The sequence below is a fragment of the Nocardia sp. NPDC004151 genome, assembly GCF_042874235.1.
Taxonomy (GTDB): domain Bacteria; phylum Actinomycetota; class Actinomycetes; order Mycobacteriales; family Mycobacteriaceae; genus Nocardia.
The window spans coordinates 113047-226408 of record NZ_JBIAMR010000002.1; the positions used below are offsets into that span (position 1 = coordinate 113047).

Below are 113362 nucleotides of genomic sequence, written 5' to 3' on the forward strand. Positions count from 1 at the left end.
GCGTGGCCGCTCCGGTGACCGGGGTGAGGCGTGCAACCGGCAAGTGAGTTCCTGACGTTTCAAACGGACGAACGCAGGTGATGCTAACCGGTCGGGCCGGGAACGAGCGGTGAAATTCAGACGACGGGCGTGCGCGCCAGTGCCCGGCGCAGAGCGGTGAACGCGGTCGCGTTGGCGCTCTGGGTTTCTCGCAGATGGAAGGCCATCGACATGAACCCGTGCACGGTGCCGTTCCAGCGGAGGATCTCGGTCTCCACCCCGGCCTCGCGCAGCCGCTGCCCGTAGGCCTCGCCCTCGTCGCGCAGCGGATCGAATTCCGCGGTGGCGATGTGCGCGGGCGGCAGCCCGGTGAGGTCGGCGATGGTGGGATTGGCGTAGGGATCGGACTTCTCGGCATCGGAGAACAGGTACTGCTCCCAGTACCACCGGATGTGCGCCGCGGTGGTGAAGTAGCCCTCCGCGTTCTCGGTGTGCGACGGCCGATCACAGGCCGGATCCAGCATCGGGTACATGAGCAGCTGGAACGCGAGGTCGGGTCCGCCATTGTCGCGCGCGGCGATGGCGGCGACGGTGGCCAGATTGCCGCCCGCGCTGTCCCCGGCCACCGCGATCCGGCCGGGGTCCCCGCCCAGGGCCTCGGCGTGCTCCGCGACCCAGCGCAGCACCGTGTAGGCGTCGTCGGCCGCCGCCGGGAAGCGGGCGTCCGGAGCACGGCGGTAGTCCACCGACACCACGATCACCCCGGCCTCGTTGGCCATGGTGCGGCAGAAGCGGTCGTGGGAGTCCAAGCCGCACAGTACGAATCCGCCGCCGTGGTAGAAGACCACGATGGCCGGAACGGGTTCGGCGTCCAGCGGCCGGTACACCCGCACCGGCACCTCGGGCGCGCCGGCCGGGCCGGGCGCCGCGCGATCCTCCACTCCCGCAACGGGAATGGGTTCGACCGGGGCGGGACGGCGGGCGGCCAGGAAGGCCCGTGCTTCGGTGGCGTCGAACACCTCGGTGCCCAACGCCGGGAACGCCGCGGTGGCGGCGTCGACGAAGGTCTGCCATTCGGGGGACAGGGTCATTACGGGCCTTCCTGGATCGCGCTGTGTCACTGCGGGGTTCGCGGAATTACATGCCGCGCGGGATGAACTTGCCCGCGGCCAGACCGCCGTCCACGGACACCTCCGCACCCGTGATGTAGGCCGAGGCGTCGGAGGCGAGGAAGGCGACCAGTTCGGCGACCTCCTCGGGCAGGCCGGTGCGCTCGAGCGGCAGGGTCGGGAAGCTGCCGGGGCCGGTGGTCAGGTAGGGGACCATGGGAGTGGCGATGGGGCCGGGGTACACCGAGTTGACCCGGATCTGGGACAGGCCCAGCTCCAGGGCGGCGACCTTGGACAGGCCGCGCAGACCCCACTTGGAGGAGCCGTAGGCGGAGTGGTTCATCAGGCCCTCGAGCCCGGACTGCGAGGAGATGTTCACGATGGAGCCGCCGCCGTTGGCGGTCATGGCCGGCAGCACCGCCTTGATGCCGCGGAAGGCGCCGACCAGGTTGACCGTCAGGATCCGTTCCAGCTCTTCGGGAGTGGTCTCGGCGATCGGCTTCATGGTGTAGATGGCGGCATTGTTCACCAGCACGTCCAGCTTGCCGAAGGTGTCGACGGCCACCGCGACGGCGGCGTCCCAGCTCTCGGAGTCGGTGACGTCGTGGCGCACGAAACGGGCGTTCTCGCCGAGGGATTCGGCGAGTTCCTTGCCCTCGGTCTCGAGCACATCGGTGATGACCACCTTCGCGCCGCGCTCGACGAACAGCTTGGCCTCGGCCGCGCCCTGGCCGCGCGCGGCTCCGGTGATCAGGGCGACTTTGCCTGTCAGATCAGCCATTTCGGTTTCCTTCTCTGTCTGAGTTGCGACGGTGCTACTTGTTGCGGAAGTGGGGGATGACCTTCTCCCCCCACTGGCGGATGGTTTCCAGGCACGCCTCCTGGGGCACGGTGCCCATCTGGATGAGGCACAGGATCTCGTCGGCCCCGGCGTCGCGCAGCCGCTCGACGTAGGCGATGGCGTCCTCGGCGGTGCCGTAGGCGTGCTCGGTGTTGAAGATGGCCGTGGCCCCGGTCTTCACCGGGATCTTGGCTTCGTGCAGGTAGGCGACGTGCTCGTCGGCGACCTCGCGCATCTTGGCGAGTTCGTCCACGCCCGGGTCCACGGCTTCGTCGGGTACCGGGCCCGCGCCGTAGTAGTACTTGATGGACTGGGCGAAGAACCGTTGCCCGCGCGCGCCGATCTGGCGGGCCCGCTCGCGGTCGTCGAGCACGATGGTCGGGCACAGCGCCGCGAAGTGGTCGTTGACGACGGTGGACACGAGGCGTTCGCCGGTGCGGGCCGCGATGGCGTCGTCGTAGATGCGGCGCAGTTCGGCGATCTCCTCGATGCCCGCGAAACCCAGGACCAGCGCGCCGATCCCGTACTCGGCCGCCAGTTTCAGCGTGTCCTTCTTGGTGCAGGCCATGAACAGCGGGGGATGGGGACGCTGCACCGGCCGCGGCAGCAGGTGGTGCGGGCCGATGTCGAGCAGTTCGCCGTGGTATTCGAATTCGCCCTCGGGGTCCTGCCAGGCGGCGGCGATCATCCGCAGCGATTCCTCGACCTCCTGGTAGGTGCGGTCGGGATCGACTCCGCACATGGAGGTTTCGACGGCGGTCGCGCCGCGGCCCGCGCCCAGGTTCAGGCGGCCGCCCGACAGCACATCGAGCATGGCGGCGCGTTCGGCCGCGCGGACGGGGTGATTGAAGTTGAACGGCATGCAGACCACGCCGTGCCCGATCTGGATCCGCCGCGTCTGCGCGGCCACCCAGGTCAGGAAGATCTCCGGCGCGCTCATGTGCGCGTACCACTTGAGCCCGTGGTGTTCGACGGCCCAGACGGTGTCGAAGCCGACCTCGTCGGCCAGCACGGCCTGCTCGACGCAGTCGCGCAGCACCTGGGCTTCGTGGGCGGCGGTGGGATCGGTCATCTGCGCTTCGAAGATCATCGAGAACTTCATCCGGGGCTCCTTGTGCGCGCTGACTCACCCGTCCGGGCGTTTATGCCTAAACGAAATACAACTGCACCCATAGCCTCAGGTCATGAGGTTGTCTCAGTGGCCGGGACCACACCGTGCCGGTGTTCCGCATCCGGACTTAGCGTCGGTTGAACAGCAGCGGAAGGACGGGATCAGGTGGGACAGCTGGACGGCAAGGTAGCGCTGGTGACCGGCGGCGCCCGGGGCATGGGAGCGGAGCATGTGCGCCGTTTCGTGGCCGAGGGCGCCAAGGTCGTATTCGGCGACGTACTCGACGACGAGGGCAAGGCCCTGGCCGCCGAGCTGGGTGCCGCCGTCCATTACGTGCATCACGATGTCACCAGTGAAAGCGACTGGCAGGCAGCGGTTTCCGCGGCCGTCGCCACGTTCGGCAAGCTGGACGTGCTGGTCAACAATGCCGGGATCCTGCGGTTCAAGCGCATCCTGGAGATGAGCCTGGACGAGTTCAACGTCATCATGAACATCAACGTCACGGGCGCTTTCCTCGGCATCAAGACCGCCGCGCCCGCCCTGATCGAGGCCGGTGGCGGGTCCATCGTGAACGTGTCCTCGGTCGAGGGCTTCGTCGGTGCGGCCGGTCTGTCGGCCTACAGCGCGAGCAAGTTCGCGCTGCGCGGTCTCACCAAGTCCGCCGCCCGGGAACTGGGGCACTCGGGTATCCGGGTGAACTCGATCCATCCCGGCGGCATCGCCACCCCCATGACCGCGTCCGTGGCGGGCGCGTCCGGGGTGGACGGCAACTCCTTCTTCTCCGAATTGCCCATTCCGCGCTGGGGTCAGCCGGTCGAGGTCTCCGAGGTGGCGTTGTTCCTGGCCTCGGACGCCTCGAGCTATTGCACCGGAGGCGAATTCGTCGTCGACGGCGGCATGCTGACCAGCTGCGGCTACTAAGGAACGAGATTCATGGAATTCGAATTCGACGTCGTTGTGGTGGGTTCCGGCGCGGCCGGCATGACCGCCGCGCTGACCGCCGCCTACCGGGGCCTGTCGGTCACCCTGATCGAGAAGAGCAGCCTGTTCGGCGGCTCCACCGCGCGCTCGGGCGGCGGCATCTGGGTGCCGAACAACCCGGTGCTGCAGGCCGCGGGTGTGCCCGACAGCCCGGAGATGGCCCGTACCTACCTGAAAGCCGTTGTCGGCGATCGGGTTCCGGAAGCCAAGCAGCGCGCGTTCCTGGAGCAGGGCCCGGAGATGTTCCGCTACATCGGCGCCCGCTCCAAGCACTGGGCGTTCGCCTACGACCGCGGTTACTCCGACTACCACCCCGAGTTCCCGGGCGGTCTGGCGCAGGGTCGCAGCATCGAGCCCAAGATCATCGACGGCCGTCTGCTCGGCGCGGATCTGGACAAGATCAACCGCCCGACCATGTCCGCCCCCAAGGGCATCGCGATCACGGTCAAGGACTTCCACGACCTGAACATGATCGCCCGCACCTGGGCCGGCAAGAAAACCGCCATGAAGGTCGGCGCGCAGACCGCGCTCAATATGATCAAGGGCGCCAAGCCGCTCAGCCTGGGCAAGGCGCTCGCCGCCCGGCTGTGGCTGTCGCTGCGCGACGCGGGCGTGCCGGTGTGGCTGAACACCCCGCTCACCGACCTGGTCATCGAGGGCGGCACGGTGGTCGGCGTGCGCGCCGAGCACGAGGGCCGCACCGTCACCATCAAGGCCCGCCGCGGCGTGGTGCTGGCCGCGGGCGGCTTCGAGCACAACCTCGAGATGCGTGAGCAGTACATCGACGGTCCGCAGAACACCGGCTGGACCGTGGGCGCGACCGAGAACGTCGGTGAGGGCATCGTCGCGGGCCAGAAGGCCGGCGCGGCGGTCGATCTGATGGACGACGCCTGGTGGGGTCCCTCGGTGCGGAACCCCGACGGCCCGCCGTTCTTCATGCTGGCCGAGCGTTCACAGCCGGGCGCGATCGTGGTCAACGCCAAGGGCGACCGCTTCGTCAACGAGTCCGCGCCGTACGTGAATGTCGTGCACACCATGTACGAGGAGGAGAAGAAGGTGCCGGGCAGCATCCCCGCGCACTTCATCTTCGACCAGAACTTCCGCGACCGGTACCTGTTCCTGGGCAACTTCCCCAAGCGGCCGCTGCCCCAGAAGTACTTCGACGCGGGCATCATCAAGCAGGCCGACACCCTGGCCGAGCTGGCCGACAAGCTGGGCATCCCGGCGAACAAGCTGGCCGCCACCGTGGAGCGCTTCAACGTCTTCGCCCGCAACGGCCGGGACGAGGACTACCAGCGCGGCGACTCGGCCTACGACCGCTACTACGGCGACCCGACCGTCAAGCCCAACCCGACCCTGGCCCCGCTCGAGCGCGGCCCGTTCTACGCGGTCGAGATGGTGCCGGGCGACCTGGGCACCAAGGGCGGCCTGGTCACCGACGAGCACGCCCGCGTCCTGAACGACCAGGGCGACGTCATCCCGGGCCTGTACGCGGCGGGCAACAACTCCGCCGCTGTCATGGGCAACGACTACGCCGGCGCGGGCGCCACCATCGGCCCCGCCATGGTGTTCGGCTACATCGCGGCCAACCACCTGGCCGACGCGGAAACCGCAGCAGCGCAGGAGAACTGACATGGGACGCGTTGATTCCAAGGTCGTCATCGTCACCGGCGGCGCGCGCGGCATGGGGGCGGCCTTCGCCCGCAAGCTCGCGGCCGAGGGCGCGCGGGTGGTGATCACCGACGTGCTCGTCGAGGCCGGGGAGGCCGTCGCCGCCGAGATCGGTGACGCCGCCCGGTTCTTCCCGCTCGACGTCACCGACGAGGCGGCCTGGAACGATGTGGTCGCGCGGACCGAGGCGGCCTTCGGACCGGTCTCGGGCCTGGTCAACAACGCCGGCATCGTGCACGTCGACCCCATCGAGAAGCTCTCGGAGGCCGACTACCGCAAGGTGATCGACGTCAACCAGGTCGGCGTGTTCCTGGGCATGAAGGCCGTCATCGGCTCCATGCGCCGCGCCGGGGTGGGTTCCATCGTGAACATCTCCTCGACCGGCGGCCTGATCGGCTACTCGAACATCCTCGGCTACGTGGCCTCCAAGTGGGCCGTGCGCGGCATGAGCAAAACGGCCGCACAGGAATTCGCGGCCGACAATGTCCGCGTCAACTCCGTGCACCCGGGCATCGTGGCCACCGAGATGGTGGCAGCCTCCGAGCGGTCGGCGAGCATCGCGGCCAATCAGCCCATCGCCCGCCCGGCCACCCCGGAGGAACTCGCCAATATGGTGCTGTTCCTCATCTCCGACGACTCCTCCTACAGCACCGGCGCCGAGTTCATCGCCGACGGCGGCTTCACCACCCAGTAAGGCTCCGGTCCCCCGGATTCGTGGGGTTCTCAGGGGATGCCCCTGAAGACCCCGTCGAGAGTATTCGCGAAGCGAGACAAGGAAACACCCATGAAGGACTTCCACGGCAAAGTCGCTGTGATCACCGGTGCGGGCGCGGGCATCGGCCGGGCCCTGGCCCTCGAGCTCGCTCGCAACGGGGCGCAGCTGGCGCTGTCCGGCCGCAATTACGACAATGTCGCCGAGACCGTGGCGCTGTGCGAGAAGGCCGGCGCCAAGGCGCGGGCCTACAAGCTGGACGTGGCCGACCGCGCCGCCGTCTACGCGCACGCCGACGAGGTCGTCGCCGACTTCGGCAAGGTCAACATCGTCATCAACAACGCCGGTGTCTCGCTGACCGCCAATATCGAGGAAGTCTCCTGGGAAGACCTGGAGTGGATCTTCGGCATCAACTACTGGGGCACCCTGCACGGCGTGAAGGCGTTCCTGCCGCACGTGATCGCCTCCGGGGACGGTCATTTCGCCAATGTCTCCAGCATGTTCGGCCTGGTGGCCTGCCCGAGCCAGGGCGGCTACAGCTCGTCGAAGTACGCCATGCACGCGATCAGCGACGCGCTGCGCCAGGAAATGATCATCGCCGGTCACAACGTGGGTGTCTCGAGCGTCCACCCGGGCATGATCAAGACCGAGATCGCGTGGAAGGCACGGGCTGCCGCCAACCGCTCCCGCGACGACCTGGCCGCCAACTTCGACCGCCTGGCCCAGACCAGCCCGGAGGATTGTGCCAAGACCATCGTCAACGGCATCCGGAAGAACAAGCCGCTCATCCTGATCGGCAAGGACGCCAAGGCGATGAACGTCATGCGCCGACTGCTCGGCTCCGGCTACATGAAGCCGCTGACGGCCCAGATGCGCAAGGAAATCTGACCCAGCTCTCGGGAGCTCCCGTGCCCCGCTGCGTTCCGCCTGGGGCACGGATCGAGGGGACGAGGGTTGGTCAGTCCTGCCCGCCAGCCCCGCACCAGCCGGTGCGGGGCTAGCGCTCGTCGTCACCCAAATATGCTCTGACCTGCTGATATATCCGGTCTCAGTGAACGGGACCTCTCCGGATTGTGACGCCCGCAACAGCCACGATCGACGGGTGGCCCGAGGACGGGCCGGACCCGGAAGGACGGAGGCGTCCGATGCGCATCGGCATGCTCATGCCATATCTCGACGGCCTGGTGACCTCGGGCGGATTCCTGCGGGAGTTCGCGGCGGCGGCCGAGGAATGCGGGCTGGAATCGATCTGGACCGTGGAACACGTTGTGGTGGCCCAGGATTACGAGCCGCTGTACCCGTACTCGCCCGACGGCCGGATGCCGGGCGGCGGCGGTATCGGGGTGCCGATGACCGATCCGCTGGAGACTCTGGCGTTCGTGGCGGCGGCGTCGAGCACCGTGCAGCTGGGCACCGCCATGGTGGTGGCCCCGCTGCACAGTCCGGTGGTGCTGGCCAAGCGGGCGGCCACTCTGGACCGGATCTCGGACGGCCGCCTGCTGCTGGGACTCGGAATCGGCTGGCAGAAGGAGGAATACGCGGCGATCGGCGTGCCGTTCGAGGAACGCGGCACCCGCCTCGACGACTGCATCGGCGCCATGCGGGAACTGTGGACGCAGGCTCCGGCCACCTATCACGGCAAGCACGTGTCGTTCGACGATCAGTTCTGCCAGCCGCAGCCCGAGCGGTCGATCCCGATCGTGCTGGGCGGCAACAGCGCCCCGGCCGTGCGCCGGGCGGCGCGGGTCGGCGACGGCTGGTTCCCGTACACGATCTCCTCGCAGGATTTCGCGCGCGGCGCGGACACGATCCGAGAACTGTCCGCGGCGGCAGGACGTTCCGAGGATGCCGTCGAGATGACGATCTGGCCGGGCTCGTTCGACTTCGTGCGCGAGTTCGACGCCGAATACGTGCGCCCCTACGTCACCGCCGGTGCGAGCCGGATCGTGCTGACCCCGCCCATGTTCGGCCCGGAATCCCTGCTCAACGGCGTGGAAAACCTTGCGGCGTACGTGGATCGGTACCGCGACGACGTGGAGTCGAAGCTGTGAACCCCGCGACCCCCGTCCGCGTGTTCGACCGCGTCGTCCTGCCCGCCGATCGGGCCGAGGACTGGCTCACCCGATGGCGCGGCGACTATCTGCCCGGCGCCACCGCCCGCGGCCTGCGCGCCCCGCAGGTGCTGCGTGAGCACACCGGCGCGGATTCGGTGGCCGTGCAGATCATCTGGGAGCTGGCGGGCATCTACGACTTCTACGGCATGCGTGCGGCGGCAGCGGCCGATCCGGGCGTGGCGGCCTTCTGGTCCGACACCGACGCCGTCGCCCTGACCAGGGAGCGGCATGTCATGGCGGTGCAGGAGGCGCAGGCATGACCCGCTGGGTGATTCTCACCGCCCCGCCCGCCGAGGACGCCGACGGCCGGCTGGCCGCCTTCGCCTCGGCGGCGTCCGCGAATCCCGGTGTGGCGCACTGCTCGGCCGGGGTCGATCTGCCGGGCAGCGCGGGCGGCCTGGGCGCGCTGTGGGACCTGACCACCGAGTCGACGCCCAGCGCGGTCCTGCCGGGCCTGCCCGGTGACGCCGATCTGGTGCCGCTGGCCCCGGTGCACGCCCGCGTGGTCCGCCTCGACGCGCCCCGCCGGGTCAAGCGCACCCTGCTGCTCACCGTTCGGGAAGGCACGTCCCCGGACACGGTGTCGCGCTTCGAGTCCGACCTGATGGCCATGCCCGCCCACATCCCGGCCATCCGGTCCTGGTCGCTGAGCCGGGTCCCCGGCTATGCCCGCTGGACGCACGTCTGGGAACAGGAGTTCGCCGACCCCGACGGCCTCAATGGCGACTACCTGCTGCACCCGTATCACTGGACGCACGTCGACCGCTGGTTCGATGCCGAGATCCCGGGCTCCATCGTGGACCCGGCGATCGCCCACCTGTACCGCTGGGCCGACGGCCCGGTGCTGGGGAACTGATCAGTCCGGGTCGCGCAGGCGCTGTTTGAGCACCTTGCCGCCGGCATTGCGCGGGAGGTCGTCGGCGAAGACGATCTCCCGCGGCACCTTGTAGCCCGCCAGCCGCGCGCGGGACCACGCGATGAGGGAGGCGGGATCGGTGGCGGCCCCGGCGACGGGGACCACGTAGGCGCGACCCACCTCGCCGAGCCGTTCGTCGGGGATGCCGATCACGGCGACATCGCGGATATCGGGGTGCTGCAGCAGGACTCGTTCGATCTCGGCCGGGTAGGCGTTGAAGCCGCCGACGATGAACATGTCCTTGAGCCGGTCGGTGATGCGCAGGTAGCCGTCGGGGTCGAGGGTGCCGATGTCACCGGTGTGCAGGAAGCCGTCCGGGTCGACGGCGGCGGCGGTGGCCTCCGGATCGTCCAGGTAGCCGTGCATGACATTGGGGCCGCGGACGGTGACCTCGCCGGGTTCACCGGTTTCGGGGGGTTTGCCTTCCCGGTCCACGATGCGGATCTCACTGCCGGGCAGGGGTTTTCCGACGGTGTCGGCGGCCAGTTCGGCGGGGGAGTCGGGTGGGCAGATGGACACCACGCCGATCGATTCGGTGAGGCCGTAGGCGGTGAAGACGGCGGGAACGCGCAGGTCCTCGCGAATGCGGCGGACCAGTTCGGCGGGGATGGTGGAGCCGCCGGTGCCCGCCAGGCGTAGCGAGCCGAGCAGGTAGTCGTCGGGGCCGGCGGCGAGCAGGTCGGTGAAAAGCGTTGGCGGCCCGGCCAGGACGGTGATGCGTTCGCTCTCGATCAGATGGAGGGCGGCGGCCGCGTCGAAGCGCTCCATCGGCACCATGGTGGCGGTGCGTAGCAGACAGGCCAGGATGCCCGCCTTGTAGCCGAAGGTGTGCGAGAACGGGTTCGCCAGCAAATATCGGTCACGCGGGCGCAGGGTGACGACCTCGGACCACTGGGCGAAGACCTCGAGGGTCTGGCGGTGGGTGGCCAGCACGCCGCGGGGGGTGCCGGTGGTGCCGGAGGTGAACAGGATGTCGGAGATGGACTCCGGGTCGACGGCCGCGGTGCGTTCGATCGCGGACCGCGGTTCGATCACCGCGCCCGGGGCCAGGAACCCGGCCCACGAGCTGATGTCCCAGTCCGCCGCGCTCTCGCCGCGGGCGTCGTCGAGCAGGATGAGGTGCTCCAGATCCGGTAGCTCCAGACCGGATTCGGCGAGCATGGCCGGATAGTCCGCGCCCAGGAACTCCTGCACGGTGCACACGGCTCTGGCGTGGCTGCGGGCCAGCACCTCGGCGGTTTCCGGGCCGCGCAGCCGGGTGCTGATCGGCACCAGGGTGGCGCCCGCGCCGAGCATGCCGAGGGCGGTCACGATCCAGCGGACGCTGTTGGGAGCCCAGAGCCCGACCCGATCTCCCGCCTCCAACCCGGAGGCGATGGCGGCCCGGGTGACCGCCGCGGCCTCCTCGGCCAGCTCGGCGAACGTGAGCCGTCCGGCCGGTCCGGCAATGGCCACCGCCTCGGGATACCGCCGCGCCCGATCGGCCACCAGCGCCGGAATGGTCGCCACACTTCCGACCGCGGAGATGCCGCCCGAGTGCCGCCGATCCATCCGCCCATCCTGCCCCAGCCCCCTCGCCCGATCGCCTCATTTCGCCGTGCCATCCCGGTGACCGGGCGTGCCGTGTCGGACGGCCCTCCGCGTCGCTCCGGGCGGGTTCGGGTGATCCTCTGCGCGAGTGGCGTGTGAGGCGCTGTGGCGTACCCATTCCGGTCATCGGGATGGGACTTGGGGGTGCGGGGCGTCACACGGCACCCTCGTTGTAGTGGAACCGTCGGGGGGACGGGATATTGCCCGGCAGGCCGCTCGAGCAGCGGCGGAGCGCTGGAGTGCGAATGAATCCAGAATCTCGAAGGAGTGACATGACGGCCGGAACGGAGCTTGCGCAGCGCCAGGACCTCGCGGCGGGCGCGACCACCGTTGTCGAACTCGACGGCGCGTGCGGCTTGTCGCGGGACAAGATCGGCGGCAAGGCGTGGAGCATCGATCACATGCGGGCGCTCGGGCTGCCGGTGCCGCCCGCGTTCGTGATCACCACCGACGGCTGGGCCGACTACACCACCCGCGGCGCCATCGCCGAGGAGATCTGGGCGCAGGTGCTCGAGGGCATCGCCATGATCGAGCGCGGCACCGGCCGCCGCTTCGGGTCGGCGGACCGCCCGCTGCTGGTGTCGGTGCGTTCGGGCGCGGCGATCTCCATGCCCGGCATGATGGACACCGTCCTCAACCTGGGCATGACCGACGCGGTGCAGCAGGCGCTGGCCGCCGAGACCCGCAACCCCGGCTACGCGGACGACACTCGCTCCCGCTTCGTGCACCAGTACCGCGAGACCGTGCTCGGTGACGCGAACGGCGTCGTCCCCGCCGACCCGTGGGATCAGCTGCGCGGCGCCATCGAGGCCGTGTTCCGGTCCTGGGATTCCCCGCGCGCCAAGACCTATCGCGCCCACCGCGGCCTGGCCGACACCATGGGCACCGCGGTCACCGTGCAGGCCATGGTGTTCGGCAACCTCGACGAATCGTCCGGCACCGGCGTGCTTTTCAGCCGCAACCCCAACACCGGCGACACCCCCGTCTACGGCGAGTGGCTGGTCGGAGGGCAGGGCGAGGACGTGGTGTCCGGCCGCCTGACCCCGCGCCCGCTCGACGATCTGGCCGTCTCGCAGCCCGCCGTGCACGAGCGGCTCATCGCCGCCGCCCAGCTGCTCGAGCGCGACGGCCGCGACCTGCAGGACATCGAGTTCACCGTCGAGTCCGGCACCCTGTGGCTGCTGCAGTCGCGTCCGGCCAAGCGATCGGCCCGCGCCGCGGTGCGCACCGCCGTCGCCATGGTCGAAGAGGGCCTGATCAGCGCCGACGAGGCCCTGGACCGGGTGACCCCCGATCAGGTGCGCGAGGTGCTGCGCCCCGCCTCCGGTGACACCGGCGGCCAGGAGCCCCTGGCCCGCGGCGAATCCGCCTGCCCCGGACTGGCTTCCGGCGTGGTCGTGACCGATCCCGACGAGGCCGAAGCCCGCGCCGAGGCCGGCGAGGACGTCATCCTGGTCCGTCCCACCACCAGCCCCGACGACCTGCACGGCATGATCGCCGCGCGCGCCATCGTCACCGAACTGGGCGGCACCACCTCGCATGCCGCGCTGGTGAGCCGCGAACTGGGCCGCCCGTGCGTGGTCGGCTGCGGTCCGGGTGTGGTGGCCGCGCTGACCGGCAAGACGGTCACCGTCGACGGCGGCGCCGGTCTGGTGCTGCCCGGCGAGGTCGTCGCCAAGCCGGTCGAGCAGTCCGTGCTCGACGACGTGCGCCAGCTCGCCCAGTGGGCGGGCGTGGACGGCGAGCAGCTGGCCGAGCGCCTGGAAAACCGTTCCGCCTCGAGCGAGAACGCCGAGCAGGAGGAAGTGACCGCCGTGAACGCTCCCGTCACCGAACTGGCCGTGCTGCGGCTGGTCGGCATCAAGGGCCGGGTGAACGCCGACAACCTGGCGCTGAGCCTGTTCGCCGACACTGCCGAGATCGCCTCCCGCTGTGCGGATCTGGTGACCGCGGGCTACTGCGCCACCACGCCGGCCGGTTTCCGCATCACCCCGGAGGGCCGCCCGCGCCTGGAGCAGTTGCTCGCCGAGGAGCGCGGCACCGTCGACGCGGCCGCCATGACCGCCGCCTACGACGAGTTCTGCGTCTTCAACGCCGATTTGAAGGTCATCATCACCGACTGGCAGATGAAGGACCCGGCCACGGTCAACGATCACGCCGACGCCGACTACGACGCCTCGGTGCTGGCCCGCCTCGACGGGACCCACCAGACGCTGCGTCCGCTGATCGCCCGCCTGGGTGGCCTGGCCCCGCGCCTGTCCCGCTACCTGGATCGACTGGACCGCGCCGTCGAGCGCATCGGCGAGGGCGACCACACCTACGTGGCGCGTCCGATCATGGACAGCTACCACACCGTGTGGTTCGAGCTGCACGAAGACCTGATCGGTCTGTGCGGCCTGACCCGCGCCGAAGAGGCGGCGGCCGGCCGTGCCCACTGAGCCCGTAGCTACCGACGCGCCCATGACCACCGACGCCGTGACCGGCCGCTGGATCGACTTCGCCCAGATCGACAATGTCCGTGACCTGGGCGGCCTGCCGGTCGCCGGCGGCGGCACCACCCGCTTCGGCATCGTGCTGCGTTCGTCCACCCTGCAGCAGGCCACCTCCGGCGATCTGTCGCAGCTGGTCGACACGCTGGGCCTGCGCACGGTCATCGACCTGCGCCTGCCCGACGAGGTGGAGCGCGAGGGCTACGGCCTGATCGGCGATTCCGCAGTGCACATCGCGAACCTGCCGATTCGCAAGTCGCCCCAGTCCTCCTTGGCCGCACGGGATCTCGTCCCCGACAAGACCCGCGTCGACCTGACCGAGCTCTACGGTCAGCTGCTCGGCGGCAGCGGCGAGCACATCGTCGAGTCGGTGCGCCTCATCATCGACCCGGCCCGCCACTCGGTGCTGTTCCATTGCGCCGCGGGCAAGGACCGCACCGGCGTGCTGGCCGCGGTCCTGCTGGACGCGGTCGGCGTTCCCGCCGAGGCGATCGCCCACGACTACGCCCTCACCAACGAGCGCATCCAGAAGGTCCGCGACCGTCTCGACGCCCTCCCCTCGTATGAGGGCCTGCCGCAGACGAACACCGGCATCCTCGCGGTCTCCCCGGAGGTCATGCTCGGCTTCCTGGCGAACCTGCACGCCGAGCACGGCGGTGCGGCCGCGTGGCTGCTCGCCAACGGCCTCACCGAGTCCGAGCTCGAGCGCCTGCGCGAGGTCCTGGTCGCCTAGGCGGCCCGCTTCTCGAACACCACGTCGCCGCCCTCGCCCGGGGTGATGAACGGCAGCAGCCGTTCCGCCTCGGCGCGCAGGGCGGCTTCGTCGTTCGCGGCCAGTGCGTGCCACGGCGTGATCCGGATGGTCGCCCCGGCCACATCCCAACGGCCGTGCACGAATCCGTCGATCAAGTACATCGGCACACCGCCCGACGCGATCTTCGCGATCCGGGTGCGATCCGCGTCGCGGATGATCCGCCGCCGGTCCCGATGCCCGAGACAGGAATTGTCGAACGCGGGCAGAAACCGTACCGGCGCAGGCGAATCCGCCTCCGCGATCGGAGCGTCCGGCACGTCGAAGAGCTCGCGACCCGCATCATCCCGGAACACCCGGAGCTCGCCCCGCATCCCCTCGACCACCTCCGCGAGCTTCGTCACCCCCGCGAACTCCTGGATATCGCCCACGGTCGCCGGACCATAGGCCGCCAGATAGCGCCGGACCAGAGTCCGCGGCTCCGGTCCCTCCGCCAGCGGCCCGCCCACGACCTGCTCGGCCAGCGACACCGACACCGACCGTCCACGCCACGCGCCCCACGCTCCCGCGCCGGGGTGATGCACCAGGGGCTGGACGACGCCGAGACCGTGGACCAGGTCGCGTGCCCCGCGTCCGGGGAACCGCTCCGACAGCAGCTTCCCCAGATCCCGCCGGGAAACGGCCCTGCCGTCCAGCAATTCCCTTCCGGCCGCGCCGAATTCGGCGATGTCGAGACCGTCCATCGCATCGCGCAGGTAGATCGAGCGCAATGTCGGCTCGACAGCGGGCCGCACGGTCGGATACAGCCACCGGTAGTCCTGGGCGTCGGTCAGATGCACGGTGCGCCTGATCGAGGTGGCGCGCACCACGGTTCGCTCCTCCAGCAGCGCCGACAGCTCCTCGTGCCGGAATTCGCTGAGCCGCGACCACAACCCCACATACGGCCAGTTCGGCTCCTGCCCCTGCACCGCGACGAGGTGCCGGATCAGGTCGGCGACGGGCATCGCGGTTCGTTCGTGCAACCGCTGACGCAGCAGCAGGGTGCGGTTTAGGGTTCGCAGCGAGAGTTCCGGCATGAATCCAGTGTCGAAGACGACTAGGACAGTTCTTGTCCTAGATGGAGGACGGGTCATGGGCGCGGTGCGGGCGGGGGAGTTCCGGCACATCTATGACCCGAGCGAGGCCGGTCAGCGGTGGTACATCAACGATCATTCGCTGATCAGGGATGCGCGGGGGCGGTGGCATCTGTTCGGGATCACGCATCCGGAACCGGCCGATCCCTTCGACGAGACCGAGTTCGCGCACGCCATCGCGGACGATCCGCTCGGGCCGTGGACCAAGCATCCGTCGGTGCTGGAGGTGGACCGGGAGCGGGGAGAGCGGCATCTGTGGGCGCCGTTCGTCGTCCACGCCGGGGACCGGTACTGGATGTTCTACGACGGCGGCGGAATCGACCGCACCGCAACGGGTATGGGGTTGGCCACCTCCACCGACCTGTTCCGCTGGCGGCGGCATCCGGGGAGTCCGGTGTTCCGGGACGGCTACGACGCGCGGGACCCCATGGTGCTGCGGATCGGCGACGAGTGGGTCATGTACTACTGCGCCACCAGTGCTCCCGCCGGTGGGAATCATGTCGTCGCCTATCGGACCAGCCCGGACCTGGTGCGGTGGAGCGAGCGCCGCATCGCCTACATCGATCCGGCGACCGGGACCGGCGCGGGCAATACGGAGTCGCCGTTCGTGGTGCGGCACGGGGACGCGTGGTACCTGTTGATCGGTCCGCGCCCGGACTACGTCGGCACCGAGATCTTTCGCAGCGACAATCCCTTTCACTTCGACACGTCCGACCGCGTGGGACATATCCGGGCCCACGCCGCCGAGGTGATCACCCATGACGGCGGCCTGTGGGTGACGCATGCCGGGTGGGGACAGGGTGGAGTCGCGCTGGCGCCCTTGATCTTCCCGGGCTGACCCGAAAATCCGATTTCGGGCGTGGCGGGCGGTCTGAACTGGGATTCTGGACGGTGAGTCGAGAGTCCCACCCAGTGCTGACGATCAGAACGTTGCGGGGAGGCAGGCACCATGGCCCGAATCGGCGTGATCAGTCTTTCCGACGGCCGCGATTATGTGCACGGCGGCATCGTCGGATTCATCAAGACGACGGAAGATCGGCTGGTGGCAGAGCTGACCGCGGCCGGACACACCGTGATTCGAGGCCGGGAACCGGTCGCGAGCAATGACCGGGCGGTCGAGGTCGCCCGGCGGGTGGAGGCCGCCGGGGTGGATCTGACCGTGCTGCACTACGCGGTGTGGGCGTTCCCGCACTTCACCATGCTGGCGGCGGGCGCGCTGCGGGGGCCGCTGCTGCTGTTGTCGAACATCGACCCGGTGCAGCCGGGCATGGTGGGGATGCTGGCCGCGGGCGGGGCCCTCGATCAGATCGGGCGCGAGCACGCCCGGCTGTGGGGCGACCCGGCCGATCCGGAGCTGATCGCGGCGATCGGGGTGCGGGCGCGGGCCGCGGCGGCGGTCGCGGGCTTGCGCGGCAGCACCTTCGGGCGGTTCGGCGGGCGGCCCATGGGGATGAACACGGCGGTGGCCAATACCGATCAATGGCAGCGGGTGTTCGGGATCGACGTGGAGGAGATCGACCAGTGGGAGATCGTGCGCCGCGCCGACCAGGCCGACGCCGGCGAGGCGCGGGCGGCGCGAGAATGGCTGGAGCGCAATGCCGCCGGGGTGCACTACGACGGGGTCAAACTGACGCCGGACCTGCTGGAGCGGCAGCTGCGCTCGTACCTGGCGGTGCGGGACCTGATCGCGGAATGGCGGCTGGACTTCTCCGGTATCAAGGGCCAGCCGGAACTGACCCAGTCCTTCGCCACCATGGACATCACCGAGGCCTTCCTCAACGACCCCTATGACTGGAACGGGCCCAAACAGCCGCACGTCTGCGCCACCGAGGCCGATATGGACGGCGCGCTCACCATGCAGCTGCTCAAGCAGATCTCCGGCACCCCGGTGCTCTTCGCCGACGTCCGCCACTATCACGCCGACCGCGACATCTGGGATCTGTGCAATTCCGGCCAGCACGCCACCTGGTACGCGGCCCGCAGTGACGACCCGGCCGAGAACCTGGCCCGGGTGCACCTGTACCCGGAGGTGTTCTTCTTCCCGGCGGGCGGCGCGTCGGTACACCACCTGGCCGCGCCGGGCGAGATGACCTTCGCCCGCCTCACCCGCCGCGACGGCGACTACCGCATGCAACTCATGCTCGGCGCGTTCGAGACCTACGACGACGCCACCAACGAATCATTGATGAAGCAGTCCACCTGGGAGTGGCCGCACGCCTTCGCCCGCCTGGACGCCGACGCCGGGGACTTCCTCTCCCGCTTCGGCGCCAACCACATTCACGCCGTCCCCGGTGATCAGCGCGCCACCGTGCGCGCGGCCTGCGAGCTGCTGGGCGTCACCCTCGACGAATTCACCCGGGCGGGCTGACATGCTCCTCGGCATCGATATCGGCACCTCCGGATCCAAGGGCGTCCTCACCGACCGGGACGGCGTGGTCGCCGCGCGCGCCGAACGACCGCACCGGGTGTCGACGCCCCGGCCGGGCTGGGTGGAGCACGACGCGGAGACGGTGTGGTGGGCCGACTTCGTGGGCATCGCCCGCGACCTGGTGGCGGCCGCGGACGGCGAACCCATCGAGGCGCTCGCGGTGAGCGGCATCGGCCCGTGCCTGCTGCCCGCCGACGCGGACGGCCGTCCGCTGCGGCCCGCCATCCTGTACGGGGTCGACACCCGCGCGGGCGTCGAAATCGAGGAGCTGGACGCGGAATTGGGGCCGCTGACCGTGCTGGAGCGGTGCGGGTCGCCGCTCACCAGTCAGGCCGTCGGCCCGAAACTGCGCTGGCTCATCCGGCACGAGCCGCGGGTGTGGTCCGCCACCCGGATGCTGTTGATGGCCGGCTCGTTTCTCGTGTACCGCCTGACCGGCCGCTACGTCCTCGACCACCAGTCCGCCAGCCAGTGCGTCCCCATGTACGACCTGATGGCCCGCGACTGGGCCACCGACTGGGCCGAATCGGTCGCCCCCGGCCTGCGTCTGCCCGAATTGGCCTGGCCCACCGAGATTGTCGGCCGCGTCACCCCCGAGGCGGCGGCCGCGACCGGGCTGCCCGTGGGGCTTCCGGTCACCACCGGCACCATCGACGCCTGGGCCGAGGCGGCCGGGATCGGTGTCCGCGCCCCCGGCGACTGCATGATCATGTACGGCACCACCATGTTCCTCACCCAGGTGCTCGCCGACCCGCGTCCGCAGCCGGGGCTGTGGACCACCTGCGGAACCTGGCCCGGCACCTACACCTCCGCCGCCGGGATGGCGACCTCCGGCGCGGTCACCGACTGGCTGCGGGCCCTCACCGGCAGCGACTTCGCCGAACTGCTCGACGAGGCGGCCCATGTCCCGCCGGGCTCCCGCGGCCTGCTGGTGCTGCCCTACTTCGCGGGCGAACGCACCCCGCTGTTCGACCCGGACGCCCGCGGCCTGATCGCGGGCCTCACCCTCACCCACCAGCGCGCCGACCTCTACCGCGCCGTCCTGGAGGGCATCGGCTACGGGGTCCGCCACAATCTGGAGGCGATGGCCGCGGCCGGCGCCGCCGCGACCCGCCTGGTCGCGGTCGGCGGCGGCACCAAGGGGGGCCTGTGGACCCGCATCGTCTCCGACATCACCGGTCTGCCGCAACAGCTTCCGGCCGACACCGTCGGCGCGGCCCTCGGCGACGCGCTGCTCGCCGCCGAGGCCCTGGGCCTGGACACCTCGGCCTGGAATCCGATCATCGGCACGATCGAACCGGATCCCGACACCACCGCGCACTACGGCCCGTACTACCGCCACTACCGATCCCTGTACGAGACAACGAAAGCCACCGCTCACTTCCTCGCCCGGGAGCAACACCGCGCCGCGCCCTGATCTCGGCTAGGGTCCGACACGGAGGTGGGGCGGATGGCCAGATATCACCGCATCGCGGCACAGGACCTGGGTCGGCTGGGCGCGCTCAGCGACGGAATCTTCGCTGTGGCAATGACTTTGCTCGTGCTGGAACTGCACGTCCCCGCGAGCGAGACCTGGCGTCAGCGCGCCCTGTGGACCTCCGGCGCGGCCGCCGACGAGGAGCCGGTCTGGCACGCCCTCACCCACGTCGGCCCCCAATTCCTCATCTGCTTCCTGGGTTTCCTCACCCTGGGCATGTTCTGGATCGGCCAGCAGACCCAGCTCGGCCTGATGGATCGTGCGGACCGCACGCTGACCTGGATCCATCTGATGTTCCTGTTCGGCGTCTGCATGGTGCCCTTCGCGACCGCCCTGCTGGCCGCGTTCCCGCAATCGCGCCTGGCGCTGCTGGTCTACTGGGCCGATCTGCTGTACCTGGGACTCGCGCAGCTCGCCGCCCTGCGCTACGCCCGCCGCGCCGGCCTGCTCACCGCCGACGCCGCCCCCGAGGACCTGACGGCCATCCGCCGCCGCATCGGAATCGTGCAATTCCTGTACGCGGCGGCGGTGGCTTTGTGCCCGATCAACACCTATCTCAGCATCGGCCTGATCATCGCCCTGCAGGTGAATTCGGCTGTGTCCCCGCGGATCCGGCCGCTCGACCGCTTCTGATCGGCTAGGCGGTCGCGGCGAATCCGGCGCGCAGATCGGCGAGGATGTCGTCGATGCCCTCGATTCCGACGGCCAGGCGGATCAGGCCCGGCGTGACACCCGCCGCCAGCTGCTGCTCCGGGGTCAGCTGCGAATGCGTGGTCGAGGCCGGGTGGATGACCAGCGAGCGCACGTCACCGATATTGGCGACATGGCTGTGCAGGGTGAGGGCGTCCACGAAACGCTTGCCCGCGTCCACGCCGCCCGCCAGCTCGAACCCGATGATCGCGCCGACACCCTTGGGAGCCAGCTGCTTTCCGCGCTCGTACCACGGCGAGGAGGGCAGGCCCGCGTAGGAGACGGCCGTGACTTCGGGACGTCCGGTGAGGAACTCGGCCACCGCGGTCGCATTGGCCACGTGCCGCTCGAGGCGCAGGCTCAGCGTCTCCAGCCCCTGGCTGATGAGGAAGGCGTTGAACGGCGAGATCGCCGAACCCAGATCGCGCAGCAGCTGCACCCGCGCCTTGAGCGCGTAGGCGGGCGCGCCGAGGTCGGCGTAGACGACGCCGTGGTAGCTGGGATCCGGTTCGGTGAAGCCCGCGAATCGTCCACCGCGCCAGTCGAAGGTGCCGCCGTCCACGATCACGCCCGCGACGGCCGCACCGTGCCCGCCCAGATACTTGGTCGCCGAGTGCACGACGATGTCCGCGCCGTGCGCGAACGGCTGGATGAGGTACGGGGTGGCGACGGTGTTGTCGACGATGAGCGGAATCCCCGACCCGTGCGCGACCTCCGCGATCCCGGGGATGTCGAGAAGGTGGTTCTGCGGATTGGACACCGTCTCGCCGAAGAACGCCTTGGTGTTCGGCCGGATCGCCGCCCGCCACTGCTCGAGATCGTCCGGATCCTCGACGAAGCTCACCTCGATGCCCAGCTTCGGCAGGGTGTACCGGAACAGGTTGTAGGTGCCGCCGTACAGCCGCGGGCTCGACACGATGTGATCCCCGGCCCCCGCCAGGTTCAGGATCGCGAAGGTCTCCGCCGCCTGCCCCGAGGCCAGCAGCAGCGCCGCCACGCCACCCTCGAGCGCGGCGATGCGCTGTTCCACCGCGTCCTGGGTGGGGTTCATGATGCGGGTGTAGATATTGCCCGGCTCGGCGAGCCCGAACAGCGCGGCGGCGTGGTCGGTGTCGCGGAACGCGTAGGAGGTGGTCTGGTAGATCGGCAGGGCGCGCGCGCCGGTCGCGGCGTCGGGCGCCTGCCCCGCGTGGATCTGCTTGGTCTCGAAACTCCAGGTGGCGGTGGGGTCTTCGGGCAGGGCGGCGTCGGTCATCGGGGGCCTCCGGTGGATGGGTTGTGGTTACTGGGCGATGAGGGTGGTCTCGACCGGGGTGCGGCCGGTGGTGAGGTCCAGGACGGGGCAGTGCTCGTCGACGGCGCGTTGCAGTTCGGCGTAGCGTTCGGCCGATTCCGGGCCGCTGACCCGCACCGTGACGCGCACCGCCTGGAATCCCGGGCGCACCGTGTCGTCGAGTCCGAAGAAGCCGCGCACGTCGAGATCACCCTCGGCTTCGATGGCCAGGTCGTCGATGGTGACGCCGAGGCGCTGGGCCCAGAATCGGTAGGTCACCACCTGGCAGGAGATCAGCGAGGCCAGATACACCTCCACCGGGTTGGGCGCGGATCCCTCGCCGCCCAGCGCGGGCGGCTCGTCCACCTGAACCGTATACCGGCCCAGCGCGATCGCGCTGCCCACGGTGCCCTCCGGCGTGCCCGCGGCGCGGAAGACCACGGTGGCCTGGGCGGGGTCCGCGGCCACCGCGCGGCCGGTCGCCTCGACGATATCGTTCAAAGGGGTGCTCAGCTCGGTCGTCATACCGCGTGAAGCTACGACTCAGCGACCGGTGCTGACGATGGTTGAACTCGCCGTGAGCGCAATAGCCGGTAGGTATCCCGGGCCTCGGCTACCTGTTCGTCATGTGATGGTTGCCAACTGGACGGTCGTTCGGCAGACACGGTGACACCGGGGTGATATGAATTCGCGGTGGCATGGACTTTGCGGCTCAGCGAGGACGAAGAAGCTGCGCTGGGTGCGCAGGCGGCGATGGAAGGGCGATCCAAACAGGAGATCGCCCGTGACGCCATCCGGAACTACATCACGCGGCACAAGACATGGGATGACTACCTGTCGGACGGACCGGTCGTCTACGGGTAGTACGCGTCTCTGATCTCGGTATAGCGCTGGCGGATGGCGGCGCCGACTCCCGCTGCCAGGGTGTGGAATTCGGTGCCCGGCGGGGTGGGCCAGCGGGGTGGGCGGGGACCGCCGCGCAGCGCCCAGGTGGCTTGGCGGGCGGCGCCCAGGGCGACGTACTCGCTCGGGTTGGGGACCGTGACGGTGCGGCCGAAGATGGTCGCGGCCGCGTGCGCGATGAGGCGGGAGCGGGATGCGCCGCCGATCAACAGGATTCGGTTCGGGACCGTCGGCAGGCGGTCCAGGGCCTCGGCGATATTGCAGAGCATGCCCTCGATGGCGGCGCGGGCCAGGTGGTGCGGCCGCATGGTGTGCGGACGCAGGCCGTGCAGGCTGCCGGTGGCGTGCGGCAGATTCGGGGTGCGCTCGCCCGCGATATAGGGCAGCAGCGTGAGACCGTCCGCGCCCGCGGGGGATTGCGCGGCCAGCACTTCCAGCCCGGACACGTCGGTGCCGAGCAGGACCGCCGTCGCGTCCAGGACCCGGGCGGCATTGAGCGTGCAGACCAGCGGCAGGAACGCGCCGGTGGCGTCGGCGAATCCGTTGACCGCCCCGGAGGGATCGGCGCTGGGCGACGCGGCCCGGGTGAACACGGTCCCGCTGGTGCCCAGCGACACCACCACGTCCCCGTCCGCGATGCCCAATCCGAGCGCCGCGGCCGCGTTGTCGCCGGTGCCCGCGGCCACCAGCCGCCCGCCCGGCGTGTGCCCGGCGATCTCGGCGGGCGCGAGCACCCGGGGCAATGCGGGACTGCGGCCGCGGAAGGCCATGGCCAGCAGGTCGGTCCGGTAGGCGCCGGCGGCCGGGGACCAGTACCCGGTGCCGGAGGCGTCGCCGCGATCGGTGGTGGGCTCGGTCGCCGGATCGCCGCCGCGCAGCCGCCAGGTCAGGTAGTCGTGGGGGAGCAGCACCCGGACCGTCCGGTCGGCCAGTTCGGGTTCGTGGTCGGCGAACCAGCGCAGCTTGGCCACGGTGTGCGCGGCCAGCGGCACACTGCCCACCGCGTCCGCCCACGCCTGCGGCCCGCCCAGCTCGCCCACCAGCTGACTGGCCGCCTCCGCCGAGCGAGTGTCGTTCCACAGCAGCGCGTCCCGCACCGGATGCCCGGCGGCGTCGAGCGCCACCAGCCCGTGCTGCTGCCCGGCCACCGCGATGGCCTCGACATCGCGCATCATGCGGTCACAGGCCGCGCGCAGCGCCTCCCACCACATGGCCGGCGGCACCTCGGTGCCGTCGTGGTGCGGAATCTGGCGCTGCCGCAACACCGTTCCGGTGTCGGCGTCGCACACCACGATCTTGCAGGACTGAGTGGAGGAATCCACTCCGGCAACGACCGCCATTGGCCACCACCCTCTATCGTGCCGCCCGTCCGGGATGCAGCTGGATCTTGCGTCCGGTGCCCGCGCGGAAGGTCCGCAGGGCATCGCCGAATTCCTCGAGGGCGAAATCATGGGTGATCACGGTGTCCGCGTCGATCACGCCCTCGCCGAGCAGGTCCACCGCCCGGCCGAAACTGTGCAATACCGCCATGGATCCGACGATGGTGATCTCGTCGTTGTAGATCCGGAACGGCGAGACGCTGGCCCGCGCCGCCGCCGGGGCCACCCCGAACTGCAGATAGGTGCCGCCGCGCCGTACCCGCGCGAGCCCGTCCTCGATCGCGGCCACCGTTCCGCTGCAATCGATCACGATCTCCCAGCCCTCGGGCCGATCCATGTCGTCGGCCGACACGCCGGCCGCGTCCGCGCCCAGGGTGCGGGCGACGGCCAGCCGGTCGGCATTGATGTCCACCATCGACACCGAGGCCGCGCCCGCCGCCGCGGCCAGTTGCTGCATGAGCAGCCCCATGGTGCCCGCTCCGTAGATCAGGTAGTGCGAGCCGAGCCGCCGTGGCAGCCCGTCGAATCCGTGCACCGCGCACGAGAGCGGTTCCACCAGCGCGCCGTGCGCGGGCGACACGTGCCCGGGCAGCCGATAACAGTTGGCGGCGGGCACTTTCACGTACTCGGCCATGGCGCCGTCCACGGTGTCGCCGATGGCGCCCCAGTTCTCGCACAGATTCCCGCGCCCGATCGCGCAATAGTGGCAGCGGCCGCAGAACAACGACGGATCCACCGCCACCCGATCGCCGATCCGCACCCCGGCCGCGTCCGCGCCGAGCGCCACCACTTCCCCGGCGAATTCGTGTCCGGGCACGATGGGATAGGGGGTGGGCGGGAATTCGCCCTCGACGATATGGATATCCGTCCCGCATATCCCGACAGCGTCCACCCGGATCACGACCTCACCGGTGCCGGGTAGCGGATCCGGCACCGATTCGACCGAGAACTGTCCGGGCTTCTCGACGACTAAGGCGCGCATAGCAATACCATGCACCCGCGTGCCACGCGCCCGACGCGTTTTACGCAATAGCAATCGCATTCTTTCTGCTGTCCCACAATCGTTACGGCAGATGCGGGGGGATCAAGGGAGCGATTGATACCAGAAGGCGGTGGATGCCACATGGGCTCGGTCCAGCGGTAGGTAGTGGCCGTCTTCGCGCCAGCCCAGCGCCTGCACGGTGGCGCGCAACCCGGACTCGAAACAGATGGGGTCGGGAATGTGCCAGCGGTACATGCCGAATCGCTGGTGCGGCTCGTAGATTCGATGCGGCGGCAGCACCTGCGGCATGCCCAGATAGGCGGTGGAGTAGGGGCGATATGCGCCGTCCAGGTCGAAATTCCAGGCCCCGCCGAAATAGTCCTCGGTCCCGGTGCCGCAGAGGGTGGGGAATTCGGTGTCGTCGTCGAGATAGAACTTGAGCTCGCCCTCGCCCCACCAGCCGGTCGCGCGCGGCTGCAGAGCCAGATACGTTCCGGCATACCGGCCGGGGCCGCCGTCGATCTCGATGATCGGATGTTCCGCGGGCGTGCCCAGCGGATCGGAGCAGCGCCACCGGGTGTGCAGATACCCGGCGGCGCCCGGTAAGTCCTCTTCCAGATAGGTGATCTGGTAGTACACGGGCGTGGCCTGTTCGGACCCGTTGTGCAGGGTGATCAGCGCACGGGAGTGGAACGGCATGGGCCAGTAGCTGTTCAGACCGCCCGCGGGCGCGACCACGATCATGGCGGAGTCGACGAGTGCCAGCTGATCCCAGCCGTTGCAGAAGAAGTCGCCCAGCGGCACCGCGACGGCCGGTTCCGGTGCGTCGTCCCAGTACATCTGGAGCGTGAAATCGCGCAGCAGCGCGCGATCGGTGGTGAGCCACAGGTGCCGGATCACGCCGGGCCCGGAAAGGTCGGCGAGCGTGGCGGTTTCGCCGGGCCGCAGGTCGATGGACGGCGAGACCTTCCAGCCCCGCCCCAGCCCCGCCGCCGCGAACGCGCCGGTCCCGGAGATGGCTCGCCCGCCCCCACCGGGCTCACCGGTCGGGTTCTCCGCGCTCACCGAGCGGGTGCGCCGCCCGTCCAGCTGCCAGATCTCGTGCACCATGCGTATTTTCGCATGTAGGTCGACTGTGGGAAGCGGACATGGGGCGGACATGCGAATGCCGACGCCGTCCCACACCCGGCGTCGGCATTGCGGAGGATACTGCTAGGCCAGCTTCGACTTCAGGGTCGCGACGGTCGCGGCGTCGACGCCCAGGCCCTGCGACAGGAAGTTGTCGAAGGAACCGAAGTTGGCCTGGACCGCGTCGAAGGCGGAGTCGAGGAAGGCGCGGTCGACGCCGAGGACCGGCTCGAACAGCGACGGGTCCGTGACCAGGCCGGCGTGGACCAGGCCGTCGAGGGTGGCCTTGTTGGCGGCGGCCAGGTTGTCGTTGGAGTCCAGGTAGTCGTTGTAGACCTGGCCCTTGTTCGCGCCCAGGGCGGTCAGCAGGATGGCCGACATCCAGCCGGTGCGGTCCTTACCGGCGGTGCAGTGGAACAGCACCGGGCCGTTGGCGTTGGCGATCTCCTTCAGCGCGGCCGAGAACTGACCACGCGAGGTGGCGTCGGTGACCAGCCACTTGTAGTAGTCGATCATGTACTGACGGCCCTTGCCGTCGCCGAGCAGCTGCTGCTGGACCTCGGGGCCGCCCTGAACGGCCTTGGCGAAGAACAGGTAGAAGTCGTTGTTCGGGTCGTAGACCGGCAGCGACTTGGCCGGGATGGAGGCCGGTAGCTTGTCCGGGTTCTGCGAGCGCTCGATCGGGCTGCGGAAGTCGATGATCTCGGCGATGCCCGCCGACACCAGCTGCTGCTGCTCGCCGGCGCTCAGCTTGTTCAGGGCGTCGGAGCGGTAGACCGAGCCCACCTTCGTCTTCGCGCCGCCGCCGAGCGGGATGCCGCTCAGGTCACGGGCGTTCGGCGCGGTCGCCAGGTTCAGTGAGACGCCCTTGGGGGTCTGCAGCACCGGCACCGGCGCGGCCACCGCGGGGGTGACGGCGACCGGGGTGATGGCGATGAGCGCTGCGGCTACGCCGGTCAGGGTGCCGCGTACGGCGCGCGAGATCGTCACTGGGGGTATTCCTTTCGATCACGGACCGGGTCGTGGGGTATGCCCCGGTCCGGGCATAGATGCGCAAGAAGGAGACTGGTTGGTTTGCGTAGTGGACCGACCGGCCTCGGACGCGAGCGCGGCGCGCCCGAGGCGGTTCGGTTGCGGGCCGCGCCTATTCGGCGTCGGCCAGCAACGTGATGGTCCCGGCCGCGCCGTCCACCCGGACGCGCTGGCCGTCCTGCAGGCCGGTGCTGGCGGTCTTGGCGTCCACCACACAGGGGACGCCGAACTCACGGGCCACGATGGCGGCGTGCGAGGCCGCGCCGCCGATATCGGTGACCACCGCGCCCGCGTAGGCGAACATGGCGGTGTGGCCGGTGTCGGTCACCGAGGCGACCAGGATGTCGCCCGGCTCGATGTCGTCGTCGAGGGTCAGCACGCGCTTGACGGTGCCCTCCACCACGCCCGGGCTCACGCCGAGACCGGTGATGGTCTCGCCCACCGCGATCGCGCCGGAGATCTCCTCCGGCTCCCACGGGCCGTTGACCACGTCGGGCATGCGGAGGGCCTGGAAGCGGGTGCGCTCGTCCCGGCGGCGCGCCACCCGCTCCTTCAGATCGGCCGGGGCCCACAGGATCTCGTCCAGGTTCAGGAACACCGAGTCCTCGATCTCGGTGAGCTTGCCCGCCTTCACCAGGCGCGCGGCGCGCTCCTGGGTGGCCAGGCGCAGGCAGTTGGTGACCCGCACGACGGCGTCGCGGGCGCGCTCGCGGTAGACGGTCGCGCCGACGGCCATCTTGGCGGTGCGGCTGGTCGGCTCGGGCACCGGCTCCCGGTGCGGCGCGGGCATTTCCGCGGCCCGCCCGGCGGCGGTGACCAGCAGTTCGGGACGGTCGCCGAAGGTGCTGTTGATGAGCTCGCACTCGCCCGGACCGCGGTGGCCGATCTTGGCCAGCTCCTGGTCCAGGGCCTTGGAGAACTCCGGCGACTTCTCGCGGGCCGCGCCCACGTCACCGGTCTTGGCCAGCGCCTGCAGTCCGGCGTCCTTGCGGCACAGGGCCGCCAGCCGCTCCACGGCCAGCATGGTCTTGGCCGACTCCAGGCGGTTCAGGTCGATCTTGACCTCGCCCTTGTGGGCGGCGGTGGCCGCGCCGGTCATCATGACGCCGATGGAGGCCGCCTGCCACGCCTGGTTGAGGCGGTCGCGCCAGAGCAGGGCGCGGGCGTGCAGCTGCTCGTCGGTGAGCTCGGAGATCTGGTCGCGGTTCAGCGCTTCGGCGTGCGAGGCGGCATTGATCAGTTCGGCGGTCTTGCTGTACTGCAGGGCGGTCGAGGCGACCCGGCCCATGGCCTTGAAGGTGCCCGCGCGGGCAGCCATACCGGTCGGCATGGCGGGACGGCCCTTGGGGTGCAGCTCGAGGTCGCCGATGGTGCCGTAGACGTCGCGGCGCACGCTCTCCTCGTCCCAGCCGGGCATGTTCTCGGCGGAGAAGACGCCGATGGAGGCGTTGATGTACATGTGGTGGCCGAGCACGCTGGTCACGCGGGACACCCAGTGCTCGAGCGCGATCCCCTCGATGGCGATCATGTGGCCCATCGCCTCGTTGCCCAGGCGGATGGCCCCGGCCTGCAGGTCGATGGTGAGCGGGGTGAGCGGGCCGGGCAGCGCCTCGGAGGTGTTGGTGGCGGTGTAGACCGGGATGCGGTCGTCGACCAGATCGTCGAACTCGCCCTGCAGTCCCTCGGGGGCGGCGGAAGTCAGCTGGTAGCCGTCGGAGGTCGGGGCGTTCTGCGGCACCACGTGGGTCGGCAGCGGGATGGCGCCGCGGCGGCTGCGGAAGCCGGAGCCGCCGCTCTTGCGGCCGTGCAGGCCGCGCGCGGTGTCGGCGATGACCTCGGTGGCGTTCCAGCCGCAGCGGAAGCCCCACTGCTCGCGGGCCGCGCTCGCGTCGACCTTGGTCTGGGTCGCCGACGACTTCGGCAGCCACGCACCGTATTTCACGCCCGCCTCGGACAGGATGCGCTTGACCTCGGTGCTGGACACCTCGCCGGGCGCGGCCAGCTCGACCACGCCGCCGCGCTGCGACAGCGCCGCCAGCACCAGGAAGCGCTCCAGGTCGTCGTAGTGCAGCACCTGCACGCTGCCCTTGCCGCCGCTGGTCAGGCTCTCCAGGGTGCGCCAGCCGCCGTGATCGACACGGCGGCCCGCCACCAGCGCGGTGCGCACGATGAGCGCGTCGGCGCCGGAGCCGGCCACGATCTTCTCGACGCTCGAATCAGCGCCCGCCGCAACGGGAACCACGAGGCGCGCGCCGGATTCCTGGGCCGCCTTCGCGATCGCCGCGATCGCCGGGCCCGCCAGGTGCACGATCGCGTCGGCCCCGGCCGCGGCCCGCGCGCACACCTGCGCGTCGGACAGGTCGCCGACGGTCACCTCGACCCGCGGGTCCACGTAGCGGTGCCGCTGCCGGTCCAGACCGGATACCTCGTGGCCGGCGGCCAGCAGCATGCGCGCGACGGCGCGGCCGCTCGGCTCGGTGACTCCGGTGACCAGAATCCGCATTGACTCTCCTCCTCGTGCAGGCGTCCCCAACCACAGTGACGCCGTTCACACACCATCCCTATTGCACGAGGGTGTGACGGGTCGCAGTCCCGTTGAACGGGATCGGTGAATCGGTCAGCAAGATGGACCGCTAAGGAATGGCGGTCGGAGCGGGCACCGTCGAGGCATGACAGTGCGGAATTCGGTCACGCCGCGGGCGGCCGGCGAGGTGGGCCCCTACGACATCGAGACCGATGTGCTGATCGTCGGCTACGGCGCGGCCGGCGCTGCGGCGGCCTTCGAGGCCGCGCACGCGGGCGCGCAGGTGCTGATCGTGGACCGGGCGGGCGGTCCGGGCGGCGCGTCGGCCAATTCCGGCGGCGAGATCTACCTCGGCGGCGGCACCCCGATCCAGGTGGCCTGCGGCTTCGACGACACCCCCGAGGCCATGGCCGCGTTCCTGAAGGCCGCGCTCGGCGCGGGCGCGGACACCGCCAAGATCGACGAGTACTGCGCGGGCAGCGTCGAGCACTTCCACTGGCTGGTCGACCGCGGCGTGCCGTTCAAGCCGACCATGTGGAACGCCCCCACCTGGGTGCCGCCCACCGATGACGGCCTGATGTGGCTGGGTGAGAACAGCTGGCCCTTCACCGAACTGGCTCACCCCGCCCCGCGGGGGCACCGGCCCACCGCCAACGACTTCGGCGGCAAGCTGCTCATGGAATGCCTGGCCGCCGCGGCCGAGGCCGCCGGGGCCACCACTCGATTCGACACCTATGTCAGCACGCTGATCGTCGACGAGGACGGCGTCGTGGTGGGCGCGGTCGCGCGTCGCTACGGCGACGAGATCACCATTCGCGCCCGGCGCGGAATCGTGCTCACCACCGGAGGTTTCGTCGACAACGACGCCATGCTCGCCGCCCACGCGCCGCAGCTGCTCGGCCACACCAAGGTCAGCGCGGGCACCGACGACGGCTCCGGCATCCGGATGGCCCAGGCGCTGGGCGCGGCCGTGCGACACATGTCGGCCGGGCAGGTCGGCATGTCGCTGATCCCGGGGCTGGCCGTGCGCGGCATGGTGGTCAACGCGCTGGGTCGCCGCTTCGTCAACGAGGACACCTATCCGGGCCGGATCGGCCAGCACGCGCTCTACCGCCAGAACATGGGCGGCAGCTGGGCGGGCGACGACACCGCGGTGTGGGTCATCGTCGACGAGGAGGGCTTCGAGGACGTCCCCGAGCCCCAGCGCTGGGGTGTGCGGCCCACCCACGTCGCCGAGACGCCCGAGGAGCTCGAGGAACTCACGGGTCTGCCCGCGGGGTCGCTGACCACCGCCATCGGCCGCTACAACGAATTCGCCCGGCAGGGCGCGGATCTCGATCACCACAAGTACGCGCGCTGGCTGCGGGAACTCACCCCGCCGCTGGCCGCCATCGACGTGAAGGCCGGGGTCCGCCCGCCGTCGGAGGCCGGTGACCGGCGCGGCACCGGCGCCTCGGTGTTCACCCTGGGCGGGCTGCACACCGATCTCGACGGGCACGTGCTCGACCACGACGGCAAGCCGATCGCGGGTCTCTACGCCGCGGGCCGGGCCGCCAATGGCCTGCACGGTTTCGGCTACATCTCCGGAACCTCCCTCGGCGACGGCACCTTCTTCGGCCGGCGCGCCGGCACCGCCGCGGCCCGCCGCGCCTGACCCGTCCGCCGCCCGGCGCTTCGGCCCGACGGAAATGGTCGGTGGTCCAGTTGATTGCCGAGAGCCGGGATCGGGCACGCGGATTGGTTCTAGACTCGCTCGCTATGGATGTGCACTCGCGGCAGTTGCGGTATTTCGTCGCGGTGGCGGAGGACCTGAGTTTCACGCGGGCCGCGCAGCGGCTGCACGTGGCGCAGCAGGGGTTGAGTGCGCAGATCAAGCAGTTGGAGCAGGCCCTGGACCTGGTGCTCTTCATCCGGACCACGCGCAGTGTGGAGCTCACCGCGGCGGGCGAGGCGCTGCTCGAGGGGGTCCGCAGCGCGCTGACCACCTTGGGCCTGGCCGTCGAACAGGCGCGGGTGGCGCAGCGGCGCGAGTCCGACCGGCTGGTGCTCGGGTTCCTCGAGGGCGCGGCGCTGACGCTCACCGAGCCGATCCTGGCGGCTTTCCGGGAACGGCATCCGGACGTGACCGTCGATATGCGGCAGTTCACCTACGAGGAGCCCGCCGCCGGACTGGCCGACGGCAGCGTGGACGTGGCCTTCGCGCGACTTCCGTTCCGCGCGGACGGAATTCGCGTCGAGCCGCTGTTCTCCGAGCCGCTGGTGGCGCTGGTGCCCGCCGGGCATCCGCTGACCGAACTGCCCGAGGTGCGGGTGCGGGACCTGCTGGACCAGCCGCTGCTCGGCGCGGACAACGACGATCCGGTGTGGAATGCGTTCTGGGAGTTGCACGATCACCGCGGCGGGCATCCCGCGCCGGTGGTGTCGCGGTCGAAATCGCTGCTGGAGGAGCTGCACAAGGTGTCGGCGGGCGTCGGCGTGGTGCTGACCGTCGCGTCGGCGCGCTGGATGCCGTTTCCGCGGGTCCGGTTGCTGCCGATCGTCGATGCCCCGCGCAACGAGGTAACCGTCGCCTGGCCCGCGGAACACGAATCCCCGCTGGTGCGTTCGTTCGTCGAGATCGCACGGGAGGTCCGGGCCGCGCGTCCGGAACTGGTCGAGCTGCTCGAACGGCCCGATTTCGAGGATCGCACCCTGCCCGCTCACCTCTGATTGACAAGTGCCGCTTGTCAATCACCAAGGAATAGCTGTTTCACTTTGCTAACGGAACGCCTTACTGTCGCCAGACGTGGGCGGACAGCGCGGGGGGATGCGTCGTCCACCGCGAACCTCCCTGCGGTTCGTGGCCGCCTCGTTGTTCCCGATGAGGCGCACCCTCATTACCCGATGAGGGAATCTCGGATACCCGGCGCCGCCGGACACCGGCTTGAGCCCCCGGCGTCCGGCGGCGCCGGTTCCGTCCGCGCGTGTCGCTGCCGTCCGGGCGAGTCCGGGCGACCAGACTCGGAGACATGACGGCCCACGGTCAGGACCTCGACAAGCCCGCTGACGACAAGCCCGCTGACGAGAAGCCCGCTGACGACGCGCAGCCGGACACCCGATCGTTCCCGTCCCGTGTGTGGGCGCTCATCGCCCGCGTGGAGCGCGCGATCAACCCGAACTATCCCGGGCTGATCGTGGCGTGGATCTTCTTCCTGTGGGCGGTGTCGCCCTCCCTGCTGCCCCGGACCTGGCTGTTCGAGGGCCTGGTCTGCGGGATCAGCGCGGCCATCGGCTACGGCGTGGGCTGTGTGCTGGCGTGGGCGTTCGCGAAGTGGGTGCAGCCGCGGCTGCCCGACTCCGCCGAGGGCCTGGCCAAACTGTGGAATCCGAGCGAAACCACCAGGGCCGTCGGCAAAGTCGTGATCCTGGTCGGCACCATCGTCGGCGCCGCGCTGGTGCTGGCCCGGTCGGCCCGCTGGCAGCGCGACCTCGAAACGCTGATGGGGATGGAACCGACCACCACGTCGAGCTACCTGCGCGCCGAACTGGTGGCCGCGGCCACCCTCGCCCTGGTGATCGCCGCGTACCGCGTGGTCCGGTGGCTGATCCGGCTGATCGTGCGGTTGCTCAATATCGACTGGCACATTCCGCGCGGCCTCGCCTACCCCGGCGCGGTCGTCGTGGTGGGTGTGCTGGCGGTGCTGCTGTTCCAGGGCGTACTGGCGAAAGCCTTCTTCGCCACGGCCAATTCGGCGTTCAGCCTGCGCAATGGCAAGACCTCGGAGAGCGCCGTCCAGCCGCAGCTGCCCGAAAGGTCCGGCAGCCCACAGTCTCTGGCCGGATGGGACACCCTCGGTTCGGAGGGCCGCTGGTTCGTGGCCACCGCGCCGGCCGCTTGGCGGATCGCCCAGGTCACGGGAAAGCCCGCGCGCGAACCGATTCGGGTGTACGCGGGCCTGGACTCGGCGCCGGAGCCCGAGGACATCGCCGCCCTGGTGGTGCGCGAACTCGACCGCACCCACGCCTTCGACCGCAAGGTGCTGGTCGTGGTGACCACCACCGGCACCGGCTGGGTGGACTCCACCACCGCCTCCTCGATCGAGTACATGTACGGCGGCGACAGCGCCATCGCCGCCACCCAGTACTCGTACCTGCCGAGCGTGCTGTCGTTCCTGTCCGACCGCGAGAAGGCGACCGAGTCCGGGCGGCTGGTCATCCACGCCGTCCACGAGCGGTGGGCCCAGCTGCCCCCGGAGCGCCGGCCGAAACTGCTGGTCTACGGCGAGAGCCTGGGCTCGCAGGGCTCCGAGGGCGCGTTCTCCGGACTCGACGACATCCGCAGCCTGGTGGACGGCGTGCTGTGGGTGGGCCCGCCCAACTCGAATCGCATCTGGAGCCAGATCGAGCAGCGCCGCGACGTGGGGACGCCGGAGATCCTGCCGATCTACGCCGACGGCCTCATCGTCCGCTTCGCCGCCACCGCACCGGATCTCGCCCGCCCCGACCGCCAGTGGATCGACCCGCGCGTGGTCTACCTGCAACACGCCTCCGACCCCATCGTGTGGTGGTCGCCGGATCTGCTGTTCACCCAACCGGATTGGCTGAAGGAACCACGCGGCAAGAATGTCTCCAAATCCATCCGCTGGTGGCCCATCGTCACCTTCTGGCAGATCAGCGCCGACCTCGCCAACGCCCAGGGCGTGCCCTCGGGCCACGGCCACCGCTACGGCGACCTGGTCCTCGACGGCTGGGTCGCCGTCGCCCAGCCGACCGATTGGAACCCCGACCTCGACGCCGCCATCCGCAAGGCCCTCGACGAGGACATCACCTGGGAGTACGCCCACAAATAGATCCGGTGGGGCTCCTGCCCCGAGTGTCCGCCGGGCCCCTGCTCACGGCGGGGCCCGGCACTACTCTTGTCTCCGGAACCGATGTTCCGATGATCGGGACTATTTCGGTTCGAAACAGTGTGTTGGCCATAACTTCGATGGCAGGAAACTCTGCACGAGGAGGAACGCCCGCATGACTAACAAGGTGCTCGATCGGGTCCGCGATCTGCTGCCCGCGATCCGGGAACGCGCGGTTCAGGCCGAAGAGCAGCGGCGGGTGCCCGACGCCAGCATCGCCGAGCTCACCGAGGCCGGTGTGTTCCGCATGCTGCAGCCGGCCCGCTTCGGCGGCATGGAGGAGTCCCCGGTCGCCTTCTACGAGGTGATCCGCGCGATCGGCACCGTGTGCCCGTCCACCGCGTGGGTGTCCTCGGTGCTGGGCGCGCACCCGTGGCAGCTGGCCCTGTTCGAGGACCAGGCGCAGCAGGACGTGTGGGCCGAGAACCCCGACACCCTGGTGTCCTCCTCCTACGCGCCGACCGGCAAGCTGACCGTCGTCGACGGCGGCTACGAGCTGTCGGGCCGCTGGCAGTTCTCCTCCGGCTGCGACCACGGCCAGTGGGTGTTCCTGGGCGCACTGGTGCCGACCGCGACCGGCATGGACTACTACACGGTCCTGGTGCCGCGCACCGACTACCGCATCGAGGACACCTGGAACGTGTCGGGCCTGGCGGGCACCGGCTCCAACGACATCGTCATCGAGCAGGCCTTCGTCCCGGCCTATCGCGCCTACTCGGCCGCGGATCAGGCCAACCTGATCGGCCCCGGCCAGGCGGTGAACACCAACCCGCTGTACAAGATCTCGTTCGGCGCGCTGTTCTCCAACACCATCACCGCCCCGATCATCGGCGCGGCGCAGGGCGCCTACGACGCGCACATCGAGCGTCAGCGCGAGCGCGTGCGGCTGTCCTACGGCGGCCAGAAGGTCTCCGAGGATCCCTTCGCCCACGTCCGGATCGCCCGCGCCGCTTCGGAAATCGACGCCGCGGTGCTCCAGATGGAGCGCAACATGTCCGAGCAGCTGCGCTACGCGCAGGCCGGTGAGGAGATCCCGTTCGAGCTGCGGCTGGCCACCCGCCGCGACCAGGTGCGCGGCACCGAGCGCGCGCTCGAGGCGATCGACCTGCTGTTCAAGAACTCCGGCGGCCACGCCATCCGCCAGCCCAACATCATCGAGCGCAACTGGCGCGACGCCCACGCGGGCAGCGTGCACGTGATCAACGACGTGGAGCGCGCGCTGGCCATGTACGGCAAGGGCGCCATGGGCCTCGAGGTCGCGGATCGGATGCTCTGATGACCCTCAGCGCGGAGAGCACCACCAAGTGGGTGACCGTCGACGGTCACAAGCTCCGCTATCACGAGGCCGGTGAGGGCCCGGCGCTGGTGCTGCTGCACGGCTCCGGCGCGGGTGTCTCCGGCTGGGCCAACTTCGGTGAGAACCTGCCGGTGCTGGCCCAGCACTTCCGCTGCCTGATCCTGGATCAGCCGGGCTTCGGCGAGAGCGGTCGCCCGGAGGTGTACGAGCGCAACTACCTGCGCATCGCCGCCGACGCGGTGATCGGCCTGCTCGACGAGCTGGGCCTGGAGAAGGCGCACGTGCTCGGCAATTCCATGGGCGGCACGGTCGCGACCCTGCTCGCGCTCGAGCATCCGGGCCGCGTGGACCGCGTGGTGCTGATGGCCCCCGGCGGGGTCGGGGTGAACATCCTCGGACCCGAACCGTCCGAGGGCATCAACCGGCTCATGGAGTTCAATACGAACCCCAGCGACGAGAAGGCCATGGGCTTCCTGCGGGCCATGGTCTCGAACCCGGCCACCCTCACCGAGGAACTCGTCGCCAAGCGCCTGAAGGCCGCCGCCGACCCGAAGGGCCAGGCCGCCCTGCGCGACGCCTACGCCACCTTCTACAACCCGAAGCTGGCCGAGCCGGTTCCGCTGTGGGCGCGGCTCAAGGGAATCAAGCAGGAAGTGCTGATCCTGTGGGGCCGTGACGACCGGGTCACCCCGGTGGAGGGCTCGCTCTTCGCGGCCCGGCAGATCCCCAACGCGGACCTGCGCACCTTCGCCCGCTGCGGCCACTGGGTCATGGTGGAGCGCAAGGACGCGTTCGAGCGTTCGGTGATCGACTTCCTGAACAACGGCTTGTAGCAAGCGGTTTCCCGTGATTCGGGGGTGGGCGGTACCTCATGGGTGCCGCCCACCCCCCGAATTCGTTTTCCCGGATTCGGGCCCGGCGCTAGAGTCCGACCATGACGTGGACTGCTCCCGAGGTCACCCGTTCGCAGCAGCTGCTCGCCGGCGACGAGCGCGCCATGCTGCACTCCCTGCTCACCCGCGGCCGCGAGATCCTGCTGTGGAAATGCCAGGGCCTCACCGGCGCTCAGCTCGCGACCCGCAGCGTGGAGCCGTCCAGCATGTCCCTGCTGGGCCTGATCCGGCACATGACCGAGGTGGAACGCGGCTGGTTCCGCATGCGCGCGGCGGGCGAGGACCTGGCCTACATCTACTCCGACGAGATCAATCGCGACGGCGACTTCGACGACACCGACCCCGAGCGGGCCGAAGCCGACTACGCCCGGTTCGTCGAGGAACTGGCCCTGTGCGACAAGGCCGTTGCCGACCTGGCCCTCGACCACGCCGCCCCGCACCCCCGCACCGGCAAGGACCTGTCCCTGCGCTGGATCTACCTGCACATGATCGAGGAGTACGGCCGTCACGCCGGGCACGCCGACCTGTTGCACGAACGCATCGACGGGGCCACCGGCTACCAGTGATCACTCCGCGGCGCGGCGGCGGCCCTCGCGGAAGAACTCGGTGAGCGCGTCCAGGTCGCCGAGTTCGGCGATGGTGCGGGACGCGCCGAAGGACTGGTTCCAGAATTCGCCGGTGCGCGGCCGCCACGGGCCCACATAGGCGTAGGGCTCGCCGATCAGGGCGTCGCCGGGCGAGACCCCGTAATTGACTTCGTCGATGTCGATCCCGAGATCGAAATGCTCGGGCCACAGCACCGGCGTGCGGTCGGGGGCCAGGGCGCGCAGGGCGGCATCGCCGAGTCCGTAAGCGCTGGTGAGGATCCGGGACTGCCGGGCGTCGACGAACAGGGGCGCGTTCGGGTCCAACGTCGTGCGGCTCGCGTACACGCCCTCCGGCATCCCCGGTTCGACACCCGCCGCGGTGGCCAGCTCCGCGATGGTCGCGCCGTCCAGCTTCCCGATCGGCAGGTCGTCGAGCAGGAGGACATCGGCGCGCACCGCGAGTCGTGGCTCCTGCACCGTGGCGAATCCGCCGGGCACCGGGGTCAGCCGAATCGTCTTGCTGCGCGTGTATTCCGGTCCGGCCAGCAGTTGTTCGGCCACCGCGTGCAGGCTTTCGCGGGTCCGGCGGTAGTCGTCGATCGTCATCATGCGAGCAAGTCCTCCGGGATCGTCGGGACCTACAGGTCGTGTTCGTGGGCCCAGGCCGCCAGCTGGGTGCGGGAGGTCAGGCCGAGCTTGGTGAGAATGTGTTCGACATGGGTCTCGGCGGTGCGCACCGAGATGACCAGATCGGCGGCGATCTTCTTGTTGCTGTGCCCGGCCGCCACCAGCCGGGCCACGTCCTTCTGACGGCGGGTCAGCACATTGGTCTCCGACAGCGTCGCCGTCACGGAGCGGGCGGGGCGCTTGAGCGCGGGCGGCGCGGCGACCGGTGCCGGCTCCGGCGCGGCGGTGTGGCCGAGCGCGTAGTCGATGGCCTCGCTCAGCGGCAGGCTCGCGCCCGCGCCGAACGCGGTGCGGAAGGCTTCCTCGCCCAGGGCCTCGCGGACCTTGAGCCGCTCCTTCTCGCCGACCGCGACCGTGATGGTGTGCGCCAGCCGGATGGTGCTGCGCTGCAAGGACTCCGCCGCGCCCAGCAGCCGCGCGGCCCGCTCGTGGTCGCCGCCCGCCGAGACCGTCCAGGCCAGGCCCTCGAAGGCCGACGACAGCCAGATGCAGCGTTCGAACAGGGCCAGCTGCTCGATGGCGCGGCCGTGGAATTCGGCGGCCGCCTCCAGTTCGCCGCGCCGCCAGTGGTCGATGCCGACCGTCCACAGCGCCAGCCCGCCCAGCAGATGCGAACCGGAGTCGGTGGTGAGTTCCAGGAAACGCTCGGCCAGTTCGGTGCGGCCGGGCGCCTCCAGGACCATCGCCGCCATGAAAGAGAAGGCGTGCGAGTCCATCTCGATCGCGTTCTGCCCGGTTTCGGCGGCCAGCTCGATGGCGCTGCGGCCCAGTTCCAGGGAACGTTCGCGGTCGCTGGCGAAGGCCAGCAACGACCGGTCCAGCGCCACCTCGGCGAGGATGTCGTCATCGTCGAGGGTGGCGGCCAGTTCCATGCACTCGGCCACCAGCCGCGCCGCCGACTCCTGATCGCCCAGCAGGGCGGCCAGCGAGGCGGCCGAGGACAGCGCCTTGGCGCGTTCGGCGGTGCGCTCGGGGTTACGGGTGAGCGAGTCGGTGAGCCAGCGATAGCCCTCGGACAGGAACCGGTTGTGCTCCCAGAACGGGCGCAGCACCGTCACCGTGGCCATGGTGCGCAAGGGGTCGTCCTCGAGACCCGACCGCAGTGCCGCACGCAAATTCGCGTGCTCGCGGCTCAGTTCGCGGAACCACGCCACGTCGGCGGAGGTCCAGTACGCGGTCTGCCCCTGCATGGCCAGCCGCCGGTAGTGCTCGCGGTGCCGGGCCCGAACCTCCTGCGCCGTACCGCGTTCGGCGAGCCGGTCGGCGGCGAACTGGCGGATCGGCTCCAGCATCGAGTACCGGGCCACGTCGCCGTCGAAGCGCAGCATCACCACCGACTTGTCGACCAGCCCGGTGAGCGCCTCGATGAGCGCGCCCGGCGCCAGCTCGCACACCGCCTCCGCGGCGTCGATGTCGAAGCCGCCCGCGAACACCGAAAGCTGTTCCCACAGTGCCTGTTCGGCGGTGGTGCACAGGTCGTAGCTCCAGCGGATCGCACCCTCGATGGTCTGCTGCCGTTGCGGCGCGGTGCGCGGCCCGGCGCTGAGCAGCCCGATGGTGTCGTCGAGGCGGTCGCGGATCTGCTCGGGGGTGAACATGCGCAGTCGCAGCGCGGCGAGTTCCAGCGCCAGTGGCATGCCCTCGAGGCGGCGGCAGATCTCGGCGAGCACCGCCCGATTGGCGGGGGTGGCCTCGAAACCCGGGTTGGCGGCGGTGGCCCGCTCGATGAACAGCTGCAGCGCGTCGCCGTCCTCGCCCAGGGTGTCGGGCACGGTCAGCGGCGGCACCGGCATCACCTGTTCGCCGGGGATGCCGAGCACCTCGCGGCTGGTGGCCAGCACCCGCACATCGGGGGTGGTGGCGATGATCCGGCCGACCAGCGCGGCGCACGCCTCGATCAGATGCTCACAGTTGTCCAGAATCAGCAGCAGCCGCTTGTCGGCCAGGAATTCGGTGAGCCGGGGCAGCGGCGCGGTGGACTCGTCGCGCAGGTTCAGCGCCTCGGCGACGCTCAGCGTGACCAGGGCAGGATCGTGCACGTCGGCCAGCTCCACCAGCCACACGCCGTCCGGGAACGCCCGCGCCACCAGGTGCCCGATCTGCCGTGACAGGCGGGTCTTGCCCATGCCGCCGGGGCCCAGCAGGGTCAGCACCCGGGTGGTCGGCAGCAGACGCTTCGCGGTAGCCAGTTCTTCGCGACGGCCGACGAATGAAGTGACCTCTTCAGGGAGGTTTCCATTGACACGCCGCGCCATGGGGTCCAACCTATGTGATTTGCCGCATTCAGTGCCAGCAGGCACGCATAAACCCAGCTCGCGGGCGCCCTCGGTGTGCGCGGCGATACACTCGGCCGGGTGCCGAGCAGAAGCCGCCGCGCCCGCCTCGCCGACGTCCACGACCTGGCCGGGGCCATGCCGCACGTCACCGTCGAGCACGGGCCCGCGGGCAACCCGGTCTATCAGGTGGGCCGCAAGTCCTTCGTCTACTTCCGCACCCCGCGCCCCGACGCCGCCGACCCGGACACGGGGGAGCGCTACGACGACGTCATCATCATCTGGGTGCCGTCCGAGGACGACAAACTGGCCCTGACCCAGGATCCCGGCTCACCGTTCTTCACCACGCCGCACTTCCGGGGACACCTGTCGGTTCTGGTGCGCGGCAGCCGAATTCCCGAACTGACCCTGGGCGAACTCGCCGAAGTCGTGCAGGACGCCTGGCTTTCGCGGGCCTCGGCCACTCGCGCCCGTCGGTGGCTGGCCGAGAACGGGCCCACCGCTCAGGGGTGAGCCGACGGCTCCGCGCTGTCCGGCCGGGTCAGCGCCGCGCGCAGGCTCGCGATCAGGACAGCCTGTGCCGCACGGCCTTCCGGGGTCGGCGTCAGCGGATAGACGTGCACCAGATCCGCGGCCTCGTGATAGTCGACCGCCACGCCCGCGGCCCGGGCCTTGCCGACCAGCAGCCGCACATCTGGTGCGAGGATGTCGCGGGTGCCGCAGAACACGGTCAGCGGCCCGAGCCCGGTGAAGTCCGCGAACAGCGGGCTGACCTGCGGGTCGGTGATGGGCAGCGGTCCGCTCCAGTGCTCGCCGAGTACCAGGCCGCCGGGGCGGCCCAGCCACGGGTCGCTCGGCTGCACCTCGGCGATCTCCGGATTGCTCATCGACAGGTCCAGGGCGGGGGAGATCAGCACCGTGCGCGGCAGCGTCACCTCGTGCTCGTCGCGCAGCAGCAGGGCGGTCGACAGCGAGATCTGCCCGCCCGCCGAATCACCGGCCAGGCACACCTCGCCGTATCGGGCCCGGTTGGCCAGCACCAGCTCCGCGAAGGCCGGGATCACCCGATCGGCGGTGCCGAACGGGATCAGCGGGTAGATGGGAAGCGTGACAGTGGTTTCCGCGCGGGCCGCGATCTCCGCGGCCAGCCGCCAGTGCTGCGGCGCGATCTCGTTCACCCAGCCCCCGCCGTGCGCGTAGACGACATTGCCGCGGGCGCGACCGGACCGCGGCGTCAGCGTGTAGACCGGCCGGACCGAATCGTGGAGCACCGAGACCTCGACATCCGAGCGCAGCCGGCGCGGCGGGCCGTAGGGCAGCGGCCGCAGGGTGCGCTCCCGGATGCGTTCCCGCGCGCCTTCCGCGGTGATGAACGGGCGATTGGCGCGCGTGGCCCGCAGATACCAGGGCACTATCCGGCTGAGCAGGCTGGGCATTCGAGCCTCCGGGGTTTCTGGGGTGCCCACACCGCGTCGTGTGGCCGCTCCCGCCGACGATACCGAAACCCCGGCCTATCCGTTCTCGACGACGGCGCCGGTCAGGAAGGCGGACATGGCCTCGGCCACGGCGTCGGGGCGATCCAGCATCGACAGGACGTAGGCGTCGTCGAGTTCGACCAGGCGGGCCTTGGGGATCAGCTCGGCCAGGCGGCGGCCGTGCTCGCGCGGCATCACCTTGCCCGCCGACGACCACAGGATCAGGGCGTCGCCGGGGAAGTCGCGCAGCGCTTCGGTATTCGCGATGTACTCGGCCTTCGACCGCGGGGAGCGCGCGTAGCCGAGCAGGTCCCGTCGAATCCGCTTGTCCCGCAGGCCCGGTTCGGTCCAGCCGCGGACCAGGTCGTCGTCGATCGGGCGACGCGCCATCCAGCCGAACATGACCGGGGTGGCGCGCAGCCACGACACCCGTAACTGCCTGAGCGCCAGCGTGACTCCGCCGGGCAGCGCGCACGCCACGATGGCGGTCTTGCCGGGCAGTCCGGGCGGGAAGTTGTCGAACGCCTCGCAGGGCAGCACGATCAATCGCCCGACCCGCTCGTCGAGGCCGTACGCGGTGAGGAACAGCCCGCCGCCCCAATCGCTGTGCACCAGGGTGACATCGCGCAGATCCAGCGCGGCGAGGAATTCCGCGAGCAGCCGATTCAGCCCCCGCATGCTCAGGTCGGCGTCCGCGCGCAGCGGTTCGGGGTGTGCGCCCAGCGGCAGATCCGGCAGCACGTACCGGAAGCCCGCGGGCAGCTTGCCGATCACCTCGTCCCACACCGTGTGATTCATCAGCAGACCGTGCAGCAGCACCACCGCCGGTCCCTCGCCCCGCTCGGTGTAGTGCATCGGTCCTGCGCTCAGTTCGACTGTCGGCATCGCCTTCTCCCCTCTAGAGCACACGCTCTAGTGCGTTTGCTCTAGTCTGGACGGGTGAGCGAGAAGCTGTCAACCACCACCCGGGATCGCCTGGTCACCGCCGTCGCCGAGCTCATGCGCGTCCAGGGCTACAGCGCGATCACCGTCAAACAGATCACCGCGGCCTCGGGCGCCCCGATGGGCTCGCTCTACCACCACTTCCCGGCCGGGAAGGCGGGCATCGCGGCGGAGGCGCTGCGCACCTCGGGCGCGGCCTACATCCAGTTGCTGCCGCTGCTCATGGACATGCACGAGGATCTGCGCGAGGCCGTGCCCGCCGCGTTCACCGCCGCCGCCGAGACCATCGAGCAGAGCGGATGGATGAACATGTGCCCGGTCGGAACCGTGGCCGGGGAGGTGGCCGACAGCGAACCCGGGATCCGCGAGGTGGCCGCGGACGTCATGCGGTCCTGGATCGACGAGGGGACAAGCTATTTCGTGCGGCGCGGCCTCGGGGAAGCCGATGCCCGGGAGCTGATGGTGGCCGTATTGTGCGCCCTGGAAGGCGCGTTCGTGCTCAGCCGCACCCTGCGATCCACCGAGCCGTTGCTGGCGGCGGGGCAGGCGATGGGAGCGCGCGTGAACCAGCTGCTTGACATCAACATTGGTTGAGGTTGGAGGGTGGGGTCATGTCGACCGAAACCACCCTCGCCGTCACGCCCTTCGATGACACGACCGCCGAGACCCTCGCGCGCTCGCTGTCGCACGCGGTCGTCGTCGGCATCGGCGAGTCCACCCGTTTCGCCCACCAGACCTTCGCCGTGCGCGACGCGATCTTCCGGAACCTGGTCGAGCGCCACGGCTTCCGCACCCTGGCCGTGCAGGACAGCGCCGACGTCGGCGCGACCCTGGACGCGTACGTCCGCACCGGCGCGGGTACCGCCGTCTCCGCCCTCGACCTGTCCTGGCGGCCTTGGCGCACAGCGGAAATGGCGGAGGCCCTGACCTGGATCCGGGAGTTCAACCAGGCCCGCCCCGACGATCAGGTCGGCATCATCGGCGTCAAGCCGGTGCAGGCCAAGCCCGAGGACTACGACACCGTCCTGGACGCGGTCCGGGCCCACGCGCCGGACCGCGCCGCCGAACTGGCCGCGCACCTGGACCCCATCCGCACCGCGCACACCGTCGACGAACACGTTCAGCGCGCCCGCGGCGTCCACCCCGGCCGCCGCTTCCTCGACCACGCCCGCGACGCGTCGGCGCTGGTGGCGTCGATCCCCGAAATCGGCGAGACCGTCCGCGCCCGAATGGCTTTGATCGAGGAGTTCCACCGGAACAGCGTCGCGGGCCGGGGCAGTTTCGCAGGCGACGGCGAGCGGTGGGCGGCCACGATCATCGATCACCTCGGGCGCACCGGATCGCGCACCGTGTACTGGGACGGCATCGCCCACGTCTCCGCCGGGGCCGCCGCGATGGGGCTCGCCGCGGGGCAGGAGGCGCCGGCGAGCGTCGGCAGCATGCTGCGCGCCCACTTCGGCCGCGACTACGCCGCGGTGGCGATCGGATTCCACCACGGCGATGTGGGGGTGGCCCAGATCCCCGCTCCGGCACCGGATTTCCTGGACGCGCGGCTGGGCGCTGCGGGTCCGGCACGGCTGTGGCGGGATCTGCGCGCCGAACCGCTCCCCGGTCCGGCCAAGTTGCGCGTGATCAGCGGCGTCTACGACCCGGTCCGGGATGCCGACGAGCACTTGGCGATTCGTGATCTGCCGGAGGCCTTCGACGTGCTGATCCACCTGTGCGAGGTGACCGCGGTGCGCTGGCTGCCGTGAGCCTGCCCGAACCCGCCCCGGCGTCGCATACGCTGCGCCGGTGAGCGAAGACCTTGGGGAAGACTTCCGGCACCCGACGGAAGAGCAACGGCGGCAACGCGATGCGGAGGCGAACGAGTGGTGGGCGCGCAATTACGGTCGCCGAGTGGAGCTGGGCGGCTTCGGTGAAGCGCTCTCGGCGCTGCTGGCCACCGAGCTCAACGACTGGTCGTGGGCCGAGATCGACGAGGTCTATACGAAATTGGCCTGGGAGTCGACCCGCGACGACGCAGCCGGGCTGGTCTTCGCGGCCGTGGACGGCGCGGAACTCGTCGCCGTCGAGACCCGGCGCGTGGCCACCGCGCCGGGGTTCGGGTACGGGGAGTTCACACAGCTCGTGCTGTCGTATCCCTGCGGGTCGGCCGTCGTCGACCACGTGTTCACCACCGCGCTGGCCGACTGCATCGGCGTCCTGGGCGAACCGGACCTGGTCGGCGGCCCGGGCGCACAGGCGATGTGGTGGCGCGGCGGGGAGATCGTGACTTTGGGCCGGTCGATCCGGCCGATCGAGGTGAGCCTGCGGATCGAACCGCGCGGCCCGCGCGAGACCGAGCGGGAGTTCGACTGGGAATACCGTGAGGAGCACTGGCCGGGGGAATGCTGGCTGGCGTGGCCGGACGAGTCGCGCGCATGGGACATCGGGGCGCTGGGCGACAAGGAGCCCGACGCGGCCACCCTCGAGGAGCTCGAGGACCACATCGACCGCCTGTTCCTGTCGCTGACCGTGGACCTGCCGGTCCTGCATCCCCTTGTCCCGCACGTGATCTGGGTGATCACCCCGGCCGATCGCCCACACTGGATCGCGCAGGGCTTCTTCGCCGCCAACGCCCAGTCCCGGCTCGAGGTTCGCGAGGACGACCACGCGCGCGGGCAGATGTACAACCACGGCGTCGGCGCGGCCCGGCAGATGGCGGCCGAGACCAAGGCCGCGATCCGCCGCTCGGGCGTGAAGTACCCGTCGGACTTGCGTTTTCAGGCCTGGGTGTCCCCGGCGAAACCGGCCTTGCAGGCATTCCGGCTCGGGCTGCGCTGGGACGAGCACCGCCCGGACGACGACTGAACCCGGTCGCTACCCGACCGCGGGAATGTCGGTCAGCAGGTGGCTCATCCGATCCCGCTTGGTGGTCAGGTAGTGCACATTGTGCTCGGTCGGCTGGGTCTGCAGCGGGATCCGGGCGTGCACCGCGATGCCGTGGGCCTGCAGGCCGGACTGCTTTGCCGGGTTGTTGCTCAGCAGCCGAACCGAATTCACCCCCAGATCGCGCAGGATGTGGGCGGCCGCCCGGTAGTCGCGGGCGTCGATGGGCAGGCCGAGCCGGACATTGGCGTCCACGGTGTCGGCCCCGCCGTCCTGTAATTCGTAGGCGCGCAGCTTGTTGAGCAGCCCGATGCCCCGGCCTTCCTGACCGCGCAGGTAGACTACGACCCCGCGGCCCGCGGCGGCCACCGCTTCCAGGGCGGCGTCGAGCTGTTCGCCGCAGTCGCAGCGCAGCGACCCGAAGGCGTCGCCGGTCAGGCATTCGGAATGCACTCGGGCCAGGGCGTTCTCGCCCGACGGGTCGCCCAGGACCAGGGCCAGGTGTTCGTCGCCGGTGTGGGCGTCGGCGTAGCCGAAGACCCGGAAATCGCCGAAGCGGGTGGGCAGCCGGGTCTCGACCTCGCGGGAGATGCCGTGCTCCAACCGTTTCCGGTACTCGATCAGGTCGGCGATGGAGACCAGCGGGATGTCCCATTCCTTGGCCAGGATCAGCAGATCGGGGAGCCGGGCCATGCCGCCGTCGTCATCGACCACCTCGGCGATGACACCGGCGGGGCGCAGCCCGGCCAGGCGCATCAGGTCCACGGCGGCCTCGGTGTGGCCCGGACGGCCCAGCACGCCACGGTCGTTGGCGCGCAACGGGAACACGTGGCCCGGGCGGGAGAGCTGTTCGGCGGTGGTGCGCGGGTCGGCCAGCAGGCGCATGGTGTGCGCGCGGTCCGCCGCGGAGATGCCCGTGCTCACACCGGTGACGGCGTCCACGGAGACGGTGTACGCGGTGCCCTTGGGGTCCTCGTTGACCGCGGTCATGGGCGGCAGCCCGAGCCGGTCGCAGTCCTCGCCGGTCATGGGCACGCAGAGGACGCCGCTGGTGTGCCGCACCAGGAACGCGATGTTCGCCGCGGTCGCGTGTTCGGCGGCCAGGATCAGATCGCCCTCGTTCTCGCGGTTCTCGTCGTCCACGACCAGCACCATGCCGCCGCGGGCCACCGCCGCCACCGCGCTCTCGATGGAGTCCAGTGCACCGGTCATCGTCGACCAACCTCTCCGGCCGCACGAACGATGGCTTGCAGAACTGTGGGCTTGCGGCCTATTACCAATAGAAATATGACTGGCGGAGAACATCGAGGTCAGGTCTCGCTGAGCGGTCACGGAAAGGGCCCGGAAGCGTATCGCTCCCGGGCCCTTCCCCTTCAATCAGTGCCTCACGGTCAGTGCCACAGACTGCCCTGCGGTCAGTGCCACAGAGTGTCCTGCGGTCAGTGCGCGGCACCACCCGTCGCCGGGGTCCGGCCGTGCTTCATGATGAGCGCTCCGACGAGCGCCACCACCGCGGAGGCAGCCACGAAGTAGAAGCCCAGCTCGTAACCCTTGTCGGCGTACAGCATCGGGATCTCCTTGGTGACCGGTGGCGCGCCCGTCACCGACACCACGGCCTTGACCGGGTTCGCGGTCAGCAGCGCGGTGGCCACCGCGAGACCGATCGCCGCGCCCATGGCCTGCATGACGCCGAGCATGCCCGCGCTGATGCCCTGCTGTTGCGCCGGAACACCTTCCACGATCAGGTTCGGCGTGGACGCGTAGTAGAAGGCGAACGCGACACCGTAGACCGCGCTGATCAGCGCCTGGGTCTGCCAGCCGTGCGACAGCGCCGCGTAGGCCAGACCGCTGCCCACGAAGATGGTCAGCGCCGTCACCAGCGGCCAGCGGGCGCCCGAGCGCCGGATCCACAGACCGCCGAGGAATCCGAAGATCATGGCGATCAAGGACTGTGCGAGCGTCACGTGGGTGGCGAACTTCATCAGCGTGAAGTTGTCGCCGTAGCTGTAGCCCGGTTCCAGATCCACCTTCACCATGTCCGGCGGCAGGTGCTGGTACACCGCCTCCGGTGGCACCTGGGCGTTCACCATCTCCGGGGTCACCTGGGCGTTGACCTTGTCGGTCAGCTGCTGCTTCAGCTCCGCCGGCAGCTCCATGCCCGGGGGCATGGCGGCCTTGGCCTGCGCCTCGGCGGCAGCCAGGCCCTGGGCGCGCGCCTGGGTCAGCGCCTGCGCCTGCGCCTGTGCCAGCGCACCCTGCTTCACCTGTTCCCAGGTGGCGTCCTTGACCTGCGAGACGACCTCCGACGACGGCGGCGACTGGGTCATGTAACCGGTTGCGTAGGACTGGTATCCGATCATGAACGAGGCCAGCAGACCGATGAACAGCACCACGCTGACGCGCGGGTTGAACAGCAGCTTCATGTCCATGATGGGGTTCTTGGCCCGCATCTCCACGATCGGGAACAGCGCCAGCAGCGCCAGGCCGCCGATCAGCCACACCAGCGTGGACGGCTTGCTCCAGCCCCAGTCCTGGCCCTTGTCCAGGTACAGCAGGGTGAGGGTGGCACCCGCGCCGAGCAGCACCGCGCCGATGATGTCCAGGCGCTGCGGGGTGCGCAGCTTGGACTCCGGGACGAAGGCGATCAGCAGCGGCGTCATCACCAGGGTGAAGATGAACAGGAACCAGAACAGTCCACGCCAGCTGGTGTGATCGGTGATGTAGCCGCCGATCAGCGGACCCGCGAGCGCCGAGACGCCCAGACCCGTGGAGGCGATGCCGAGGCCGATGGGCACCATGCGGCGCGGCATCAGGTCGCGGATCAGGCCGTAGGACACCACGGTCGTCGCGATGGCGGTGGCCTGCAGCGCGCGGCCCACGAGGAAGATCGCCCAGGTGCTGGTGAGCGCGCACATGGCCGTGCCGATGAGGAACAGCCCGCCGCAGATCAGGAACATCCGCTTCTTGCCGTAGATGTCGCTGAGCTTGCCGATGAGCGGGGACACCGCGGCACCGAAGATGCCGAACACGATGATGGCCCAGTTGATGTTCGCGCCCTGGTCGGGGAAGGTCGGCGCGATCTGGCGCAGGGCGGAGGCGACCATGACGTACTGCATCGGGGAGATCTCGGTGAACAGCACGATGATCGCGAGGACCGACCAGATCCTCAGGTTTGACGCGCCATCGAGACGACCCGAGTCGTCAGGCGCAGTTCCGGGCGGCACCGCGGTGTCGACGGAGGTGGACATAGTGCGTCCTCCAGGGTGGGTAGTAACACGATCATGTGAACCGTGTCACGGCCGAGGAGTGCTGCCCATCACAAAGTCCGGTCAGTGGGAATCACCGGAATTCTATTTCTTCGCGGTCTTCCTGCGGCTACGCTGTCTCGCCAGTTTGTCCAAATCTGACAGCAAGTCCTCTGCGAATTCCTTCTCCGCCTCGTAATGCTTGACGCACCACCGCAAGACCGCGCTGGGGTAGGCCCAATCCGGATTCACGTCCGCGCCCTCGGCGTCGGCCTGTGCCCGGCGGCGCATGGTCTCGGTGTATTCGATGTGCTGCTGCAGGATCTCGCGCATCCGGTCCGGCTCGGCCAGATGACCGAGCCAAGCCCGCAGCATCACACTGTGTTTGAGCACCGGGGCCTCGACGGGGGAGTGGTTGACCCACTCCGAGGCGGCCTCGCGCCCGGCCTCGGTGATGGCGTACATGCGCTTGCCGCGCATGCCGTCCTCGGAGACCACGGTCCGCGACACCGCGTACCCGTGTTTCTCCAATCGCTTGAGCTCGGCGTAGATCTGGGAGAACGAGGGGCTCCAGTAGAAGAACTGCAGACTCCAGTCGGCCCACTTCTTGAGGTCGTATCCGGAGAGTTCCTCGGCATGCGAGAGCATTCCGAGCACCGCCCACGCGGTCGTGGGCAGGTCCGGAATCGCCCGCGCCTCCGCGGACGGCACGCCATCGATCATCATCGAACTGTATCGCCCCGGCATGTGCCCGCTCCGATCAACGCCAGTGCGCGCGACGCGGGAACAGGGTGCGGCCGGCCTCGTGGGCGACCTCGAGCACGACGCGGGCCAGCCGGTCGTAGCTCATGCCCTCGGCGCGACCCGACAGCGACAGCGCGGCGGGCGCGGTGCCCCGTCCCCGCAGCGGCGCGGCGACGCAGGCGATGCCGGCGATGGCCTCCTCGCGGTCGATGGCCACACCCTGGCGCAGGCGGATCTGCTGGAGCTCGCGGGTCAGCGCCTCGGGCTCGCAGATGGTGCGCGGGGTCAGGCGCGGCAGGCGGGTGCGCAGCGCGGCCTCGGCGATGTTGGGCTCCAGACAGGCCAGCATGGCCTTGCCGAGAGCGGTTGCGTGCGCGGGCATCCGGCCGCCCAGGCGGGTGGGCAGGCTCGCGGCGAAGCGGCCACCGGCCTTGTCCAGGTAGACCACGTCGCGGCCGTCGAGCACGGCCAGGTGGCCGACCATGCCGGTGCGCTGGCTCAGCTCGTGCAGCAGCGGGGAGACGGCGTCGCGGATCTCGTTGTGGTCGGCGGTCAGGCCGCCCAGCTCGAGGGCGCGCATGCCCAGCCGGTAGCCGCCCGAGGTGTGGGCCAGCCAGCGCAGCTTGATCATCTGGTCGAGGATCCGGTGCACGGTGGACCGCGGCAGCCCGGTGCGCTCGACCAGACCGAGCAGCGTGAGGGTCGGGGTGGAGGCGTCGAAGGCGTCCAGGATCAGCGTCATGCGCTCGATCATCGAGACGGGGACCTCGGCACTCGCGCGAGATTCCTTGGCGCGCATGGGGTTGTGGGGGTGTCGAGTATCCGCGGGCGGCAGCATGGCGATGGTCATATGTACCTCCGTTGGTTCATATCCGGGCTGGGTGTATCGGATGGGGCTATTCCGATCAGGCATGTACCTAGCTCGGACCTTGTGCTACCCATCACAGTGCCGCACGCCACAACCTGCGGAATCGGGAGAACTACGTAAAACCTACGGATCCGTGTCCCGATCACCGAACCACCGTGTTGACGCCTCCTGCTCACGACCTGCTGTCATGACTGCTAGCTATATTTCGGATCGAAATAAGGAGGAGCCGGTGCTCGATCAGACCCCGGCCATCGACGCGACGGCCTTCAAGACCGTCCTCGGGCGTTTCTGCTCGGGGGTCACCGTGATCACCGCCCTCGACGAGGACGAGCCGCTCGGCTTCGCCTGCCAGTCGTTCGCATCGCTGTCCATCGACCCGCCGCTGGTGAGCTTCTTCCCGGCGCGCAGCTCGAGCACGTGGCCGCGCATCCGCGAGATCGGGCGGTTCTGTGTCAACATTCTGGCCGACGACCAGGCCGAGCTCTGCCGGCAGCTGGGCCGCCCCGGGCCGGACAAGTTCGCGGGCGTCGAGTGGGCCCCCTCGGAGAACGGTTCGCCATTGCTCGCGGGCGCCATGGCGTCGATCGACTGCGAGCTCTACGACGAGGCCGACGGCGGCGACCACACCATCGTCATCGGACGCGTGACCTGCTTGAATGAACATTCCGAAGCCAAGCCGCTGCTGTTCTACCGCGCCGCGTTCGGTCGTCTCGAGCATCCGTAATCGGGCCCGTCTCGACTATCAGTAGTCACCGCCCGGCCAGTGAGACTGCGCTGTCGTCACCGTCACACCGGCCGCAACCATCGAAGCAAGGCAAGGGAGAGGAATTCACATGACCACCACGGACAGTGAGGTGCGAGTCATCGATGCCGGGAAGCCCCCGACTCGATTCGCGCGCGGCTGGCACTGCCTGGGCCTGGCCGACTCCTTCCGCGACGGAAAGCCGCACACCGTCAAGGCTTTCGGCACCGAGATCGTGGTGTTCGCGACCGAGAACGGCGACCTGAACGTGCTCAACGCCTACTGCCCCCACATGGGCGGCAACCTGGCCGACGGCACCGTCAAGGGCGACTCCATCGCGTGCCCGTTCCACGACTGGCGCTGGAACGGTAAGGGCAAGTGCACCGGCATCCCCTACGCGCGCCGGGTGCCCCCGCTGGCCCGCACCAAGGCGTGGCCGACCATGGTCGAGAACAAGCAGCTGTTCGTCTGGCACGACCCGGAGAACAAGCAGCCGCCCGCCGAGCTGGCCATCCCGCGCATCGACGCCGCCTTCGACGACCAGTGGACCGACTGGACCTGGAACTCCATGATCGTCGACGCCAACTGCCGCGAGGTGGTGGACAACGTCGTCGACATGGCGCACTTCTTCTACGTGCACTACGGCTTCCCGACCTTCTTCAAGAACGTCTTCGAGGGCCACACCGCCAGCCAGTACATGACCTCCGTGTCGCGCGAGGACATGATGGGCGAGACCGCCAAGGCGCTGGGCGGCAAGAACGTGCTGCAGTCGGAGGCCTCCTACTACGGGCCGTCCTACATGATCGACTACCTCGAGAGCGAGAGCCCGAACGGTCTCGTGGTCGAGGGCTACCTGATCAACTGCCACTACCCGATCAACGAGAACCAGTTCGTGCTGCAGTACGGCGCCATCGCCAAGAAGCCCGAGGGCGTCCCGGCCGAGCAGGCCGCGGAGATCGCCGCCAAGTTCGTCGGCGGCCTGGGCAAGGGCTTCGAGCAGGACGCGGCCATCTGGAAGCGCAAGTCGCGGATCAACAACCCGCTGCTGTGCGAGGAGGACGGCCCGGTCTATCAGCTGCGTCGCTGGTACGAGCAGTTCTACGTGGACGCGGCCGAGGTCGCGGACGAGATGACCGACCGCTTCGAGTTCGAGGTGGACACCACCCGCGCGGTCACCGCGTGGGAGGCCGAGGTCGCCGACAACCTGGCCAAGCGCGACGCTGCCGTGGCGGGCCACGTATCCAACACCGGCGCCTGAGAGGCATTGCCATGGACGAGGTTTCGTGCCGGTCCTGCGGGACCTGCGTGCTGGTGGAGAAGTTCAGTGACCAGCACACCAGCGTGCAGTGGAACAAGGACGCGCAGGCCGCGTGCACGGAACTCGAGAAGACCGGGTTGCGTTCGCACACCTGCCGTGAGCTGCGGGCCAGCATCGACGAGGCCGTCGCCTCGGGTGCGCTGACGGTCAGCACGCGGGACACGGACGTACAAACCCGCGGGCGAACTCTGACCTGAGTGAGTGCCGGCCCGCCGCGGGCCGGCCTCCTCCGGGTGGGCCTTCCGACATCGTCGGCGGTCGGCCCCGGCTATCTGATACCCGCCTGGGCGGGTTCGAAACGAACAGCACAGGAATGGAACTGGTGGAACGGATGACGGTCACAGACTTCGAGGTAGACGAGGCCGTGGCGACCGCTCAGGTGAGCGGGATCACATCGGCGACGATCGTGCGCGTGGTGCGCGAGACCGCCGACGCGGTGTCGCTCGAGCTCGTTCCCGACGCCGCGCACGCCGAACGGTTCTCCTACCGTCCGGGCCAGTTCCTCACCCTGCGCATCCCCAGCGACCTGACCGGCTCGGTCAGCCGTTGCTACTCGCTGTCGAGTGCCCCGCACGAGGGCGGCCCGCTGAAGGTCACCGTCAAGCGGACCGTCGAGGGCTACGGCTCGAACTGGCTGTGCGACAACGCCGCCGAGGGCCTGGCCCTGGACGTGCTGCCGCCCGCCGGCATCTTCACCCCCGGCTCGCTCGACACCGACCTGCTGCTGTTCGCCGGCGGCAGCGGCATCACCCCGGTGCTGTCCATCCTGAAGTCCGTGCAGGCGCAGGGCAGTGGCCACTGCACGCTGATCTACGCCAACCAGCACGAGAACTCGGTGATCTTCGCCGAGGAACTCGCGGAACTGGCTGCCGCGCACCCGGATCGGCTGCTGGTGCTGCACTGGCTGCAGTCCGTGCAGGGCCTGCCCAGCGTGGCCACCCTGGCCGCGCTGGCCCGGCCGTGGGCGGGCCGGGAGGTCTTCGTCTGTGGTCCCGGCCCGTTCATGGACGCGGTCGCCGCCGCCATGAACGAGCTGGGCGCGGACCGCAAGCGCGTGCACGCCGAGAAGTTCGTGTCGCTGTCCGGCAATCCGTTCGAGGTCGACACCGCCGCGAGCGAGGTCGTGATCGACGACGGCGACGCCGCGACCGTGCAGGTCGAACTCGACGGCGAGAACCACGAAATGCCCTGGCCGCGTCAGCAGACGCTGCTCGACACCATGCTCGCCAAGGGACTGGACGCCCCGTACTCGTGCAAGGAAGGCGCGTGCAGCGCCTGCGTGTGCCGCGTCCTGACCGGCGAGGTCACCATGCGCCGCAACGAGATTCTGGAGGAGGAGGACATCGCCGACGGCTATGTGCTCGCCTGCCAGGCCGTTCCGGTCACCGACGACGTCACCGTCACCTATTCCTGATATCCCGAACCCCCGAGGAGTATCACCATGGCTGCCTTCGCCTCGCTCGGCTACGTGCGCGCCCACATCGCCGATGTGGACGCCTGGCGCGCGTTCGCCTTCGACACCATCGGTTTCGCGGAGGGCACCGGCCCCAATCCGGACTCCATCTACCTGCGCGTCGATGAGCACACCTACCGCCTGGAACTGGTGCCCGGCGACCGGGACGCGGTCATCGCCGTCGGCTGGCAGGTCGCCGACCGCCGCTCGCTGAACCTGGTGCGAGAGATCCTGGAGCAGGCCGAGATCGAGGTCACCGAGCTGTCGGTCGCCGAGGCCGTGAACCGCCATGTCGAGGAGGCCATCTCCTTCGTCGACCCGTCCGGCTTCACCATCGAGGTCTTCCACGGCCCGCTGCTGGACCACAGCCCGGTGGTCGGCAAGTTCGGCAACCGCTTCGTCACCGGCGATCTGGGCCTGGGCCACGTGGTGCTGCCGGTGCGCGATATCGAGGAAGCCCGCCAGTTCTACACCGAGGTCCTCGGTTTCGCCTCGCGCGGCTCGTTCCGCGTCGGCCCGCCCGAGCACCCGATCTGGATCCGCTTCATGGGTGTCAACCCGCGCCACCACAGCCTGGCGCTGATTCCCGGCTCGCGTCCGGACGGCCCCGGCATCGTGCACGTCATGGTCGAGGTCGACTCGCTCGACGATGTCGGCCGCGCGCTGGATCGCGTCAACAAGGCGGGCTACCACCTGTCCTCCACGCTGGGCCGCCACACCAACGACAAGATGATCTCCTTCTACGTGCGCACCCCCGGCAACTGGGATCTCGAATTCGGTTGCGAGGGCATGCTCGTCGGTGACGACTACGTGGCCGAGGAGATGACCGCCGACAGCTACTGGGGCCACGAATGGGCCCGCGGCTAGGACGTTGAATTCTCGACGGTGACCCGAGGCTGGGACGAAACATGCGCGCGGTAGTCATGCGGAACCGGAAGCTCGTCGTGGACGAGATTCCGGAACCGGTGCCCGGACCGGGTCAGGTGCTGGTCGAGACCATCGCCTGCGGGATCTGCGGGTCCGACAAGCAGGCCCTCGACTACACCGACGAGTTCCTCCAGGCCTCCCGCGACAGCGGAGTGCCGACCTTCCTGTTCGATCCGTGCCGGGACCTGGTGCTGGGCCACGAGCTGTCCGCCCGGGTCATCGGCGCCGGGCCGGACACGCCGTTCGTCGCGGGGCAGGCCGTGGTCGCGCTGCCCTGGGCGCTGGACCGCGCGGGCGGCATCCACGGCATCGGCTACTCCAACGAGTTCCCCGGCGGGTTCGGCGAGCGAATGGTGTTGCAGGCCATGGCGCTCGAACCGATTCCCGACCATGTGCCCCCGCACGTCGCCGCCCTCACCGAACCCCTCGCCGTCGGCTTCGGCAATGTCGCGCGCACCGGCATCGGGCCGGACGGCACCGGCATCGTGATCGGTTGCGGCCCCGTCGGTCTGGGTGCGGTGGCCGCACTGGCCGAACGCGGTGTCGCCCCGATCGTCGCCTCGGACCCCTCGGCGCTGCGCCGCGAGGCCGCGCTGCGGATGGGCGCGCACCGGGTGGTGGACCCGGCTGTCGAGGATCCGGTGGAGGTTTGGCAGGAGCTGGCCGCGCCCGGCCAGAAGCTGCACGTGTGGGTCTGCGCCTCGGTGCCCGGCCTGCTCAACGACCTCATGTACAAGGTGCCGCGCGAGACCGCCATCCTGCAGATCGGCGCGGTCATGACCGACGACGTCATCCGGCCCATCGTCGGCCTCTACAAGGACATCTCGTTGCAGATGTGCATGGTCTACCCGCAGCAGGAGTACGCGAAGACCTTGCGCCGCATCGCCGACGGCACCGTGGACGCCGCCTCGCTCATCACCGATCAGGTGGGACTGGACGGGGTCGCCGACGCGATCGATTCACTGCGCAATCCCGACGACCACATCCAGATCCTGGTCCGCCCTCAGTTGTGAGCGTGCACCAACCGGCAGAAGTCCACGGGCGCCAGGCCATCCGTGCGCTGCCACAACGCGGCGTCGACCGCCTCGCGCTGGGAGATGTGCTCGGCGACCGTGAACCCGTGCTCGTTCAGCAGCGCCGTCACCGACTCGGGCGAGAAGAAGCTGAGCATGGGCTCACCCTGCTGCGCGGTGGCCAGGCGGGCGAATTGGGAGAACACCCGGCCGGATTCGTCCTGTAATTCCTCCGGGAGTGCGTATTCCATGACCAGTTCGGTGCCGGGCGCGAGACCGGACAGAGTATCCAGGGTCGCCGCGATCGCAGATTCGGTCAGGTACATGGTGACCCCCAGCCAGCTCACCAGAGACGGGCGACCCGCGTCGAAGCCATGAGCTTTCAACTGCGCGGTCAAATCGTCGCGCTCGAAGTCGACGCCGACGAATTCCACGGCCGCCGTATCGAATCCGGCGTCGGCCAGCAGCTCCCGCTTCCACGCCTGCGTGGCCGGATGGTCCACCTCGTAGACGGAGACCCGCCCGGCGGGCGCGGTGCGCCAGGCGAAGGTGTCCAGGCCCGCGCCGAGGATCACGTACTGCTCGAAACCACCTGCGGTCAGCCGTGTCTCGGTGTAGTGAGCGCGGACGCTGACCTGGGATCGGCTGCCACTGAGGACCGGGTGATCCCCGGATTCGCGATGATAGGTCAGGAGTTCGGCGGCTCGCTCACCGAGCAGCGTCGCGGCCACGGTGTCGTGGAACAGATGCGGCGGGTGATCCACGACCAGATGCGCGGCGCGCGCGGCGGCCGCGATCATCGCGGTCCGGCTCGGGCCCTTGTCGCTCGGTAGGCCGTCGTCCATCGAATTCTCCCATCGTTCGAAACTCGGCACAGTGCCGTGAGAGCCGATGGTAGACAGGAGAATTCGATTTCGCTTTCACCATATCACAAGCAAAAAACTTTCCGGTGACGGTGAATCGTCATCGGATCATCGATCCGTGAAGGTGATCCGGACGGTCACCGGATCGCTCTCCAGGGCGGCGAACATGCCGCGTGCCAGCGGAGCCAGCAGTGGGTGCGGGGCGAAAGCGCGGGTGCGGGCGATCACGTCGTCATCCGGGAGCAGGGCGGCGGTGCCGGTGCGCCAGCGATCACCCTGGCGGACCCGGACATTCGGGTTCGCGGAGATGTTCAGCCCCCAGCCCGAGCGCATGCCGTGCTGGCAGATGGCCCAGGCGCCCTCGTCATCGAACAGCAACGACACCGGAACCCGGCGCGGCTGCCCGGACTTGCGGCCCACGGTCTCGATCTCGCTGGCGAAGGTGGTGCGGATGCCGATCTTGTCGAGGGCGCGCACGGTCGGGTTCATGACCGCGCGGCCGACGGCCCGCTCGATCCGGAACTTGCGAGCGGCCCGCTCGGCAGCGCTCCGGGGCGCGGCCGGGCGCTTGCTGCGGAAGGCGTCGAAACCATTGCGGCGCAGCATGATCACTGCCGTCCGCCACGGCGATCGGTCCGGATCGGGGGCGTTGCCGGCGCCGAGCAGGTGCAGCTGGTCGGTGTGCCACTGCAGGTCGACCGCGCCGTCCATGGCCTTGAGTCCGCGGTTGGCGGCCAGGCGTGGCGGCAGGCTCAAGGTGATGTGCGGGGACCGCAGCGTGTCGGTGCGCTCGGTGATCAGGTCGGCCGCGGCGGTGGGGATCACCGCGGTGGGGCGGCCCAGCCCGATCACGTCGCAGGCCCCTTCGGACAGTGCCTCGGACATGGCCGAGCGGGACCGGAAGCCGCCGGTCACCGCGATCGGTACCGAGCCCGCGGCCTGCCGGGCGGTGCCCGCGTAGTCCAGGAAGTACGCCTCGCGGGCGCGAGTGCCGGCCGACACGGTGCTGGGACGGTTCAGCATGGCGGGGGATTCGTAACTGCCGCCGCTGATCTCGATCAGATCCAGCTGCTCGGTGGACAGCTGTTCGATGACCGCGCGCGACTCCTCCTCGGTGAAGCCGCCGCGCTGGAAGTCCGCGGAGTTGAGCTTGATGCCCACGCCGAACCCGGGGCTCACCGCCGCGCGGATGCTGCGCGCCACCTCGAGCACGAAGCGCTGCCGCCGTTCGGCGTCCCCACCCCAGGCGTCGGTGCGCTGATTGGACAGCGGGGACAGGAACTGGGAGACGAGATAGCCGTGCGCGCCGTGGATCTGCACCCCGTCGAATCCGGCGGCCTCGGCGACCCGGGCGGCGGCGCCGAAGCGGGCGACGATGTCGAGGATCTCGTCCTCGGCCAGCGCGCGCGGGGCCGGGATGCCCGGAACGCCCACGGCGATGGCGGAGGGGGCGACCGCGCGGGTGCGGGTGACGATCGGATTGGCCTGCCGTCCGGGATGATTCAGCTGCACCCAGACCTTCGCGCCGCCCTCCTTGGCGATCGTGGCCCAGCGGGTGAGCGCGGCCAGGTGGCGTTCGTCCTCCATGGCCACATTGCCGGGTTCGCCGCAGTGCCGCCGGTCGACCATGACATTGCCGGTGACAATCAGGCCGTAGCCGCCGCGACTCCACTGCCCGTAGAGGCGTTCCAGGCGCGCGTCGGGGGCATTGTCGCCGTTCGCCAGTCCCTCGCTCAGGGCCGACTTCATTATGCGATTGCGTAGCACCTGCCCGCTGGCCAGGGGCAGTGGATCGGACAGGTTCGGCTGTGGGGCTGCCGGGGGCATGGGTGCTCCGATTCCTCGTCGAAGTGCTGATCGGCGGACTACACTCGGTAGACCAATCGGTATATCACTGACGGTAGTACACCGATCGGTATACAACAAGGAGGAATCGACCATGGGTGCCCGCGACCGCCTCATCGACAGCGCCATCGCCCTGATGCGCTGCAACGGCATCGCCGGAACCGGTATCGCCCAGTTGCTCGAACACAGCGGCATCTCCCGGCGGTCCATCTACCTGAACTTCCCCGGCGGCAAATCCGAACTGGTCGCGGAGGCCACCCGCACCGCCGGCAAGGCCACCAGCGCGCTCATGCGTACCGTCACCAGTGGCACCGACCTCGCCGGCGCCATCGCGGCCTTCCCGGCCATGTGGCGCGAAGTCCTGGTCGCCAGCGATTTCGCCGCCGGCTGCCCGATCACCGCCGCGGCGCTGGGCCGCACGGAATCCCCGGAGGCCGCCGACGTGGCGGGGGAGACCTTCGAGGAGTGGGAGACCATCCTCGCCACCCGCCTCCAGGCCGAGGGCGTCGAGCCCGACACCGCCCGCTCGCTGGCGACCACCATCATCGCCGCCGTCGAGGGCGCGGTCGTCATGTCGCTGGCGAGCCGGACGACCGCGCCCCTGGAACGCGCGGGCCGGCAGATGGCCGACCTCGTCGCCCTGTACACGGCGACGAAGACGACCGTCTGAGCCTCGGAACCGGCCGGGGTCCGATCAGATCAGGCTGAGACCGCCGTCGATGGTGACCACGGTCCCGGTCGTGTAACCCGACCGGTCGGAGGCGAGAAACGCTGCCATATCGGCGATCTCGCGCGGATGGGCCGGGCGGCCGAACGGGAAGTCCGCGGCCATCTCGGCGAAGCGGGCATTGTGCTCGATCAGCGCGGTGATGCGCGCGGTCGCCACCGGGCCCGGATTGATGCCGACCACCCGGATGCCGTCGCGCCAGCTGCGGCTGCCCAGGGCGCGGGTGAAGGCCATGAGCGCGGCATTGCCGGTGCTGCCCGCGATGTACTCGGCATCGGGGCGTTCGCCCGCCGCGCCGATGACATTCACGACCACGCCCCCGCCCTGTTCCTTCATGCGGGCGTAGACGAGGCGGCTCAGGTTGATGTAGCCGAACACCTTCAGCTCCCACCCGTGCCGCCAGGCCTGCTCGTCGACCGCGTTGAGGGAACCGCCGGGCATGTCCCCGGCATTGTTGACCAGAATGTCCGGCGCGCCGGCGACCGCCGCGAGCCGTTCGATATCGGCGGCCTCGCGCAGATCGGCCGGGTGGGTGAAGACCTCGACGCCGTGCACGGCGCGCAGCCGCTCGGCGAGGTCGTCGAGGCGTTCCTTGCCGCGGGCGGCCAGGTGCAGGTGGCAGCCTTCGGCGGCCAGCACGCGGGCGATCTCCGCGCCGATGCCGGCGGACGCGCCGGTGATGAGGGCGGTCCGCCCGGTGAGTCCCAGATCCATGTGCTCGATTCCTGATTCAGTGGGCGGGGGCGGGTTCGATGCCGGACAGGCCGAGGGCGCGCTGGAAGACGCTGTCCCGCAGCCGGGCCGGGATACGGGAGAGCCACACGGCCAGCCGCGCATCGGTTCCCGCGACATAGACGGCTTTCGGTCGCCGGGCCGCGACGGCGCGGACGATGGCGGCGGCCGCGACCTCCGGCGGGGCGTACCGCTGTCCGGCGGCCGCGGTGTCGAAGGCGACGAGTTGGCGTTCGTAGAGTTTCACCGTCCGCGGATCAGCCTGTGCCCGTGCGGATTCGGCGGCGGCGGTGGACTTGGCGAAGATCTCGGTGCGCATGGCCCCGGGCTGCACGATCGACACCGGAATCCGCCACGGGGCCAGCTCGACCCGCAGTGATTCCGAATACGACTCCAGCGCGGACTTGCTCGCGCCGATCGGGCCGAGGAACGGGAAGGCGGCCCGGGCGCTGGCCGCGCTGACGTTGACGATGCGGCCTCCGCCCGCGCGGAGCAGTGGCAGGAACGCCTGGATGACGCGTACGGGGCCGTGCACATTGACCTCGAATTGGCGTTGCCATTCCTCGATCGGCACCAGTTCGACGGGACCCTGCACGAGCACGCCCGCATTGTTGATGACGGCGTGCAGGCCGTGCCCGTCCTCGGTTTTGCCGATGTACTCGGCGGCCGCGGCGACGCTGCCGGGGTCGGTGACGTCGAGGGTGATCTGGGTGATGCCGGTGGCATCGAGCTCGGGCGCCGGTGTGCGGACACCGGCGTAGACGTGAAATCCCTTGGCGGCCAGGGTCTGTGCGCAGGCACGGCCGATGCCGCCGTTCGCGCCGGTCAGCAGGATGGCGCGCACGTTGGTGGGTGCTGTCATGGGAAAGCCTCGGATCGAGTCGCGGTTGATTCGCATATACCCGGGTACATGAACAAGGGTACATGTCCCAAGGGACATGTCAATGGATGCAAGTGCCCCTGTCGATGCGAATTCCGGTGTGGTGCCGTGTCTTACCGATCCTCGGCGATCTCGTCGCGCGCCCACTCCGCCCATTCGGCGAGCGCCTCGTAGAGCCGGATGCCCGCCTCGACCGTGATCCGCTTGGACTTGGCGTGCGGGTCGTCGCCGAAATCGCCGCGGTCCTTGGCCAATGCGAGCTCCCGGTACATGGCCGCGGTGTCGCCGAAGAACTTGGCCTCGCGCTCGAGATGCTCGTCCAGATCGGCGGGATCCATCAGCCAGGAGAAGAACGACCGCAGCAGGGGTTCCACCCGCAGGGTGTGGTCGACCTCCTCCTCGACCAGCCAGCGGCGCACCTCGGTCAGGCCCGACTCGGTGATCCGGTACGCCTTGCGACCGCGCGCGCCCTCGCTGTCGATCTCGATCATCCCGGCCTCGGCCAGCTTGCCCAGTTCGGCGTAGATCTTGGGATGCCGGGCGGGCCACACCGGGCCCAGCGCCTCCTGGAACCGCTGGGCCAGGTCGTACCCGCTGGCCGGGCCCTCCGCCAGTAACCCCAGCAACCCATGCCGCAGCGACATGCCACACCCTTTCGTCGACCTCAGCCCATCATCACATCCGGCTATCGAGCGCCGGCCGCCGCGAGTACCGCCTCGACCTCGGCAGCCGCCGGAACCGAGGCGCTGGCGCCCAATTTCGTGGTGGCCAGGGCCCCCGCCGCGCAGGCCCAGGCGAGCGCGGCCGCCGGGCCCTCGTGCCAGTGCGCGGCGAGCGCTCCGGTGAAGGTGTCGCCCGCACCGGTGGTGTCCACCACGCGCACCGGAAAACCGGGGTGGGCGAGCGCGAGTCCGCCGGGACCGCGATAGGACGCGCCCGCACCGCCGAGCGTGGTGACGACGTGCGGGACGTCGCGCAGCGCGGACTCCAGGCGCGCGGCCTCGCCCTCATTGACCACGGCGATATCCACCTCGGCCCAGACGTCGTCCGGAAGGTCCCGCACCGGAGAGGGATTCAACAGCACGACGGTGCCGTTGGCCCGCGCGTGCCGGGCCGCCGCGAGCACCGTCGGGACCGGAATCTCCAACTGGCACAGCAGTACATCCGCGCCCGCCACCGTCTCCAGATCCGCCGTGCTCAGTTCCGTCATCCGCCCGTTGGCGCCCGCCACCACGATGATGGTGTTCTCGCCGCCCGCGTCCACCACGATGGTGGCGATCCCGCACGGCCCGTCCACCTCCCGCAGTCGCGCGACCCCGACCCCGTCCTCCCGCAACACCTTTCGCAGCGCGTCCGCGAACACATCCGACCCGACCGCACCGACGAACTCGACCTCCGCGCCGGCCCGGCGCGCCGCGATCGCCTGATTCGATCCCTTCCCGCCCGGCACCAGGGCGAAACCGTCGCCCGACACCGTCTCCCCGGCCGCCGGCCGCCGGCCCACGGTCGTCACCAGATCCATATTGATGCTGCCCACCACCACGATTCGCGCCATGGCCGGGACCCTGGTGCAGCCGGATCAGCCGAGAGCCGATTCGACGACGGCCTTCGCCTCCGGGGTCACCGGATCGACGATGTCGTCGAAGTCGTGATGCTTGTCCACGTACGCCTTCACGAACGGGCAGATGGGGACGATGCGGCGGCCCGCCGCGCGGGTGGCGGTGAGGGCGGCCGAGATCAGCTTCGAGGCCAGGCCCTGACCGCTGTAGGCGTCGTCGATCTCGGTGTGGAAGAAAATGCGCTGACGGCCGTGATCGACGTAGGCGGTCAGGCCCGCGCGGGTCTCGCCGACCTTGATGCCGAAGAACTGGGGGACGGTGTCGGTGGACTGGGTGACGGTCGGTTCGGTGGTGGTCATGCGCGCTCGCTTCCGATGGTCGGGGTGTGGTGATCGGGTTCCAGGGGTGGGCTCGCCACGGCGGAGAAGGTGCGGCATTCGGGCTCGCACTCGGGCGGGGCGGTACGCAGGGCGTCGTCGCGGACGGTGAAGAAGGCCAGGGCGGCGGCCGCGAGCATGAGCACGGCGCAGGTCACGATGGCCAGGTGGAAGCCGTGCGCGAAATCGGGCGGGTTGGTGTAGGCCGCGCCGGTGAGGCCCGCCAGCGGCGGGATGGCGGCGACGCCGAGCAGACCCGCCGCGCGAGCGACCGCGTTGTTGACGCCGCTGGCCACGCCCGCGTGCCGTTCGTCGGCCGTGGCCAGCACGGTCGCGGTCAGGGGCGCCACCGCCAGGGTCAGACCGAGGCCGAAAACCAGTGCGGCGGGCAGGACATCGCGCAGGTACGAGGTGTGCAGGCCGACGCGGGTCATGAGCAGCATGCCCGCCGCCGCCAGCAGAACGCCGATGGTGATGGGCAGGCGCGGGCCGATGCGCTGGGCGAGCGCGCCGGAACGGGCCGAGAACAACAGCATCAGCACGGTCACCGGCAGCATGGCGGTGCCCGCGGCGATCGGATCGAACCCGGACACCACCTGCAAGGTCAGCACCAGCAGGAAGAACACCACGCTCATGGCCCCGTACATGACGAAGGTGACCACATTGATCGCGGTGAACTGCTTGGAGGAGAAGATGGTCACCGGCAGCATGGCGGCGGGATCCTCGCCCGGGCGCGAGCGCCGCCGCTCCACGATCACGAACGCCGCACCGGCCGCGATCCCCGCGATCGCGCTGCCCCACACCAATATTCGGCTCGCCTCGCGTTCGGGAGCCATGGTCAGCGCGTAGGTCAGCCCGGCCAGGCACAGCGCGGCCAGGACCGCGCCCAGGACGTCGAACCGCCCGCGCGCGCCGGCATCCCGCGTCTCGGGCACGTGCTTGACGGTCACCGCGATCACCAAGGCCGCCAAGGGAATATTGAGCAGGAAGACCCACCGCCATCCGGCCGCCTCGACCAGCCAGCCGCCCAGGAACGGCCCGATGGCCCCCGCCACGCCGCCCAGCCCGGACCAGGCCCCGACCGCCCGCGCCCGTTCCCCGGGTGCGAACGAGGCCTGGATGATGGCCAGCGATCCGGGTGTCAGCAGCGCGCCACCGACGCCCTGCAACGCGCGCGCCGCGATCAGCATCGAAATATCCTGCGCCGCACCGCACAACGCCGAGGCGACGGCGAACCACACCACCCCGATCAGGAACACCCGCCGCCGCCCGTACCGGTCGCCCAGCGACCCGCCGAGCAGGATCAATCCGGCCAGGGTCAGCGTGTACGCGTTGACGGTCCACTGCAGGCCCGCCATCGACGCGCCGAACTCGTCCCCGATCCGCGGCAGGGCCACATTGACGACGGTGGCGTCCAGCATGGCCATCCCCGAACCGAGGACGGTGGCCAGCAGAATCCATCGACCGGTGCCCGAGGACAACCGGATGCTCGCGGTCATGGGTCCAAGGTAACAACCTGCCCGCGACCGGCGGCGGAACGCAGTCAGTAATCTGTCGGTATGACTGCTCCCACGACCACCGACCGGGACGCCGTCCGCGAGGCGGTGCACGACTCGGCGCGCCGGGCTCGGGTGGCGTCGCGGACGCTCGCCCAGCTCACCACCGCGCAGAAGGACGCCGCGCTGCACGCCGCGGCCGACGCGCTGCTCGCGGCCGCGGACGCCGTCCTCGCGGCCAATGCCGAGGACATCGAGATCGCCAAGGCCGGCGGCACCGCCGAATCCCAGCTGGACCGGCTGCGGCTGACCGAGGCCCGGGTCGACGGGATCGCGGCCGGGCTGCGGCAGGTGGCCGCGCTGCCGGACCCGATCGGCGACGTGGTGCGCGGCAAGACGCTGCCCAACGGCCTCGAGATCCGTCAGGTACGGGTGCCGCTCGGCGTGGTCGGCATGGTCTACGAGGCGCGGCCGAACGTCACGGTCGACGCCTTCGGGCTGGCGCTCAAGTCGGGCAATGCCGCGCTGCTGCGCGGGTCCTCCTCGGCCGCGAACTCCAATGCCGCCCTGGTGAAGGTGCTACGGGAAGCCCTTGCAGCGCAGGGTCTTCCGGCCGACGCCGTGCAGCTGCTCCCGTCCGAGGACCGCTCCAGCGTGACCCACCTGATCCAGGCCCGCGGACTGGTCGACGTGGTGATCCCGCGCGGCGGCGCGGGCCTGATCAACGCCGTGGTGCGCGACGCGCTCGTGCCGACCATCGAGACCGGCACCGGCAACTGCCACGTCTTCGTCCACAGGGACGCGGATCTGGATATGGCCGAGTCCATCCTGATCAACGCCAAGACCCGCCGGCCCTCGGTGTGCAACACCGCCGAGACGGTCCTCATCGACCGGGCCATCGCCGAGGTCGCGGTGCCGCGCATGATCCGGGCGCTCGAGGACAAGGGCGTCACCATCCACGGTGACCTGCCGGGCCTGGTGCCCGCCACCGACACCGACTGGGCCGACGAATACCTGTCCCTGGACATCGCTTTGAAGGTCGTCGACGATCTCGACGCCGCCGTCGACCACATCAACGAGTGGGGCACCGGCCACACCGAGGCCATCGTGACCGCCGACCTGAAGGCCGCGCGCGAGTTCAGCGCCCGCGTGGACGCCGCCGCCGTCATGGTCAACGCTTCCACCGCGTTCACCGACGGTGAGCAGTTCGGCTTCGGCGCGGAGATCGGCATCTCGACCCAGAAGCTGCACGCCCGCGGCCCCATGGGCCTGCCCGAACTGACCTCCACCAAGTGGATCGTGTGGGGCGACGGGCAGATTCGCCCCGTCTAGCGAAACCCGGCTTCGCCGGTTGGAATTGGGGTCCGGGCCTTCCCCCAGGACCCCCGAAAGTAGGAGGACCGCCCGTGGCTCCGACCACCGCGCCCACCCAGGAGCCGATCTTCTCGTCGGTCGACGATGTGATCGAACGGCTGGCCGGCACCGGCTACCTGGCCGACAAGGCCACCGCCACCTCGGTTTTCCTCGCCGACCGGCTCGGCAAGCCGCTGCTCATCGAGGGCCCCGCGGGTGTCGGCAAGACCGAGCTGTCCAAGGCCGTCGCCCAGGTCGCGGGCGCGGAACTGGTGCGGTTGCAGTGCTATGAGGGCGTGGACGAGGCGCGGGCGCTCTACGAGTGGAACCACGCCAAGCAGATCCTGCGCATCCAGGCGTCCTCGGAGAACGACTGGGCCGAGACCAAGGCCGATGTCTTCACCGAGGAATTCCTGCTGGAGCGCCCGCTGCTCACCGCCATCCGCCGCGACGAGCCGACGGTGCTGCTCATCGACGAGACCGACAAGGCCGACGTCGAGATCGAGGGCCTGCTGCTCGAGGTGCTCAGCGACTTCACCGTCACCGTGCCGGAACTGGGCACCATCGCCGCGAGCCGCAAGCCGTTCGTGGTGCTCACCTCCAACGCCACCCGCGAGCTGTCCGAGGCGCTCAAGCGGCGCTGCCTGTACCTGCACATCGACTTCCCCGACGAGGAGCTCGAGCGCCGCATCCTGGCCAGCCGGGTGCCGGAGCTGAAGCCCGCCGTAGCGGCGCAGCTGGTGCGGATCGTGCACGTGCTGCGCGGCATGCAGCTCAAGAAGCTGCCCTCGGTCGCGGAATCCATCGACTGGGCGCGCACCCTGCTCGCCCTGGGCGCCAAGGACCTCGACGACAAGACCGTGCGCGCGACCCTTGGCGTGGTGCTCAAGCACCAGGCCGACCACGTGCGCGCCCAGGCCGAACTGAAGCTGGCCTGACGTCATGGCGGGCACGGGCCGGGAGAACACGCCGCGCGGGCTGGTGTCGGCGGCCATGCGGGCCTTCACCAGCAATGCCACTCCCGCCAAACCGGTGGCCACGGTCCCTGGGCCGACGGCCGAGTACGGCCTGCCGGGGCATCTGGTCGGCTTCGTGGAAGCGTTGCGCCGCCGGGGAATACCGGTCGGGCCGTCCGAGACCGTGGACGCCGGACAGGTTCTCACCGTCCTGGACCTGATGGACCGCGAGGCCCTGCGCGAGGGTCTGGCGTGCGCGCTGCTGCGCCGCACCACCCAGCGCGCCACCTTCGACGGCATGTTCGACCTGTGGTTCCCGGCCGCGCTCGGGGAACGGATCGGGGCCGAGGAGATCGAGCTGCCGGTCAAGCCCGACGGCTCGGTCGACATCCTCGAACTGCGGAAGATGCTGGCGGAGTTGCTGGTTCAGGACCCCTCCGGCGAACAGGCGCAGCAATTGCAGGCGCTGGCCGCGCAGATGGTCGACCAGATGGGCCAGTACCAGGCCGCGGGCGGGCCGTCCTTCTCCGCCTATCAGACCCTCAAGGACCTCCAGCCCGAACTGCTGGTGAGCAAGATCCTCGCCGGCCTGGCCCAGGGCATGGACAACTCCGACTTCGACACCGAGGTCGCCCGCCGCGCGGCCCGTCAGCGCATCAAGGACTTCCGCGGCACCGTGGAGGCCGAGACCCGTCGCCGCGTCGCCGAACGCATCGGCCGCGAACGCGTCGCCACCTACGGGGTGGCCCGCCAGGCCGAGGACGCCGACTTCCTGCGAATCTCCCAGAACGAACTCGACGAACTGCGTCGCGGCAGCCAGCGCCTGGCCCGAGTCCTGGCCTCCCGCCTGGCGGCTCGCCGCCGCCGCTCCCGGCGCGGCGAGATCGACCTGCGCAAGACCATGCGCAAATCCATGTCCACCGGCGGTGTCCCGGTCAATCTGGTCACCCGCAAGCCGCGCCCCGGCCGCCCGGATCTGGTGCTGCTGTGCGACATCTCGGGCTCGGTGGCCGGATTCTCCAGCTTCACCATGCTGCTGGTGAACGCGCTGCGCGAACAGTTCTCGAGAGTCCGCATCTTCGCCTTCGTGGACCGTGTGGACGAGGTGACCGGCCTGTTCGACGCCGCCACCCCGCTCGATCAGCTGACCCGCCGCATCTTCACCGAGGCCGAGGTCGTCGGCATCGAGGGCCACTCCGACTACGGCTCGGCCCTCGAGGGTTTCGCCGAGCGCTTCCCCGACGCCGTCACCAGCCGCACCTCCCTGCTCATCCTCGGTGACGCCCGCACCAACTACCGCGACCCCGCCCTGGATACCCTGCGCCGGCTCGTCGAGACCGCCAAACACGCCCACTGGCTCAACCCCGAGGCCGAGAAGATGTGGGGCACCGGCGATTCCGCCGCCAACCGCTACGCCGACATCATCGACATGCACGAATGCCGCTCCGCCCGCCAGCTCACCGCCCTGGTCGGCCGCCTCCTCCCCGTCTAGGAGCTCAGCCGGGCAGGAAGGACAAGCGCACCTGGCGGATCGGATTGTCGACGTTGAGGTCGACCATCGCGATGGATTGCCAGGTGCCCAGGGCCAGTTCGCCGCGGAGCACCGGGATGGTCGCGTAGGGGGCGATGAGGGCGGGCATCACGTGGGAGCGGCCGTGGCCGGGGGAGCCGTGCGCGTGGCGCCAGCGGTCGTCGGCGGGGAGCAGGTCGCGGAGGGCGGCGAGTAGATCGTCGTCGCTGCCCGCCCCGAGCTCGATCAGTGCGATGCCCGCGGTCGCGTGGGGCACGAAGACGTGCAGCAGACCGTCGCCGCCCGCGGTCACGTCGCGGAGGAAGGCCGTGCACTGCGATGTGAGGTCGTGGACGACTTCGCTGCGGCCGGTTTTCACTTCGATGAGGGTGCTCTGCATGACCATCATCGTCCTCCGGCGGCCGGGGTGAATCCGGGTGCCGCGTCCGGGAGATTCGGGGCGGCCGGTCCCGATCGGGGCCGCCGCTGTGCGGGCGGCGGCTCAGCCCCCGGTAAACTCGCGGTTCGTGCATACGAACGGCCGCCGCAAGCTGGGCGTGATGGGTGGCACCTTCGACCCCATCCACCACGGGCACCTGGTCGCGGCCAGTGAGGTCGCCAACCGGTTCGACCTGGACGAAGTGATCTTCGTCCCCACCGGACAGCCCTGGCAGAAGGGGGACCGGCCGGTCAGCCCGGCCGAGGACCGCTATCTGATGACGGTCATCGCCACCGCCTCCAACCCGAGCTTCTCGGTCAGCCGCGTGGACGTGGACCGCGGCAAGGAGACCTACACCGTCGACACCCTGCGCGACCTGGCCGAACAGCACCCCGACGCGGATCTGTACTTCATCACCGGAGCGGACGCGCTGGCCAGCATCCTCACATGGCAGGATTGGTCCGAACTGTTCGAGCTGGCGAAATTCGTCGGCGTGACCCGTCCGGGGTACGAATTGAATATCGACCATCTCGCCGAACACCTCCGCGACTTCCCGGAGGGCACGGTCACGATGATCGAGATCCCGGCCCTGGCCATCTCGTCGAGCGAATGCCGGCGACGGGCGGGGGAGGGCCGGCCGGTGTGGTACCTCGTCCCGGACGGGGTCGTCCAATACATATCGAAACGGCACCTGTACGTGTCGCAAGAGCGTGCATTGTGAAAGTGCGCAGGGAAGAGGTAGCAGGGTGACAGCATCGGCAGAAGCGGTCAAGATGGCGACGGTGGCCGCACTGGCCGCCGACGAGAAGCTGGCCGTCGACGTGGTCGTGCTGGATGTCTCCGAGCAGCTGGTCATCACCGACTGCTTCGTCATCGCGTCCGCGCCCAACGAGCGCCAGGTCAACGCGATCGTCGACAATATCGAGGACAAGCTGCGCGACGCCGGACACAAGCCGGTGCGCCGCGAGGGCACTCGTGAGGGCCGCTGGGCGCTGCTCGACTACGTCGAGATCGTGGTGCACGTGCAGCACGAGGACGAGCGCGACTTCTACGGCCTGGAACGACTGTGGAAGGACTGCCCGCAGGTGGCGGTCGAGGGGATCGGCGACCCGCGGACCGCGGCAGCGGACCGGGACGCCACGACAGATGAAGACAAGGCTGGGGACGACGAGTGAGCAAGATGGCCGGCGTCCGCCGGTTGATTCTGCTGCGGCACGGACAGACCGAATGGAATGCCACCGACCGCATGCAGGGCCAGACCGATACCGAACTCAGTGACATCGGCCGGCGCCAGGCCAAGGACTGTGCCCCCGACATGGCGACCAGCGACCTGATCGCCATCGTCTCCTCCGATCTCAAGCGCGCCCACGACACCGCGCTGGCCGTCGCCGAATGCGCCGCCATGCCGGTCGTCACCGACCCGCGCCTGCGCGAGACCAACCTCGGCGACTGGGAGGGCATGGACCACCGCCAGGTCGACACCCAATTCCCGGGCGCGCGCAAGGCGTGGCGGCTCGACGCCCGCTTCACCCCGCCCGGCGGCGAATCGAAGCTCGAGGTGGGCGCCCGTTCGCTGCCCGTGGTGCAGGAACTGTTCGCCACCCGCGAGGACTGGCCCGGCCGCAGCATCATGCTGGTCGCGCACGGCGGGCTCATCGCGGCCCTCACCGCGGCTCTGCTGGACCTGCCCGAGTCCAGCTGGCCCGCCCTGGGCGGCCTCGCCAACACCAGCTGGGTGCAGTTGACCAGCCACGGCCCCGGCATCGACCGGCCCGGCTGGCGACTGGACGTGTGGAACGCGGTCGCCAAGGCGGCTCCCGATGGCCTCTGACAACGGTGCCGACCGGCCGAACAGCGAAGCGGCAGCCGACGATTCGGTGATCGAGACCGCGCCGCAGCGCAAGGTGCTGGTCGTGGTCGCGGACTCGCTGTCCTACTTCGGCCCCAAAGGCGGTCTGCCCGCGGACCATCCGCGCATCTGGCCCAATCTCGTCGCCGCCGAACTCGACTGGGACGTCGAGCTGGTCGCGCGCATCGGGTGGACCTGCCGGGACGCCTATTGGGCGCTGATCGGTGATCCGCGCGTGTGGGCCGTCGTGCCGAACGCCGGAGCGGTCGTATTCGCCACCGGCGGTATGGATTCGCTGCCCTCGCCGCTGCCCACCGCGCTGCGCGAACTCATCCGCTATACGCGTCCGGCGGCCCTGCGCCGCCGGGTGCGCGAGGCCTACAACTGGCTGCAGCCGCGGCTGTCCCCGCTGGGCTGGCCGGTGGCGCTGCCGCCCAAGGTCAGCGTGGACTATCTGGAGCAGTCGCGGAACTCGCTGGCGCAGTTGCGGCCCGAGCTGCCGTTCGTGGCGGTGCTGCCGTCGGTGCACAAGTGCGAGGCCTACGCCGAGGTGCACACCGGCCGCGAACCCATGGTGCGGGCCGTGACCGCCTGGGCCGCCGAACACCACGTGCCACTGGTGGACCTCGGAGAAGCCGTGCGCGACAACGTGTTCAACGGCCCGGCCAACCCCGACGGCATCCACTGGGGCTGGGAAGGCCACACCGCGGTCGCGCGGGCCATGGTCAAGGTGCTGACCGAGGTGACGACCGACGAGGTACACACTGCATGACCGTGGTGGTGGTGACCGACTCCTCGGCCAGTCTCCCGGCTGAACTCGCCGCCGACCTGGGGGTGCTGGCGGTGCCTTTGCATGTGCTGGTCGACGACCGCGAGATGCGCGAGGGCGTCGACGAGTGCGATATCGACTACGGGTCCTCGCAGGTCACCACCTCCGCCGCCGCGCCGGGTGAGCTGCGTGCGGTCTACGAGCGCGCGCTGGAACTCAGCGACGGCGACGGCGTGGTGGCCGTGCACATCTCGCGGCAGCTGTCGGGCACCTGGGAGGCCGGGCGGCAGGCGGTGCGCGATATGGACGCCGCCCACCGCATCCGGCTGGTGGATTCGCTCAGCGCCGGGCTCGGCACCGGGCTGCCCGTGCTCGCGGCCGCCCGCCGCGCCCGCTCGGGCGAACCTCTCGACGTGGTCTACGACTCGGCGGTCGCCGCCGCCAGCCGTGGACGGGCGTTCATCGTGGTCAACCGGACCGAGCAGTTGCGCCGCGGCGGCCGATTGAGCTCCGCCGCCGCCTTCTTCGGCTCCGAACTGGTGACCAAACCGATCCTGCAGATCGTCGACGGCCGCCTGGAACTGCGCGAGAAGGCCCGGACCCGGTCGAAGGCGTTCACCAAACTCGTCGCCGCCGCGGTCGACGCGGCCGGTGAGGACGGCGCGGCGGTCGCCGTCCAGCACCTCGGGGCGGAGGAGGCCGCCTCCACCATCGCGACTCAACTCCAATCCCTCATCCCCGGCATCCGCGAGGTGATCATCACCGAGTTCGGACCGACCCTCGGCGTCCACCTGGGTGTGGGAGCCGTCGGCGCGCTGGTCGTCCCGGGCGGCTGCGGCTGACAGGGTCCCCGCTCACCGCGGGGACTGCCGGTCGGTCAGTGTCACCAGCCGGGGTGGGGTGACGCGGCCGGTGCTGGAAATCTGCTTGTCCACAACGAGTTTCTGTATCCACAGCCCGGCGAAAAGCCCAGTTCGCGGTCCCAGCTCGCCCGGCCCCGGCTCCTACCGTGAGCCCCATGCCGCAACTCGACGAACGCACTCCACTCCAGCGCCTCACCGACCGCCCGGACAGCGAACCCCATCCGAGCCCCACGGAATTCACCCCCGGACGCCCCCATCCCTCCCGCTGGGACGAGGACTCGCTCGACGACCTTCGAGACCCCGACTCCGCCCCTCCCGCCTGGCTCTCCGAGCCGTGCGGGCCCGTCTCCCTCTGGCACGAACGCCTGGTCCCCGAACGCTTCCGCGGTACCCGCTGGGACCCCGGCCCGCGCGGCGTCCTCGTCCTCGCCGCCCTGGCGCTGTTCGCGGTCCTCTTCGCCGCCTACATCAGCCTGCGTGAAACCCCTGTCTCCCAGCCGGTCCCACCCATCGCCTCCCTCAGTGGACCAGCTCCCGCCGACCAGGACTCGCCGCCCACCGAACCGGCAGCGCCCGGCGCCGACGCCTCGGCATCCCCACGGCCTGGAGCCGCCGTGCCCGGAGCTGCCGGGCCGGCGCGTCCCCTGCCCGGTGCCGGCGCGCCGGTACCCGCCGAGGCGCGGCCGTCCACCGGCCCGCAGGCGGATCGAAACCCGGTCGTTCCCACCGCGAATCCGGGTGGCATCGCGGGACCGGCCGAACTGGTGGTCAGCGTCATCGGCCTGGTCGAGCACGGCGGTCTCCGCCGCTTCCCCACGGGAGCCCGCGTCGCCGATGCTCTGCGTGCCGCCACCCCGCGCCCCGAGGCCGACCTGTCCACCCTCAACCTCGCCCAGCCCCTCATCGACGGCGACCAGATCGTCATCGCCCGCGCCGCGCCCCGCCCGACCGCCGCCCGAGCCGTCAGCACCATCGTGAATTCCGCGGGCCCCCAGTCCGGTTCGCCTTCCGCCCCCGGCCCGCCCCGCTCCACCGCCCCCGCCGCCAAGGTCAACCTCAACACCGCCACCGAACCCGAACTCGACACCCTCCCAGGCGTCGGCCCGGTCACCGCCAAAGCCATCCTCACCTGGCGCGCCCGCCACGGCCGCTTCACCTCCGTCGACCAACTCGCCGAAATAGACGGCATCGGCCACTCCCGCCTCAACCGCCTCCGCGACCGGGTGACGGTATGACAACCGCCGAACCCGCTGCGGCGCCCCGGTGGAAGCGAACGGTCCGCCCGCGACCGAGCGGATGTGCGCCGGATTCGACTCCGATGCGCACGGAATTCTCGCCCTCCGGCGGGTTGCGCGATGTGCCCCGGTGGATGAGCGCGATCACCGCGCCCGGGCTGCCGGCAATCATGGCCTCGAGCGGTATCCGCCAGCGGGAATCGGAGTGGCGGCGATGACGGGGGAGCCTCGCGCCGGATCGGTGGATCGGGAGCCGGACGCGGTGCCGGAGGTGCTGGATGCCCGGCTGGTGCCCGCGGCGGTTTGCGGTTGGGGCGCAACGGTTGTCGCCGTGGTGGCGGGGTGGCAGGCGGGCATCGGGATCGCCGCCGGATGCGTGATGGCCGGGCTGGGGGTGTCCGCCCTGGCTGTTCGACGCGCTCGGTCGGGCCGGGTCGGTGGGGCGGCCTGGGTCGTGTTGGGGGCCTTGCTGATCGGGGCGGGATTCGGGATGGCGGGGGCGTGGCACGCGCATCGGGTGCAGGAGCATCCGCTGGGCGGGGTGCGGGCCGGGCAGCGGGTCGTAGCGGTGGTGGAGCTGGGGGAGGATCCGAAGCGGTTGTCGGGCAAGACGTTCGGTGGTCCGAAAGTGATGGTTCGCGGCGAATTGGTCGAGTATCGGGTGGGTGGACGGATCGTGCGGGCGGGTGGTGCCGTCACCGTGCTGGCTCCGGCGGGCGGGTGGCGGACGTTGATGCCGGGGCAGCGGGTGGAGTTCGGTGCGCGCGTGGGGCGTCCGTGGCGGGCCGATCTGACGGTGGCCGTGCTGCGGGCCGACGGGGCTCCGGTCGCGGCGAGTACGGCGCCGTGGTGGCAGCGGGCCGCCGGACAGGTGCGCGATGCCTTCAGCGGTTCCGCTCACCGAGCACTCTCGGATGACGCGGCGGGGCTGCTGCCGGGTCTGGTGATCGGTGACACCTCGAGTCTGACCGAGCACGTGCAGGAGAACTTCCGCGAGGTGGATCTGGCCCACCTGTTAGCCGTCAGTGGCGCCAATGTGACGATTCTGCTTGCGGCGGTGCTGGTTTCGATGCGCGCGCTCACGGTGGATCCGCGGGTGGGGGCGGTGGCGGCGGGCGCCGCGCTGGTCATGTTCGTGATCCTGGCCCGGCCGTCGCCGAGTGTGCTGCGGGCCGCGGTCATGGGAGCCATCGCGCTGCTCGCGGTGTGCACCGGGCGCAGGAAGCAGGCGCTACCCGCGCTGTGCGCCGCGGTGATCGGGCTGCTGGCATGGTCGCCGGGGTTGGCGGTGGATGCCGGGTTCGCATTGTCGGTGCTGGCCACCGCGGGGCTGATCGTGATCGCGCCGGGCTGGTCGGAATGGCTTCGGGCGCACGGCTGGTGGCGGATTCCGGCGGATTCGTTCGCGGTGGCCGCCGCCGCCTTCGTGGTGACCACCCCGCTGGTGATCGCCATGACCGGCCACCTCAGCCTGGTGGCCATCGCGGTGAACATGCTGGTGGAGCCGGTGATCGCGCCCATCACCATCCTGGGGGCGCTGGGTGCGGTGTTCGCGGTGGTCTGGGCGCTGCCCGCTGCCGTGGTCATCCACTGCACCGCTCCGCCGCTGTGGTGGCTGCTGACCGTGTCCGACCGCGCCGCGGCGCTGGGCGCGTCGGTCACCGTGCCCACCGGATTGCGGTCGGGTCTGGTCGCGGCGGTGGTGTGCGGGCTGGTGCTCGCGGGGTTGTCGGGGCGGACTCGTAGGATCGTTGCGTGAACCAGCGACCCGCGCCCCTGCATCTCGTGCTCGGTGAAGAGGAACTGCTGATCGAACGGGCGGTGGCGGCGATCACCGCACAGGCTCGGGCCACCACCGCGGATCCTTCCGCGCTGCCGGTGGATCGGCGGCGGGCGGGCGACGCCAGTACCCCGGAATTGGCGGAGCTGCTGAGCCCCTCGCTGTTCGCCGAGGACCGGGTGATCGTGCTGGAGTCGGCGGCCGAGGCCGGCAAGGACGCGGTCGCGGTCATCCAGGACGCCGCGTCGTCACCGCCGGAGGGCGTGGTGCTGGTCGTGCTGCACAGCGGCGGCGGGCGGGCCAAGACGCTCGCACCGGCCCTGCAGAAGATGGGCGCGGTCGTGCACAACTGCGCGAAGCTGACCAAGGCGGGGGAGCGGGTCGAGTTCGTGCGCAACGAGTTCCGGGCCGCCAATGTGAAGGTGTCCGCGGACGTCGTGCAGGCCCTGCTCGAGGCGGTCGGCTCGGATCTGCGGGAACTGGCCGCCGCCAGTTCACAGTTGGCGGCCGACACCGGCGGCAAGGTGGACATCGCGGCGGTGCGGCAGTACTACTCCGGCAAGGCCGAGGTGACCGGATTCGAGGTCGCGGACCTGGCCGTGTCGGGGGACCGCCCCGCGGCCATGGAGGCGCTGCGCTGGGCCATCGACCGGGGCGTGCCCGCGGTGCTGCTCGCCGACGCCCTCGCGGATTCGGTGCACACCATCGCGCGTGTCGGCTCGGCCGGGCGCGGGGACCCGTTCAAGATGGCGGGCGACCTGGGCATGCCGCCGTGGAAGGTGAAGAAGGCCCAGGGGCAGGCGCGCGGCTGGACCGGCGCGACCATCGGCGCGGCCCTGCAGGTGGTGGCCGGGCTCAACGCCGACGTGAAGGGTCAGGCCGCCGACGCGGATTACGCGCTGGAGCACGCGCTCTCGCGGATTCTGGATCTGCGCGAGAGCGCCTCCTAGGGGACCAGGCCTCCGGCTGGGGGACTAGGCCTCCGGCTTCCAGATGATCTTGCCGCCCTGGAAGTCCTGGGCCTTGCCGCCCTCGTAGTCGTACTCGTCGCCGCTCGGGAAGCCGTAGCGGCCGTTCTCGGCGCCATTGCGCACCCAGGTGTCGCGGATCGCGCCCCACACGATGTGGGTGCCCGTCTTCTGGGTGGAGTAGATCGCGCCGCCCTCGAACAGCTGGATGTGGGTCGAGGAGCTGTTGGTCTTGTTCTCGTCGGCGATGGGGAAGCCGAGCGGGCTGTTCTCCCAGCCGACGGAGGCGAACTTGTCGCGGATCACGCCGCTGAGCACGTGGGTGCCCGAACCGATCGACCAGTAGATGGACCCGCCCTGGAAGTGTTGGAAGCGACCGGGCTTACCGGTCTGGCCCTCGTCGGTGACGGGGTACTTCAGCGAGCCCGACTCCGCGCCGGTGCCGCGCCACTTGTCGCGGATGGCGCCGCCGATGGCGTGCGCGTCGGTGGCCGGGGTCCAGTAGATGGAGGCGTTGTTGACGAACTCCTGCTTCTTGCCGCCGCCGGCCGCGTCGGTCTCCGGGGTGGTCGGGTCGCCGAAGAACTCCGGCCCGCCCGCCCGGTCGTATTCGGCCTCGATGGCCCCGCCCACCTCGAACGGGCCGATGGGCCGCGCGGTCGCGACACCCATTCCGGTGGTCAGCGCGACCGCGGCCACGCCGGCGGCCAGCGAGCCGCGGGTCCAGAAGGAACGGTTGTCACGCAGCGATGCCAAGAGAACTCTCCAGTACAGGTGTCGATGTCACCCCGACGGTGTCGCAGCCATCCTGCTGCGTGCCGCCGAAGTCAGCAAGTCTCTCCGACAGAGTCGACAACACAACGGTTCCCGTTACAGGCGTCACAACTGATCTCGCGCCGATGGGGGTAACTCGCCGGGTGCGCCCAAAATTGTTTCGGTTATCAACCGCCGGTCCGCATGCATGGCGGTCAACGGCAATGAGCCGTGCGCGGGAAGTCCCGGGGAGGTGGTACAGCAAAAACCGCCGTGGTCGTCGTGGCCACGGCGGCTGTTCTGAGCATTGATCCGGTAAGTGCTACCGGAGTCGGATCAGCCGAGCTTGTTGAAGGCCAGCGAGATCGCCGACTTCTTGTTGGCGGCCTGGTTGGCGTGGATGACGCCCTTCGAGGCGGCCTTGTCCAGGCTCTTGCTCGCCGACTGCATCAGCTCGAGCGCCTTGTCCTTCTCGCCCGCGGCAGCGGCCTCGCGGAACTTGCGGATCGAGGTGCGCAGCGCGGACTTCACCGACTGGTTACGCTGGCGCGCAAGCTCGTTGGTGCGGATCCGCTTCATCTGGGACTTGATGTTGGCCACGCCGGTTCCCTCGTGTTCCTTCGTTTGGTGTGTATGCGGGATGCAAAGTCTTCGTGCGCACTACGAGATGGGTAGTCGCAGCACCGACCGTCGAGGCTACCAGGCAAGGTGTCGAGGCACGAAATCGGCCCGGTCCGCCACATGGCCGAAACCAGAAATTTATCCCCGTCCAACTGCGCGTTGCCCCTGCGTGATGGACCATTTTTGCATGGCCGCGCGCACTCCCGCCACACTCACTCCCGCTGGGGTATTCGCTGGCTATCAGCCCGGACGCTATCACCGCGCCTACGACGAGATGTTCGATTCCGCGGGCCGCCCGCGCGCCCCCTACCGGGGCATATTCAATGCCCTGGCCGCCATCGACGCCGAGGACCTGGCCGCCCGCGCCGAGGCGCTGGACCGGGCCTTCGTCGATCAGGGCATCACCTTCTCGCTCTCGGGCCAGGAGCGGCCCTTTCCGCTCGACCTGGTGCCCCGGGTGATCGCCGCCACCGAGTGGACCAAACTCGAGCGCGGCATCAAGCAGCGGGTGCGCGCCCTGGAAGCCTTCCTCGCCGACGTCTACGGCGAGCAGACCATCCTCCGCGACGGCGTCATCCCCAAGCGCCTGGTCACCTCCTGCGCCCACTTCCATCGCGAGGCCGCAGGCCTGGTGCCGCCCAACGGCGTCCGCATCCACGTGGCCGGAATCGACCTGGTGCGCGACGAGCGCGGCGATTTCCGCGTGCTGGAAGACAATCTGCGCTCCCCGTCGGGCGTCTCCTATGTGATGGAGAACCGCCGCACCATGGCCCGGGTGTTCCCGGACCTGTTCGCCTCGCACCGGGTGCGCGCGGTCGGCGACTACCCTGCCCACCTGCTGCGGGCGCTGCGGGCCGCGGCCGCCCCCAACGAGGCCGACCCGACCGTGGTGGTGCTGACCCCGGGCGTCTACAACTCCGCCTACTTCGAGCATTCGCTGCTGGCCCGGCAGATGGGCGTGGAACTGGTCGAGGGCCGGGACCTGTTCTGCCGCGACAATGTCGTCTATATGCGGACCACCGCGGGGGAGCGGCAGGTGGACGTCATCTACCGCCGTATCGACGACACCTCCCTCGATCCCATGCAGTTCCGGCCCGATTCCATGCTCGGCGTGGCGGGCATCCTGAACGCGGCCCGCGCGGGCACCGTGGTGCTGGCCAACGCGGTCGGCAACGGCGTCGGCGACGACAAGCTGGTCTACACCTACGTGCCCGCCTTCATCGAGTACTACCTGGGCGAGAAACCGATCCTGCCGAACGTGGACTCCTACCGCTGCTGGGAACCGGCCGAACGCGACGAGGTGCTCGACCGGGTGGCGGAACTGGTGATCAAGCCGGTGGAGGGCTCCGGCGGGTACGGCATCGTGATCGGCCCGGCGGCTGGCCCGCGTGAGCTGGAGGCGACCCGGCGCAAGGTGCGGGAGAATCCGCGCGGCTGGATCGCCCAGCCGGTGGTGCAGCTGTCCACCGTGCCCAGCAAGATCGACGGCCGCCTCGCGCCCCGGCACGTGGACCTGCGCCCGTTCGCGGTCAACGACGGCGACGACATCTGGGTGCTGCCGGGCGGGCTGACCCGGGTGGCGCTGCCCGCGAACTCGCTGGTGGTGAATTCCAGTCAAGGGGGCGGTAGCAAGGACACCTGGGTGCTGTCCCCGAGAACTTCTGTGGCGCAACGGGAATTGGCGGGCTCGCAGCTGGTCGGCGAATTACACCTGGCCCCCGAAAGAGACCAATCCAGAGAGCCCTCGGTGCTGCGGGCCAAGCAACAACAGCAGTGAACAACAACAGAATTCGTTGAGGCTGAGCTCATAGTTCGCGACCCGTCTCGTTCTGGACCGAGTGGAGCGGGGGAGCGAAGCGGAGGAGCGGAGGGAGGGAAGAACGAGACCTCCAGGGTCGCGAACCCGCCGGAGCGAAGCGGAGGCAGATAGGCAGAGAATCATGTTGGCGCGCAATGCCGAATCCCTTTTCTGGATCGGGCGATATGTCGAGCGTGCCGAATACACGGCGCGCATTCTGGATGTCGCGGTCCACCAGTTGCTGGAAGAGGCGACCGTCGATCCGGATCGGACTTCCCGAGTTCTGCTGCGGGTATTGGGCATCGAGCAGCCCGAGGCGGAACAGGAATTGGATGTCTGGTCGGTGACGGAGTTGGTGGCTTTCGGCCGCGACGGCGGCTCGATCGTCGATTCCATCAGCCGCGCGCGCGAGAATGCCCGCGGCGCACGGGAAGTCACCTCCACCGAAATGTGGGAATGCCTCAATGCCACCTTCAACGGCCTGGCCGCGGCCGAACGGGCGGCGCGGGCGCTGGGGCCGCACGAGTTCTGCCGCTACATCACCGACCGCGCCGCCATGTTCGTCGGACTCTCCGATTCCACCCTGAGCCGCGACGACGGCTACCGCTTCCTGCTGCTGGGCCGATCCATCGAACGCGTGGACATGACGGTGCGCCTGCTGCATTCGCGCGCTGGGGACCGCACCTCGTCCCCGGCGTGGGTGACGGTGCTGCGTTCGGCCGGAGCCCACGACCCGTACCTGCGCACCCACCGCGGTGTGCTCGACGCCAATCAGATCGCGGAGTTCATCCTGCTGGACCGCCTGTTCCCGCGGTCGGTGTTCCATTCGCTGCGGGTGGCCGAGGCCTGCCTGCAGGAACTGGATCAACGGCCCAACAGCCGGTTCGCGGCCCGCCACGAGGCGCACCGCCTGCTCGGGCGGGCACGCAGCGAGCTGGAGTTCCTGCCCTCGACGGTGCTGCTGGAGGACCTGCCCAGCCGGCTGCTGTGGTTACAGCAGACCTGCCGCGAGGTGGGGGAGGCCGTGGCGCTGCAGTACTTCCACGCCGAGTCCTGGGTGGCGTGGACCGGCCTGCACGGACGTGGGGCCGAGCGGATGGAGGAGCCGGCGTGAACGGTCAGGCCCGGAGGCGCCGCTCCACCTCCCTGCGCTTGCGAAGCGTAACCACGCAGGGCCTCGTTCGCGCCGAGGAGGAAGCAGTATGAGCTGGCGCATGCGGGTGGTGCACACCACCGGATACGTCTACGACGCGCCGGTCACCCGGTCGTTCAACGAGGCCCGGCTCACGCCGCGCGCCGACAGCCGGCAGACCGTGATCCTCAATCGCGTCGACACCGTGCCGTCCACCCGGTCCTACCGGTACACCGACTACTGGGGGACCGCCGTCACCGCCTTCGACCTGCACGCCCCGCACACCGAACTGGAGGTGACCAGCGCGTCGGTGGTCGAGACCGAGCCGTTCGCGGGCCCGCCCGAGGAGCTGTCCTGGGAGGAGCTGCGCGACGACGTCATCGGCGACCGCTTCGACGAACTGCTGGAACCCACCGAGTTCGTGCCCCGGGCGCGGCGACTGGCCTCGGTGTCGCGGCAGCTGGCCCGCGGCGTGCCGCCCGCCAAAGCGGTTGTCCGCGCGGCCGAATGGGTGCACCGGGAGATGAACTACCTGGCCGGGACCACCTCGGTGCACACCTCCGCGGTGCAGGCGTACGCCGAACGGCAAGGCGTGTGCCAGGATTACGCGCACCTCACGCTGCTGCTGTTGCGCGGCATGGGGATTCCCAGCCGGTACGTGTCCGGCTATCTGCACCCCGACCCGGCGGCCGAGGTGGGCCACACCGTGGCGGGCCAGATGCACGCCTGGGTGGAGGCCTGGACCGGGCAGTGGTGGGGCTACGACCCGACCAACAACATCGCGGTCACCGAGCAACACGTCTCGGTCGGTGTCGGTCGTGATTACGCGGATGTGCCCCCGTTGAAAGGTATCTTCAGCGGAAGCGGCTCGACCGATCTCGACGTGGTGGTGGAAATAACCCGCCTGGCCTGAGGGTTCCGGCTCGCGCCGCTCGCTCTACACCGGTGCGTTGTCCATGCAAGCGGAAGGTAGCCGATGTCTCCCACAGCTCAGGAAGTCGCCGAGGATCTCACCGACCTACAACCACCCACCCTGGGGCGCAAGCTGTTCGCCGAGGCGCTCGGCACGTTCGTGCTGGTGCTGGGCGGCGTCGGCACCGCGGTGCTGGCCGGGAGCCGGGTCGGAGCGCTCGGCGTGGCACTGGCCTTCGGCCTGACCCTGTTGTTCCTGGTGTACGCGATCGGCCCGATCTCGGGCTGCCACGTGAACCCGGCGGTCACCGTCGGCCAGCTGCTGCTGGGCCGGGTGAACATCGTGGTCGCGGCGGGCTACTGGATCGCGCAGATCGTGGGCGGTCTGATCGGTGGCGCGGTCATCTACGCCATCGCCAAGAACCTGCCCTCGTACGATCGCGCGAAAGACGGTCTGGGAGCGAACGGCTGGGGTGCGCACAGCCCGTCCAAGCTGACGCTCGGCGAGATCACCGTCAACGGCTACGGCCTGGCGGCCGCCATCACCGTCGAGGTGATCCTGACCGCGCTGCTGGTGTTCGTGGTGCTGGCCTCCACCGACCAGCTGTCGGACGTGCCGCTGGCGGGGCTGTCGATCGGCTTCACCCTGGCCGTCATCCACCTGATCTCGATCCCGGTGGACAACACCTCGGTGAACCCGGCCCGCAGCCTGGCGGTCGCCTTCTACCAGGACGGCGCGCCCGCGCAGCTGTGGGTCTTCATCGTGTTCCCGCTGATCGGCGGCGTGCTGGGCGCGCTGGTGTACAGCCTGATGTTCGGCCGCTCGCGCAACATGATCAGTTGAGCGTCGCGAATACTCGATCGGCCCCCGTTCCGTTTCGGAGCGGGGGCCGATCTCTTGTTCGGGAAAGCCCTAGTGCCAGTGGTATTCGGCGCACAGCCGGTGCGCGACCTTGTCGAAGGTCTTGCGCGGCACGATCGCGCCCTCGCGGCGAATACCCATCTCGGGGACATCGAGCACGCGGTCCAGCCGCACCCAGCTGTCACGGCCCTCGTGATCCCACGGCCCGTTGCCGATGCCGACCCAGTTGTCGTGGCGCGCGTGATCGGCATTGGAGGACAGCATCAGCCCGAGCAGCGTGCCGCCGTCGCGGCCCACCACCAGCACCGGCCGGTCCTTGCCATTGTCCGGGTCCTCTTCGTAGGGCACCCAGGTCCACACGATCTCGCCCGGATCGGCGCGCCCGTCCAGCTGCGGGCTGTAGACGATCATCCGCGCGCGTTCCCGCGACGGCACCCCCGCCGAGGAGGTCGGCCGCACGTTCACCCCCGGACCCTTGCGCGGCGTCCCCACCGCCTTCAGCGCGCGGTCCCACACCGTCGACTGCCGCACCCGTCCGATCAACTTCGGCGCCTGCTGCGTGACGAGCTGGGTCCCCTGCTCCTTAGCCACGATCCCCAACTGCTTCCCCAGAGCGTTCCACCTGCCGGCCATGACCGCAGCCTAACGGCGGAGACCCCGATTCTCATCCGTAGTGGATTCGCCTGCGGCGACGGGTCGTTCACGCCCGGGGAAGACCGGGGCGAGGACATCGGGCCCAACCCCGTAGACTTGCCGGTTGACATGCCGCTGTTTCGCCATGCCGAGGAGTGACTCCGATTAGCAGCTTCGCCGACAAGACGTTCACCGATCCCAGCCGGATCAGGAACTTCTGCATCATCGCGCACATCGACCACGGGAAATCGACCCTGGCCGACCGGATGCTGCAACTCACCGGTGTGGTCGAGGAGCGCGCCATGCGCGCCCAGTACCTGGACCGCATGGATATCGAGCGGGAACGCGGCATCACCATCAAGGCCCAGAACGTGCGGCTGCCGTGGAACGTCGACGGGGAGGACTACGTCCTGCACCTGATCGACACCCCCGGACACGTCGACTTCACCTACGAGGTGTCGCGGGCGCTCGAGGCCTGTGAGGGCGCGGTGCTGCTGGTCGACGCCGCGCAGGGCATCGAGGCGCAGACCCTGGCCAACCTGTACCTGGCCATGGAACGCGATCTCACGATCATCCCGGTGCTCAACAAGATCGACCTCCCGGCCGCGGACCCGGACCGCTACGCCGCCGAGATCGCGCACATCGTGGGCTGTGAGCCCGAGGACGTGCTGCGGGTCTCCGGCAAGACCGGCGTCGGCGTGCCCGAGCTGCTGAACAAGGTGATCGCGGAGATCCCCGCCCCGGTGGGCGACTCGGAGGCGCCGCCGCGCGCGCTCATCTTCGACTCCGTCTACGACACCTATCGCGGCGTCGTCACCTACGTGCGTGTGATCGACGGCAAGCTGACCCCGCGCCAGAAGATCAAGATGATGTCCACCGGCGCGCAGCACGAACTGCTCGAGATCGGCATCGTGTCCCCGGAACCCAAGCCCACCCAGGGCCTGGGCGTCGGCGAGGTGGGCTACCTCATCACCGGCGTGAAGGACGTCCGCCAGTCGAAGGTCGGTGACACCGTCACCACCGCCCGCGACGGCGCGACCCAGGCGCTGGCCGGCTACCAGGAACCCCGGCCGATGGTCTACTCCGGCCTCTACCCGGTCGACGGCTCCGACTACCCGGATCTGCGCGACGCCCTGGACAAACTGCAGCTCAACGACGCCGCGCTGACCTATGTGCCGGAAACCTCGGTGGCCCTGGGCTTCGGCTTCCGCTGCGGCTTCCTGGGCCTGCTGCACATGGAGATCACCCGCGAGCGCCTGGAACGCGAGTTCGGCCTCGACCTGATCTCCACCGCGCCCAACGTGATCTACCGCGTGGTCATGGAGGACGGCACCGAGCACATCGTCACCAACCCGTCGTTCTGGCCCGAGGGCAAGGTGCGCGAGACCCACGAGCCGATCACCAAGTGCACGGTGATCGCGCCGAGCGAGTTCGTCGGCACCATCATGGAGCTGTGTCAGGCCCGCCGCGGCGAGCTGCTGGGCATGGACTACCTGTCCGAGACCCGCGTGGAGATGCGCTACACGCTGCCCATGGCGGAGATCATCTTCGACTTCTTCGACTCGCTGAAGTCCCGCACCCGCGGCTACGCCTCGCTCGACTACGAGGAGGCCGGCGAACAGCAGGCCGACCTGGTCAAGGTGGACATCCTGCTGCAGGGCGAGGCGGTCGACGCCTTCTCGGCCATCGTGCACCGCGACGCCGCGCAGGCCTACGGGCACAAGATGACCACCAAGCTGCGCGAGCTCATCCCGCGGCAGCAGTTCGAGGTGCCGATCCAGGCGGCCATCGGATCGAAGATCATTGCGCGTGAGAACATCCGGGCGATCCGCAAGGACGTGCTCGCCAAGTGCTACGGCGGTGACATCAGCCGTAAGCGCAAGCTGCTCGAGAAGCAGAAGGAAGGCAAGAAGCGCATGAAGACCATCGGTCGCGTGGACGTGCCGCAGGAGGCCTTCGTGGCGGCGCTGTCGACCGACTCGGGGTCGGACAAGAAGAAGTAGCCGACTCTCCGGGCTCCCGTGCCCCGCTCCCTGTGGGAGCGGGGCACAGTACTAGAGGGGGGCGGGTTGGTGTTCGATTCCCGTGCCTGGTTGCTGCTGGGGTGTGGGGCGCCGGAGTTGGTGTTGGATCCCGGCGCCTGGTTGCTGCTGGGGTGTGGGGTGCCGGGGGTTGGTGGATGCCGTGCCTGGATGCTGCCGGGGTGTGCGGTACCGGGGTTGGGGTTCGATCCCGTGTCCGCCCCTCAGGGAGTGGGGCAAAGTAATTGGGGGCGGCGCGCTGTTCTCGGCTGCCGTCGCCGGGGGGATAGGGTGGGATGACTTCCGGTCGGCCGGTCAAAGCGCAAGGTTCGGTATGCAGGCCCAAAATGGGGCTTCCGTCCGGATTCGCAGGGTGACAAGCTGTGTGGCACACCGTTGAGCGCACCATCTCCTACCTGATGGATGTGACAGACCGGTTCTCCGGAAATAGGGTGTGAAACGAGTTTGGTCCGGTGGCCCGCGTTCGGTGCCGTCGGAGCCCTGAGAGCGGAGCCAGCATGACACGTGATCTGCCCTTCGACGATGCTTCCGGCGCCGATGAGAACGATGGTGACGCCGCCTACCGCATTGCCAACGGTGTCGCGCGCGTGGCTCGGGGCGGTGCGTACGTGACCGGTGGCGCGCTCATCGCGGCCGGCGGTAGCCGCGGCGGATCGCCCGCGATCAACCACGACAGCAAGAACGTCGGCTGGTCGCAGGCCGAGGACCCGCAGCCGAACGTGCCCAGCCCGACCATCACCTTCCCGGACCTGACCCCCGACTCGCTGCCGCAGCACCACGGTCCCGTGGTCGCGCCCGTCAACGGCGTCTTCGGGCCGCTCGGCGAATACCACGGCACCGACGCCGGACTGTTCCCCTCGCTCGACGCCATTCCCGCCAACGAGCCCTCGCACGCCGGCTTCCACGGCATGGGTCTGCCCGACACCGACACCGGCGCGTCCCTGTCCGGCTTCCCGACCTACGGGCCGCGCCCGGGCTGGGGTCTGCCCATGGACAGCGACCAGCCGACGGAATCGGAACCGGCGCAGGAGAATTCGCAGCTGCCCTCGCTCGAGCAGCCGCACCTGCCGGGCCTGCCCGGCTTCCCGTCCGGCCTGCCCGGTTTCGGGCTGCCCGGCTCCGACGGCATGCACCTGCCCGGCATGGGCCCGACGGGCCTGGTGCCCGACCACCAGCCCGGCCTGACCGACCACTCCGGCGCGTTCGACGGTATCGGCGCGGGTGCCGGTCAGGGTGGCACCGGCGTCTTCCTGGGCACCGACTGGGCCTTCGACGCCCATATCGGCCTCGACGGCGTGTGGTTCCATTCCAACCTGAAGGCCGACCTGGGTGTCGGCGCGGTCGGCAACCAGCTCGACGCCTACAACCAGCAACTGGGACAGGGGATTTCGCACATTCCGGCGAACAACACCCTGCCCGACAACGGCGCGCACGCCACCCCGGGCACGTCGACGCCGCAGTCCGCGCAGCCCGCCGACAAGTCCGGTGCCACCACCGCCGCCGGCGTGAACGGCGTTCCGGGACACGGTGTTTCCGAGTCGTCGTCCGCCGCCCCCGGTGCCGGTGCGCCGGGCTCGACGTCGCCGGTCGCGCCCTCCGGTGCGCCGCTGGCGTCGCCGTCCGCTCCCGCCGCGACGGCTCCCGCGCCGGGCCTGTCGCCCGCCGCGCCGGTGGCCCCCGCGCCGTCGAACCCGATCGCGCTCACCACGATCGCGCCCACCCCGGCCGCGCAGCCGATGCCGCCCGCCCCGGTGCCGCCGGTCGCCACCTCGCCCGCCGCGCCCGTGACGGTCGCGCCGGTCGCGCCGGTGACGGTCCAGCCGGTCGCGGTGACGCCGTTGCAGACCACCATCCAGCCCGACGCCGCCAACCAGCCGATCGCGAATCTGCTGACCACGCACGGCGGTCCGTCGCCGCTGACCGCGCCCGCGTCCGTCGCGCCCGCCCTGTTCGATCACGGCCGCACGCCGGTGCTGGCCAGTGGAGACGCGTCCACGCCCGGACACCAGCCGACCACGCTGGCGACCAAGCCGGTCCCCGCGGCCACCCCGGCCCCGAGCGTGCCGCACGCCACCCCGCCGACCAAGGTCGATCACGGCCCCACGCTCACCGTGCCGCCGATCCCGACCAAGATCCCGGGTTTGGACGACCTGACCAAGGGCCTGGACACGCCGTCGACCATCAAGCCGGTGACCCCGCCGGTGAACACCGGCGACACCGACCTCCCCACCAAGCCGCACTCGCCGTCCGACGACAACACCGGGACCCGTCCCACCGTGCCGACGGTCACCGTGCCCGACGATCCGACCCCACATCAGCCGACCGTGACCGTCGCGCCACGCCCGACCGCGCCGACCGTGCCGACCCAGCCGTCGGTCCCGGATCACGGTGGGCAACCCAGTGTTTCGGTCGCGCCGGTGCCGACCGTCGCGCCCGCGCCGACGATGCCGTCGCCGATCACCACCGCGCCGCACATCGACCCGCCGACCCAGGTGAAGCCGATCGCGGACCAGTACACCCCCGTCCTGCACGCGCAGCCGGTCTCCGCCGTTCTCCCGGTGCATGATTCGGTCCTGCAGGTTCAGGACGCGCCTCTCGGCGTGCATGATTCGGTGCTGGCCGTGCACGATGCGGGCCTGCTGGTGCACGACGCCGGTCTGTTCTCGGGCCTCGGCGACACCGGGTACGCGGACCTCGCGGCGCAGGGTCCGGGCGATCACATGCTGCTGCTGTGAGCGCGCCGGGTCATCAGGTAGCGGTGAAGAATCCCGATGTGTTGGGTCCGCTGGTCGAGCTGCTCGACCGGCTGCTCGAACTGACCCATGCCTCCGGCCGTCTCGATCTGACCGGCCGGCTGGGCATTGCCCGTGCTCGCCTGACCGATCCGCGGGTGCGGCTGGTCGTGGTGGGCGAATCCCGGTCCGGGATGAGCACATTGGTGAACAGCCTGGTCGGGGCCGCGGTGAGCGCCACCGACGGCCAGGCCAGTGTCCCGGTGATCGCCGAGTACGGCCCGCAGGCCGCGGCCACGCTGGTGACGGCGGGCGCGGGCGGCACTGCCCAGCGCACGGCTGTCGACCCGCAGTCGGCGCTGGCGGAGCTGGGGTCGGGCGAGGTCATCCGGGCCGAGTTCACCCAGCCCAGTCCGCTGCTCGCGGAGGGCTTCGTGGTGCTGGACGCGCCCGGCTCGCCCGCGGACTCCCCGGCCACCTGGTCGCTGATCGCGGCCGCCGACGCGGTGCTGTACGTCGCGGACGCGCGCGCCCCGTTCACCCCGGCGCAGATCGAGCAGTTGCAGCGCGTCCAGCAGGTGTGCCCGACCGTCGTCTGCGTGCTCAACAAGATCGACCAGTATCCGCAGTGGCCGCAGGTGCAGCAGCACGACCGGCAGCTGCTCGACGACGCTGGGCTGGCGTTCGCGGTCGCCCCCGCCTCGGCGCGGCTGCACGCGCACGCCACCGCCAACGGCGACCAGCGCCTGGATCTGGAATCCGGTGTGCCGCAACTGCTCGATCATCTGCGCGCCCACGTGCTGGGCCGCGCGGACGCCGTCGCGGTGCAGGCCGCGGTCCGCGATATCGGGCTCATCACCGACCACCTGTCGCTGGCGCTGCGCAGCGAGGCCGAGACGCTGCGCGATCCGCGCCGCCTGACCGTGATCACCGAGCAGCTGCGCCGCACCCGCGAGGAGGCCGAGCAGCTCCGCCAGCGCACCGCCAACTGGCAGGTCACCCTGGCCGACGGCGCGGGCGAGCTGATGGCCGATACCGAACACGATCTGCGGCACCGGCTGCGCAGCCTGATCCGCGACGCCGACGCCGACATCATGAAGGGCGATCCGGTCAAGGGCTGGAACGACTTCGGCGCGGATCTCGACGCCAAGATCTGCGAGGCGGTGGAGGAGAACTTCGTCATCGCCCACTACCGTTCGGTGGAGCTGGCCGAGCAGGTGGCCGCCAAGTTCCCCGAGAGCGGCATCCCCACCCCGGATCTCAAGCTGGACAATCCCGGCGATGTCGGCGCGGTGCTGGAACCCGTTGCGGCGCTGGACAAGCTGGACAGCGCCAAACTCGGCATCACCGCCCAGGTGCTGACCGCGTTGCGCGGCTCCTACGGCGGCCTGCTCATGGTCGGTCTGATCACCAGCCTGCTGCACATGTCGCTGGTGAACTGGTACTCCGGCGGCGCGGCCATCCTGCTGGGCCTCAATGCCCTGTGGGACGACCGCAAGGCCCGCCGTGCCCGCCGCCAGGCCGAGGCCAAGGTGGCGGTCGCCCGGCTCATGGACGACGTGATCTTCCAGGTGAGCAAGGAGTCCCGCTACCGGCTGCGCGCGGTGCAGCGCAGCCTGCGCGACCATTTCACCGAGATCGCCACCTCGACCCTGCGGTCGGTGGACGCCTCGCTGCGCGCGGCCGAGGAGGCCGCCACGGTGGGGTCCGGCGCGGGCCGGGAGGCGCGGCTCACCGAGATCGAACGATCGCTGGTGCGGCTGCGCGATATTCGCGAGACCGCCGACGGGATCGGCGAAAGGTCTTCGTACTGAGAGAAATCGGCCGCGAGAGCGGCCGATTTCTTTGTCGCGGTGCTCTTCTCAGCGTCCCGGGTGCGCCGGATGGAACTGGCCGGTGTGCTTGGACTCCTCGGCGCGGATCACGTGCATGACCGCGTTGATCAGCGCCAGGTGGGTGAACGCCTGCGGGAAGTTCCCCAGGTGCCGCCCGGTGCGCGAGTCGATCTCCTCGGCATACAGCTTGAGCGGGCTGGCATAGCCGAGCAGCCGCTCGCACAGTTGCCGGGCCCGTTGCAGCTCACCGATTTCCACCAGCGCCGACACCAGCCAGAACGAGCAGATGGTGAACGAGCCCTCCTCGCCGGACAGCCCGTCGTCGGTGGTCTCGGTGCGGTAGCGCAGCACCAGGCCGTTCTCGGTGAGGTCGTCGGCGATGGCGAGCACGGTGGCCCGCACCCGGTGATCGTCGGGCGGCAGGAAGCGGGTCAGCACCACCAGCAGCAGGGAGGCGTCGAGGGTGTCGCTGCCGTAGCTCTGGGTGAACACGCCCTGGGCGTTGACGCCGTTGTCGAGGATGTCGGCGCGGATCTCGTCGGCGATGTCGTGCCACTTCTTGGCGTAGTCCATCTCCCCGTGCAGCTCGGCCAGTTTCGCGCCGCGGTCCAGCGCCACCCAGCACATCACCTTGGAGGAGGTGAAGTGCTGCGGTTCGCCGCGCACCTCCCAGATGCCGCGGTCCGGATCGCGCCAGTTCTCGATCGCGGCCTGCGCCTGCCGTTCGAGCATGGGCCACAAGGTTTCCGGCACCTGCTGGCGCGACTTCACGTGCAGGTAGACGGAATCCAGGATGGTGCCCCAGATGTCGTGCTGTTCCTGGTTGTAGGCGCCGTTGCCGATGCGGACCGGGCGCGCGCCGTCGTAGCCGGACAGGTGGGGGAGTTCGGATTCGGTTATCTCGCGTTCTCCGCCGATGCCGTACAGCACCTGCAGCGGCGTGGGTTTCCCCTCGTCGTCGGTGGTGACGTCGTGCAGGAAGGCGAAGAAGTCATCGGCCTCGCGATCCAGCCCGAGTGTGTACAGGCCCCACAGCGCGAACGACGAGTCGCGCACCCAGGTGTATCGGTAGTCCCAATTCCGTTCGCCCCCGGGGGTTTCCGGCAGGGATGTGGTGGCCGCGGCCAGCAGCGCTCCGGTCGGCGCGTAGGTGAGGCCCTTCAGCGTCAGCGCGCTGCGCTGCAGGTACCCGCGCCACGGATGATCCGGGAAACGCCCGAGCGTGATCCACTGCCGCCAGCATTCGGTGGTCTGCCACATCTTCTCCGCGGCTTCCGCGAAGGTGCGCGGTGGCTCCAGATCCGCCCAGGACAGCGCGACGAAGATCTCGTCGCCCTCTTTCATCCGGGTGCGGGCCCGCGCCTCCCGGCCTTCCAGCCCCAGTCGCAGATCCGTGGTGAGCGTCAGCGTCGGGCAGCCGTCGATATAGCAACTGGCACTTGCCTGTTCGTAGACGTTGCCGCTGTATTCCCACTGTGCCGGGCCGTTGTGGTAGTCGAAGGCGGGCTCGCAGCTCATCTCCAGTTCGACCACACCGTTCACGCATTTCACGGTGCGCAGCAGCATGTGCTCGGCGTCCCAGTCCATGGGCGTGCGCTTGTGGGTACGGCTGCGTGACCGATTGTTGTGCCAGGGTCCCAGCACCAGCGCGTCCCGCACGATGAGCCAGCCGGTCTCGGTCTGCCAGGTGGTCTCGACGATCAGGCCGCCGGGCAGATAGCGGCGCGCGGCCGGCACGTTGCGGCCGTAGGGGCCGATCCGGAAGTGCCCCGCACTGCGGTCCAGCATGGCCCCGAAGACGCTGGGGGAGTCCGGGCGCGGCACGCACATCCACTCCACCGCGCCGTTGCGGGCGATGAGGCAGTTGGTCTCGCAGTCGGACAGGAAGGCGTAGTCGTCGATGGGCGGGAACACCGAATGGTGCATCCCGCCCACCGCCGACGGCAGGTAGGCGTCGGACGGAGATGGGTCCGTCGTGGCCAGCGGGTCTCGTGGGGCTTCGAGCGACTCGGGTTCGTCGTACGACTCCATGACATCAATGATCGTTCCGAACAGCCCGAATCGTCCACCACGACGTTCGCGGCCTAGGCTGGGGTCGTGCATGCGATCGCAGGATGGTGGGACGGCGTGGAACTGTGGGTGGCCGGGCTGCCCTTCGTTCCCCAGTTCGCGGTGGTGCTGGCCGCCATGGTGCCGGTCTGCCTGGGCATCGCCTACCTCCTCGACCGGATCCTGCGCCTGGTGCTGCACGTGCTCGGCCGCGATCGGATCGCCGCCCGCGAGGCCACCGTGACCACCGCGCAGCCGCGCCGCATCCGGAAGGAAGCCGCCTGACATGCCGCGCTCTCGTGTCCAGCTCGCCCTGATCGCACTACTTGTTCTCGTAGTCGTCGCCTGGTTGTTCACTCGCTGAGCGAGTTTCGGTACCGCTTCGGCGAACTCTGGGCGTACTGTGCTGACCCATGTCGACTACCGATGAAGGTCTGGAACTCGTGCTGTCCGACGAGGACTTCGAAGACGAGCCCCGTCTGATCGCCACCCACTACGCCGGTCCCGAAGAGGCCCTCGAGATGGTCAAGGCCGCCCAGCTGCTGGGTCTGGGCGTGCGTCTGAGCAACCGCATCCGCCCCGACGAGGAGGATGCCGAATCCGCCACCGAGGAGTGGATCCTCGACATCCTCGAGACCCCGCCGGTGGTCGAGGGCGACGAGTAACCCGAGGGGTTATCGCCGAGCGAGAAGCAGGGGTCCGGGGCCGATGCCCCGGACCCCTTTCTCATTCCTTGTCCTCGTTGCCCTCGCCGCGCAGCCGCTTGCCCAGCTTCGACAGCGTCTCACCGACTTCCTGGCCCACCGTGGTGACCGTGGCCCCGACATCGCGGCCCAGATTGCGCACGGTGCGGATCAGCGGGTCCTCCGACTGGTCGAAGCTCTCCTTGTACGACCGCGCCGCGTGCTTGATCTCCTCGCTGATGCGCGCGTCCCTGTCCTGTTCCCGGCGCGGGTACTGCCCGTCCAGGACGCGGTTGTACTCGCCGCTGGCGATCCAGCGCCGCAGCTCGGCGGCCCGCAGCACCGAGAACGGGTGGCTGGCCAGTTCCAGGTTCAGCAGTTTGAGCACGCCGTCGCGCAGGTCGCCCGCGCGGTCGTAGTCGTCGGCCTGGGTGAGGAAGGCCGCGTGGCTCATCTCGTCCACCCGGGAGCCGCCCGCGAGCTTCATGTGCACCCGCACCGACGCCTCCACGTCCTGCCCGACCAGCAGTCCGGCCCGGTCGCCGGACAGCTCGGACTTGCGGCTCCACTCCATCAGCGCGGCCACGATGGCGCGAACCGCCCAGCCGCCCACCGGCATCCAGCCGATGCCGTCGGCGATCCGCATGAGGTGCATGAGCATGGTCCGGTAGACCGCGTGCCCGGACAGCGCGTGCCCGAGCTCGTGGCCGACCACGAACCGCAGCTCCTCGTGGTCGAGCAGATCCAGCAGGCCGGTGGTCAGCACGATGAAGGGCCGGTCCATGCCGATGGTGAAGGCATTGGCCTCGGGCTGCTGCAGCACGAACATCTCCGGGGTGCGCTGCGCGTCGAGGATCTTGACCGCGTCCGATCGCAGCTGGTCGAGGTTCTTGAACTGCCGCTCGTCGACGCGCACCGCGGTCGCGAGGTACATGAGCCGGTGCTGCCGCTCCTGCAGCAGACCCGACAGGGTGCGCAGCAGGGTGTCGAAGCCACTCAGCTGCCGCAGGCCGACCAGTGCGGTGCGGTCGGCGGGATGCTCCCAGGCGCGCGTGGAGATGCCCGGGAAGTCCCGGCGGATACGTGCGGGCGCTGTCGTCATGGAATGTCCCCCGTTGGAAAGTCGCAGTCTCGATACAGTCTGCCGTGTGCGACCAGGGTTGTGCTCGAGACGATTTCAAACCGCCGGAGATTAGCGGCCTGACGTGCACCTCTGCTAAAGTCGCCCCGTGCTGTCGAGCGTTGTTCCCCAGGTCCGCCATGAATTGGCGTTGATCGCTGTGGGTTGCCTCGCGGTCGCTGACATTCACTGTCGCTGATCGCCGATCGGGCACTGCTGCACGTCTGAGTAGACTTGGCGCGCGCATTTTCGCAGTTCGTGTTCGTCCCCCGGCGGCCTTCGGGCCGGAGCGCCACCGTCGCGTACTTCTTCCCGTGACGGGTCTACGGCAAACGTTCATTCCCGCCGGTCGAGGTCCCACCGGCGGGTAGCCCGAAAGGTCCACGCCGATGTCCCGCAATATTCGTCTCTCTCGCCGATCTACCTTCGCCGTCGCGCTCACCGCGGTCGCGGCCACCGTGCTCACCGCCTGCAGCGGCGGCGCGGCCGACACCAAGGACGAGGGTGCGGCGGCCGGTGGCGGCGGCAACATCAACCTGTTCGCGTACTCGGTCGCGAAGGCCGCCTACGACAAGGTGATCCCGGTCTACAACAAGACCGACGCCGGCAAGGGCACCCAGTTCCAGGCCTCCTACGGTCCCTCGGGCGATCAGTCCCGCAAGGTGAAGGACGGCGCTGAAGCCGACGTGGTGAGCTTCTCGGTCGAGCCCGACATCACCCGCCTGGTGGATTCCGGTCAGGTCGACGCGGGCTGGAACGCCGACGCCAACAAGGGCGTCCCGTTCGGTTCGGTCGTGGTGATCGCGGTCCGCAAGGGCAACCCCAAAGGCATCAAGAACTGGGACGACCTGCTCAAGCCGGGCATCGAGGTGGTGACCCCCAACCCGTTCAGCTCGGGTGCGGCCAAGTGGAACCTGCTGGCCCCCTACGCCGCCAAGAGCGAGGGCGGCAAGAACGCGCAGGCCGGTCTGGACTACCTGACCCAGCTGCTGGGCCACGTGCACGTGCAGCCGAAGTCGGGTCGCGAGGCCACCGACACCTTCCTGCAGGGCACCGGCGACGTGCTGCTCAGCTACGAGAACGAGGCCATCTTCTCCGAGACCAAGGGTGACCCGATCGAGCACGTCGTGCCCGACACCACCTTCCGGATCGACAATCCGGTCGCGGTGCTCAAGAACTCCAAGAACCTGAAGAACGCCATCGCCTTCCGCGACTTCCTCTACACCAAGGACGCGCAGAAGGCCTTCGCTGAGGCGGGCTTCCGTCCGGTCGACCCGCAGGTGCGTTCGGACAATGCCAAGACCTTCCCGACCCCGCAGAAGCTGTACACCATCGACGACCTCGGCGGCTGGAAGACCGTGGACAAGGAGCTGTTCACGCCGAACACCGGCTCGGTGGCGCAGATCTACGACAAGGCCACCAAGTAGCCGGGTGACCTGCGACACAAGCGATACTCGAACCTGTGAGTGACAGCAGCTCGAACGCCGGGACCGAGAGCGGTCCCGGCGTTTCGGTAGACGACAAACCCCGCCCGATGGCGGGTAGGGGCCGAATCCGGTCCTGGTTCCGGGTGACCGGGTCGGTGGGCCCGCTCGGCATCGGCACCTCGGTGCTGTGGCTCAGCATCATCGTGCTGCTGCCGCTGGCGGCGCTGACCGCCAAGTCCCTGGAGAACGGCTGGTCCGGTTTCTGGGACGCGGTGACCGCGCCCGCGGCCCTGGACGCGCTGAAGGTGACGGTCCTGGTGTCGGTCATCGTCACCTTGATCAACGTGGTGATGGGCACCCTGATCGCCTGGGTGCTGGTGCGCGACGAATTCCCGGGCAAGGGGTTCGTGAACGCCCTGATCGACCTGCCGTTCGCACTGCCCACCATCGTGGCCAGCATCGTGCTGCTGGCCCTGTACGGGCCGCAGTCGCCGTTCGACATCCACCTCAACGCCACCCAGCCCGGTCTGGTGGTGGCGCTGGCCTTCGTGACGCTGCCGTTCGTGGTGCGCGCGGTGCAGCCGGTGCTGATCGAGGCGGACAAGGATGTGGAGCAGGCGGCCGCGTCGCTGGGCGCGGACAACTGGACCACCTTCCGCACCATCATCCTGCCGACGCTGGCCCCGGCCATCGTGAGCGGTTCGGGCCTGGCCTTCGCCCGCGCGATCGGCGAGTACGGCTCGGTGGTGCTGATCGGCGGCGGCATTCCGAAGAAGACCCAGATGGCCTCGCAGTACATCCAGCAGCAGATCGAGGTGGACCGGCCGGTGAACGCCGCCGCGGTCTCGGTGGTGCTGCTGGCGATCTCGCTGGCCACGCTGTTCGTGCTGCGGGTCACCTCCGAGCGCCTGGCGCGCCGGGAACAGGAGTCGTAGATGAAACTCGGTTTCTGGACGCGGATCTCACTGCGCACGGTGGCGCTGGCGTACATCTTCGTGTTGCTGCTGGTGCCGCTGGGCATCATCCTGATGCGCACCTTCGAGCACGGCGTCGGCGCGTTCTTCGATTCGATCTCCACGCCCGCGGCCATCTCGGCGTTCAACCTCACCATGCAGATCGTGGCGATCACGGTGCCGGTGAATGTGATCTTCGGTGTGATCGTGGCGCTCGCCCTGGTGCGTGGCCGATTCCCCGGCCGCAATCTGCTGCAGGGCGTGGTGGATCTGCCGATGGCGACGTCGCCGGTGGTGGTGGGTGTCTCGCTGATCCTGCTGTGGGGCGCCCACGGCTGGTTCGGCGGGCTGGACAGCCACGGCCTGAAGATCATCTTCAATCTGCCGGGCATGGTCATCGCCACCATCTTCGTGACGCTCCCGTTCGTGGTGCGCGAGGTGGAGCCGGTGCTGCACGAGATCGGCGATGATCAGGAGCAGGCGGCCGCCACCCTGGGCGCGTCCGGCTGGCAGACGTTCTGGCGCATCACGCTTCCGGCGATCCGCTGGGGCCTGACCTACGGCATCGTGCTCACCGTGGCCCGCGCGCTCGGTGAGTTCGGCGCGGTGATCATGGTGTCCACCGGCCTGCCCGGAAAGTCACAGACCCTCACCCTGCTGGTGAACGGGCGCTACGTGAACGATCACAACACCTTCGGCGCGTACTGCGCGGCGACCTTGCTCATGGGCATCGCCCTCGTTGTCCTTCTGCTCATGACCCTTCTAGAACGCAAGCGGGGCACTGCCAAATGATCACCGTGACCAATGCGAACAAGCGCTACGGCACGTTCGCCGCTCTCGACGACGTCAGCCTCGACATCCCCTCGGGCGAGCTGACCGCGCTGCTGGGTCCGTCCGGTTCGGGCAAGTCCACGCTGCTGCGCTCCATCGCGGGCCTCGAGACCCTCGACGGCGGCATCGTCACCATCGCGGGCAAGGACGTCACCAATGTGTCGCCGCAGAAGCGCGATATCGGTTTCGTGTTCCAGCATTACGCCGCGTTCAAGCACATGACCGTGCGCGACAATGTGGCCTTCGGCCTCAAGATCCGCAAGCGGCCCAAGGGCGAGATCAAGAAGAAGGTCGACGACCTGCTCGAGATCGTCGGCCTGGACGGCTTCCAGCACCGGTATCCGGCGCAGCTGTCCGGTGGTCAGCGTCAGCGCATGGCCCTGGCCCGCGCGCTCGCGGTGGACCCGCAGGTGCTGCTGCTCGACGAGCCGTTCGGCGCGCTCGACGCGAAAGTCCGTGCGGACCTGCGCACCTGGCTGCGCCGGCTGCACGAGGAGGTGCACGTCACCACCGTTCTGGTCACCCATGACCAGGAGGAGGCCCTCGACGTGGCCGACCGGATCGCGGTCATGAACAAGGGCCGCATCGAGCAGGTCGGCAGCCCGGAGGACGTGTACGACCGGCCCGCCAACGAGTTCGTCATGTCGTTCCTGGGTGCGGTGGCCAAGCTGAACGGGCATATGGTGCGGCCGCACGACATTCGCGTGGGCCGGGACCCGAGCATGGCGCTGGCCGCGCACGAGGGCACCGCGGATTCCTCCGGCGTCACCCGCGCGACGGTCGAGCGCGTCGTCCGGCTGGGCTTCGAGGTGCGCGTGGAGTTGCGCAACGCGGCCACCGGTGACCTGTTCACCGCGCAGGTCACCCGTGGTGACGCGGAGGCGCTGCACCTGGCCGAGGGCGAGACCGTGTACGCCCGCGCCACCCGGATCCCGGAGCTCCCGGTCTTGTAAGTGCGTCCTGTATAAGCGATTTCGGCGAGAAGTCGGGACACGCCCAACTCGTCAAAAACCTGGCGAGTCGCTCTGACGAGGGTCCGCGGCGCCGCACGCTGCCGTAGCGTGTGGCGCGGCTGTGCCTGTTCGTTCCAGAGGGGAATACGCGGACGTGACGAGTGCGGGTGGCGTACGGGTCGGGATCATCGGGGCCGGTATCGCGGGCTTGGTGACGGCGAAGGTATTGCGCGACGACGGCTTCGAGGTCGTCGTCTTCGACAAGGAGACCGCCGCGGGCGGCGTGTGGATTCAGTCGCGCACCTATCCGGGGTTGCGCACCAACAACTCCCGGGCCACCTACGCGTACTCCGATCATCCCTACCCGGAATCGGCCGATGTATTCCCCACGGCCGGGCAGGTGCGTGACTACCTGGCCTCGTACGTGGAACGCTTCGGCCTGTACCGCTACCTACGCCTGGGCACGGAAGTCATCCGGGTTTCCGAGGCGGGCAAGGGGTTCGAGGTCGAGGTGGTCGGGCCCGACGGGGTCGAGACGCCGGCGTTCGATTTCGTGGTGGTGTGCGCCGGAACCTTCTCCGAACCGAACATTCCAGATATTCAGGACGGCAACCTCTTTCGCGGTGTGATCGCCCACTCCAGTCAGGCGGTGGAACCCACCGCCTTCGCGGGCCGGCGCGTGGTGGTCGTGGGCGCGGGCAAATCCGCGCTCGACTGCGCAGCCTGGGCCGCCGAACGAGCCCGCGACTGCACCCTGGTGTTCCGCAAGCCCTATCCGATGCTGCCACGGTTCATCGGCGGACAGCCCTCGGACCAGCTGTACCTCAATCGATTCTCCGAGTCGTTCTTCCGCTACCACCGGCTCAACCGGGTCGAGCGGCTGCTGCACGGCCCGGGCAGACCCTTGACCGAGCTGGTCTGGCGGTACCTGAAACTCCTGATGCGACTCTCGCTGCGGATGCCGCGGATCATGGTGCCCGAGCCGCCGCTGCCCGGTGGCATCGAACACGGCGGCGTCAGCGAGGAGTTCTACCGGGAGGCCCGACGGGGCCGGATCCGATTGCGGCGCGGCCAGATCGCGCGCTGCACCGGCGAAGCCGAGCTCACCCTCGACACCGGTGAACGGCTCGCCGCGGATCTGGTGGTGTTCGCCACCGGCTGGCGGCAGTCGCTGCCGTTCCTGGACCGCGAACTACGCACCGACGTCCTCTCCGACGGCCGATTCCTGTTGTACCGGCACATCCTGCCGCCGGCGCATCCGCGCCTCGGGTTCATCGGGTACGGGTCCTCCACCGCCTGCCAGCTCTCCGCGGAGATCTCCGCGCACTGGCTGTCCCAGCACTTCCTCGGCGAGCTGGAGCTGCCGCCCGCCGCCGAGATGCACCGCGAGATCGACCGGGTCGGCGCCTGGCTGGCGGAGGTCATGCCCGCGCGGCCGGAAGGCTATTACGTCGGGCCCTACATCTCCCACCACATCGACGATCTGATGGGCGATATGCGATTGCCCGTGCGGCGCACCGACAATTTCGTGTCCGAGTACTTCGACACCTTCCTGCCGGGCCGCTACGCCGACCTCACCGAGGAGCGCCTGCGGCTGCGTGAGGCGCGGCGCACCAAGTTCCGGCTCCGCCGTCCGCGCTATGTGAGCGCGGGGCAGTCGCTCGGTGGCATCGCGGCGCTCACGGTCGGGTACGCCTGGCTGCGGCGCTTGCGCGGGGGAGCCGCGTAAGCGCCGCTGCTCAGCGCAGCGTCCGCAACCACCGGCGGGTATCGGCGGGGTCGATGACGTCGTCGAGTTCGAGAACCGTTGCGGCGGTGAGGGCCTTGCCCGCGTCGTAGGCGGCGTTGACCAGGGCGTCGAAGGCGGCCTGCCGCTGGTCCGGGTCCTCGATGGCGGCCAGTTCCTTGGCGAAGCCCAGCCGGACCGCGCCCTCCAGTCCCATGCCGCCGATCTCGCCGGTGGGCCAGGAGATCACGAAGCGCGGCGCGCGGAACGAGCCCGCCGCCATGGCCTGCGCGCCCAGCCCGTAACCCTTGCGCAGGATCACGGTGCCGAACGGGACGTCCAAGGCGGCGGCGTCGATGAACAGGCGGCTGAACTTGGTGACGGTGGCCTGCTGCTCCGCGTCGGGGCCGACCATGAAACCCGGTGTGTCGCACAGCGAGACGATGGGCAGGCCGTGCGCGCCGCACAGTCGCAGGAACGCCGAGAGCTTGTCGGCGGCCGGGGCGTCGATGGCCCCGCCCAGGTGGTGGCAGTCATTGGCGATCAGCCCGAACGGACGGCCCTCCACCCGGACCAGGGCGGTCACGATGCCCACGCCCCAGTCCCGGCGCAGTTCCAGCACCGAGCCGACATCCACCACCGAGGCGATGGCGGCGCGAATATCGAAGGCGCGCAGCCGGTTCTCCGGCACCACATGCCGGGCCGACCGCGGATCCGGGGCCTCCCACTCCGCCTCCGCGCCTTGGAAATACGACAGGTAGCGGCGGGCGACGTCCACCGCCTCGGCCTCGTCGGCGGCGACGACGTGCACCACGCCATTGCGCCGCTGCACCTCCACCGGCCCGATGTCCTCGGGCGCGTACACGCCCAGCCCGCCGCCCTCGATCATGGCCGGGCCGCCCATGCCGATATTCGCGTCGGGCGTGGCGATCACGACATCGCACATGCCCAGCAGGGCGGCATTGCCCGCGAAGCAGCGCCCCGACACGATGCCGATCAGCGGCACCTGCCCCGACAGCGCGCCCATGGCCCGGAACGTGGTGACGTCCAGCCCCGAGATGCCGCCGTGGTCGGTGTCGCCGGGCCGCCCGCCGCCGCCCTCGGTGAAGAACACCACCGGAAGCCGTTGCTCCCGAGCCAGTTCCAGCATGCGATCGGTCTTGACGTGATTGCGCATGCCCTGGGTGCCCGCGAGCACGGTGTAGTCGTAGGACATGACCAGCGCGCGGGCGCGATCGTGGCCGAACCGGTGGGCGTTGATCGTGGCGATCCCCGCGATCAATCCGTCGGCGGGGGTGTTGGCGATCAGATCCTCGAGCCCGCGCCGGCTGCGCTGGGCGGCCACGGCCAGTGCGCCGTATTCGACGAAGCTGTCCGCGTCGACCAGATCGATGATGTTCTCCCGCGCCGTGCGCCGCCCGATCCGATAACGCTTCGCCACGGCGGTCTCACGCCGCGCGTCGAGGGTGATCTCGTGCCGCTCCAGCACCTCCGCGAGGTCAGCGCGCATCGAATCCAGATCCACCGCGGTCGATTCCGCGGCCGGACCATCGTGATCGGCTGCCACCCAGGTCACCAGCACGGCGTGCGGATCGACCACCGCATCCGGCGCGACGGCCCGCCGCAGCACTCGCAACGGTTCCGTCGCACGCAGCACGTGCTGCATCTTCATGGCCTCCAGCACCGCGACCTCGGCTCCGGCGGCCACCAGGGTCCCCGGCTCCGCCAGCGACACCACAGTCGCGCCCATCGGCGACCGCACCGCCTGCTCTTCGTCGGCGAGCTCGAATCCGGCCGCGGCACCGAGACCGGCCGAGCCGTGCGCCGCACCGGGTGTGGCATCCACCGATCCGGGTGCGGTCGCGTCCTCGAAAGTCTCGGCACGCGCGCGTAAGTCGGGGAGCCGCCGCTCGAACCACTCCGTCGTCACGACGCCCCCGCCCAGCGCTGTCGGTCCGACCGGTGGCGTCAGCCCGCCGTCGGCGGTCTGGTCGCTCAGGCGTGTCGAAAGGTTGGGTGCGGTCTGGTCGTTCGCGCGGGCTGGTCCGTTGGGTCCGGTTTCGTGGTTGGGTTGTGCTGGTCCGCTGGGTGCGGTCTGGTCGCCCGGGTGTGCCGGTCCATTGGGCGCTGTCCGGCTGGTCGGGTGTGTCGCTCCGGTCGGCTCGGTCTGCCGGTCGACGCCGGCCGGGGTGGGGGGCTCGCGCAACGTGGACAGGACTGCGCGTAGCAGGTGCAGGTTGGTGTCGACGCCGCCGATCACCGTTTCGGCGAGTGCGTCCGAGCAGCGGCGCAGCGCGGCGTCGTGGGTCGGGGCGTGCGCGATGATCTTCGCGAGCAGCGAATCGAATTGCACGCCTTGGCGCATGCCCACCCGGGCGGCGGTGTCGACACGGACGCCCGCGCCGGTCGGGGCGTCGAAGCGGTCGATCACGCCCGTGCTGGGCAGGACCGCTCCATCCGCCGCGAGCAGTTCGGCGTTCACTCGCGCCTGCACCGCGTAGCCGCGGGTCTCGCTCTTGGGCAGGTCGAGGTCGGTCAAGGCCCGGCCGCGCGCCAGCTCCAGTTGCAGCGCGACCAGATCCACGCCGGTGACGGCCTCGGTCACGGTGTGCTCGACCTGCAGGCGCGGATTCACCTCCAGGAACCAGACATTCGCGCTCACCCCGGCCTCGACCAGGAACTCCACGGTGATGACGCCCCGGCAGCCCACCGCCTCCGCGATCCGCACCGCGTCCCGGTGGATCCGATCCCGCACGGCCGCGGGCAGATCCGGGGCGGGCGCGATCTCGATCAGCTTCTGGCGTTGCCGCTGGACGCTGCAATCGCGGTCGCCCAGTGTGGCGGCCGCGATCCCGTCCGCGACCACCTGCACCTCGATGTGCCGGGTGCGGGTGACCAGCGCCTCGGCGTACACGCGGTCGTCGCCGAATCCGGCGAGCGCCTCGGCCCGGCAGCGGTCGATGGTCTCGGCCAGGCGGGCCGGGTCGGTGACCGGACGCATACCGCGTCCGCCGCCGCCCGCCGCGGCCTTCACCATGATGCCGTCGGGATGGTCGGTCAGCAGGGCCGCGATCTCGGCGGACCCGGCTCCCGCGCGGGTGGCGGGGAGCACGGTCAGTCCGGCGCGTTCGGCGGCCGCGCGGGCGGCGACCTTGTCCCCGAAGACGCGCAGCACCTCGGGGGAGGGGCCGACGAAGGTGAGTCCGGCCGCCGCGCAGGCGGCCGCGAAATCGGCGCTCTCGCTGAGGAAGCCGTACCCGGGGTGGACCAGCGCCGCGGGCCCGCACGCCGCGGCCGCTCGCACCACCGAGTCGATGTCGAGGTACCCCGCCGCACCGCTGCCCGGCAGGACGATCGCCCGATCGGCGAGCCGTACCGCCAGGCTCGCGCCGTCCTCGGCGGTGTGCAGCACCTCCGTCGGGTATCCGAGTTCCCGTGCCGTCCGTACCACCCGGACCGCGACCTCACCACGATTCGCAACCACAACTCGCACGCCGCCAGGCTAGGGCACCGTCGCGGGTCCGCGGCGAAAACGAGCCGCCTCGCTTGTTTCTGTGTTGGGTTACCGCGCCCGGCTACTGAACCCGGGCCGCGATACCCGGATAGTCCGAGATCAGCCCGTCCGCGTCATAGGTCAGCCGGCACGCGAAGTCCAGGTCTGGTGCGGTGTAGGCGACGTGCCGCGCGCCGATGCGGCAGTAGGTCTGCTCCAGGCGCGCGACCGACAGGTCCGCGGCCCGGACGTACGCCGCGGGCGCGGAGACCGGGTGGTCGCCGAGCGGCCGCAGCCGGTGCACCGGAAAGGTATTGGTCATGGCCGAGGACTCCAGGTCCAGATCGAGGCAGCCGTTCAGGTGCGGCGCGGGCGTGCCGTCGACGGTCCACCGGCCCCAGCCGTCGGCCTCCAGGTCCACCACCCGGACGCCGTGCGCGCCGCGTCCGGTGATCCGGGCCGATCGGGTCACCCACGAGGCGTCCAGCAGCACAACGTAATCGATGATCCAGGACACGCCGTCCTCGGTGGCGGTGGTGGTGCCGCGGATCAGCAGCCCGCGTTCGTCCTCGGCGAAGAACGCGACCTCGAATCCGGTCCGCGCGCCGCGATGCCGCCACGAGGCCACTGCCGGGAACTCGTTCACTCGGCCAGTCAATCACGGCGGCGTCCCGCGGTGGGGATATGTTCGGGGCATGCATTGGGATCAGATGACGGCCACGCCGGGCGCGTTGCGGACCGCCGCCGCGCGGTTGCGCCGCGGTGTCGGGCAGCTGGAGATTCTGGCGGCCATCATCGAGGCGGCGGACGGGCCGTGGCTGGGGGCCATGGACTCCGACGGCCGCGGCACCGCCGAACTGCGCATGCACCTCGCGGGCAAGTACCGGTTCACCGCGGTGGTGACCAGCGCCGGCAAGCTGTCCCTGGCGGAGATGAACTCGCCGGGGCGGGGTAAGAAGGCGGAGCTGGTGCTGTCCACCAAGGCGGCCCAGCGCAAGGGGTGGGACGATCCCAAGGACGCGCCCAAGCCGCAGGAGTGGGTGGCGTTCGCGGTCGACTGGGTGCGCGCCGCGAGCGCCGCGGTCGGGCGACGGGATGTGGTGGAGTGGCTGCTCAAGGGCGCTGATCAGCGGCTCGCGGCCATGAACGACAGTGTCGAGACCATGCGGGCGGCGCTGGCCGAGCGCGAGTCGATGCGCGACGAGCTGGCCGCCGAGGTGGCCGGGCTGCGCGCCGAACTCGAGGCCGAATCAGCCCTCGCCGACAAGCGACTGGTCACCGGCGACGTAGCGCCAGACCGGGAGCAGGGCGTGGTCGTCGAGGGGGTCGGCGGCGGCGTGGACGGCGCCGCGCAGCCGGTCGGTGACGGCGTCGGCATCGAGACCGGACCCGATGAGGACCAGATTGCTGACCCGGGGCTCGTGGCGGGCCCAGGCGGTGGGTTCCAGGGTGATGTGGCGGCCGACCATGTGCAGCACGAATTTTCGCGGATCGTCGGCGACGGCGAACGCGAGCACGCCCTTGGCGCGGAACAGTCCTGACGGCGGATCCTCCAGCAGCGCGATGAGTTCGCGCGGATTGAGGTCGGTGTCGGAGGTGAAGGAGACGCTGTCGTAGCCGTCGTGCAGATGCCGGTGGTCGTGGGAGCAGCCGTCGTGGCAGTGATCGCCGTGACCCGGGTCGTCCTCGCCGGCCGCGCCGTCGCCGTGCAGTAGTTCGTCGAAGCTGAGCTGTTCGCCGACACGCGGGGCGCGGGGCGCGTGGGTGGGCAGGTCGAACAGCAGGCCGGGGTCGATGCGCCCGTGGCTGGTCGGATACACCGGCACCTGTCCGACCACCTCGCCGATCTCCGCGCGCAGCCGCTCCAGCGCGTCGGCCTCGACCCGGTCGGACTTGTTCAGCACCACCAGATCCGCCATCCGCAGATGCGTGGTGAGTTCGGGATGCTGGTCGCGGCTGGCGGGGAAGTGCTCGGCGTCGACCACCTCGATCAGCCCGCCGTAGCGGATCCGCGGATTGTCGCTGTTCACGACCATGCGGATCAGATTGCGCGGTTCGGCCAGCCCGCTGGCCTCCACCACGATGACGTCGATCTTCTGCTTGGGATGCGCCAGCCGGTCGAACAGCTCGTCCAGTTCGCTGACGTCGACCGCGCAGCACACGCACCCGTTGCCCAGTGACACCATGGCGTCGACCTGCCCGGCCACCAGCATGGCGTCGATGTTCACCGCGCCGAAGTCGTTGACCACCACCCCGATCCGCGCGTTGCGGGTCCGCAACAGCCGGTTGAGCAGCGTCGTCTTGCCGGCACCGAGGAACCCGGCCACGATCAGGACTGGTATGCGCCGACTCACGGCGACCACCCTACCGAGGTGTGATTCCTCGGAAACGGGGTGGCAACAACCGGCTTCTACCGTGACGGACAATTCGGACCGACCACGGGAGGTGCGCCGTGCGAGTGCGCGACATCCTCGATGCGCCGCAACTGCGCATGCGGCTGCTCCACGGGGACGCGGGGGACCTAGACCGGACGGTCGCGCGCGTCTGCGCCACCGACATGCCCGACCCCCGGCCCTTCGTCACCCCGGGCGCGTTGGTCTGTACCGGCCTGGTGTGGCGGCAGCACGCCGCCGACTCCGACCGCTACGTGCACTTGCTGGCCGGGTCCGGGGTGGCCGGAGTGGTGGCCGGGCAGGCGCTGCACGGGCACATCCCCGACGACGTGGTGGCGGCGTGCCGCCGACACGGGCTGCCACTGCTGTCCGCGCCGCAGAGCGTGCCGTTCAGCCGGATCATCGAATACCTGGCCGAGCAGGCCGCCGACGTGCGCTGGCAGCGCGTGCGATCACGAGCCGACCGGCAACGCAGTCTGCTGTCGGCCGTCGCCGCCGGGGCCGAGATCGAGACCCTGATCGCGGATTTCGAGGCCGAACAGCGGGTCTCGGCGTGGCTGCTGACCTCGACCGGAACCGTCGTCGCGGGTACCGCGGACCTGTCCGAACCCGAGATCGACAGGATCCTGGCCACCGCGCTGACCGCGCCGCGCCTGCCCGCCGTCACCGCCGGGGCCCTGCGCGTCCTCCAGGTGGGCGCGGGCGATCGAATCACCGCCTGGTATCTGGTGATCCGCCCCTCCGACCCGGATCTCGACCCCTACGGCGTGGACTTGGCCGCGGTCGCGGAACTGTACCGGCAGCGCCGCGCCGACCGGCGGCACCTGGATTGGGAACTGTCCGACCGCTTCCCGAGGCCGTTCGCCGAGCGATCCGGAGTGTCGGAGGCGGCGATCGTCTGCGAGGTCCATGCCGGCACCGCGGCCACACTCGAGGCCGTGCGCGCCGCCCTGCACGATGCCCTGCCGGATCTCGTCACCGCGATCGACGGCGAGGGCCGGCTGGTCGGCGTGACGGCCGGGACGCAGGACGGGACCGCCGGTGTGGTGAACCGCCGACTCGGTCGGATCGCACCGGCGCTCAGTGGCATTCGGCTCGCGGTCGGGGTGAGCGTTCGGCAGCCGGACGAGCCGCTCGCGGGGACGATCGGCGCGGCGGCGGCCGCGTCCACCGCGGCGCGGGAGGACGCCGCGCCGGTCAGTGTGCGTGTCGCCGACATCGATTCGGCCGTGGGCCTGCTCACCGCGGTCCCGGGCGGCCTGCAACGGCGATTCGCGGAACGGGTTCTCGGTGCGGTGCTGGAATACGATCGGATGCACAGGGCCGGGCTGCTGAAGACGCTGGAGGCGTTCCTCGGCTGTGACGGCTCGTGGCGGCAGGCGGCCGATCGAATGCATGTGCACCCCAACACCGTTCGCTACCGGATCGGGCGGATCGAGGTGCTGACCGGGCGGGATCTCGGGCGGCTCGATGATCGGCTCGACCTGTACCTGGCGGTGCGGACGCTGTCGGGTCAGACCGCGCCGGTGTAGGGGTCCCAGGCGATTCCGGCGTCCGGGGTGCCCTCGCGTAGGACACTCGCTTGGATCAGGCCGTACGGTCGGTCATCGGCGTGGAACACCTCACCGTTGTTGGGCACGTCGAAACGGCCTGTGTCATAGGCGAAGTGATGCTTGTTGGGCGCGGAGAAGCGGATCTCGGCCAGGCACGGGTAGGCCTCCAGGGCGGCGCGGCCCATCTCGTACAGGGTCTGCTGCAAGGCCTTCGAGTGCAGGGTGGCGAAGGTTTCGATCAGGGCGGCCCGGATACCGTGGTAGGCGGCGTCCCAGTCGGCGGGTGGGGTGGCGAAGCGCCAGCGGGCGTCGAGGCTGGTGGCGAGGATGCGGTCGTAGGCGGGTTCCAGGACGGTGAACGGGTCGGTCAGGAAGCCCGCGAACTCCGAGCCCGTGGACTTGAGGATCACCAGGTCCTTGATGCCGCCGATCACCCATTCGCGGCGGTCCGTGCCCCGTCCGCGCACCGTGATCGCGGCGGTCCGCACCTCGGGACCCACCCGCGTCCAGGTGTGGTCGTGGCCGCTGCCGCCGACCGGAACCCGCTGCCACGCATACTCTTCGATCTCGATGCGGGCCGAGGTCACCGGCTCGATCTCGCCGGTGAAATGCCGGGCCAGCGCGAGCCCGTAGTCCTCGATGCTGCCGTCGCCGTGGCTCTTGGCGTAGGTGTAGATCGTCTGCTTCTGCGAGTCCGTCGGCAGCACCGCGCCCTGATCGCCCACGGTGTGCGCCTCGTCGAACGCGCCGCGCAGGCACGAGGACACATTCAGGTCCCGGATCTCGTGCCGCGCGGTGTCGCGGTAGATCCGCACCACCCGGTTCTCGGCCTTCCCGTACTGGTGCGGGCCGAGCACGATCCGGCCGTCGGCTTCGCTCATGGTCGCCTCCCGTGGTCGCTGATCACTGTGCCCCACTGTGACCGACGACGGCGGCCGCACACGCTGGTTCCGCGGACAAATCGCCGCACATCGTGACCGTGACGTTTGGCTTGTCGGACAAAGGCCCACCCCGGGCGATCTGCCTAGCCTGACGAGCAACCCACCCCCGACGGAAGGCAGGGCCACCCATGACATCGCCGCATCCCGTGGACACGCGGCTGCCCTGGCATCGCCTGCTGGTGTTCGGCGTGCAGCACGTGCTGATCATGTACACCGGATGCGTCACGGTGCCTTTGGTTTTCGGCGCGGCCGCCAAGCTCGACCAAACCACCATCGCCCTGCTGATCAGCGCCGACCTGCTGGTCGCGGGCATCATCACCGTGGTGCAGAGCCTCGGACTCGGCAAGCTGGCGGGCGCGCGGCTGCCCATCGTCACCGGCGCCACCTTCGTGGCCATGAGCCCGATGATCCTGATCGCCAAGGACTACGGGCTGCAGGCGCTGTACGGGTCCATGCTGCTGGGCGGACTCCTCGGCATCGCCCTGGCCTGGCCGTTCGCGTCGATCGTGCGGTTCTTCCCGCCGCTGGTGAGCGGCACGGTGCTGACCGCGGTCGGCATCTCGCTGATCGGGGTGGCGGGCGGCCTGATCGTCGGCAGCGACCCGAAGGCCGCGACCTTCGCCGCGCCGTCCCGGATCGCCTTGGCGGCAGCGGTTCTGGTGGTCGCGCTGGCGTGCACCGTGCTGGGGCGGGGCGTGTGGTCGCAGCTGGGCGTGCTGATCGCCCTGATCGCGGGCATCGTGATCGCGGTCCCGATGGGGCTGGTCAAGCTCGAGGGTGTGTCCCGTGCGGCCTGGCTGGGCGCGCCGCAGCCCTTCCACTTCGGGGCGCCGCAGTTCCCGGTCACCGCGGTGGTGGCCATGACCATCGTGCTGGCGGTCGTGTTCGCCGAGTCCACCGCGAGCATGCTGGCGCTCGGCGAGATCACCGGAAAGCCCTTGACCCGAGCCGATGTGGCGCGCGGCCTGGTCGGCGACGGCCTGTCCGCGGTGCTGGCGGGGGTCCTGAACTCGTTCGTGGACACCGTCTTCAACCAGAATGTCGGCGCGGTCGCCACCACCCGCGTGCACAGCCGCTACGTGACGGCGGTGAGCGGCGCGATCCTGATCGTGCTGGGTCTGGTGCCGCGTTTCGGCGCCCTGGTCGCGACCGTCCCGCAGCCGGTGGTCGGCGGTGTCGGCCTGGTGCTGTTCGCGACCATCGCGGTGATCGGCGTGGACACGCTGCGCCGCGCCGACCTCACCGACCGCGTGAATCTGACCATCGTCGCCGTCTCGATCGGCGTCGGCCTGGTGCCGGTGCTCACCAAAGGCATGTTCGAGAAGTTCCCGTCCTCGGCCCAGATCCTGCTCAACAGCGGCATCAGCCTCGCCGCCGTCACCGCCTTCACCCTGAACCTGCTGTTCAACCACACCAGGCTCGGTGATCTCGCCCGTGGCGCCCGAGAACCGGCGCAGGCGTTCACGCCGTGAACCGAGGGGGCCCTGGAGACGTGTGCCAGGGGTTTCAGGGGAAGCCCCGCAGAGTTACGGGGGTTGTCCTACCCGCAGGCGTTGACCCATTCGGAGAGTCCGTCGGCGAACATCTGACGCTTCCAGATCGGGACCTCGTGCTTGATGCGGTCCACGAGTTCGGCGCAGGTGGTGAAGGCTTCGGCGCGGTGGGGGGCCGCGACGGCGACGGCGATGGCCAGATCCCCGATGGTCAGATCCCCGACCCGGTGCACCGCGGCGACCGGCAGCCCGGAGGACGCGGCCACCTCCTCGCACACCGTGCGCAGGAACCGCTCGGCCTGCGGGTGCGCCGAATACTCCAGCGCGGAAACCGATTGCCCGCCATCGTGATCGCGCACCTTGCCGGTGAACACGACGACCGCCCCGTGGTGCGGCCCGTCCACGGCCTTCTCGACCTCGGCCGGATCCAGGTCCTGATCGCTGATCCGGGCCAGCAGCTCACTCATGGTTGCCTCCTCCGGCCACCTGGGCCAGCAGATGTTCGAGCAGCGGTGTCAGCACGGCGATGCCGTCCTTCACCCCGCCCGGCGAACCGGGCAGATTGACGATCACGGTGCGCCCGGCCAGTCCGGCCACGCCCCGGCTCAGCGCCGCGAGCGGGAACTTGGCGGTCCCGGCCTGGCGGATGGCGTCGGCGACGCCCGGCAGCTCCCGATCCAGCAGGGCGAGCGTGGCTTCCGGGGTGGCGTCGGTGGGGGAGGCCCCGGTGCCGCCCGTCGTGACGATCAGGTCGGGCTCCCGGGACAGGGCGTCCTCGAGGCCGTACGTGATGTCGGAGTCCGCGAAGACCAGCGGTCCACGCACCGAGAAGCCCTGTGCGGCAAGCCATTCGGTGAGGGTCGGGCCGGTGGTGTCGGTGCGGGTGCCGGCGGCGACGCCGGTCGAGGCGACCACGACGGCAGCCGTGCGGCCCTGACCCGCGAGCGGAGTCGTCGCGGCGGTGGCCTGCTCGCGCGCCGCGTGCTTCTCGTGATGGTGCCCGCCGTGCTGCTCGGCCTCGGGCCGCACCCAATGTCCGTGCTTGCCACCCTCTTTGGTGACCAGCCGCACCCCGTTGAGCGTGGCCGCCGGGTCCACCGCCTTCACCATGTCGTGCAGCGTGAGCCCCGCGACCGCGACCGCGGTCAGCGCTTCCATCTCGACCCCGGTGGGCCCCTTGGTCTTCGCGGTGGCCTCGATGGTGATGGTGGTGCCGGTGAACCCGAAGCTCACGTTCACCGACGACAGCGCCAGCTGATGGCACAGCGGAATCAGTTCCGAGGTCTTCTTGGCCCCGTTGATCCCGGCGATGCGGGCGGTGCTGAGCACGTCGGCCTTGGGCATGTCGTCGGCCCGGACCAGTTCGATCACCTCGGCGGTGGTGTGCAGTTCGCCCGCGGCGACCGCGATGCGCGCGGTGTCGGCCTTCGCGCTCACGTCGACCATGCGGGCGCGACCTTCACGGTCGACATGCGACAACTCACTCATGGGCACCACCTTGGCACAGCGAATTCGGGGTGTTCACAGCGGCCGAACCTCGACGATCGCGCCGGCGGGCAGCTCGGTGACGTCGGCCGGGACGTCGATCAGCACATCGGCGTGCGCCATGGCCGCGATCAGGTGCGAACCCTGCCCCGACACCAGCGTCACCCCGTCCCCGGTCAGCTTGCCGCGCAGGAACTGTCGTTTCCCGGCGGGGGAGCGGACCGCGTCCAGTAGCGGCAGCGCGGTGACCGGCAGCGCGGGCAGGCCCGCGAGTTCGCGCAGGACCGGGCGGGCGAACACCTCGAACGACACCATGGTGCTCACCGGATTGCCGGGGAAGCTCAGCACCGGGACGCCGTCGACCGTGCTCAGCCCCTGCGGGCCGCCGGGTTGCAGTGCGACCGGGCCGAATTCGCCGCCCTGGGCCGCCAGCACCTCCTTGACGACCTCGAAGTCGCCCATGGAGACGCCGCCGGAGGTGAACACCACATCGGCCTGGGCCACCGCCTCGGCCAGCCGCCGCCGGAACTCGGCGTGCTCGTCGGTGGAGTGCGCGACCGACACCACCTCGACGCCGTTGTCGGACAGGGCCGCGGCCAGCGCGATGCCGTTGGAGTTGAAGATCTGGCCGGGCAGCAGGGTCGCCCCCGCGGGCCGTAGTTCGTCGCCGGTGGTGAGGACGGCCGCCCGTACCCGCCGCGTCACCGCCAGCTCGCCCAGCCCGACCGCGGCCAGCGCCGCGATGTGCCGGGGCCGCAGCCGGGTGCCCGCCGCGGCCAGCAATTGTCCGGCGCGCACGTCGGTGCCGGGCTCGCGCACGAAATCGCCGGGGGCACGGCTGGTTCGGATCGTCACGGTGACGCCGTCGGATTCGGTGTGCTCCACCGGCACCACGCAGTCCGCGCCGGGCGGCACGGGCGCGCCCGTCATCACCTTCACAGCCGAGCCCGCGGGCAGTGTGAGCTGTTCGGTGTTCCCGGCCGCCACCACGCCCGCCAGCGGCAGGGTCGCGGGGACGATCGCCACCGATTCGGCGGCGACCGCGTAGCCGTCCATGGCGGAATTGCGGAACACCGGCAGGTCCAGGGGCGCGTACACGTCGACGGCCAGGCGACGGTCCAGCGCCGCGGCCATCGGGACGGTTTCCGTGCTCCGACCGGCCAGGGGCCGCAGGGCGTCCTCGATGCGCCGACGATGGTCGTCGACGGGTCGGGCCGGGGCGGTCGCGTGCCGGGAACTCATGCCGCTGAGCCTATACGCGGGTGAATCCTCCATACCGTGACCGGCTGATCACCGGGCCCGGCTCGTAGGAATCTACGAAGAGTTGCGGGCCCGGCAATAATGGTCCAATGACCGTGGTCGCGATGGGCATGCCCGCTGTGCGAACCGGGCGGCCCGATATCGACGGCCGTCCGGACACCCCGCTCCTGCTCGACCGTTTCGGGCGGGTGGCGCGGGACCTGCGCGTGTCCATCACCGAGAAGTGCTCGCTGCGCTGCACCTACTGCATGCCCGAAGAGGGCCTGCCCGCGATTCCCGCCGACGAACTGCTCTCCACCGCCGAGATCGTGCGCCTGGTGACCCTCGCGGTCCGCGAACTCGGCGTGCACGAGGTGCGCTTCACCGGCGGCGAACCGCTCATGCGCCGCGACCTCGAGCAGATCATCGCGGGATGCCATGCGGCACTGCCGGATACGCCGCTGGCCATGACCAGCAATGGCGTCGGACTCGAGCATCGCGCGCAGGCGCTGGCCGCCGCGGGCCTGAAGCGCATCAATATCTCCCTCGACACCGTGGACCGTGACGGTTTCCACCGCCTGACCCGTCGTGATCGTCTCGCCTCGGTGCAGGCCGGGATCCGCGCCGCCATCGCCGCCGGGCTCACCCCGCTCAAGGTGAACGCGGTCCTCATGCGCGAAACCCTCGACGGCGCGGCCGATCTGCTGCAGTGGTGCCTGGAGGTGGGTGCGGAGCTGCGCTTCATCGAGGAGATGCCGCTCGACGCCGACCACGAGTGGGCGCGCGCCAATATGATCACCGCCGCCGAACTCCTGGACGTCCTCGGCAAGCGCTTCACGCTCGCCGAGACCGACCGCGAGGACCCTTCCGCCCCCGCCGAACGCTGGCTGGTGGACGGCGGCCCCGCCACGGTCGGCATCATCGCCTCGGTCACCCGCAAGTTCTGCGGCGACTGCGACCGCACCCGCCTCACCGCCGACGGCCGCATCCGCTCCTGCCTGTTCAGCGACCAGGAGTACGACATCCGCGCCGCCCTCCGCTCGGGCGCCACCGACGCCGACATCGCCGGCCTCTGGCGCGGCGCCATGTGGAACAAATCGGCCGGCCACGGCATCGACGCCGCCGGCTTCGTCCCGCCCACCCGAACGATGGGAGCCATCGGTGGTTGAGGTCCGCTATTTCGCCGCGATCGCCGACGCCGTCGGCAAGGACAAGGAAACACTGGACCTCCCGTCCGGCGCGACCATCGCCGACTTGCGCACTACCCTCTCGGCCACCTACGGCCCGAAACTCGATCCCATGTTGAAGGTCTGCGCCTATCTCATCGGCGACGAACTCACCCGCGACGCCACCACCCCGCTCTCCCCCCGCGTGGACGTGCTGCCCCCGTTCGCGGGCGGCTAGCCGGGGGAGTGGCCCGCGGCACGGTGAATTTCACTGCTGAGCGCTAACATTCGCCGGTCCCGTCCGCTGTCGCCAGGAGACCGTTCGAATGACGTCATCGCCGCAACCGCAGCAGCCGCCCGCACCCCCGTACCCGCACCCCGCGTTCGCGCGAGTCCAGGAGGCCCGCGCCGCGAGCCTGCAACTCCGGGTCGCGGACTGGATCACCAAGTTCGCGGGGTCGATGAACTTCGTCTATATCCACGCGATCGGCTTCACGATCTGGATGTTGCTGGCCGAGAACAGCCCGTGGCCGACGCTGACCCTGGTGGTCTCCCTGGAAGCGATCTTCCTGTCCACCTTCGTGATGATCGGCCAGAACCGTCAGGCCGATTTCCAGCGGGCCAAGGCCGATCACGACTTCCAGGAACAGGAACTCGAACTCAAGACCAACACCGAACTCACCCGGGCCATTCACGCCATGACCTCGGAACTGCACCGCCGCCTGGTCGAGGACCCGGATCAGAAGGGCTGACGCAGGCGGTCGACCACGCCGGTGACGCCCGCGCGCCGCATCTCCGGGTCGTCGACGTCCAGGCCGCGTAGCACCTCGAACCAAGGGCCGAGCCGGTGCCAGTGCACGGCGCGATCGCGGATGTCAGGGGCGACGCCGTAGGCGACCGCG

The 113362-nt window shown here is 69.9% G+C and carries 105 protein-coding genes (2 of these 105 running past the window's edge); 62 read left to right on the forward strand and 43 right to left on the reverse strand.

What is annotated here, in order from left to right:
* The 4 genes from ACFYTS_RS04120 to ACFYTS_RS04135 form a co-directional block, all read right to left on the reverse strand.
* Positions 1-43 carry the 5' end (the start) of a DUF4189 domain-containing protein gene (locus tag ACFYTS_RS04120; protein ID WP_387301211.1) on the reverse strand. Its footprint begins 416 nt before the window's first position, so only the first 43 of its 459 coding nucleotides appear in the window; the start codon lies at positions 41-43; the stop codon falls past the left edge of the window.
* Between the two features lie 73 nt (positions 44-116).
* Positions 117-1070, reverse strand: a complete 954-nt coding sequence (locus ACFYTS_RS04125) for an alpha/beta hydrolase (RefSeq protein WP_387301213.1) — start codon at positions 1068-1070, stop codon at positions 117-119.
* A 46-nt stretch (positions 1071-1116) separates the two neighbouring features.
* Positions 1117-1869: a glucose 1-dehydrogenase gene (locus tag ACFYTS_RS04130; protein WP_357279730.1), complete on the reverse strand. Its 753-nt coding sequence runs from the start codon at positions 1867-1869 to the stop codon at positions 1117-1119.
* Between the two features lie 34 nt (positions 1870-1903).
* Entirely contained in the window at positions 1904-3031 is a 1128-nt protein-coding gene (locus tag ACFYTS_RS04135) for an LLM class flavin-dependent oxidoreductase (protein ID WP_387301216.1), read from the reverse strand.
* A 174-nt stretch (positions 3032-3205) separates the two neighbouring features.
* Here ACFYTS_RS04135 and ACFYTS_RS04140 point away from each other — a divergent pair, with 174 nt between their 5' ends.
* The 7 genes from ACFYTS_RS04140 (at position 3206) to ACFYTS_RS04170 (ending at position 9374) form a co-directional block, all read left to right on the forward strand.
* Entirely contained in the window at positions 3206-3961 is a 756-nt protein-coding gene (locus tag ACFYTS_RS04140) for a glucose 1-dehydrogenase (RefSeq protein WP_357279726.1), read from the forward strand.
* A 12-nt stretch (positions 3962-3973) separates the two neighbouring features.
* Positions 3974-5653, forward strand: a complete 1680-nt coding sequence (gene kstD, locus ACFYTS_RS04145; RefSeq protein ID WP_379101276.1) for a 3-oxosteroid 1-dehydrogenase — start codon at positions 3974-3976, stop codon at positions 5651-5653.
* Between the two features lies 1 nt (position 5654).
* A complete protein-coding gene (locus tag ACFYTS_RS04150; RefSeq protein ID WP_379101278.1) occupies positions 5655-6386 on the forward strand; it encodes a glucose 1-dehydrogenase in 732 nt (243 codons plus the stop codon).
* A 90-nt stretch (positions 6387-6476) separates the two neighbouring features.
* A complete protein-coding gene (locus tag ACFYTS_RS04155; RefSeq protein WP_357279718.1) occupies positions 6477-7292 on the forward strand; it encodes an SDR family NAD(P)-dependent oxidoreductase in 816 nt (271 codons plus the stop codon).
* Positions 7293-7549: 257 nt separating this feature from the next.
* Positions 7550-8455, forward strand: a complete 906-nt coding sequence (locus ACFYTS_RS04160) for an LLM class F420-dependent oxidoreductase (RefSeq protein WP_387301219.1) — start codon at positions 7550-7552, stop codon at positions 8453-8455.
* A complete protein-coding gene (locus ACFYTS_RS04165; protein WP_387301221.1) occupies positions 8452-8778 on the forward strand; it encodes a hypothetical protein in 327 nt (108 codons plus the stop codon). The genes ACFYTS_RS04160 and ACFYTS_RS04165 overlap by 4 nt, the downstream gene beginning before the upstream one ends.
* Complete coding sequence (locus ACFYTS_RS04170; RefSeq protein ID WP_387301223.1) at positions 8775-9374, forward strand: Dabb family protein; 600 nt, start codon at positions 8775-8777, stop codon at positions 9372-9374. Before ACFYTS_RS04165 ends, ACFYTS_RS04170 begins: the two co-directional genes overlap by 4 nt.
* Here the strand turns inward: ACFYTS_RS04170 and ACFYTS_RS04175 are convergent, their stop codons facing one another.
* The gene (locus tag ACFYTS_RS04175; protein WP_387301225.1) at positions 9375-10985 is read right to left on the reverse strand and encodes a FadD3 family acyl-CoA ligase; all 1611 of its coding nucleotides are present in this window, start codon (positions 10983-10985) and stop codon (positions 9375-9377) included.
* A gap of 311 nt (positions 10986-11296) precedes the next feature.
* On the opposite strand from ACFYTS_RS04175, the gene ACFYTS_RS04180 reads away from it, so the two are divergent.
* Positions 11297-13462 (forward strand): pyruvate, phosphate dikinase, encoded by a 2166-nt coding sequence (locus ACFYTS_RS04180; protein WP_387301227.1) that lies wholly within the window; start codon positions 11297-11299, stop codon positions 13460-13462.
* Between the two features lie 22 nt (positions 13463-13484).
* Entirely contained in the window at positions 13485-14246 is a 762-nt protein-coding gene (locus tag ACFYTS_RS04185; protein WP_387301229.1) for a tyrosine-protein phosphatase, read from the forward strand.
* Here ACFYTS_RS04185 and ACFYTS_RS04190 read toward each other — a convergent pair.
* Positions 14243-15340 (reverse strand): winged helix DNA-binding domain-containing protein, encoded by a 1098-nt coding sequence (locus ACFYTS_RS04190; protein ID WP_387301231.1) that lies wholly within the window; start codon positions 15338-15340, stop codon positions 14243-14245. The two genes, ACFYTS_RS04185 and ACFYTS_RS04190, sit on opposite strands and share 4 nt — an antisense overlap.
* Before the next feature lie 55 nt (positions 15341-15395).
* Between ACFYTS_RS04190 and ACFYTS_RS04195 the strand changes: the two genes are divergently transcribed.
* The 4 genes from ACFYTS_RS04195 to ACFYTS_RS04210 all read left to right on the forward strand — a co-directional run bounded on the left by ACFYTS_RS04195 (position 15396) and on the right by ACFYTS_RS04210 (position 19935).
* A complete protein-coding gene (locus ACFYTS_RS04195) occupies positions 15396-16235 on the forward strand; it encodes a family 43 glycosylhydrolase (protein ID WP_387301233.1) in 840 nt (279 codons plus the stop codon).
* 111 nt (positions 16236-16346) lie between these two features.
* Positions 16347-17765 (forward strand): L-fucose/L-arabinose isomerase family protein, encoded by a 1419-nt coding sequence (locus tag ACFYTS_RS04200; protein ID WP_357279695.1) that lies wholly within the window; start codon positions 16347-16349, stop codon positions 17763-17765.
* A 1-nt stretch (position 17766) separates the two neighbouring features.
* Positions 17767-19242 (forward strand): FGGY-family carbohydrate kinase, encoded by a 1476-nt coding sequence (locus ACFYTS_RS04205; protein WP_387301235.1) that lies wholly within the window; start codon positions 17767-17769, stop codon positions 19240-19242.
* Between the two features lie 33 nt (positions 19243-19275).
* Entirely contained in the window at positions 19276-19935 is a 660-nt protein-coding gene (locus ACFYTS_RS04210; protein ID WP_387301237.1) for a TMEM175 family protein, read from the forward strand.
* Positions 19936-19939: 4 nt separating this feature from the next.
* On the opposite strand, the gene ACFYTS_RS04215 is transcribed toward ACFYTS_RS04210, so the two are convergent.
* Entirely contained in the window at positions 19940-21247 is a 1308-nt protein-coding gene (locus tag ACFYTS_RS04215; protein ID WP_357279688.1) for a bifunctional o-acetylhomoserine/o-acetylserine sulfhydrylase, read from the reverse strand.
* A 27-nt stretch (positions 21248-21274) separates the two neighbouring features.
* Entirely contained in the window at positions 21275-21790 is a 516-nt protein-coding gene (locus tag ACFYTS_RS04220) for an OsmC family protein (RefSeq protein WP_387301239.1), read from the reverse strand.
* 168 nt (positions 21791-21958) lie between these two features.
* Here ACFYTS_RS04220 and ACFYTS_RS04225 point away from each other — a divergent pair, with 168 nt between their 5' ends.
* The gene (locus ACFYTS_RS04225; protein ID WP_357279684.1) at positions 21959-22129 is read left to right on the forward strand and encodes a CopG family transcriptional regulator; all 171 of its coding nucleotides are present in this window, start codon (positions 21959-21961) and stop codon (positions 22127-22129) included.
* On the opposite strand, the gene xylB is transcribed toward ACFYTS_RS04225, so the two are convergent.
* The 5 genes from xylB to ACFYTS_RS04250 all read right to left on the reverse strand — a co-directional run bounded on the left by xylB (position 22120) and on the right by ACFYTS_RS04250 (position 29192).
* Entirely contained in the window at positions 22120-23508 is a 1389-nt protein-coding gene (gene xylB, locus ACFYTS_RS04230; protein WP_387301241.1) for a xylulokinase, read from the reverse strand. The genes ACFYTS_RS04225 and xylB overlap by 10 nt on opposite strands.
* Before the next feature lie 13 nt (positions 23509-23521).
* On the reverse strand, positions 23522-24529 hold the full coding sequence (locus ACFYTS_RS04235) for a zinc-dependent alcohol dehydrogenase family protein (protein WP_357279679.1): 1008 nt from the start codon (positions 24527-24529) through the stop codon (positions 23522-23524).
* A gap of 102 nt (positions 24530-24631) precedes the next feature.
* Positions 24632-25639, reverse strand: a complete 1008-nt coding sequence (locus tag ACFYTS_RS04240; RefSeq protein WP_387301243.1) for a glycoside hydrolase family 172 protein — start codon at positions 25637-25639, stop codon at positions 24632-24634.
* Between the two features lie 102 nt (positions 25640-25741).
* Positions 25742-26647 carry a tyrosine-protein phosphatase gene (locus ACFYTS_RS04245; RefSeq protein WP_387301245.1) on the reverse strand — a complete coding sequence of 302 codons (906 nt, stop codon included), beginning with the start codon at positions 26645-26647 and terminating at the stop codon, positions 25742-25744.
* 154 nt (positions 26648-26801) lie between these two features.
* Positions 26802-29192 carry a PEP-utilizing enzyme gene (locus tag ACFYTS_RS04250; RefSeq protein ID WP_387301247.1) on the reverse strand — a complete coding sequence of 797 codons (2391 nt, stop codon included), beginning with the start codon at positions 29190-29192 and terminating at the stop codon, positions 26802-26804.
* 166 nt (positions 29193-29358) lie between these two features.
* On the opposite strand from ACFYTS_RS04250, the gene ACFYTS_RS04255 reads away from it, so the two are divergent.
* The 6 genes from ACFYTS_RS04255 to ACFYTS_RS04280 all read left to right on the forward strand — a co-directional run bounded on the left by ACFYTS_RS04255 (position 29359) and on the right by ACFYTS_RS04280 (position 36855).
* On the forward strand, positions 29359-30867 hold the full coding sequence (locus ACFYTS_RS04255; protein WP_387301249.1) for an FAD-dependent oxidoreductase: 1509 nt from the start codon (positions 29359-29361) through the stop codon (positions 30865-30867).
* Between the two features lie 104 nt (positions 30868-30971).
* Positions 30972-31922, forward strand: coding sequence for a LysR substrate-binding domain-containing protein (locus ACFYTS_RS04260; RefSeq protein ID WP_357279668.1), 951 nt, complete (start codon positions 30972-30974; stop codon positions 31920-31922).
* Positions 31923-32221: 299 nt separating this feature from the next.
* Positions 32222-34042: an alpha/beta hydrolase gene (locus tag ACFYTS_RS04265; protein WP_387301251.1), complete on the forward strand. Its 1821-nt coding sequence runs from the start codon at positions 32222-32224 to the stop codon at positions 34040-34042.
* 172 nt (positions 34043-34214) lie between these two features.
* Positions 34215-35375: a 3-hydroxy-9,10-secoandrosta-1,3,5(10)-triene-9,17-dione monooxygenase oxygenase subunit gene (gene hsaA, locus ACFYTS_RS04270; protein ID WP_357279664.1), complete on the forward strand. Its 1161-nt coding sequence runs from the start codon at positions 34215-34217 to the stop codon at positions 35373-35375.
* Positions 35375-36229 (forward strand): alpha/beta fold hydrolase, encoded by an 855-nt coding sequence (locus ACFYTS_RS04275; protein ID WP_387301253.1) that lies wholly within the window; start codon positions 35375-35377, stop codon positions 36227-36229. Before hsaA ends, ACFYTS_RS04275 begins: the two co-directional genes overlap by 1 nt.
* Before the next feature lie 101 nt (positions 36230-36330).
* Positions 36331-36855 carry a DinB family protein gene (locus tag ACFYTS_RS04280; protein WP_387301255.1) on the forward strand — a complete coding sequence of 175 codons (525 nt, stop codon included), beginning with the start codon at positions 36331-36333 and terminating at the stop codon, positions 36853-36855.
* Here ACFYTS_RS04280 and ACFYTS_RS04285 read toward each other — a convergent pair whose 3' ends face one another.
* Both ACFYTS_RS04285 and ACFYTS_RS04290 read right to left on the reverse strand, forming a co-directional pair.
* On the reverse strand, positions 36856-37485 hold the full coding sequence (locus tag ACFYTS_RS04285) for a hypothetical protein (RefSeq protein WP_387301256.1): 630 nt from the start codon (positions 37483-37485) through the stop codon (positions 36856-36858).
* A gap of 29 nt (positions 37486-37514) precedes the next feature.
* Positions 37515-39818, reverse strand: coding sequence for an ATP-binding protein (locus ACFYTS_RS04290; RefSeq protein WP_387301258.1), 2304 nt, complete (start codon positions 39816-39818; stop codon positions 37515-37517).
* Positions 39819-39974: 156 nt separating this feature from the next.
* Here ACFYTS_RS04290 and ACFYTS_RS04295 point away from each other — a divergent pair, with 156 nt between their 5' ends.
* Positions 39975-40349 (forward strand): hypothetical protein, encoded by a 375-nt coding sequence (locus ACFYTS_RS04295; protein WP_387302049.1) that lies wholly within the window; start codon positions 39975-39977, stop codon positions 40347-40349.
* Here ACFYTS_RS04295 and ACFYTS_RS04300 read toward each other — a convergent pair.
* Positions 40340-41272 (reverse strand): alpha/beta hydrolase fold domain-containing protein, encoded by a 933-nt coding sequence (locus tag ACFYTS_RS04300; RefSeq protein ID WP_357279647.1) that lies wholly within the window; start codon positions 41270-41272, stop codon positions 40340-40342. The two genes, ACFYTS_RS04295 and ACFYTS_RS04300, sit on opposite strands and share 10 nt — an antisense overlap.
* A gap of 75 nt (positions 41273-41347) precedes the next feature.
* Positions 41348-42196: an alpha/beta fold hydrolase gene (locus ACFYTS_RS04305; RefSeq protein WP_387301260.1), complete on the reverse strand. Its 849-nt coding sequence runs from the start codon at positions 42194-42196 to the stop codon at positions 41348-41350.
* A gap of 54 nt (positions 42197-42250) precedes the next feature.
* On the opposite strand from ACFYTS_RS04305, the gene ACFYTS_RS04310 reads away from it, so the two are divergent.
* The 3 genes from ACFYTS_RS04310 to ACFYTS_RS04320 are packed head-to-tail and all read left to right on the forward strand — an operon-like array spanning position 42251 to position 45106.
* Positions 42251-42847: a TetR/AcrR family transcriptional regulator gene (locus ACFYTS_RS04310; RefSeq protein ID WP_357279642.1), complete on the forward strand. Its 597-nt coding sequence runs from the start codon at positions 42251-42253 to the stop codon at positions 42845-42847.
* A 17-nt stretch (positions 42848-42864) separates the two neighbouring features.
* Positions 42865-44007: an erythromycin esterase family protein gene (locus ACFYTS_RS04315; RefSeq protein WP_387301262.1), complete on the forward strand. Its 1143-nt coding sequence runs from the start codon at positions 42865-42867 to the stop codon at positions 44005-44007.
* A gap of 40 nt (positions 44008-44047) precedes the next feature.
* Positions 44048-45106, forward strand: a complete 1059-nt coding sequence (locus ACFYTS_RS04320) for a hypothetical protein (RefSeq protein WP_387301264.1) — start codon at positions 44048-44050, stop codon at positions 45104-45106.
* Positions 45107-45115: 9 nt separating this feature from the next.
* Here the strand turns inward: ACFYTS_RS04320 and ACFYTS_RS04325 are convergent, their stop codons facing one another.
* The 4 genes from ACFYTS_RS04325 to ACFYTS_RS04340 form a co-directional block, all read right to left on the reverse strand.
* Positions 45116-46336, reverse strand: a complete 1221-nt coding sequence (locus ACFYTS_RS04325) for a bifunctional 3,4-dihydroxy-2-butanone-4-phosphate synthase/GTP cyclohydrolase II (protein ID WP_357279635.1) — start codon at positions 46334-46336, stop codon at positions 45116-45118.
* 227 nt (positions 46337-46563) lie between these two features.
* A complete protein-coding gene (locus tag ACFYTS_RS04330) occupies positions 46564-48372 on the reverse strand; it encodes an MFS transporter (protein WP_387301268.1) in 1809 nt (602 codons plus the stop codon).
* Positions 48373-48474: 102 nt separating this feature from the next.
* Complete coding sequence (locus tag ACFYTS_RS04335; protein WP_357279630.1) at positions 48475-49092, reverse strand: PadR family transcriptional regulator; 618 nt, start codon at positions 49090-49092, stop codon at positions 48475-48477.
* Positions 49093-49129: 37 nt separating this feature from the next.
* Positions 49130-49963, reverse strand: coding sequence for an IclR family transcriptional regulator (locus ACFYTS_RS04340; protein ID WP_357090075.1), 834 nt, complete (start codon positions 49961-49963; stop codon positions 49130-49132).
* Between the two features lie 247 nt (positions 49964-50210).
* Between ACFYTS_RS04340 and ACFYTS_RS04345 the strand changes: the two genes are divergently transcribed.
* The 6 genes from ACFYTS_RS04345 to ACFYTS_RS04370 all read left to right on the forward strand — a co-directional run bounded on the left by ACFYTS_RS04345 (position 50211) and on the right by ACFYTS_RS04370 (position 55434).
* The gene (locus ACFYTS_RS04345) at positions 50211-50705 is read left to right on the forward strand and encodes a flavin reductase family protein (protein WP_357279627.1); all 495 of its coding nucleotides are present in this window, start codon (positions 50211-50213) and stop codon (positions 50703-50705) included.
* A 109-nt stretch (positions 50706-50814) separates the two neighbouring features.
* Positions 50815-51981 carry a Rieske 2Fe-2S domain-containing protein gene (locus ACFYTS_RS04350; RefSeq protein WP_357279624.1) on the forward strand — a complete coding sequence of 389 codons (1167 nt, stop codon included), beginning with the start codon at positions 50815-50817 and terminating at the stop codon, positions 51979-51981.
* An 11-nt stretch (positions 51982-51992) separates the two neighbouring features.
* Positions 51993-52238 carry a hypothetical protein gene (locus ACFYTS_RS04355; RefSeq protein ID WP_357279622.1) on the forward strand — a complete coding sequence of 82 codons (246 nt, stop codon included), beginning with the start codon at positions 51993-51995 and terminating at the stop codon, positions 52236-52238.
* Positions 52239-52372: 134 nt separating this feature from the next.
* Positions 52373-53455 (forward strand): 2Fe-2S iron-sulfur cluster-binding protein, encoded by a 1083-nt coding sequence (locus tag ACFYTS_RS04360; protein ID WP_387301271.1) that lies wholly within the window; start codon positions 52373-52375, stop codon positions 53453-53455.
* Between the two features lie 27 nt (positions 53456-53482).
* Positions 53483-54361: a VOC family protein gene (locus ACFYTS_RS04365; RefSeq protein WP_379101364.1), complete on the forward strand. Its 879-nt coding sequence runs from the start codon at positions 53483-53485 to the stop codon at positions 54359-54361.
* A gap of 41 nt (positions 54362-54402) precedes the next feature.
* Positions 54403-55434: a zinc-binding dehydrogenase gene (locus ACFYTS_RS04370; protein WP_357279615.1), complete on the forward strand. Its 1032-nt coding sequence runs from the start codon at positions 54403-54405 to the stop codon at positions 55432-55434.
* Here ACFYTS_RS04370 and ACFYTS_RS04375 read toward each other — a convergent pair.
* Both ACFYTS_RS04375 and ACFYTS_RS04380 read right to left on the reverse strand, forming a co-directional pair.
* On the reverse strand, positions 55425-56279 hold the full coding sequence (locus ACFYTS_RS04375) for a class I SAM-dependent methyltransferase (RefSeq protein ID WP_387301274.1): 855 nt from the start codon (positions 56277-56279) through the stop codon (positions 55425-55427). The genes ACFYTS_RS04370 and ACFYTS_RS04375 overlap by 10 nt on opposite strands.
* Before the next feature lie 126 nt (positions 56280-56405).
* Positions 56406-58124 (reverse strand): nitroreductase family deazaflavin-dependent oxidoreductase, encoded by a 1719-nt coding sequence (locus ACFYTS_RS04380; protein WP_387301276.1) that lies wholly within the window; start codon positions 58122-58124, stop codon positions 56406-56408.
* A gap of 112 nt (positions 58125-58236) precedes the next feature.
* Here ACFYTS_RS04380 and ACFYTS_RS04385 point away from each other — a divergent pair, with 112 nt between their 5' ends.
* Positions 58237-58812, forward strand: a complete 576-nt coding sequence (locus ACFYTS_RS04385; protein ID WP_387301278.1) for a TetR/AcrR family transcriptional regulator — start codon at positions 58237-58239, stop codon at positions 58810-58812.
* 24 nt (positions 58813-58836) lie between these two features.
* Here ACFYTS_RS04385 and ACFYTS_RS04390 read toward each other — a convergent pair whose 3' ends face one another.
* The 6 genes from ACFYTS_RS04390 to ACFYTS_RS04415 form a co-directional block, all read right to left on the reverse strand.
* On the reverse strand, positions 58837-59583 hold the full coding sequence (locus ACFYTS_RS04390; RefSeq protein ID WP_357279605.1) for a short-chain dehydrogenase/reductase: 747 nt from the start codon (positions 59581-59583) through the stop codon (positions 58837-58839).
* 16 nt (positions 59584-59599) lie between these two features.
* On the reverse strand, positions 59600-60463 hold the full coding sequence (locus tag ACFYTS_RS04395; RefSeq protein WP_357279602.1) for an SDR family NAD(P)-dependent oxidoreductase: 864 nt from the start codon (positions 60461-60463) through the stop codon (positions 59600-59602).
* A 131-nt stretch (positions 60464-60594) separates the two neighbouring features.
* Complete coding sequence (locus ACFYTS_RS04400; protein ID WP_357279600.1) at positions 60595-61125, reverse strand: PadR family transcriptional regulator; 531 nt, start codon at positions 61123-61125, stop codon at positions 60595-60597.
* Positions 61126-61166: 41 nt separating this feature from the next.
* Positions 61167-62036: a ribokinase gene (locus tag ACFYTS_RS04405; RefSeq protein ID WP_387301281.1), complete on the reverse strand. Its 870-nt coding sequence runs from the start codon at positions 62034-62036 to the stop codon at positions 61167-61169.
* 24 nt (positions 62037-62060) lie between these two features.
* Entirely contained in the window at positions 62061-62399 is a 339-nt protein-coding gene (locus ACFYTS_RS04410; RefSeq protein WP_357279595.1) for a GNAT family N-acetyltransferase, read from the reverse strand.
* Entirely contained in the window at positions 62396-63916 is a 1521-nt protein-coding gene (locus ACFYTS_RS04415) for an MFS transporter (protein WP_387301284.1), read from the reverse strand. The genes ACFYTS_RS04410 and ACFYTS_RS04415 overlap by 4 nt, the downstream gene beginning before the upstream one ends.
* Before the next feature lie 60 nt (positions 63917-63976).
* Between ACFYTS_RS04415 and ACFYTS_RS04420 the strand changes: the two genes are divergently transcribed.
* The 3 genes from ACFYTS_RS04420 (at position 63977) to ACFYTS_RS04430 (ending at position 67714) form a co-directional block, all read left to right on the forward strand.
* Positions 63977-65245: a glutamate-5-semialdehyde dehydrogenase gene (locus ACFYTS_RS04420; RefSeq protein ID WP_357279591.1), complete on the forward strand. Its 1269-nt coding sequence runs from the start codon at positions 63977-63979 to the stop codon at positions 65243-65245.
* A 74-nt stretch (positions 65246-65319) separates the two neighbouring features.
* Positions 65320-66204 (forward strand): AAA family ATPase, encoded by an 885-nt coding sequence (locus ACFYTS_RS04425; protein WP_379101387.1) that lies wholly within the window; start codon positions 65320-65322, stop codon positions 66202-66204.
* A 55-nt stretch (positions 66205-66259) separates the two neighbouring features.
* Positions 66260-67714, forward strand: coding sequence for a VWA domain-containing protein (locus ACFYTS_RS04430; RefSeq protein WP_387302051.1), 1455 nt, complete (start codon positions 66260-66262; stop codon positions 67712-67714).
* Positions 67715-67718: 4 nt separating this feature from the next.
* Here the strand turns inward: ACFYTS_RS04430 and ACFYTS_RS04435 are convergent, their stop codons facing one another.
* Positions 67719-68132 (reverse strand): secondary thiamine-phosphate synthase enzyme YjbQ, encoded by a 414-nt coding sequence (locus tag ACFYTS_RS04435; RefSeq protein WP_387301286.1) that lies wholly within the window; start codon positions 68130-68132, stop codon positions 67719-67721.
* A gap of 127 nt (positions 68133-68259) precedes the next feature.
* Between ACFYTS_RS04435 and nadD the strand changes: the two genes are divergently transcribed.
* The 8 genes from nadD to holA all read left to right on the forward strand — a co-directional run bounded on the left by nadD (position 68260) and on the right by holA (position 75617).
* Positions 68260-68892, forward strand: a complete 633-nt coding sequence (gene nadD / locus ACFYTS_RS04440; RefSeq protein ID WP_387301288.1) for a nicotinate-nucleotide adenylyltransferase — start codon at positions 68260-68262, stop codon at positions 68890-68892.
* Between the two features lie 25 nt (positions 68893-68917).
* Entirely contained in the window at positions 68918-69346 is a 429-nt protein-coding gene (gene rsfS, locus ACFYTS_RS04445; protein ID WP_357279582.1) for a ribosome silencing factor, read from the forward strand.
* Between the two features lie 5 nt (positions 69347-69351).
* Positions 69352-70002: a histidine phosphatase family protein gene (locus tag ACFYTS_RS04450; RefSeq protein ID WP_357279990.1), complete on the forward strand. Its 651-nt coding sequence runs from the start codon at positions 69352-69354 to the stop codon at positions 70000-70002.
* The gene (octT, locus tag ACFYTS_RS04455; RefSeq protein WP_357279579.1) at positions 69992-70792 is read left to right on the forward strand and encodes a diglucosylglycerate octanoyltransferase; all 801 of its coding nucleotides are present in this window, start codon (positions 69992-69994) and stop codon (positions 70790-70792) included. Before ACFYTS_RS04450 ends, octT begins: the two co-directional genes overlap by 11 nt.
* Positions 70789-71631, forward strand: coding sequence for a DegV family protein (locus ACFYTS_RS04460; RefSeq protein ID WP_357279577.1), 843 nt, complete (start codon positions 70789-70791; stop codon positions 71629-71631). Before octT ends, ACFYTS_RS04460 begins: the two co-directional genes overlap by 4 nt.
* A gap of 176 nt (positions 71632-71807) precedes the next feature.
* A complete protein-coding gene (locus ACFYTS_RS04465) occupies positions 71808-72887 on the forward strand; it encodes a helix-hairpin-helix domain-containing protein (protein ID WP_387301291.1) in 1080 nt (359 codons plus the stop codon).
* A 214-nt stretch (positions 72888-73101) separates the two neighbouring features.
* Positions 73102-74646, forward strand: a complete 1545-nt coding sequence (locus ACFYTS_RS04470) for a ComEC/Rec2 family competence protein (RefSeq protein WP_387301293.1) — start codon at positions 73102-73104, stop codon at positions 74644-74646.
* Positions 74643-75617, forward strand: a complete 975-nt coding sequence (holA, locus tag ACFYTS_RS04475) for a DNA polymerase III subunit delta (RefSeq protein ID WP_387301295.1) — start codon at positions 74643-74645, stop codon at positions 75615-75617. Before ACFYTS_RS04470 ends, holA begins: the two co-directional genes overlap by 4 nt.
* 24 nt (positions 75618-75641) lie before the next feature.
* Here holA and ACFYTS_RS04480 read toward each other — a convergent pair whose 3' ends face one another.
* Positions 75642-76391 carry a hypothetical protein gene (locus tag ACFYTS_RS04480; RefSeq protein WP_357279566.1) on the reverse strand — a complete coding sequence of 250 codons (750 nt, stop codon included), beginning with the start codon at positions 76389-76391 and terminating at the stop codon, positions 75642-75644.
* A gap of 333 nt (positions 76392-76724) precedes the next feature.
* Complete coding sequence (gene rpsT, locus ACFYTS_RS04485) at positions 76725-76988, reverse strand: 30S ribosomal protein S20 (protein ID WP_357090009.1); 264 nt, start codon at positions 76986-76988, stop codon at positions 76725-76727.
* Positions 76989-77196: 208 nt separating this feature from the next.
* On the opposite strand from rpsT, the gene ACFYTS_RS04490 reads away from it, so the two are divergent.
* From ACFYTS_RS04490 to ACFYTS_RS04505, 4 genes are all read left to right on the forward strand, one after another.
* Positions 77197-78786 (forward strand): circularly permuted type 2 ATP-grasp protein, encoded by a 1590-nt coding sequence (locus tag ACFYTS_RS04490; protein ID WP_387301297.1) that lies wholly within the window; start codon positions 77197-77199, stop codon positions 78784-78786.
* 163 nt (positions 78787-78949) lie between these two features.
* The gene (locus ACFYTS_RS04495; protein ID WP_357279561.1) at positions 78950-79921 is read left to right on the forward strand and encodes an alpha-E domain-containing protein; all 972 of its coding nucleotides are present in this window, start codon (positions 78950-78952) and stop codon (positions 79919-79921) included.
* Between the two features lie 88 nt (positions 79922-80009).
* Complete coding sequence (locus ACFYTS_RS04500; RefSeq protein ID WP_357279558.1) at positions 80010-80852, forward strand: transglutaminase family protein; 843 nt, start codon at positions 80010-80012, stop codon at positions 80850-80852.
* A 63-nt stretch (positions 80853-80915) separates the two neighbouring features.
* Positions 80916-81695 carry an aquaporin gene (locus tag ACFYTS_RS04505; protein WP_387301300.1) on the forward strand — a complete coding sequence of 260 codons (780 nt, stop codon included), beginning with the start codon at positions 80916-80918 and terminating at the stop codon, positions 81693-81695.
* Positions 81696-81764: 69 nt separating this feature from the next.
* On the opposite strand, the gene ACFYTS_RS04510 is transcribed toward ACFYTS_RS04505, so the two are convergent.
* On the reverse strand, positions 81765-82346 hold the full coding sequence (locus ACFYTS_RS04510) for a type II toxin-antitoxin system PemK/MazF family toxin (protein WP_357279554.1): 582 nt from the start codon (positions 82344-82346) through the stop codon (positions 81765-81767).
* A gap of 155 nt (positions 82347-82501) precedes the next feature.
* Between ACFYTS_RS04510 and lepA the strand changes: the two genes are divergently transcribed.
* From lepA to ACFYTS_RS04525, 3 genes are all read left to right on the forward strand, one after another.
* Positions 82502-84349, forward strand: coding sequence for a translation elongation factor 4 (gene lepA / locus ACFYTS_RS04515; protein WP_357279551.1), 1848 nt, complete (start codon positions 82502-82504; stop codon positions 84347-84349).
* A 536-nt stretch (positions 84350-84885) separates the two neighbouring features.
* Entirely contained in the window at positions 84886-87123 is a 2238-nt protein-coding gene (locus tag ACFYTS_RS04520) for a hypothetical protein (protein ID WP_387301304.1), read from the forward strand.
* Positions 87120-88934: a hypothetical protein gene (locus ACFYTS_RS04525; RefSeq protein WP_387301306.1), complete on the forward strand. Its 1815-nt coding sequence runs from the start codon at positions 87120-87122 to the stop codon at positions 88932-88934. The genes ACFYTS_RS04520 and ACFYTS_RS04525 overlap by 4 nt, the downstream gene beginning before the upstream one ends.
* A 48-nt stretch (positions 88935-88982) precedes the next feature.
* Here the strand turns inward: ACFYTS_RS04525 and ACFYTS_RS04530 are convergent, their stop codons facing one another.
* The gene (locus ACFYTS_RS04530; protein ID WP_387301309.1) at positions 88983-90986 is read right to left on the reverse strand and encodes a glycoside hydrolase family 15 protein; all 2004 of its coding nucleotides are present in this window, start codon (positions 90984-90986) and stop codon (positions 88983-88985) included.
* A gap of 66 nt (positions 90987-91052) precedes the next feature.
* On the opposite strand from ACFYTS_RS04530, the gene ACFYTS_RS04535 reads away from it, so the two are divergent.
* Complete coding sequence (locus tag ACFYTS_RS04535) at positions 91053-91289, forward strand: hypothetical protein (RefSeq protein WP_357089983.1); 237 nt, start codon at positions 91053-91055, stop codon at positions 91287-91289.
* 128 nt (positions 91290-91417) lie between these two features.
* On the forward strand, positions 91418-91669 hold the full coding sequence (locus tag ACFYTS_RS04540; protein ID WP_357279542.1) for a hypothetical protein: 252 nt from the start codon (positions 91418-91420) through the stop codon (positions 91667-91669).
* Between the two features lie 61 nt (positions 91670-91730).
* Here ACFYTS_RS04540 and ACFYTS_RS04545 read toward each other — a convergent pair whose 3' ends face one another.
* Positions 91731-92789, reverse strand: coding sequence for a M48 family metallopeptidase (locus ACFYTS_RS04545; protein ID WP_387301312.1), 1059 nt, complete (start codon positions 92787-92789; stop codon positions 91731-91733).
* A gap of 127 nt (positions 92790-92916) precedes the next feature.
* Between ACFYTS_RS04545 and ACFYTS_RS04550 the strand changes: the two genes are divergently transcribed.
* From ACFYTS_RS04550 to ACFYTS_RS04575, 6 genes are all read left to right on the forward strand, one after another.
* Positions 92917-93006, forward strand: a complete 90-nt coding sequence (locus ACFYTS_RS04550) for an Ms4533A family Cys-rich leader peptide (RefSeq protein WP_357096386.1) — start codon at positions 92917-92919, stop codon at positions 93004-93006.
* A gap of 190 nt (positions 93007-93196) precedes the next feature.
* On the forward strand, positions 93197-94234 hold the full coding sequence (locus ACFYTS_RS04555) for a sulfate ABC transporter substrate-binding protein (protein WP_357279536.1): 1038 nt from the start codon (positions 93197-93199) through the stop codon (positions 94232-94234).
* Between the two features lie 107 nt (positions 94235-94341).
* On the forward strand, positions 94342-95169 hold the full coding sequence (gene cysT, locus ACFYTS_RS04560) for a sulfate ABC transporter permease subunit CysT (RefSeq protein ID WP_387302053.1): 828 nt from the start codon (positions 94342-94344) through the stop codon (positions 95167-95169).
* Positions 95170-95979 carry a sulfate ABC transporter permease subunit CysW gene (gene cysW, locus ACFYTS_RS04565; protein ID WP_357279534.1) on the forward strand — a complete coding sequence of 270 codons (810 nt, stop codon included), beginning with the start codon at positions 95170-95172 and terminating at the stop codon, positions 95977-95979.
* Complete coding sequence (locus ACFYTS_RS04570) at positions 95976-96971, forward strand: sulfate ABC transporter ATP-binding protein (protein WP_357279532.1); 996 nt, start codon at positions 95976-95978, stop codon at positions 96969-96971. The genes cysW and ACFYTS_RS04570 overlap by 4 nt, the downstream gene beginning before the upstream one ends.
* Before the next feature lie 154 nt (positions 96972-97125).
* Complete coding sequence (locus tag ACFYTS_RS04575; protein ID WP_387301316.1) at positions 97126-98700, forward strand: flavin-containing monooxygenase; 1575 nt, start codon at positions 97126-97128, stop codon at positions 98698-98700.
* 10 nt (positions 98701-98710) lie between these two features.
* Here ACFYTS_RS04575 and ACFYTS_RS04580 read toward each other — a convergent pair whose 3' ends face one another.
* From ACFYTS_RS04580 to ACFYTS_RS04590, 3 genes are all read right to left on the reverse strand, one after another.
* Positions 98711-102190, reverse strand: a complete 3480-nt coding sequence (locus ACFYTS_RS04580; protein ID WP_387301318.1) for a carboxyl transferase domain-containing protein — start codon at positions 102188-102190, stop codon at positions 98711-98713.
* Between the two features lie 82 nt (positions 102191-102272).
* Entirely contained in the window at positions 102273-102836 is a 564-nt protein-coding gene (locus ACFYTS_RS04585; RefSeq protein ID WP_387301320.1) for a putative glycolipid-binding domain-containing protein, read from the reverse strand.
* A gap of 604 nt (positions 102837-103440) precedes the next feature.
* Positions 103441-104544 (reverse strand): GTP-binding protein, encoded by a 1104-nt coding sequence (locus ACFYTS_RS04590; RefSeq protein WP_357279524.1) that lies wholly within the window; start codon positions 104542-104544, stop codon positions 103441-103443.
* 98 nt (positions 104545-104642) lie between these two features.
* Between ACFYTS_RS04590 and ACFYTS_RS04595 the strand changes: the two genes are divergently transcribed.
* On the forward strand, positions 104643-106115 hold the full coding sequence (locus ACFYTS_RS04595) for a PucR family transcriptional regulator (RefSeq protein WP_387301322.1): 1473 nt from the start codon (positions 104643-104645) through the stop codon (positions 106113-106115).
* Here the strand turns inward: ACFYTS_RS04595 and pucL are convergent.
* A complete protein-coding gene (gene pucL / locus ACFYTS_RS04600) occupies positions 106097-107017 on the reverse strand; it encodes a factor-independent urate hydroxylase (RefSeq protein WP_387301324.1) in 921 nt (306 codons plus the stop codon). The two genes, ACFYTS_RS04595 and pucL, sit on opposite strands and share 19 nt — an antisense overlap.
* Before the next feature lie 188 nt (positions 107018-107205).
* Here pucL and ACFYTS_RS04605 point away from each other — a divergent pair, with 188 nt between their 5' ends.
* Positions 107206-108549, forward strand: a complete 1344-nt coding sequence (locus ACFYTS_RS04605) for a uracil-xanthine permease family protein (RefSeq protein ID WP_387301326.1) — start codon at positions 107206-107208, stop codon at positions 108547-108549.
* A 68-nt stretch (positions 108550-108617) separates the two neighbouring features.
* Here ACFYTS_RS04605 and ACFYTS_RS04610 read toward each other — a convergent pair whose 3' ends face one another.
* Genes ACFYTS_RS04610 through glp form a run of 3 tightly spaced genes read right to left on the reverse strand, consistent with a single transcriptional unit; the run spans position 108618 to position 111297 of the window.
* A complete protein-coding gene (locus ACFYTS_RS04610; RefSeq protein ID WP_357279514.1) occupies positions 108618-109037 on the reverse strand; it encodes a molybdenum cofactor biosynthesis protein MoaE in 420 nt (139 codons plus the stop codon).
* Entirely contained in the window at positions 109030-110058 is a 1029-nt protein-coding gene (moaCB, locus tag ACFYTS_RS04615) for a bifunctional molybdenum cofactor biosynthesis protein MoaC/MoaB (protein WP_387301328.1), read from the reverse strand. The genes ACFYTS_RS04610 and moaCB overlap by 8 nt, the downstream gene beginning before the upstream one ends.
* Positions 110059-110091: 33 nt before the next feature.
* The gene (gene glp / locus ACFYTS_RS04620; RefSeq protein WP_387301330.1) at positions 110092-111297 is read right to left on the reverse strand and encodes a gephyrin-like molybdotransferase Glp; all 1206 of its coding nucleotides are present in this window, start codon (positions 111295-111297) and stop codon (positions 110092-110094) included.
* Positions 111298-111404: 107 nt separating this feature from the next.
* On the opposite strand from glp, the gene moaA reads away from it, so the two are divergent.
* The 3 genes from moaA (at position 111405) to ACFYTS_RS04635 (ending at position 113212) form a co-directional block, all read left to right on the forward strand.
* Complete coding sequence (gene moaA / locus ACFYTS_RS04625) at positions 111405-112463, forward strand: GTP 3',8-cyclase MoaA (RefSeq protein ID WP_357279506.1); 1059 nt, start codon at positions 111405-111407, stop codon at positions 112461-112463.
* The gene (locus ACFYTS_RS04630) at positions 112456-112698 is read left to right on the forward strand and encodes a MoaD/ThiS family protein (RefSeq protein ID WP_357279503.1); all 243 of its coding nucleotides are present in this window, start codon (positions 112456-112458) and stop codon (positions 112696-112698) included. Before moaA ends, ACFYTS_RS04630 begins: the two co-directional genes overlap by 8 nt.
* An 88-nt stretch (positions 112699-112786) precedes the next feature.
* A complete protein-coding gene (locus ACFYTS_RS04635; protein WP_387301332.1) occupies positions 112787-113212 on the forward strand; it encodes a DUF1003 domain-containing protein in 426 nt (141 codons plus the stop codon).
* Here the strand turns inward: ACFYTS_RS04635 and ACFYTS_RS04640 are convergent.
* On the reverse strand, positions 113200-113362 hold the 3' portion of the coding sequence (locus tag ACFYTS_RS04640) for a phosphotransferase (RefSeq protein ID WP_387301334.1). It continues 611 nt past the right edge of the window; the window shows 163 of its 774 coding nt (coding positions 612-774); its start codon lies off the right edge, out of view — the gene reads right to left on this strand; the stop codon is at positions 113200-113202. The genes ACFYTS_RS04635 and ACFYTS_RS04640 overlap by 13 nt on opposite strands.

Bases quoted from the DNA above. Each gene is read 5' to 3' on its own strand.
- ACFYTS_RS04125 (WP_387301213.1), bottom strand. From the start codon at position 1,070: ATGACCCTGTCCCCCGAATGGCAGACCTTCGTCGACGCCGCCACCGCG.
- ACFYTS_RS04130 (WP_357279730.1), bottom strand. From the start codon at position 1,869: ATGGCTGATCTGACAGGCAAAGTCGCCCTGATCACCGGAGCCGCGCGC.
- ACFYTS_RS04135 (WP_387301216.1), bottom strand. From the start codon at position 3,031: ATGAAGTTCTCGATGATCTTCGAAGCGCAGATGACCGATCCCACCGCC.
- kstD (WP_379101276.1), top strand. From the start codon at position 3,974: ATGGAATTCGAATTCGACGTCGTTGTGGTGGGTTCCGGCGCGGCCGGC.
- ACFYTS_RS04150 (WP_379101278.1), top strand. From the start codon at position 5,655: ATGGGACGCGTTGATTCCAAGGTCGTCATCGTCACCGGCGGCGCGCGC.
- ACFYTS_RS04155 (WP_357279718.1), top strand. From the start codon at position 6,477: ATGAAGGACTTCCACGGCAAAGTCGCTGTGATCACCGGTGCGGGCGCG.
- ACFYTS_RS04160 (WP_387301219.1), top strand. From the start codon at position 7,550: ATGCGCATCGGCATGCTCATGCCATATCTCGACGGCCTGGTGACCTCG.
- ACFYTS_RS04170 (WP_387301223.1), top strand. From the start codon at position 8,775: ATGACCCGCTGGGTGATTCTCACCGCCCCGCCCGCCGAGGACGCCGAC.
- ACFYTS_RS04175 (WP_387301225.1), bottom strand. From the start codon at position 10,985: ATGGATCGGCGGCACTCGGGCGGCATCTCCGCGGTCGGAAGTGTGGCG.
- ACFYTS_RS04180 (WP_387301227.1), top strand. From the start codon at position 11,297: ATGACGGCCGGAACGGAGCTTGCGCAGCGCCAGGACCTCGCGGCGGGC.
- ACFYTS_RS04185 (WP_387301229.1), top strand. From the start codon at position 13,485: ATGACCACCGACGCCGTGACCGGCCGCTGGATCGACTTCGCCCAGATC.
- ACFYTS_RS04190 (WP_387301231.1), bottom strand. From the start codon at position 15,340: ATGCCGGAACTCTCGCTGCGAACCCTAAACCGCACCCTGCTGCTGCGT.
- ACFYTS_RS04195 (WP_387301233.1), top strand. From the start codon at position 15,396: ATGGGCGCGGTGCGGGCGGGGGAGTTCCGGCACATCTATGACCCGAGC.
- ACFYTS_RS04200 (WP_357279695.1), top strand. From the start codon at position 16,347: ATGGCCCGAATCGGCGTGATCAGTCTTTCCGACGGCCGCGATTATGTG.
- ACFYTS_RS04205 (WP_387301235.1), top strand. From the start codon at position 17,767: ATGCTCCTCGGCATCGATATCGGCACCTCCGGATCCAAGGGCGTCCTC.
- ACFYTS_RS04210 (WP_387301237.1), top strand. From the start codon at position 19,276: ATGGCCAGATATCACCGCATCGCGGCACAGGACCTGGGTCGGCTGGGC.
- ACFYTS_RS04215 (WP_357279688.1), bottom strand. From the start codon at position 21,247: ATGACCGACGCCGCCCTGCCCGAAGACCCCACCGCCACCTGGAGTTTC.
- ACFYTS_RS04220 (WP_387301239.1), bottom strand. From the start codon at position 21,790: ATGACGACCGAGCTGAGCACCCCTTTGAACGATATCGTCGAGGCGACC.
- xylB (WP_387301241.1), bottom strand. From the start codon at position 23,508: ATGGCGGTCGTTGCCGGAGTGGATTCCTCCACTCAGTCCTGCAAGATC.
- ACFYTS_RS04235 (WP_357279679.1), bottom strand. From the start codon at position 24,529: ATGCGCGCCTTAGTCGTCGAGAAGCCCGGACAGTTCTCGGTCGAATCG.
- ACFYTS_RS04240 (WP_387301243.1), bottom strand. From the start codon at position 25,639: ATGGTGCACGAGATCTGGCAGCTGGACGGGCGGCGCACCCGCTCGGTG.
- ACFYTS_RS04250 (WP_387301247.1), bottom strand. From the start codon at position 29,192: ATGCGGATTCTGGTCACCGGAGTCACCGAGCCGAGCGGCCGCGCCGTC.
- ACFYTS_RS04255 (WP_387301249.1), top strand. From the start codon at position 29,359: ATGACAGTGCGGAATTCGGTCACGCCGCGGGCGGCCGGCGAGGTGGGC.
- ACFYTS_RS04260 (WP_357279668.1), top strand. From the start codon at position 30,972: ATGGATGTGCACTCGCGGCAGTTGCGGTATTTCGTCGCGGTGGCGGAG.
- ACFYTS_RS04265 (WP_387301251.1), top strand. From the start codon at position 32,222: ATGACGGCCCACGGTCAGGACCTCGACAAGCCCGCTGACGACAAGCCC.
- hsaA (WP_357279664.1), top strand. From the start codon at position 34,215: ATGACTAACAAGGTGCTCGATCGGGTCCGCGATCTGCTGCCCGCGATC.
- ACFYTS_RS04275 (WP_387301253.1), top strand. From the start codon at position 35,375: ATGACCCTCAGCGCGGAGAGCACCACCAAGTGGGTGACCGTCGACGGT.
- ACFYTS_RS04280 (WP_387301255.1), top strand. From the start codon at position 36,331: ATGACGTGGACTGCTCCCGAGGTCACCCGTTCGCAGCAGCTGCTCGCC.
- ACFYTS_RS04285 (WP_387301256.1), bottom strand. From the start codon at position 37,485: ATGATGACGATCGACGACTACCGCCGGACCCGCGAAAGCCTGCACGCG.
- ACFYTS_RS04290 (WP_387301258.1), bottom strand. From the start codon at position 39,818: ATGGCGCGGCGTGTCAATGGAAACCTCCCTGAAGAGGTCACTTCATTC.
- ACFYTS_RS04295 (WP_387302049.1), top strand. From the start codon at position 39,975: ATGCCGCACGTCACCGTCGAGCACGGGCCCGCGGGCAACCCGGTCTAT.
- ACFYTS_RS04300 (WP_357279647.1), bottom strand. From the start codon at position 41,272: ATGCCCAGCCTGCTCAGCCGGATAGTGCCCTGGTATCTGCGGGCCACG.
- ACFYTS_RS04305 (WP_387301260.1), bottom strand. From the start codon at position 42,196: ATGCCGACAGTCGAACTGAGCGCAGGACCGATGCACTACACCGAGCGG.
- ACFYTS_RS04315 (WP_387301262.1), top strand. From the start codon at position 42,865: ATGTCGACCGAAACCACCCTCGCCGTCACGCCCTTCGATGACACGACC.
- ACFYTS_RS04325 (WP_357279635.1), bottom strand. From the start codon at position 46,336: ATGACCGGTGCACTGGACTCCATCGAGAGCGCGGTGGCGGCGGTGGCC.
- ACFYTS_RS04330 (WP_387301268.1), bottom strand. From the start codon at position 48,372: ATGTCCACCTCCGTCGACACCGCGGTGCCGCCCGGAACTGCGCCTGAC.
- ACFYTS_RS04335 (WP_357279630.1), bottom strand. From the start codon at position 49,092: ATGATCGATGGCGTGCCGTCCGCGGAGGCGCGGGCGATTCCGGACCTG.
- ACFYTS_RS04340 (WP_357090075.1), bottom strand. From the start codon at position 49,963: ATGACCATCGCCATGCTGCCGCCCGCGGATACTCGACACCCCCACAAC.
- ACFYTS_RS04350 (WP_357279624.1), top strand. From the start codon at position 50,815: ATGACCACCACGGACAGTGAGGTGCGAGTCATCGATGCCGGGAAGCCC.
- ACFYTS_RS04355 (WP_357279622.1), top strand. From the start codon at position 51,993: ATGGACGAGGTTTCGTGCCGGTCCTGCGGGACCTGCGTGCTGGTGGAG.
- ACFYTS_RS04360 (WP_387301271.1), top strand. From the start codon at position 52,373: ATGACGGTCACAGACTTCGAGGTAGACGAGGCCGTGGCGACCGCTCAG.
- ACFYTS_RS04365 (WP_379101364.1), top strand. From the start codon at position 53,483: ATGGCTGCCTTCGCCTCGCTCGGCTACGTGCGCGCCCACATCGCCGAT.
- ACFYTS_RS04370 (WP_357279615.1), top strand. From the start codon at position 54,403: ATGCGCGCGGTAGTCATGCGGAACCGGAAGCTCGTCGTGGACGAGATT.
- ACFYTS_RS04375 (WP_387301274.1), bottom strand. From the start codon at position 56,279: ATGGACGACGGCCTACCGAGCGACAAGGGCCCGAGCCGGACCGCGATG.
- ACFYTS_RS04380 (WP_387301276.1), bottom strand. From the start codon at position 58,124: ATGCCCCCGGCAGCCCCACAGCCGAACCTGTCCGATCCACTGCCCCTG.
- ACFYTS_RS04385 (WP_387301278.1), top strand. From the start codon at position 58,237: ATGGGTGCCCGCGACCGCCTCATCGACAGCGCCATCGCCCTGATGCGC.
- ACFYTS_RS04390 (WP_357279605.1), bottom strand. From the start codon at position 59,583: ATGGATCTGGGACTCACCGGGCGGACCGCCCTCATCACCGGCGCGTCC.
- ACFYTS_RS04395 (WP_357279602.1), bottom strand. From the start codon at position 60,463: ATGACAGCACCCACCAACGTGCGCGCCATCCTGCTGACCGGCGCGAAC.
- ACFYTS_RS04400 (WP_357279600.1), bottom strand. From the start codon at position 61,125: ATGTCGCTGCGGCATGGGTTGCTGGGGTTACTGGCGGAGGGCCCGGCC.
- ACFYTS_RS04405 (WP_387301281.1), bottom strand. From the start codon at position 62,036: ATGGCGCGAATCGTGGTGGTGGGCAGCATCAATATGGATCTGGTGACG.
- ACFYTS_RS04410 (WP_357279595.1), bottom strand. From the start codon at position 62,399: ATGACCACCACCGAACCGACCGTCACCCAGTCCACCGACACCGTCCCC.
- ACFYTS_RS04415 (WP_387301284.1), bottom strand. From the start codon at position 63,916: ATGACCGCGAGCATCCGGTTGTCCTCGGGCACCGGTCGATGGATTCTG.
- ACFYTS_RS04420 (WP_357279591.1), top strand. From the start codon at position 63,977: ATGACTGCTCCCACGACCACCGACCGGGACGCCGTCCGCGAGGCGGTG.
- ACFYTS_RS04430 (WP_387302051.1), top strand. From the start codon at position 66,260: ATGCGGGCCTTCACCAGCAATGCCACTCCCGCCAAACCGGTGGCCACG.
- ACFYTS_RS04435 (WP_387301286.1), bottom strand. From the start codon at position 68,132: ATGCAGAGCACCCTCATCGAAGTGAAAACCGGCCGCAGCGAAGTCGTC.
- ACFYTS_RS04450 (WP_357279990.1), top strand. From the start codon at position 69,352: ATGGCCGGCGTCCGCCGGTTGATTCTGCTGCGGCACGGACAGACCGAA.
- octT (WP_357279579.1), top strand. From the start codon at position 69,992: ATGGCCTCTGACAACGGTGCCGACCGGCCGAACAGCGAAGCGGCAGCC.
- ACFYTS_RS04460 (WP_357279577.1), top strand. From the start codon at position 70,789: ATGACCGTGGTGGTGGTGACCGACTCCTCGGCCAGTCTCCCGGCTGAA.
- ACFYTS_RS04465 (WP_387301291.1), top strand. From the start codon at position 71,808: ATGCCGCAACTCGACGAACGCACTCCACTCCAGCGCCTCACCGACCGC.
- ACFYTS_RS04470 (WP_387301293.1), top strand. From the start codon at position 73,102: ATGACGGGGGAGCCTCGCGCCGGATCGGTGGATCGGGAGCCGGACGCG.
- ACFYTS_RS04490 (WP_387301297.1), top strand. From the start codon at position 77,197: ATGGCCGCGCGCACTCCCGCCACACTCACTCCCGCTGGGGTATTCGCT.
- ACFYTS_RS04495 (WP_357279561.1), top strand. From the start codon at position 78,950: ATGTTGGCGCGCAATGCCGAATCCCTTTTCTGGATCGGGCGATATGTC.
- ACFYTS_RS04500 (WP_357279558.1), top strand. From the start codon at position 80,010: ATGAGCTGGCGCATGCGGGTGGTGCACACCACCGGATACGTCTACGAC.
- ACFYTS_RS04505 (WP_387301300.1), top strand. From the start codon at position 80,916: ATGTCTCCCACAGCTCAGGAAGTCGCCGAGGATCTCACCGACCTACAA.
- ACFYTS_RS04510 (WP_357279554.1), bottom strand. From the start codon at position 82,346: ATGGCCGGCAGGTGGAACGCTCTGGGGAAGCAGTTGGGGATCGTGGCT.
- ACFYTS_RS04520 (WP_387301304.1), top strand. From the start codon at position 84,886: ATGACACGTGATCTGCCCTTCGACGATGCTTCCGGCGCCGATGAGAAC.
- ACFYTS_RS04530 (WP_387301309.1), bottom strand. From the start codon at position 90,986: ATGGAGTCGTACGACGAACCCGAGTCGCTCGAAGCCCCACGAGACCCG.
- ACFYTS_RS04540 (WP_357279542.1), top strand. From the start codon at position 91,418: ATGTCGACTACCGATGAAGGTCTGGAACTCGTGCTGTCCGACGAGGAC.
- ACFYTS_RS04545 (WP_387301312.1), bottom strand. From the start codon at position 92,789: ATGACGACAGCGCCCGCACGTATCCGCCGGGACTTCCCGGGCATCTCC.
- ACFYTS_RS04555 (WP_357279536.1), top strand. From the start codon at position 93,197: ATGTCCCGCAATATTCGTCTCTCTCGCCGATCTACCTTCGCCGTCGCG.
- cysT (WP_387302053.1), top strand. From the start codon at position 94,342: ATGGCGGGTAGGGGCCGAATCCGGTCCTGGTTCCGGGTGACCGGGTCG.
- cysW (WP_357279534.1), top strand. From the start codon at position 95,170: ATGAAACTCGGTTTCTGGACGCGGATCTCACTGCGCACGGTGGCGCTG.
- ACFYTS_RS04570 (WP_357279532.1), top strand. From the start codon at position 95,976: ATGATCACCGTGACCAATGCGAACAAGCGCTACGGCACGTTCGCCGCT.
- pucL (WP_387301324.1), bottom strand. From the start codon at position 107,017: ATGAGCGAAGCCGACGGCCGGATCGTGCTCGGCCCGCACCAGTACGGG.
- ACFYTS_RS04605 (WP_387301326.1), top strand. From the start codon at position 107,206: ATGACATCGCCGCATCCCGTGGACACGCGGCTGCCCTGGCATCGCCTG.
- ACFYTS_RS04610 (WP_357279514.1), bottom strand. From the start codon at position 109,037: ATGAGTGAGCTGCTGGCCCGGATCAGCGATCAGGACCTGGATCCGGCC.
- moaCB (WP_387301328.1), bottom strand. From the start codon at position 110,058: ATGAGTGAGTTGTCGCATGTCGACCGTGAAGGTCGCGCCCGCATGGTC.
- glp (WP_387301330.1), bottom strand. From the start codon at position 111,297: ATGAGTTCCCGGCACGCGACCGCCCCGGCCCGACCCGTCGACGACCAT.
- moaA (WP_357279506.1), top strand. From the start codon at position 111,405: ATGACCGTGGTCGCGATGGGCATGCCCGCTGTGCGAACCGGGCGGCCC.
- ACFYTS_RS04635 (WP_387301332.1), top strand. From the start codon at position 112,787: ATGACGTCATCGCCGCAACCGCAGCAGCCGCCCGCACCCCCGTACCCG.